We start from the raw sequence: 111,032 nt of genomic DNA on the forward strand, positions 1-111,032 counted from the left end.
GTGTGCCGCGGTTGCTTAGTGGAAAGAGCGCCACGACCTTGTAGCGTCGCGGCAACCGTTTCACGTCGGGGCGACAGGATTCGAACCTGCGATCTCCTGCTCCCAAAGCAGGCGCGTTAGCCAAGCTACGCCACGCCCCGTGAAACCGACCGTGTTGCACACTTGCGTGTTTAACACAGTCAGTGCCCTAGTTTACCTGTTTTCCCGCTAAATGCCCAACACAGCGGCTCGTGCGCGGTTTATTTCCACTGAGCGCGTACTCCCCTAATAAGGATGGGCAGACCGGCACAAAAAGAGGAGGCGAGCGCCCACAAGAACAGGCAAAGCCAGCACACAAAACCGTGCCAACACGCCAAAGAGTTTGACAGCACAGATGGAACCTCGCTACTATGGTCAAGTTCCATTCCGGGGATGTAGCTTAATGGTAAAGCCTCAGTCTTCCAAACTGATTACGCGGGTTCGATTCCCGTCATCCCCTCCATGAAAAAGGCTCCGACGCAAGCGTCGGGGCCTTTTTGCATTCCGGGGATTCCGGGAATCGCTTCCGGGCGAAAATACATTCCCTCGCGCGCTCGGGATTTTCGCCCTCCAGCCCGTCACCCCCTCGAGAACTATCCTGAACGAATCGTGAGAACCGCTTCCACATGCGGATTTGTTTCCTCGCGCGCTCGGAATCCGCACGCCCCCGTCATACCCAACAATACAGGCCCCCCACCACACTTACCTCACCCCAAAAAACTTCACTCCAGTAGAATAATCGGAGACAAATACGAATATTTGCATCAATGCGGATTATATACCGTAAAATATGGTACACTTATTCGAAGATATTCTATTTTAGATAGGAAAATCCAGTGACCTTGAAGATTAATGAAAAAGCTTTGGAAAAGCTTGTACAGCAACAGATTGCTGCAACGACTCAGAAATATCAGCATGAGTTTGACCGCATCGCCTCAACTATGAAGGGCAAACCGGTGGAGTTGATTCTGCCGGAACTGCAGAAGTTTGTGAAGCAACAGGGTGGAAATGTTGATAATGCACAGCTGAAGGAGTGGGCTCAGCGCCTCTCTAAGGGCGAGAAATTCATCTTCACTTCATAAGCCCTCACAAAATCAGAGCAGTAGAGCTAAGCGAGGAGCCCCAATTTACTATCGAGGACTCCTCGCTTTTCTCGTATCCACAGCCGTGAGTTAGAGCCGAATATCACTAGACCTGGCAGCCGGGGCACCAGTAGAGTTTGCGGCCGGCGATTTCCTCCATGCGGATGGTCGTTCCGCAGCGGCGGCAGGGCTCGCCGTGGTGCATGTACACGTAGTTCGCGTGGTCGGGCCACGCTTCGGTTTCGGGCACGCCGGGGCGGTCTTCGGGCTCGGTGGTGATGATGCGCCCCACGCGCACGCCGATGACCAGCAGGTGCTTATTGTCCTCCCAGAGTCGCTCCAGTTCCTCGTCGCTGAGGCTCTTGCCGGGGCGTAGCGGGTCAATTTCCTGGCGGTACAGCGATTCGGCGCGGAAGATATTGCCCACGCCGGAGATTGCCGCCTGGTCCATCAGAATCACGCCAATCGGGCGGGAGCTCTTACGTGCGGCGCGGTAGAACTGTTCGGGGTCGGCATCCGGGTTGAGCGGGTCGGGGCCGAGCTTGGAGCGGACGGTGCGCACCTCCTCCGGAGTGAGGGTGCGGCAGATAGTCGGGCCCACCAGGTCCGCCCAGCCGTGCTCCGAAACAATACGGCAACGCACCGTACTCTTCCGTTCGGGAGGACCGGCGTAGGGTTCCCCCTCCCCCGCCGCGTATTCTTTTTCGCCGATCTTGCGGGGCGCGCCAATGCTCGAAGCACCCGTGAACGTCTCATCCCCACCGAAGCTCCAGTTACCGTAAATACCCAGGTGCACGTTCAGGGTCAGGTCGTTCTCGAAGGTCACGAACAGGTGCTTACCGTGCGCGTACGCCCCGGTGATGGTGTGCCCATCCAGCAGGGCGGCACCCTCGGCGTAGCGGCCCTGCGGGGAGGAAACCTGCACGCGCTCGCCGGTGAAGACGTCACTGATTTGGCGGGCAATACGGTGGATGGAGTGGCCTTCGGGCACGGGTTCTCCTCGAAAACTTGTCGGCTAGAAATAGTGCGGATTATATGGGGTGCAAAGACGACTGAGGCGCATAGCCTGCACTATGCGCCTCAGATTTTAGAGCTTAGGCAGCGTCAATCTGCTTGCCGGCAATGTCGCCGGTCTGCTCGTACTCAGCCAGCTGACCGATACGGCGTGCGTGACGCTCCTCGTTGGTCCAGGGGGTAGCCAGGAAGACCTTGATGATTTCCAGTGCTTCTTCCTTGCTGTGCTGGCGGCCGCCCACAGCAACGACCTGTGCATTGTTGTGCTCGCGAGCCAGTGCCGCGGTGTCGTGGTTCCACGCCAGAGCCGCGCGGATACCATCAACCTTGTTCGCCGCCATCTGCTCGCCGTTGCCGCTACCGCCCAGCACAATACCCAGGGAGTCCAGGCCAGCCTCGCGGTCACGCTTCACGCCAAGGGCTGCGTTAATGCAGAACGAGGGGTAGTCGTCCAGCGGGTCGTAGTCGGCGGGGCCGTGGTCAATCATTTCGTAGCCCGCAGCGGTGAGGGACTCGATCAGGTAGTGGCTCAGTTCGAGGCCAGCGTGGTCGGTTGCGATGTGTACGCGCATGGTACTCTCCTGGTGATTTGGTGTGACGTGCGTTTGTGCGTTCGTGGGAGGCGCCGGTTCTCAGTTCTGAGCGCCGTTGCTAGAGTGCGCCGCGCATCCATCAGGTGGGATACGCTTCCCCGTTTGGGTTTTTTCTGTCTTAACTGTATCGAATTCGCGCGGGTTCGGGTAATGCGGAACCTTCTAAACCCCCACCTATACGGTAGACTGTGGGGTATGGCACTTTTTGGTGTCCCGATTCGCCGCGCCCAAGCTTGAACGCCTCCAGCGCTACGTATGCAGCGTCGCAGGAGCCGCGCACCTCGGGAACCAGCGCACCATGACAGGGCGTGTCAACACGGCACGCTATTCACATCTAAGGAGAGGGAGCTGTATGCCCGGCCTGAACCTAACCCGCAATGAGGCAACCGAACGCGCATCCATTATTAAGCGCGTGCACTCGTACCGTATTGAACTCGACCTGCCGAAGGACAAAGACGTCTTCTCCTCGAAGGTTGAAATTCGCTTCGACGCTCAGGAAGGTGCCTCCACCTTCATTGACGCCATCACCTCCTCGGTCAAGTCCATTAACCTCAACGGCGAAGAGCTGAGCACCGACCTGGCGGACGGCGAGCGCATCCAGCTGCCGAACCTTGCTACTGAGAACACCCTGGTCATTGACGCAGAGATGTTCTACACCAACACCGGTGAGGGTCTGCACCGTTTCGTGGACCCCGCCGACGGCGAAGTGTACCTGTACTCCCAGTTTGAGGTGCCGGACTCCCGCCGCGTGTTCCCCGTCTTTGAGCAGCCCGACCTGAAGGCTGAGTTCGAGTTTATTGTGCGCGTTCCCTCGCACTGGGTGGTTGTGTCTAACCAGCCCGAGGTGAAGGTTGAGGAGAAGGAGTGCGGTTGCGGCCGTGCGAAGACTTGGTTCTTCAAGCCGACCCCGCGCATGTCTTCGTACATTACCGCGATTGTGGCTGGCCCCTACGAGAAGGTCACCAGCGAGCTGACTAACTCTGAGGGTCGCGTGATTCCGCTGGGTGTGTACGCTCGTAAGTCCCTCATGCCGTTTGTGGATGCTGAGGACATGTTTGAGCTGACCCGTCAGGGCTTCGAGTTCTACGAGGAGCAGTTCAAGACCCCGTACCCGTTCGAAAAGTACGATCAGCTGTTCGTGCCCGAGTTCAACGCCGGTGCGATGGAGAACGCTGGCTGCGTGACCTATCTGGAGACTTACGTCTTCCGTTCCAAGGTTGCGGAGGCTCTGCGTGAGCGCCGCGCTATCACCGTTCTGCACGAGCTGGCTCACATGTGGTTCGGCGACCTGGTCACCATGAAGTGGTGGAACGACCTGTGGCTGAACGAGTCCTTCGCTGAGTTCATGTCGACCCTGGCTGCTGCGGAGAACACCCGCTACGCGAAGGAGGCGTGGGCTACCTTCGCCGCATCGGAGAAGACCTGGGCATACCGTCAGGATCAGCTGTCTTCGACCCACCCGATTGTGGCTGAGATCCGTGACCTTGCCGATGTTCAGGTGAACTTCGACGGCATTACGTACGCGAAGGGCGCTTCGGTGCTGCGTCAGATGGTGGCGTGGGTTGGCCAGGAGAACTTCATGGCTGCTCTGAAGGTGTACTTCGATAAGCACAGCTGGGGCAACACCGTTCTGGACGACCTGCTGGTTGAGCTGGAGCGCACCTCCGGCCGTGACGTGCGTGCGTGGAGCGCTAAGTGGCTTGAGACCGCTGGTGTGAACACTCTCGCCGTTGAGGTTGAGAATGATGAGGCGGGCAACATTTCGAACCTGGGCATCCGCCAGTCCTACGCTGAGGGCTTCGAGACCCTGCGCCCGCACCGTGCCGTGATTGGTTTCTACAACCTGGTGGACGGTAAGCTGACCCGCACCGACCGCATCGAGCTGGACATTGACGGCGAGCTGACCGTGGTTGAGGAGGCTCTCGGCAAGAAGCGCCCCGACCTGTTGCTGCTGAACGATGAGGATCTGGCGTACGCTAAGATTCGCCTGGACGAGCGTTCCATCGAGACCGCTATCAAGCACCTGGGTGACATTGATTCGTCCGTGGCTCGCGGCGTGGTCTGGGGTTCGCTCTGGGATACCGTGCGTGACGCTCAGATGCCGGCGCGTAAGTACGTTGACCTGGTGCTGAACAACATCGGTAAGGAGACCAACTCCACCGCTCTGCGCACCCAGATCAACAACCTGTCCGCTACTCTGCACTCCTTCGTGGCTCCTGAGGCTCGCGAGGAGACCCGCCACCGTGCCGCTGACCGTCTGTGGGAGCTGGCATGCGTTGCAGAGCCCGACTCGGATGCTCAGCTGCAGCTGCTGCAGGCGTTCATCAACCAGACCCGCACCGAGGAGCAGTACGACAACGTGCAGCGTCTCTTCGAGGGTGAGCTGACCCTTGAGGGCCTGGATATTGACGCTGACCTGCGTTGGAACCTGGTGTGCCGCCTGGCTACCGGTGGCCGTTTCTCCGCCGAGCAGATTGCTGCGGAGCTGGAGAACGACAATACCGCGAACGGTCAGCAGTACGCCGCTCAGGCATACGCGTCGATTCCGACCGCGGAGGCTAAGGCTGAGTACTGGAACAAGATCATGGTGACCGGCGAGCTGTCGAACATGATTCAGCGTTACGCTATTTCCGGTTTCAAGTCCGGCAAGCCCGAGCTGATTGCCCAGTACAATGAGCCGTACTTCGAGCAGATTGAGGGTATTTGGCGTTCGCGTTCGCACGAGATTTCCATGCAGATTATTGGTGGCATGTACCCGAGCGAGCCGACCGCTGAGCTGCTGGAGCGTACCGAGGCGTACCTGGCTTCTCTGCCTGAGGATGCTGCGGCTCTGTACCGTCAGATTGCGGAGGCACGCGACGGCGTGGCTCGTGCGCTGAAGGTTCAGGCGGCTGACATCTAACAATGCTTGTGAGCTGAGGCGGGTTCGCCACCTGCTCTCATAAGTTTTTATTCGTCCCCTTCTACCCCGATTCGGGGTGGGAGGGGACGTTTCTATATGGGGGGGTATGCCGGTTCTATTTTGAGTTGTGCCCCAAGTTGCACACCGGTTTGCATACAGGTTTGCACACCGAGTCTAATTCTTGTCACTGCGGTGCATATTTTTTGTTATTTTCATTTGAATATCCCTCAAAAGCTCTCTACTTGGGGTTGCGCCTATCGTATACTGTTGTGCATGCCTTCTATCAAGTCTCCTATCGCGAAAGTTTCTCTGACCGGCACAATCCTTGCTGTGGTTGCCGCCGGTTCCTTTGGCATGTACTCCGCAGGAGGCTTCACCGCGCCCGGTAGCACCGCCGCTACCGCTGCTACGGGCGCCGAGCCTACCCAGTCGGCGCAGGAAAGCCCCAGCGAGTCCCCCTCCCCCGAGCCGACTCCGGAACCGACCACCCCGGCGCAGAAGATGGAACGCACCGCGCAGAACGCCTTCGGCAAGGAGGGCGCGCAGGCAACCGGTGAGATTCAGGCGCCGTTCCCCACCTCCGCTGATGCCGCCGACATGCTGGTTCAGCAGTTCAAGGGTGGCGTGGTCATGTACACCCCCAAGTACGGTCCGGTTGCGGTGGAATCCGGCGTCTACGAGCACTGGTGGAAGCAGCGCGGGTACAGCGACTTTGCCGGTTGGGAGGGTCTGCCGGTGAGCTGGCGATCCAAGAAGGGCGTTCTGTACACCAAGTTTGAGAAGGCTGAACTCTACTGGGATAAGGCGAACGGTCTGCCGCGTAACACCAATGTTCTTGGCGCTAAGGATGCCCTGGTGATTGGTGACTCGCAGGTGACCGCAACCTCCTGGGTTGGTTTGGGTCTGAAGCAGGCAGGTTTCGTCCCGTATCTGTTCCGTTGCGGCGGCATCGGTTTTGTGACTGCCCGCGAGGGTGTGTGCCCTTCCTACTATCAGGGTGTGATGGGTGGCCGTTGGGCGCTGCCAAGCGGTAACCCCGGCGTGATTTACCTGGACGCCTCCGGCAATGACATTTACATTCACGAGGATGAGACGAAGGCGCGCGAGCACGTGAACGCTCACCAGACTCAGGTCATTGAGCAGCTGCGACGTATGTACCCGTCGTCGAAGATTGTGTTCGGTGGTGTGGTGTCTATGGATGAGGCGTCTGCACCGGATAAGCAGGTGGCGCATAAGCGTCACGTGGCAAACGAGGTGGCAAGGCAGGGTGCCCGCGAGACCGGCGTGCTGTTCATGGACACCTCGGGCTGGCAGAGCCTCTACCTGGCTGAGGGTGACATGGCTGATGGCGTGCATCTGAAGGAGAAGGCGCACCATAAGCTGGCGGCACCGTTTGCGGCTCGCCTGCGTGAACTGCTCGGCGCTGCGTAAACTGCTCAGCACTGTGTAAACTAACCGCCTAATCAGCCGAGTACATCAGCTTCGATCAACGCATATAGCATTAGAATGAGGCGCCGGGAGGATTGAATCCTTCCGGCGCCTCATTCGTTTGAGTGGGTTACCCACCGCAGCTCTCAAGTTAGTGTGCGGGTTTTATGCCGCGACGTTTGCCTGGCGTTCCTTCGCCTCGGCCTTCTGGTGTGCGAGCACGCCCTCCGCAAGGCGACGCTTCTGACGCTCACGAGCGGCTTCCTTCTCACGCTGCTCGGCAGCCCAGGCGACCGGGTCAATGTCGATCGACTCGTAGTGCCATTCGCCAATGTAGTCGCGAATCGGGGCGACCCAGGTGACGGGAATGCCGCGGCGCAGGTACACCTCGTGGTCGGTGTCTTCAAAAGCGTGGATAATGCGGTTGCCGTCAGCAATCAGGGACTCAATGACGGAGTCCTTCCATGCGGGGCTGTTGGAGCCGTCGTTGCCGGGCTTAGCGAACACGTGCTTGGGTTCCAGACCTGCGCGGGCGATGAACTGGTTCAATTCCTTCATGTAGGTGCCATCGCGGCCGGTAATTACTACGACCTCTGCGCCGGTGTCTGCCGCGATTTCGCGAACACGGTCGGCAATTTCAACATTGACCGTGGCGTTGCGGATGGCCTTGAAGAATCGGCGGTTACTTGCGAAGAAACCGGTCAGGTACTTGTCCATCTGATCTCGGTTGCTGGCAAGGGTACCGTCAATGTCGACTGCAATCAGATCCATATAGGTCTCACTTTCGATCCGTACGGGAAGAATGCGCCTGGTGAGGGCGCGGCGGAAGAGTTCCCGTGCGGTGTGGCTGGTAATCGGTGTGTCAAAGACGCCCCGGTGAAAGGGCGTAGTCTTTCTAGAATACCCTATTTTCGTAAAGTAATGCCCTATCGAATGTCATTATTACAACTACCCTATTGATGTCATACAGCATAGAAAACCGCTGGTGGCGCAGGCAAAGAGCCCACACCACCAGCGTAAAGAGTCTAGAAATGTCTCGAGGAAAGTTAGAGTAGCGAACCGGACCCGCGGCGCACCAGCACCATACCGGCGGGCGCCACAATGCGCAGCCACTCCTCCGAACCAACATGCGCAGCGAACAGCGGCAGATCGCCCGTGAAGCCTTCCGGGATGAAACCAAACACGCGCAGGGCGAATGCCGCGCCGGTCGGTACAAGCACGGTATCGAACTCAGGTAGGTACTCCAGCACCATATCGGAGGACCAAATACGCGAGCGCACCGTAGAAAGCACAGCAGCGCCGGGGTTCTCGGGCAGGGCGCGTTCTACCGCCTCCAGGCCTTCTGCGGTGGCGCGGTGGAACTCTTCAACCGGGACGGTACCAACCTCGTACCAGCCGCTGAGCGGGGCTGACTTGCCAGCCCAGCTGGCGTTGACGGTCACCGGCGGCATGAACAGCACCAGCTGCGGGTTCTCTTCGTTGCTCTGTTCTTCTGCCTGCTTCTGCAGACGCGCCAGACGGTCCAGCAGCGCCTGCGCCTGTACGGTCATGTCCAGGGTGGAGTCAGCCAGCAGGTGCAGGGCACGCAGACCCATAATGACCGGGGTGTCCGAGGAGGCGTCCTCCGGCTCCAGGGAACAGGCGAATACCGCCACCACGTGGCCGCGCGCGGTCAGGCGGATAGCGGCGTCCGGGTTCACCGCCAGGGCGCGAGAAATGTAGGTGGCAAGGTCCTTCACCACTGCGGCACCCTGCGCGCCGCCGGGCAGAATCAGGAAGGGTTCCTCCACGCCTTCGTGGGGGTTGTACTTGAGTTCAATGGGTGCCGCCGCGTTCGGTGCGCTGTTCTGGTCGGGAGCGTTGTCCTGTGCGGTGTCAGGGGTGGTGTCAGACGGCGTAGTCATTTCTGCTCCTTTTCGGCGTTGGCCTGCTCGGTGGCAAGTTGGTGGGTGATATCGTGCGATGGTGTGTTAGGGGAACGTTCCGGATTGTTCATCCAGATCGATAATCCGGGCCGTTGTTCCTAGTCAATGTTCCGAATCAACCTGTCGTGGTTGTCTCAGAGTATGCTCTCCCACTCTACGCCAGAAACCGGTTCATTGAAAACGTGCGAGAATAAAACCATGACCAAGCCCACTGTGACCCAAAACCTCATGCGGATGCTGGACCTCTCCCCCGTGGAGGCGGCGCCCGCTTCCTTCGGTAGTGATGAAGTGTCTACCGGCGTGACGCTCACCCGCGAGCAGCCGCGTACTTTCGGTGGTCAGGTTCTTGCCCAGTCGATTATTGCCGCCGACCGCACGGTGGAGGGCAAGTACATCCACTCGATTCACGCCTATTTTCTGCGTCCCGGCGATATTGAGCGTGAACTGTTCTTTGCCGCTCAGCGTCTGAATGATAGCCGTTCCTTCTCGACCCGCCGCGTGCAGGTGTTCCAGGATGAGGCGCCCATGTTCTCTGCAATTATGTCTTTCCAGGCGGATAGCCGCGGCCCGGAGCACACCGCGGTCACCATGCCGGAGGTTCCGGACCCCGAGTCCCTTCCGAAGGTCAGCGATTATCTGGGCCAGCTCCCCCACCCCATTGCACAGGCGGTAGCGTGGGAACGTCCGATTGATATGCGCCACGTGGATGCGCCCCTGTACACTCAGCCGGATGCCTCCTCGACACAGCCGCGTGCCTGCGTGTGGTTCAAGACCTTTGACCGCCTGGTGCATGCTGATGGTTCTGAGGCGTCGGAGGCGGAGCACCGCGCCGCTATCGCCTACGCTTCGGATTACCTGCCGCTGGAGCCTGCTCTGCGTCGTCACGGCAAGTTCTGGCTGGAACCGGGCCTCAAGAGCGCCTCGCTGGATCACGCGATGTGGTTCCACCGCCCGGCGCGCGCCGACGAGTGGCTGCTGTACGTGCTGGATTCCCCGAGCGCGCAGGGCGGCAGGATGCTCGCGCAGGGTTCGATTTTCAATCGTTCCGGTGAGCTGGTGGCGACCGTGGCGCAGGAAATGATGTTCCGCCTGCCGGAATATCGATAAAGCAGAGCACCGCTAGGACTACCGGAAGGCGTCAGGCGAACCTGGCAGAGCATACAGAAAGACCGTGTGAGGTGGTTGTCTCACACGGTCTTTCTTATGTTCTAGTGTACGGTCTAGAAGCCGTTTGGAAGCTCTTATTTAGCTTCGCCGTCAATCACACCGTCCGGGGAAATGTGCACGGTGCTCTTGGTGCGGCGGGAAACAAAGAAGTCACCCACGAATACCAGACCGGTCACCAGAAGACCCAGTGCTGCCATCCATACTGCCGCCACGCCGTAGATTATCGGGAACAGCACCACGAGCAAGCCCAGAATAAGGGTACCAATAGCAGAGAGCTGCAGGTGGCGTCCGGCGGCGTAGCTCAGGTATTTCACGCCCTGGGCAGTCATCAGACGAATCAGCGCCCACATAATCATCCACGTACCCACAATGGTCGGGATGAAGGTTGCCTGTGCACCCACCGAGGCAGTCAGCAGAATCAGGCCAGCCACCACGGTCAAGATGCCGTCAACCAGGTCCCAGCCGGTACGTGCCTGCTTTGGCGTGCCGAAGTAACGTACCAGTTCAAACACGCCACCAAGCCACACCGAAATGGAGAACACATAACCCAGAACTACCAGCGGAATAGCGGGATTGGCGAACATGTAGATTGCCGCTGCAATCAGCAACAGACCGGTAACCAAGGACATCCAGTTATATTTTGAAAGCATAATGCTCTTCTCTTCGTAATCACATGTGTCAGTTGTACTTACGCACATACCCATTATAAACCGTAAATATGAAGTCCGCCACGATATATCGGTCGCCACTGAGCGAACTATTTCTACCGGCGAACACGCGACCCTCCCCTCGCCAGCACATACAGCAGCCAACGCGCGCAGCATCCAGTACACACAGCGCGTACGGCATCCAGCGCATATGGCATCTAGCGGGCACAGCAAAGCCCCGCATCCCCACGCTTCAACAGCGCAGGAGGCGGGGCTCGCTACCGAACTAAACCCTATCGGGTCAGCTTGCGGTGCACCACGCGGTGCGGCTTGGCGGCCTCGGGGCCGAGGCGCTCAATCTTGTTCTTCTCGTAGGACTCGAAGTTACCCTCGAACCAGTACCACTGATCCGGGTTCTCGTCGGTGCCCTCCCACGCCAGGATATGGGTTGCCACGCGGTCCAGGAACCAACGGTCGTGAGAGACGACCACGGCGCAGCCGGGGAATTCCAGCAGCGCATTTTCCAGGGATGCGAGGGTCTCAACGTCCAGGTCGTTAGTGGGCTCATCGAGCAGCAGCAGGTTACCACCCTGCTTGAGGGTCAGCGCCAGGTTCAGGCGGTTGCGCTCACCACCGGAGAGCACACCCGCCTTCTTCTGCTGGTCCGGGCCCTTGAAGCCGAACGCGGAAACGTACGCACGCGAAGGCATTTCAACGTTGCCGACCTGGATGTAGTCCAGACCGTCAGAGACGACCTCCCAGAGGCTCTTCTCCGGGTCGATGTTCGCGCGGTTCTGGTCAACGTACGAGATCTTCACGGTCTCGCCGACCTTCAGCTCGCCGCCGTCGAGGGGCTCCAGGCCAACGATGGTCTTGAACAGGGTGGACTTACCCACACCGTTCGGACCAATCACACCCACAATGCCGTTACGGGGCAGGGAGAAGGACAGACCGTTAATCAGGGAACGGCCGTCGAAGCCCTTCTGCAGGTTCTCAGCCTCAATAACGACGTTACCCAGGCGGGGTCCCGGAGGAATCTGAATCTCTTCGAAGTCAAGCTTGCGGGTCTTCTCAGCCTCCGCAGCCATCTCCTCGTAGCGTGCCAGACGAGCCTTCGACTTAGCCTGGCGGCCCTTAGCGTTGGAGCGGACCCAGTCCAGTTCCTCGCTCAGGCGCTTAGCGAGCTTAGCGTCCTTCTTGCCCTGAACTTCGAGGCGGGCGCGCTTCTTCTCCAGGTAGGTGGAGTAGTTACCCTCGTAGGGGTACAGGTTACCGCGGTCAACCTCGGCGATCCATTCTGCCACGTGGTCGAGGAAGTAACGGTCGTGGGTAATCGCGATGACGGCACCCTCGTAGGACTGCAGGTGCTGCTCCAGCCAGAGCACGGACTCTGCGTCCAGGTGGTTGGTGGGCTCGTCGAGCAGCAGCAGGTCGGGCTTCTGCAGCAGCAGCTTGCACAGTGCCACGCGGCGGCGCTCACCACCGGAGAGGTGGGTGACGGGCATGTCAGCGGGCGGGCAGCGTAGCGCCTCCATCGCCTGCTCCAGCTGGGAGTCGAGGTCCCATGCGTTAGCGGCGTCGATAGCTTCCTGCAGCTGACCCATTTCTTCCATGAGGGCGTCGAAGTCAGCGTCGGGCTCAGCCATGAGGGCGGAGATTTCGTTGAAGCGGTCCAGCTTGGACTTGATTTCGCCCACGCCTTCTTCAACGTTGCCCAGAACGGTCTTCTCTTCATTCAGCGGCGGCTCCTGCATGAGGATGCCCACACTGTAGCCTGCGGTCAGGCGCGCCTCACCGTTGGAGGGCTGGTCGAGGCCAGCCATGATCTTCAGGATGGTCGACTTACCCGCACCGTTCGGGCCAACCATACCGATCTTGGCGCCGGGGAAGAACGACATCGTCACGTCGTTAAGGATGACCTTGTCGCCCACAGTCTTGCGGGCCTTGATCATCTGATAAATAAATTCAGCCATAGTTACCTATTTTAGCGTGGATTCGGCTGAGGGTACGAGAGTTTTAGGTTGCGTGCTAGGCGGGGTACCGTGCGGGGCACTAGACTCGAAGCTATGAGCACAAACCCCTCCCCCAAAGTTCTGCGGCCCGAGGACCTGGAGCAGACCCTGTACCGCATCGCGCTCGCCATGCCTCTGGCAACCTCCGACCAGCCGTTCGGGCCCGAGCACACGGTGTACCGCATCGGCGGCAAGATGTTCGCCATGTACACGGAGGGTATCGGCTACCCCATTGTGAACCTGAAGACCGACCCGGAAGAGTCGGAGGTGCTGCGGCGCATCTACCCGAGCATTATTCCGGCATGGCACATGAATAAGCGGCACTGGATCTCTGTGGGAGCCGGCGAGGGTGTCACCGAGCGGGTGCTGGAGGAGCTGGTCGAGGATGCGTACCTGCGCGTCATGTACTCGCTGCCCAAGGCGAAGCGGCCAATCGAGTTCCGCGAGCGCCCGGTACCCGAAAAGCACTAGGTACAGGAACGCTAGGTAACGTATAGTCCAAGTCTGGGACGTGTAAAAGTCGGTTTTAAACAGCGGAGCGGGTCAGCTTCGGTCCGGACCACCGAGTTGCTCACCCGCTAAGCAAAGCACTTTTCTATCCGCGGCTGGGAGGGTCATCAACCACGATGAACGCTCGAACCACCAAGCTCCCATCCCATATATTGCGGGGTCCAGTACCATGCACCACTTGTGTGAATACGTGATAGTTGAGTCGGCTCCCCTGCCAGACCTTCCTATGCAGAGGAGGTACTCACACGGGTGCGCTGAATATTCCCTTGAGTGACTCGGCTGTCTCATGCGATGTAACCGAGAGGGGATCGCTGTCCTCGCCCGAACTACCGGCACGGACGAAGTGTGCTCTCGGGAACAATAATAACCTTTTTGCATTAAAGTGTCACTTTCGGATTGAAGGATTTCAGGGGCATTTATTGACCACAATTCAGGTGTTTTATAGCGCCGAACCCACATATCCAACCACCACGAAATACCTGCAGATTTTATGCCCCGAAAAATCAAGGAGGGGCCGCACCGACCCTTCCCTATATCGCCTCCACATGGGCTAATACCCACTTAAAGCAATATGTAGAAAAGTTAGTGCGGCCCCTCACTATTTGAGATAAAAATGAGATAAACCCCTACTCAGAGCGATTACCGGTGGGGTTTACCTATTAATTCCCCAGAGTGACAGGTTACTCGCCGCGACCGGTTACTCGCTGAACTCCACCTTCTCGAAGCTCATGGTGCCATCAGCGTGAGAGACAACAGTATTCGGGTCACGCTCACGACGAGCCGCCGCATACGCATCGTGGCTTGCCTCATCAACCCAGCGGGTCACCACGAAATAGTCGCCGCCCTCATCCAGGGGGCGCCACAGCTCAAAACCCTCAAAGCCGGGGAAAGAGTCAGCGATGTGGCGGGCAGCGGCAAAGCGCTTCTCCAGCTCAGCACGGTTGTCGCCAACGACAGCCAAACGGTGAACCTTAACAACGGACATGTGTCCTCCTTCTGTTGAGTACATGCTTTCAACGATGAAAGCGGGTTACAACCTCGCACCAGCTATAGGTAAGCTATGTTCTTAGCGAGGGTAACCTCAGAATAACGGGTCGCGGGCACAAAAAATAGGGGTTAGCGCCAACTAACAGTTATATGACGCTAACCCCCATTCAGAGAATCACGAGGCACTCACAGGCACCCGTTCGAAGCTTAGGATTCCGGCTGGGTCTGCACGGTATTAGGCTGCACGGTATTAGACTGTGCAGTATCAGGCTGTGCCGCCTGAGCCGCGCTATCAGCCTGCGGTGCGGGGTTCTTCTTCGCCTTCTTCTGAGCCGCCTTCGCCGGGTTCGCAAAATGCACCCCGCGCTCAGCCAAGAAGCGGCGATCCTTCTTATCCCACTGCTCCACCGGGTACGCCTCCAGCAGGTCCGGGCGGCGCTCCAGGGTGCGCTCAATCTGACGGTCACGACGCCAACGCGCAATCGCACCGTGATTACCCGACAGCAGTACCTCCGGCACCTCACGGTCACGCCACACGGCGGGCTTCGTGTACACCGGATACTCCAGCAGACCGCCCGTATGCGACTCTTCCTCCAGGGAGGCGGGGTTACCCATCGCGCCCGGAATCAGGCGGGTGATAGCCTCAATCATCGCCATGACCGCAACCTCACCACCGTAGAGCACGTAATCGCCCAGGGATACGGGCATCACGCGGAAGCTCTCCTGCGCCCAGTCCAGCACACGCTCATCAATGCCCTCGTAGCGCGCCGGAGCGAAGACAATATGCTTCTCCTCCGCCAGCTTGTACGCCATCGCCTGATCGAAAACGGCACCCGCCGGGGACGGGACAATCAGCAGCGGGCGGGTATCAGCGGCGGGTTCGGCGGGCCCAGTGCCCTCAGACTCGGCACCCTCAGACGCATCTTCGGTAGCGGCGTTTAGCGGGGAGGCGGCAAGCACCTCATCCAGCGCCAAACCCCACGGCTCCGCCTTCATCACCATGCCCGCGCCACCGCCGTACGGAGTGTCATCCACCGTGCGGTGACGGTCAAACGTGTACTCACGCAAATCATGCAGGTGCAGATCCACCAGACCCTTCTCGCGTGCCTTACCCAGCAGGGACAGCTTCAGCGGCTCCAGATACTCGGGGAAAATCGTGACCACATCGTAGCGCACGGACTACTCCCCCGCCTGCTCGGTCGCCTGCGCAGAATCCTGCTCAGCGTCCTCGACCAGGTCAATCAAACCCGCCGGAGGGGTCAGCAGCACAAAGCCGGGCTCATCCTCGGTCGAGGGAACCACCTCGGGCACAATCTCCTCAACAAAAGGAATCATGATCTCTTCACCCGCGCCGGAGGCAAGACGCGGCGAACGAGCCAGCTTAATCAGCAACAAATCCTGAACCGGCATGGTCTGCAGACCGGTCACCTTACCCAGCGGCTTACCCACAGCCGGGTTATCCACGGGGCTCTCACCCTCGGGAACGTCCGCCAGCAGGTACACGGGCAGGTTCACCAGCTCCTGCTCGTAGAAGCCCTCTTCATCGCCCTCATCCTCGGGAACCTCGTAAACCAGGCGGCTACCGCGCAGCTCCTCAGCCTGATTGCGGGTAGTCACCTCATCAAAACGGACCACCAGAATCTTCTTGTTCCAGCGGGCACCGGCAACCGTCAGCTCACCGGTAGGCGCCACCGAAGCGGCAGCAGAGCCGGGCTTAAAATTCTCGATACCGAGCACCTCGCCGCGGGCAAAACGCTCCTGCGGGGCATCAGTAAAGAGCTGAACCGTCACCTCACCACGAATACCGTGAGGCTTACCGATACGAGCCACCACAACCTGCATAATTTTCCTCCGCTGGATACAAGCTAAAAACCTACGCCGTGCACGTGCACGGCTCCCACTATTCTACCGGGCACTTAGGACGGGCGCATTCTGCCGTCTCTCTGCTGCCTCTCCCCCGCCTCCACGGCGGCCGGAGCGAGCGCTCGCACGGATAACTCATGCTGATAACTCGCACTGATAACTCACGCAGATAACTCAGACCGAGAAATCGGGTACGCGAAAGCCCCCGCCTTCCGGAAAAATTCCGGGAGCGGGGGCTTCAAGCGTTTACGAGCTAGCGTCGCTTCTTGTCGGTGTCGATAATGTCGATACGCATCGGCTCGCCATCAGAAATAGCGTCCATCACCAGACGGATGCTCTTGGCGGTACGACCGGACCTGCCGATAACTCGGCCCAGGTCATCCGGATGCACGCGGACCTCAAGGGTCTCACGGTGACGCTGAGTGCGCAGGCGCACCTTCACGTCCTCCGGACGATCGACAATCCCTCGAACCAGGTGTTCGAGTGCGTCAGCCAACATGATTACTCAGCTGCTTCCTCAGCCTCAGCCTCGGGAGCTGCTTCCTCAGCAGCCTCTTCAGCCTTCTCAGCCTTGGGGGTGATAGCCTCGGGCAGGATCACGGAACCCTTTTCGGGAACAACGAACTCAGCCTTAGCCTCGACGGGCAGAACCTTGGACTCTGCCTTCTCGCCCTTGAATGCAGCCCAGTCGCCCGAGAGCTTCAGCAGAGCCAGAACCTGCTCGGTCGGCTGTGCGCCGACGGAGAGCCAGTACTGAGCACGCTCAGAGTTGATCTCGATACGCGAGGGGTGCTCGGTCGGGTGGTAAATACCGATCTCTTCGATGGTCTTACCGTCGCGCTTGACGCGCGAATCAGCGATCACGACGCGGTAACGAGGATCGCGGATCTTACCCATACGCTTGAGACGAATCTTAACAGCCACTTTAGTGGTTACTCCTGTTTCATAATTTGGTGCGAGGCACACGGTTCAGCACCCGTGGGGCGGGCCATTCACGGCGCCTCTATGGACACAACGGCGCGCGAAGAGAGGGGTCGCGCGTCGCCGGGTACTCAGCTAGGGTATCAGAGCCCAAGATTTTAAGCTAGCGACACGGAAAAATAATTGCCGCAGGCACCGAACATCACTTTTAAACAGCGTTCTGTGCCCGGTAGCCCCCCTGCGCAACCGCAGTGTAGCCGCTACTAGTCGAGGTTGCTCATCTCCAGAGTCTCCCCCGTCTCCAGGGCGCGGTAGCACTCACGCAGACGCTCCACCATCGACGGGCGCACGTAGCCCTCCAGGTTCTCCGGAGCAACCCACTCATAGGTCACCAGCTCAGCATCCTGCAGGGTAATCTTCGTATCCGCTGCAATCACGCCGCCGTCATACATGTAGTAGGTCGAATCGCCCCACACACCCAGCGACAAGCCGTGGAAAATCAGCAACACACGACCCAGCTTCACATCCAGGCCCAACTCCTCCACAATCTCACGCTCACAACCGGGCTTGGGCGCCTCGCCAGCCTCCACAGTGCCGCCGGGAAGAATCCAGCCGTCCTTATAGTTCGGCTTCACCAGCAGCATCTCACCGCGCTCATTACGAATCAGCGCGCCCGCCGCCAAACGGCGCGTGGGCAAGGTGGCGATAAAAGCCTTCAGCTCTTCATCGCTCAGATAGGAATCCTTCATGGCTTCTTTCCTTTAGCGGTCGGTTTTCTTTGCAGCGCGCTGCCTGATGCTACGCACTATACCCAGGGCACGCTCACGCAGTCCAGAGGGTGCCTGCTCCGTGGACGGGGCGGCATCCTCCACCGTGCGGTAGTGACCCTCACGCAAATCATCAATCAGAGTGCGCTTCTTGGTCGAGGGTTGTTCCGAGGTAGCATCGCCAGGATGCACCAGCTCAGCATCCGCCACCGGGCGGGCATGCTTCTTCATCTGCGTCTGCTCAAATGAACGCAGAACCGTCGGAATCAGAGCCGACTCAACCGTAGCATTCAGCGCAAAGAGTGCCGCGGCCACCGAGAACTTACGGCTCGCCTTACCCTGAGCACGGCGGCGGCGCGCCACATTCGCCAAGGTCAGAGCGATAGCGCTCTGAGCCGTCACATCCGCACCCAGGACAAGACCCACACGGCGGGTCTTCGCACGAATCTGCTCCGAGGTCAGGCGCTTGCGGCGCAAACGAGGCGCGGGACTCTGAGTGGAAGAGCCCTGAGTGGAGGTGGTCTGCGGTGCGGGGGCCTGGGGTGCAGGACTCTGATCTGCAGAGCTTGAGGAAGCATCGGGCACGGTCTCAACGCTCGGGGCTGCTTCGTTCTGAGGTGCGAGCGCGGCAGAAGGCTCGGGAGCCTGCTGGCTTACCTTTGCCTCGTGCGATGCCTGCTCCTCGGTAGGCGAAGAGTCAGCCTCGTGCAGGGCGCTGTCAAGAGACAGGTAACCCTCTTCGGTCTCCACGAAGGAATCCGGCGCAGAGCCCTCCGGCAAACCCATGTGCGTGTACTCGTAGGGGATGTGCGCGTTGTTGAGAGCGTCCATCCACTCGGAGAGGGTCACGCGGCGACCAGTCGCCACCAGGCGGTAGCTACGGTCCAGAGGCGAGGTGTAGCCGCCCGGGTAGGGTTCAATCTCCTCATCGTCAAAAGAAGCATCCTCGGCGGGAGTACTCTCGGAGAAGGTAGCCTCAGCATCAATAGATTCGGTCGCACCGGCGGGCTGTGCGAGCTCCTCATCCTCGTTGCCAAAGACGCGAGCCGTGCTAATCGACGCCACATCAAAACCGGTGGTCGGAACCAGTGCCAGCTCGGTAGGAACATCCAGCAGCTGCAGCACCGACTCGAGCGCCAGGGTGTTGCTCGTATCGCGCAGGTACGCGTTCAGGCGGCGGCCGGTAATGGAATCAGCCTCCACGCCAAACATCGCCATGACATTAGCGATGCCCTGCTCGATTTCGTCCTCATCGGAACCGAAAATCTTTGAGCCCGAAAGCTCCGGGGCGCTACCGGGAAGCTCTGAGAGCAGATCCTCCAGCACGCCGCCAAAGCGGGCGACTTCCTCGCGGCTGAGGGCACGGTTCAGGCGCTTAGGCACGCGCTGCCAGGTGAACTCCTCCACGATGTTCTCGTAGGGTTCACCGAACGCCTCCAGGTACCACTCCTCCTCCGAGTAGGGTTCGCGGGCGGGCTCCTCGTAGACCACCAGGTGCTGCTGGTTCGCGTTGCCCTCAGCAATCAGGGCGTTGCAGTTCAGCAGACCCAGCAGAGCCATGAGGTCCACCGGATCGGCAGAAATGAGGGTCCACTCCCCCGCCGGCGCAGCAACAACCTGCCGAGTACCGGCAGGAAGGTAGGCCAAAAGAAGCCCGGTAATCATGTCAATGGGCAGGTCAACGAGCATGGCGGCGTCACCGTCCACCAGGAACTCCAGCTCGCCCTGTCCACCGGGCAGCTCCTCCCACACGGTCGCCTCACCCTCCAGGGCGGCACCGGTGACCGGCAGATGCTCCACCAGCTGAGCCACATAATCCTCAACGGGGGTACCCACGTGCAGGTGGCCGTCAGCGACCTCCAGCACGTTCATGTAGCCCTCATCGTCCACCGCGCAGAGCACGTAGAGCTGCACCTGGTGCTCACCCATCTCGTAAGCAATCAGCTCCGGGGAGGCGGCGGTCGCCTCAATGAGGGCGGCAATCAGCTCCTCATCGGTGGTGGAACGAGCCATGATGCGGCGGCGCTGAATCTTCTCCTCCAGCTCCATGGTCTGCTCGATACGCTCATTGCGCTGCTTCTCGGCGGTGCGCTCCTCATCCTGGGCGCGCAGGTATTCGGGGCTATCCGACTCACCGGTTCCGGCAGGCGCGGGGGCACCGTCCCACATGTCGGTGAGCTTATCGACGGTCCACTCTTCGCTCTCCAGGGCGGCGGCGAGGCGGTCAACCTTCGTGCGGTCGTTCCAGGCGCGCTGCGTATCGGGGTCTTCCGCCTTCACCTCCTCGTGCATGCTGCGGGCTTCACGAATGAGGTTCAGGATAGTTGCGGCAACATCGTCGACTGCGGGGTCGTCGCTCTCGCTCGAGTAGACGAGGTCGCCAGCCAGTTCGGCGGAGTGCTCACCGTACTCGAGGGCAATACGCGCCCAGACGGGGGTATACCCGGGAAGGATGTTCGAATCATTGTCGAAGTCGCCCGCGAAGTCACCCTCAAGGTAGCCCGCGAAGTTATCTGCAAGTTCATCTGCAGACTCGACGGCAGACTCGCCGGCAGGTTCCTCTACAGCATCATCAGCGAAGGCGCGCTGAGACCACGGCGTGACCTGCTCATTCAGCTGATCATCCGCGTTCTCTCGATCCCAATTCTGCTCATTCTGAGCCATTGATACCTTCCCTTCACACCCATTCATGCACCCAAACCGGGCACCATACCGGTACGGGTGCGCCCCGTCACCACGTGCGCACCCGTACCACCCCTTACCGGGGCTCATATTTGCTCTTACTGCAGGAACTTCTCAAAGCCCTTCGGCAGGTTCATGCTGGACAGATCCATCTCCTGGTTCTGAGCCTGCTGACCGAATGCAGCACCGGCGCGAGCCTGCTGCGCCTTAGCTGCTGCCGCCTCCTGCGCCGCACGCTTCTGCGGGTTGCCGGAGCGAGCCTTCTTCTTCTTGTTGCTCTTCGCGTTCTTACGAGCGCCACCCGCCGCAGCCGCCATACCGGGCATCTGCATACCACCGGGCATGCCGGGCATCTTGCCCGAAGCGAGCTTCTTCATCATCTTCTGAGCCTGAGCGAAACGCTCCATCAGCTGGTTCACCTCAGACACGGTCACACCCGCACCCTTAGCGATACGGGCACGGCGAGAACCATTAATGATGCGCGGAGCCACACGCTCATGCGGGGTCATGGAGCGAACAATCGCCTCCACGCGGTCAATCTCGCGCTCGTCAAAAGCCTCAAGCTGCTGACGCATCTGAGCCGCACCGGGCATCATCATGAGCAGCTTCTTCATGGAACCAAGCTTACGAATCTGCTGCATCTGAGCCAGGAAGTCCTCAAAAGTGAAGTCTTCCTGATCGATGAACTTCTTCGCCATGCGGTCGGCTTCAGCCTTATCCCACTGAGCTTCAGCCTGCTCAATCAGAGTCAGGATGTCACCCATATCCAGGATGCGGCTTGCCATACGGTCCGGGTGGAACTGCTCAAAGTCAGTGACGTTCTCACCAGTGGACGCGAACATAATCGGCTTGCCGGTCACCGAAGCCACCGACAGCGCTGCACCACCGCGGGCGTCACCATCAAGCTTAGACAGGACCACACCGGTGAAGTCCACGCCCTCGTTGAATGCGTTAGCGGTGTTCACAGCGTCCTGACCGATCATCGCATCGATAACGAACAGAACTTCGTGCGGCTCAATAGCGTCACGAATGTTACGTGCCTGCTGCATGAGCTCAGCGTCAACACCCAGACGACCCGCGGTATCGACAATCACCACGTCGTGCAGCTTAGCGCGAGCCTCAGCCACACCGTCACGTGCCACCTGCACGGGATCGCCGGTGGGTACGTCAAACTCGCTGGTCACACCGGGGTGCGGCGCGTACACGGGCACGCCCGCACGCTCACCAACAACCTTCAGCTGGGTCACCGCGTTAGGGCGCTGCAGGTCGGATGCAATCAGCATCGGGGTGTGACCTTGGCCCTTCAACCAGTGAGCCAGCTTGCCCGCCAGGGTGGTCTTACCGGCACCCTGCAGACCCGCCAGCATGATGATGGTCGGGCCGCTCTTCGCCATGTTGATGCGGCGGGTCGAACCGCCGAGGATGCTCACCAGCTCCTCGTTCACGATCTTGACGATCTGCTGGGAGGGGTTCAGCGCCTCGGAAACTTCCGCACCAAGAGCGCGTTCCTTCACGTGGGCGGTAAATTCGCGGACCACGGGGACGGCGACGTCAGCGTCGAGCAGGGCGCGGCGGATTTCGCGGACGGTTGCATCAATGTCTGCCTCGGAGAGGCGGCCCTTGCCGCGCAGGTTCTTAAAAGTTGCCGTCAAGCGGTCGGAGAGAGAATTGAACACGAGCCGTGATCACTTTCTTAACGTTGAGGTGGCCCCCAGCCGCGAAGGCGAACGGGGATGGTTAGTCAGTCTTTAAGGATACAGGATGCGCGCTTTCTCCCCCGCCTCCACCTGTGGATAAGTGGCACCGGTTCACCCTGAGCTCAGGATTTACACTCAACGTCCCCTCCCGCACCCCTCAGCAAATGTGTGGCAGGTACCAGACTTACCCCCTCATAGAGGCGCGACAGAAACCCTCAGTAGATGTTCCGCGCCCCGCCTCAGCCTGCTCAACACGTCCGATAGATTAGATTTTCTAGACAGCCTGGGTTAGAATTCTAAAGGTGTTACGCACAAATGCGTGATACGCCCGAGTGGCGGAATTGGCAGACGCGCCTGACTCAAAATCAGGTTCTTCGGAGTGTGGGTTCGAGTCCCACCTCGGGCACCAACGCAAAAGCGGCGGGAAAGCCTCAAGCTTTCCCGCCGCTTTTCTGTATCCGCTTATACGCCGCCCGCTGACCGGATGAGGCCCTACACAGACACAAAACCGCCGCCCGGCCGTGAATTCACGACCGGGCGGCGGTTCTACATACCGAGCGTACAAGCGAAGGATTACCCTCAGCTACGCATCGGAAAGATTGGTAAACGGCTTAGCGCTTGACCTCGTTCTCCTCGTAAGGACGCAGAGCCTCGCGCTCGCCCTCAGCACCGTAGACGCGGTGTACCTGAACCATGTTGGTGGTACCTGCGCGACCTGCGGGAGCACCGGCAGCAACGACGACCAGGTCGCCAGCTTCTGCCAGATTATTCTTCAGCAGGTACTCGTCCACGAAGTGGAACAGACCTTCCTGATCGGTGATCATCTCAACCTGCTCAGCCTCAACGCCCCACAACATGGACAGGAAGGAGCGAACCTTCGAGCTGGTGGTGAACGCGACAATCGGGGTCTCGGGACGCAGACGTGCCAGACGACGTGCGGAGTCACCGGACTGGGTGAAGGTTACGATGAGCTTTGCGTCCAGCTGGTCAGCGATGTTCACTGCTGCGCGGGTGATTGCGCCACCGCGGGTGCGGGGCTTGCGGTCCAGCTCGGGCACGCGGTACAGGCCACCCTTTTCGGTATCCTGAACGATTGCAGCCATAGCCTGCAGGGTCAGGATCGGGTACTTACCGACCGAGGTCTCACCGGAGAGCATCACAGCGTCTGCACCGTCGAGGATTGCGTTAGCGCAGTCAGAAACCTCTGCACGGGTGGGGACGGGGTTGTCGGTCATGGACTCGAGCACCTGGGTTGCCACGATGACGGGCTTTGCCCAGCGGCGTGCCATGTCGATTGCCTTCTTCTGGACGAGGGGAACCTCGGAGAAGGGCAGCTCAACACCGAGGTCACCACGAGCGACCATGATGCCGTCGAACTTGTCGATGATGTCCTGCAGGTTCTCAACTGCCTGGGGCTTCTCGATCTTGGCGATGACGGGTACGCGGATACCCTCTTCGTCCATGATCTTGTGGACGGGGTCAACGTCTGCACCGGTACGAACGAAGGAGAGCGCAATAATGTCTGCACCCATCTTCAGTGCGAAGCGCAGATCGTTTGCGTCCTTCTCGGTCAGCGCGGGCAGGGAGACTGCTGCGCCGGGCAGGTTGATGCCCTTGTTGTTGGAGATCGGGCCACCGACGACCACGCGGGTGCGAACGCGGGTGGGAGTTACCTCAATAGCTTCGAGGCGAATCTTGCCGTCGTCGAGCAGGAGCTTGTCGCCGAGCTTTACGTCGCCGGGCAGACCCTTGTAGGTGGTGCCACAGATTTCTGCGGTACCTTCAACGTCTTCGGAGGTGATGGTGAAGTCTGCGCCGGGCTCAAGGTATTCCTTGCCGTTTGCGAAACGCTCGAGGCGAATCTTGGGGCCCTGCAGGTCGGCGAGGATAGCAACGTCCTTACCGAGCTTTGCAGACTGGTCACGGATGGTGTCGTAGCGTGCCTGGTGCTCGGCGTGGTCACCGTGGCTCATGTTCAGACGGGCGACGTTCAGGCCAGCCTTGATTGCCTCGGAGATCTTCTCGGGGGACTCGATTGCCGGACCGATGGTTGCAACGATTTTTGCGCGCCTCATGTACCTAACCTTTGTGTGTTGTTTCATGTGGCCCCTGAGGGCTCACACTGATTTTCCGGGGAAGACTAATGTCAAATTCCCAATTATTCCCACGTGTTCTAACAGGTAACCACATGCCGGATGCGTGGGACTCTTTCTCAATTATAGGGGTTTTGCGCCCTCTTGGGTATGCTTCTCCCAACTCTTTCCACCGAAGAAATTGTGTTTCACGTCGCATTTTGAACGCCACCCCTCTTCCATCGAACACGCCACAGAAAGTCGATTTTCACCCCCACCACCCCCGCCTCGCCCGGAAAGTAAATTAGGGTGCTTTTTACCCATATCTAGCCAGTACTGCGCAATATTTAGTCTCGTTCGAGAACATTCGAGCATATTTCAAAAACATAGAGACACTCAGAGTGGGCTATGAGAAGATAGATGGGGCATCCAAAAGCTGGGCGATTTCACATTTTCGCGCGCCTAGCCTATATTGGAACCCATAATTAGTATTTGAAATGCGAAATATATCTGGAAGGTTCACAGATGACTACTCGCGTGCTGATTATCTTCGGCTCCACCTACGGCTACACCGAACAGTACGCCACCTGGCTGGCAGAAGATCTGCGTGCACTCCCGCAGGCCCCCGAGGTTGAGACTGTCCCCGCCTCCAAGGTCACCCCCGAGCAGGCTGAGGCATTCGACGCTTTCGTCATTGCCGGCAGCGACTACGGTGGATTCCTCAACGGCGCACCGGCACTTCGCAAGAAGATTCTGCCGATTATTGCGCCCAAGAAGAACCGCACCGCATTCTTCACCGTCTCCTTCACCGGTGAATACTCCAAGAAGCTGCTGGACAAGGCCGTCGCCAAGAGCTACACCCCCGAACTGACCGAAGGTCGCCCCGTCTACCACCTGCGTGGCGGCATCGACTTCGACAAGATTTCGCTGGCTCACAAGACCGCCCTGAAGGGCCCGGTGCGCGCATGGCTCATGGCTAACCCGCACCCGAACGAGGGTATTCAGCAGATGCTCGAATGCTACAAGACCGGCAAGGCTGAGTACATCGATCGCGAGACCCTCAAGCCGCTGGTCGAGGACATCGCAAAGTTCCTCTAAGCCTTTCGGGAAACACAAGCTTTCGCCTCTTCCCACCCGTCTCTTTCAGCCGGACATCAGAACCTGAAGGAGCGGGCGGGAAGAGCCGAGATAAACGTGCCAACAGGCACCATATACGTGGTCGATGACTCTTCATCTCTCCTGCATCGACCATGCAACTCCGGGTGCCGGTGCGAGGCCGCGCCAGATACAGTACCCGGAACATGAGGGGTGGGTCTTTGTGTGTGCGGCCCACCCCTTTCCTTATGCCCGCAAGCCAAAGCCCCTGCAGCGTCCCCTCCGACAGAGCAGTCCACAGAATGAAATTCGCAATGCCCCGGCGTGTCACCCACCTAAAATTTTTCGCAAAAAACTGAGCCCATAAATGCACCGACAAGCCGCAAAACTAAACAGGTCCCCCAAAGACCCCAAATTACTGTGCACTCTGCGAAAGATATGCCGCCAGAATGACATGCCAAATCATTGCGCACAGCGGTGCAGGTACCGTACGCTGTTAGCTGTGTCAGCCGCTTGACATACCCGGCAGCCGACACACACATCACTTCAACTACCCCACATATTCACTCGTGTCAGAAGCCCCCACACAGGGCCACATCGACACATCCACCTCTCAAACACAGGCAAAATCTATGAAGAAACTCCAGACTGCCGCACGCTCCGCGGCAGCCCGCTCCATCATGGCGTCCGCAGGTGCACTCTCCCTCGTCGCCGCATCCCTCACCTCCGTTCCCGCAGCCTTCGCCGCCCCCAGCGCGAGCGCAGCCACAGAGGTCAACCTCGGCGCATCCTACGAGGAGCTCAGCTACGCCCCCGCCCCGGATGCATCCCTGGTCGAACGCTCCAACCCCGCCATGGGTGCGGGCGAGCGCGAACGACTGGGCACCGCGAACGCACGCACCGGAGCCACCTCCCCCGCTTCTACCGCAACTCTGAGCGGTATTTCCGCGACCCAGAGCTCCGCGCAGGGTCTGGGAGCTGGTCGAGCTCCGGCAGCCGGTCAGGCACTGGCACCCGGTCAAGCGCTGGCACAGGGCCGCTCCGCATGGACCCCGAGCGGCGGCACCCTCGGCATGGATGTCTCCTCGCACCAGCAGAACGTGGACTGGGCGAGCGCCTACGCCGCAGGTTCCCGCTTCGCCTACGTGAAGGCAACCGAGGGCGGCTACTACACCAACCCCTACTTCGGTCAGCAGTACAACGGTTCGGCACAGGTCGGCATGGTGCGCGGCGCCTACCACTTCGCAAACCCCCGCACCTCCTCGGGCGCCGATCAGGCACGCTACTTCGTGCAGAATGGTGGCGCGTGGACTGCCGACGGCAAGACCCTGCCCGGCCTGCTGGACATCGAGTTCAACCCCTACCCCGCCTACGGCAACACCTGCTACAACATGACCCCGGCGCAGCTGACCGCTTGGACCCGCGACTTCGTGGACACCTACCGTTCGCTGACCGGGCGCAACCCCATGGTGTACACTGCAACCTCCTGGTGGTCGCAGTGCGTGGGTTCGCAACAGTTCGGCACCCTGCCGCTGCATCTGGCGAGTTACTCCACCGTGGTCGGCGCAATTCCGGCAGGATGGAGTGGCTACGACATTTGGCAGTTCACTGACTCGGGCCCGTTCGTGGGTGACTCGAACTTCTTCCCCGGCACCGTGAACGATCTGAAGGTTCTGGCAAAGAACCCCAACGCGGTGCACCGCAACTGGTCGAACGGCCAGGATCGCGCGGTTGAGGACCGTGCGGCAGAAGACCGCGCCGCTCAGGATTCGAACGTGGTGACCACCGCGACCGGTTCGATTGATATTCGTACCGGTATCGGTAACTTCTGGAATAAGAACCGATCCTTCTACGGCGACCCGATCGGTACCGAGTACACCCTGACCAACGGCGTGTATGCGCAGAAGTTCACCAACGGCAAGACCATCTACTGGACGAACTCTCACGGTTCGCACTGGCTGGTCACCAACGGCGGCCTGGATCATAAGTTCCGCTCGGACGTGGCACGATTCCGCGGCCTGACCACCGACGAGGAAACCCGCTCCGACACCATCGCGGTCTCTTTCGCCAACGGTGAGGGTGCCTACTGGTCTGCCGCTACCGGCACCCACATCATCAATGAGCGCGGCTCCATCTACGCGACCTGGCGTGCAGCTGGCATGAGGGGCGTGCCCACCACCGACGAGCAGAACCTGGGCAACAGCCTCATCAAACAGGAATTCACCGGCAGCACCACCTACGTGTGGTCCGCACAGACCGGCACCCACCGCCTGCACACCGGCGGCGCGTTCTACCACCGCTTCCTGCAGCACCGCGGCACCTGGGGTGCACCGGTGACCGACGAAACCGCCACCTCCACGGGTGCTCAGGTGCGATTCGCCTCCGGCAAGGTGCTGCTCTGGTCGGATGCGTACGGTGCGTACGAGACCAACGGTAACGGCGCAATCTTCAAGCACTGGGAGAAGAATACCGCCCGTTACGGTGCGGCACGCGGTGACGAATCCTACGTGAACGGCGTGTACTACATGGACTTTGAGCGCGGCACAATCCGCTGGACCGCGCAGCGTGGCATCTACTCATAACGCGGCAACTGCTCAACCATAAAACGCGCATATAAAAACGAGGGGCACCTGACAGAGGTGCCCCTCGTTCTTTTGCCACAGGGCGCATCTTCTGAACAACACAAAAATCAAGATGCGTTCTGCAGCGGGTGGGTTACCGAGTGAGTAGAGAACCCGGCTATGTTACCCGTGCCGGCAGGTAAATTTAGCCGTGGCGGTAAGAGTCGCCACGAAGTCATGCAATGTCCTAAAAGCCCCGGATTAGTGTGGCGGACATAGTCCCCATTGACCATGTCCGTGGGGCCCACACTAATCGTTGGTGAGACCTCACCCCGAAGGTGTCTAGAGGGGCGCCTGACCGGAAGTAAGGACTCAACGGTGAATAACGGCACGGTACGAAGATGCTGAAATTCACCCGGGTATGGCGTTCCGTAAGAAGGAATCGATATCTAGGAGGGCCGAAACCTTCACGCGTCATATCCCGTTACATATAGAGTAGGTGCAGGCGCGCGCGAAACCTATCTCTTCGGCAAATATTACGCTTCAACCAGTGGTTGAATGTTTACAATACAAATATGCACTTTGAGGTCTTTAGATGTCAAACAAAGCATACTATTGCGTTAGTTTAGTGCGAATTTTGAGATAATCCACCGGATATTTCAAAATAAATTCCCACATATATTACGTTTAGGTGCATTGCACTCACAGAGGTTTCAGGGCGCTGACGATAACGGCTCTCAAAAACTCGGCAACTCTGCAACACCGCATTAAAAACACTAAGGCGCACCCCGCGTCGTATGCACAGCAGAAAGAGTACCCCTACTCCCCCGCCACACGGGATGCGCCTTAGGCGCTATAACCATCGAAGCTACCGGCAGGACCTCAGCCGAGTGAGACCTTAAAGCCCCGCCGGGCGCCTCGACCCATCCGCCAGCTTAGAGGCTAGCGAAGTCCAGAACCATACGGCCGGTAATCTTACCCGCCGCCATTTCCTCGAAGACAGCCGGTGCCTCGTCAACCTCACGCAGCTGAACCACCGGAACCACGATGCCGTCAGCACCGAACTGGAATGCCTCCGCCAGATCCTGACGGGTACCCACCAGGGAGCCCACCACGCGGATGCCGTCCAGAATAATCTTCACAATGGACAGCTCCATCATCTCCGAGGGCAGACCAACAGCCACCACGGAACCGCCCGCGCGTACCGACTCAACAGCCTGGTTGAACGCAACCTTCGACACTGCGGTCACCACGGCAGCGTGAGCGCCACCGCCGGTCAGCTCGCGAATACGAGCCGGAACATCCTCAACCTCACGACCGTTGATGACATGGTCAGCACCGGTCTCACGAGCCAGAGCCAGCTTGTCATCGTTGATGTCAACGGCGATAACCTTCGCGCCGAAAACCTTCTTAGCGTACTGAACAGCCAGGTTACCCAGACCGCCAGCACCGTAAGCAACCAGCCACTGACCCGGGCGAACCAGCGACTCCTTGATTGCCTTGTAAGTGGTCACACCAGCGCAGGTAATGGAGCTAGCCTGTGCCGGGTCCAGACCCTCGGGCACCTTCACCGCGTAGTCAGCGGTCACCAGGGTGTACTCGCTCATGCCGCCGTCAACCGAGTAGCCTGCGTTCTTCACCGAACGGCACAGGGTCTCACGACCCGAGGTGCAGTACTCACAGTGACCGCAGCCCTCGAAGAACCAAGCCACCGACACGCGGTCGCCTTCCTTCAGGGACTCAACGCCCTCGCCAACCTTGACGACACGACCGATGCCCTCGTGGCCCAGAATACGACCCGGAACCTCACCGAAGTCACCGGAAGCCACGTGCAGGTCAGTGTGGCACACACCCGAGTACTCAATCTTCACGAGCGCCTGACCGTGACCGACAGCAGGAACGGGAACCTCACGGACAACAACCGAACCGTCAACCTTCTCAGGAACAACAACAGCCTTCATGGTTTCCTTGCACATGACCTAAAACTCCTTAGTCATTGGTTGCCGCGCTCGGACCCTATACCTAGCGGGGCGGGCGCGCGTATTCTTTACATTTCCACCGTAAAATGATGAGCCGCCAATCTAAAGGACTATCCCCGAATATGACAGAGGGGTTATTTAGGGGTCAGCACGCGAGCAAGGATGAGCTTTCGATAAGGTCTATTCCGACCAATGCGCTAAACCGCCAAAGGTTGATATGACGCTATGACGAAGCAACACAGAAGATGAGAATGCCTCCCAAACCAGTAGCTTGGGAGGCATTCAGAAAAAATTTAAATATTAAGTTTGAGGCGCATACCACCCTAAAGAAAGGGTTCAATCTGCACCTATACGATTCCTAACGGATCTCAGTAGCTCTGCGCGGCAGCCTAGAAGCAGAAAGCAACCTCAATATAGCCGGCACCGCGCTCACCCGGACCATTCGGAGCGTTCAACGCCCAACCCAGATCCGTCACACGCACCGTAGTATCCATGAACGTACCGCCGCCAGCGCCACCGCCAGCCAGCTGCACCGAACCCACTGCATAGCGGGCACGAGCCGCATCATTATTCCACTTCTGCGACACCACACGAGCCGAAACGCTCAACGCAGCACCGGAACCGCCGCCGCCATAACCGGCGCCACCGCCTCCAGAAACCACCGACTGGTAGCCGTTAAACAGCTCGCCAGCGTTCGACGGGCGGTTATCGGTACCCTCCGGAGTCTGATCCCACTGGTACGAATAGCTCGCCACACCATCGGCGCCCTTCGCACGGAAACCGCTCGCACCCACCGCACCGGCAGTCGCAGTGCTCACCAGCTTCTGGGTGGAGGTGCTCGAAAAACCAATCACCGAACCATCGGTGGTCGGCGGGTCCAGCTTCTCGCCGCCAGCACCGCCCACACCACCGGCAGCACCCGAACCCGGGTTCACCGTCAGAATCGGCTCAGACTGCACCTCGTACGAGGTGAAACCAACAAAACCGGGCGAACCGTCGCCGTCACCCGAACCAGCGCCGCCACCGGTGCTGAACTGGTGCTCGCCGCCGGAGCTATCGAGCGAATAGTGCGCGGTCGGGCGCACAGCACCCGCATTCGCGGGGTTCGGCAGAACCGTCGCATACGACGCCAGCACACCGGCACCGCCGCCACCACCGGCAACAATCATCGGCACGCCGTCCACCTCAATAGCGGACGAGCCACCGCCGGACGCCGAATACAGCACAGCGCTCATGCCGCCGCGACCGGTCACGCCGCCAGAAATGCGGGTCAGGTTATTGATCGCAGAAACCACGTTCGCGGGAACCGGCGAAGAAGCCTTCGACGAGCCGCCCACGCCGTAGCCGTCGCCGCCCTCAGCGGGCTTCAGCTCACCATTACCGATACCGCCCGAGCCGGCAGTCAGAGTAATAGTCTGGCCGCCGCGCACAGCCATAGAGCCCTCAACCATGGCGCCGGAACCAGCATCAGCCACAGTGTAGTTCGTGCCGCCAGCACCGCCCACAGCCACAAAACGCATACGCTTAGCACCCGGAGGAACCGTCAGCACGGCAACCTTCTTCACACCGTCACCGGCGGTAATCGTCGTCGAATCCTCAAAGGGGCCGGTGCACTCGCCTTCCTCATCAGACGCCGCATACGCCGGAATCACCGACGACGCCACCACAACCGGGGCAGCCCACGCCGCGCCAGCCACCAGGCGGCGACGCGACAGACCAGGACGGGAAGAAGAAGGAGAAATGGGGCGCGAAGAATCGCCAGAAGAAGAGCTCACGATAAAAATCCTGTAGTTGAGTGGGTGTTTCTAAACGCAGACGCGGCAGGCACCATCGCTCGAAGAGTTTCATACTTCAAAGAGCCTCATACTCCACAGAGCTTCGTATTCCTCATGGGCACCCGCCACACGCAGTATCTCTATTATGCCTTCTCAGCGACCCAAATCCGTACAGGGCGCCAGCACACGCCAGCTGAGGAACATCACACGATACGAAGAGCACCCGAACACAGAAAGCCGGGGCAGAAAACTGGCACAAAAACCGCCGGACGGGGCGCTCCCCATCCGGCGGTTTTCTATGAAATTTAGATTGAGCTAGGAGCTCTTAGCCGAAGAGTCAGATTCGGAAGATTCAGCGTCCTCAGCGGACTCGGTCTTCTCAGCTACCTTCTCGGTTGCCTTATCCTCAGCGTCCTCTGCCTTCTCAGCTGCGGCAGGCTTCGGAGCGAACTCCGCAGGAGCCGGTTCAATACCCGCAGCAGCCTTCGCCGCCGCGCGACGACCAGCTACCACAAAACCAGCGGCACCCAGCAGAACCAGCAGCAGAGCCGTCCACACGTGAATACGAACGCCCCAGAGCATCTCCGAGGTATCAATACGCAAGAACATCTCAATGAAGAGGCGACCCACGCCGTAGTAGAACACGTACAGCCACAGGGTCTGCCCCAGCTTCAGCATGCCCTTCTTGCCCAGCCACAGCAGCAACGCCACACCCAGCAGGTTCCACAGCGACTCGTACAGGAACGTCGGATGGAACAGCGTACCCGCCGGATACTGGGTCGGGAAATTACCGCTCGACGCGCTAATCTCCAAGCCCCACGGCAGAGTCGTCGGCTTACCGAACAGCTCCTGGTTGAACCAGTTACCCCAGCGGCCAAACGCCTGAGCCAGCAGAATACCCGGCGCTACCGCATCCGCAAAAGCCGGGAAATTCATGCCATAGCGGCGGCAACCATACCAGGCGCCCAACGCACCGACCGACACGGCACCCATAATGCCAATGCCGCCCTCCCAAATCTTCAGGAAAGCCCACGGATCAGCAACATTCGGACCGAAATAGCTACCCGGGTCAGTAATCAGCACGTGGTAGGCGCGGGCACCAACAATACCCGCCGGAATAGCCCACATCGCCACGTCAAAAACGCGCTCAGGGGTACCACCCGCCGCCTTCCAACGGCGAGAACCCAACCACAAGCACACCGCCATACCCGCAAGAATACACAGGGCATAGAAATGCACACGGAACGGACCCAGCTGCAGGTACGAAACGCTCGGCGAAGGAATCGAACCCAGCGGAATCGAAGCCAGCACGTTAGCTACCGGCACACTCGCCAGCGACAGCACATCAGACATTAGCCTTCACGCCCCGCCAGCTCACGGGTCAGCTTAGCCACCGCCTCAACACCGCCAGAAGCCAAAGCCTTCACCAGCGCAGTACCGACAATCACGCCGTCCGCATACTCGCCGATATCCTCGACGTGGGCACGAGTCGAAACGCCCAGACCCACGCACGCACGAGGCGCACCGGCAGCCTTAATGTCCGCAACCAGGGTGCGAGCCGCCTCCGACACGGAGGTGCGAGCACCGGTCACGCCCATCACCGACACGGCATACACGAAGCCGCTCGACGCCTTCGCAATAGTCGCCAAACGCTCCGGCGAAGAAGACAGCGCCGCCAGGAAAATACGATCCAGACCGTACTCGTCAGAAGCCTCAAACCACGACGACGCCTCATCAGGCACCAGGTCCGGGGTAATCATGCCCGCACCGCCGGCAGCCGCCAAATCACGCGCAAAATTCTTCACACCGTACGCCAGAACCGGGTTCCAGTACGTCATCACGACAACCACCGCGTCGGTCGCCTCGGTAATGCGGCGGACCGCCTCAAACAGCTGAGGAAGCTTGAAACCGTTCTCCAGCGCCACGCCGGTAGCCTTCTGAATCACCGGGCCATCCATGACCGGATCAGAATAAGGCACGCCCAGCTCAATAATGTCCGCGCCGTTATTGCCCAGAGCAATCGCCGCGTCAATCGACTCGTCCAGGGTCGGGAAGCCCACCGGCAGGTAGCCAATCAGCGCCGCACGGCCCTGCTTCTCGCACTCAGCCAGACGAGCCGCCAGAGGCGACTGCGCATTCGGAGCGGGGAAAGAACCATCCAGCACCGTAAAAGGTGCCGCCTGAGAAATAGCGTCCTGGTAGCTCATTACTTAGCCTCACTTTCAGCCTGTGCGTTCTGTGCAGCGGATGCGGCAGCTTCCTTATTACCGGTCATCAGGGTCGAGGACGGAATCGCCTTACCCAGACCGAACCACTTCAGCGCGGTCTCCATGTCCTTATCGCCACGACCCGACAGGCAGACAATCATCGTCTTCTCACGTGCCGCCTCCGGATCCTCAGCAACCCAACGCTGGCACACGCGCAACGCGCCCGCCAGAGCGTGCGAGGACTCAATCGCCGGGATAATACCCTCGGTGCGGCAGAGCAGACGCAGAGCGTCCATCGCCTCGGTGTCAGTCACCGGCTCGTAGGTCACGCGACCAATATCGGACAGGTAGGAGTGCTCAGGACCCACGCCCGGGTAATCCAGACCAGCAGAAATCGAATGGGACTCAATGGTCTGGCCGTCCTCATCCTGCATCAGGTAGGTCATCGCGCCGTGCAGCATGCCCGGGCGGCCCAGAGTAATGGTCGCCGCGTGACGGCCGGTCTCCACGCCGTCGCCGCCAGCCTCGAAACCGTAAATCTCGACCGAAGAATCATCCAAGAACGCGTGGAACAGACCAATCGCATTCGAACCGCCACCCACGCAGGCAGCAATACCATCGGGCAGGCGGCCGGTCTCCGCCAGAATCTGCTCGCGCGCCTCCTCACCGATAGCGTCGTGGAAGAAACGCACCATCGCCGGGAACGGGTGCGCACCCGCAGCGGTACCCAGCAGGTAGTGGGTGTTCTCAACGTTCGCAACCCAGTCGCGCAGCGCCTCATTAATGGCGTCCTTGAGGGTGCGGGAACCGTTCTGAACCGCAATCACCTTCGCGCCCAGCAACTGCATACGAGCCACGTTCAGCGCCTGACGCTCAGTGTCTTCCTCGCCCATGTAGACCACGCACTCCATGCCGAAGAGCGCAGCCGCGGTCGCAGTCGCAACACCGTGCTGACCCGCACCGGTCTCAGCAATCAAACGGGTCTTACCCATACGCTTAGCCAGCAGAGCCTGACCAATCACGTTATTAATCTTGTGGCTACCCGTGTGGTTCAGGTCCTCACGCTTGAGGAACACACGCGCACCAGCATGCTCAGAGAACTTCGGAACCTCAGTCAGCAGCGACGGACGGTTCGAATACTCAGCAGAAAGACGCTGGAACTCAGCAATGAACTCGGGATCGTTCTTCGCCTCGTTAAAGGTTGCCTCCAGCTCATCCATGGCGGCAATCAGCGACTCGGGCATCCACCGCCCGCCGTACTCACCAAAATAGGGGCCGGGGGCATTCTTCAACGACTCGCCGTTGAGGAAAGCATCTGCCAGGTTCTCGCTCATCACTATTCCTTCCCTGGATGGTTGCCGCCGGATGCACGCCGCGGGTAGGGCGGGGCATCAGGCCTGATCACAACGAAACACCACGCTAACCGCAAATAGGTGGGCGGTGTTCGCACATATCCCCCTATAGTACCCGGGCGCAGGCGGTGACCTGTACCCCGGAGTGCACATGACCATTCCTAGGACATGTGACGTTCGCCGGGGTGGGTGCGCCCGCGGGTATGGACGGCTCGCATGGGAAGGTTTAAACGCTGGGAAGGCGCGGCGGACTACAGCAGCTCGCGCAGCTCCTCCATCTGCTGAGAAAGCACCGTCGACACGCCACCGCGCATCGACACCCCGTACAGGGTCTCCGCAATCTGCATCGTGCGCTTCTGATGCGTCACCACAATCAGCTGCGAACGCTCCCCCAGCTCACCAATCACCTGCAGCAGGCGCGAGAGGTTGCGGTCATCCAGCGCCGCCTCAACCTCATCGAGGGCGTAGAACGGCGACGGGCGAGACATATAAATCGCAATCAACAGCGCCAGCGAAGCGAGCGAACGCTCACCGCCGGACAGCAGCGACAGGCGCTTAACCTTCTTACCCGCCGGGCGCGCGTGAATCTCCACACCCGAATTCAGCGGATCGGACGGGTCGTCCAGCTCAAGGTGGCCCTCGCCTCCCGGGAACAGGGTCTCAAAGATGCGGCGGTAGTGGGTGTTAATGTCCTCCATCGCGGCGGTGAAAACCTCCGCAATGTGGCTGCTGACCTCGTCCATGACCGTGTTCAGGTCGCGGCGGGTCGCCTTCAAATCCTCAATCTGCTGGTTCAGGTAGGCGTGACGTTCGGACAGCGCCTCGTACTCCTCCAGCGCCAGCGGGTTAATGGCGCCCAGCGCCTCCAGTTCGGCGCGGGTTGCCTTGAGGCGAGCGCGGACGTTCTCGGTGGAAGCTTCGGTAGTCTCTGATGCCGTTTCGGTAGCAGTATTTTCGGAAGCGGTGTTTTCGGTGGCGTCGTTTTCGGAAGCCTCGTCTGCGGGCACGTCAACCGGCAGCTGCTCGGAGTACTCCTCCTCCAGCTGCTCCAGGGTCAAACCGGTCACCAGGCGGGCACGCTCAGCCAGCGCCTGCACACGCTCCTGCACGCGCGCCGCCTCCGTCTGAGTGCGCGCCAACAGGGTCAGCGCCGCCGCGTGCGCCGCCAGCAAATCCTGCACCTCGTCGTTCGTGCTGGTCAGACCCGCCTGGGCGTTCTTCAGGGCGCCGCTCAGCTCGTGCAGCTGCTGTTCACCCTCGCTCACCTGCTCGGCAAGCACCTCACCCAGACGCTGGGCACGGCGCTCAATTGTCGCCGCGGGAGCCTGCTCCCCCGTGCCCGCCATGTAGGAATCCTCGCGGGTGCGCGCCGACTCGTAGGCGGTGCGCGCTTCGGCTACGGATTCCTCCGCGGCGGTGAGGCGCTCGTTCAGGCGGGCGCGCTCATTCTGAATGTTCTGCGCGGAGGCTTCCAGGGACTCCGCCTGGGCGCGGGCGCGGGCATGCTCGGCGCTCGCCACGCCCGCCGCCTTCGCTGCCTCGCGTTCTGCTTCGACCGCCGCTTCTGCCGCGGTCTGAGCCTGCTGAACGGCCTGTTCGGCTTCATCTAGTTCGGCGCGGGTGCGGGTCACAACCTGGGAGGCGGCGCGGTATGCGGCAGCAAGTTCCAGGGGGCTGGCGCCCTCAGCCGGGTAGAGCAGGCTGTAGCGGGTGTGCTCGGTGCCTGCGGGGTCAAAAATACGCCACATAGTCCGCTGACCTGCGAGGGTATTCTCTGCGAGCAGGTGCAGGGCTTGCTCTGCGGAGGCGGCATCCGGCGCGAACAGCACACCCGCCAGGCGCTCACCCAGCGCCGCGGTGACGCGCGCCAGGGCGTGCTCGTCAATGCCGGCGAGAGCGGCGGCATCCTCACTGAGTGGTTCAATGATCTCGGTTGCGGGGCGGATACCCAGTTCGCGTAGCTCGGTGGCGCAGGATTCGGGCAGGATGGTTTCGGGCAGTGCAGATTCGGGCAGGTCCGCGGCAGATCCGTCACTTTCACCACGCAGCTGCGACACCTCGGCGCCCTCAATCGGCGCACTCAACGCCGCGGTCGCGAGCGAGGTCAGCGCCGCAGACGCCGCGCGGGCATACTCGGGGTCAATCTGCACGGCATCCAGCACGCGCAACAGGCTCGCGCCCTCGCTCGAAGGATCCATGAGCTCGCCGGTCTCGGGGTCGAACACCGCCTCGGCAGATTCAGTGCCGGGCTCGGCGGGCGCCTCACCCAGGCTCTGGCCCAGCGCCTCACGCAGGGTTGCGGCACGCTCGGCCGCCGCCGCGTAGGCGCGGGTCGCCTCCACTGCAGCGGCGCGGGCGGCATCCAGCCGGGCCTGCGCGCGGGCACGAGACTGCGCCGCCTCACCCGAGGCGCGCTCAGTCTGCGCCACCTCGGACGCCGCCTTCTCAACGTTCTTCAGCGCCGCATCGTAGCGCTCCTCAAAGCTGGCGTAGCTTTCCACCGCGCGCTCTGCCTCTTCGCGGCGTTCTTCCAGCAGTTCCAGGGCGCGTTCGTATCCGGCGCGGGCGGCGGCGGTCGCCTCGGTCAGTTCCACGCGGTAGGTGCGCACGCGCTCGGTGGCGATGGACTGCACGGTGCGCACGCGCGCAGCGGACTCGCGCAGGGTCGACACGGCCTTCTGGCAGGCGGTGACCTCGGCGTTCAGGCGGTTCTGCTCCTGCTGATGCTTCGCGGACGCTGCACGCGCCGCCTCCAGCTGTTCTTTCAGGGTTTCGGCGCGGCGGGTACCCTCCGCTTCGGAGGCGAGAGCCTGCGCCTGCTCAGCCTGCAGAACACCCAGCTGACGAGCCAAAAGCACCGCCTCCAGCTGGCGGATGCGCGCCTGCAACTGGCGCGCGGTCGCGGCGGATTCTGCTTGCTCGCTCAGCGGCTGCAGCTGCGAATCCAGCTCGGCAACCAGGTCACTCAGGCGGGTAATGTTCGATGCCACAGACTCCAACTTGCGGCTGGTCTTCTCCTGGCGACGGCGGTACTTGACCACGCCCGCCGCCTGCTCGATCATGTCGCGGCGCTGCTGCGCGGTGGCGTGCAGGACCGCATCCAGCTGTCCCTGGCCGACAAGCACGTGCATCTGCTGACCCAGACCCGCCTCCGAGAGCAGGTCCTGAATGTCGGCAAGGCGCGCCGGGGAGCCGTTAATCTCGTACTCGCTGCCACCGGAGCGGAACATGGTGCGCGAAATCTGCACCCGATCAGCGGGAATGCTGAGGGTGCCGTCAGAATTATCGAAAGTCAGGGTGACTTTGGCGCGGCCCAGGGGTGCACGCTGGGCGCCGTCGCCCGAACCCGCTTCGCCGGAGCCCGCGAAGATAACGTCCTTCATGCTGCCGCCGCGCAGGCTCTTAGCGCCCTGCTCGCCCATAACCCAGGCGAGCGCATCCAGCACATTGGACTTGCCGGAGCCGTTGGGGCCGACCACCGCATTAATGCCGGGGGTGAACTCAAAAGTGGTGGCGGAGGCGAAAGACTTGAACCCGCGCAGGGTCAGCGACATCAGGTGCACAAGGGGCCTTTCTGCAGAAGAACTGGTGTGTGCCGGGCACGTTCTGTGGTGCGTGGCGGCATCCCTCTAGTGTACGCGGTGCGGCAGGCGAGCGGCGTGAACGTGCACGGGGTGAAGGGGGTTCAAAGTTCCTCATTGTGCATCATCTTACGCGCGGGGTGAACGGGCGCGTTCATATTGGGTCTACGGATACGGGTTCGCCCGGTCGGTGCGGTAGATTGGAATGAGCATCACGAATTCTGCGGGGCCGCTGTTCGCATCCCCGCGTTTTTCTATGTATCCCACTGACTTCTATTTTCAAGGGCCACACCATTGATGAATGCATCCGCCGATAAGGTCGGCACGAACTCTGACATTCGCCACGCTAATGCAGCTCTGCTGTCTATTACCCATGAGCTGCCTCCGGAGGTCGTCACGAGCGACTACTTCGATGAGCAGCTGGCCCAAACCTATAAGCGTCTGCGCATGCCGAAGGGCCTGCTGGAGCGTCTTGCCGGTATTAGCACTCGCCGCGGCTGGGCTGAGGGCCAGACCTTTGAGGACGGCGTGGTTGCCGCAGCTGAGAAGGCTATCGAACAGGCGGGTATTGACCGTTCGCAGATTGGTCTGCTGATTAACGCTTCGGTGACTCGCGATAACTTTGAGCCCGCCGTTTCGGTGGGTGTGCATGACCGCCTGGAGTTGCCGCGTCACGCCCTGAACTTTGACATTACGAACGCCTGCCTGGGCTTCGTGAACGCGATGACCGTCGCCTCCACCATGATTGATGCGGGCGCTATCGACTACGCCCTCATCGTCGCCGGTGAGGACCCCTCCCCGTGGCACCGTACCGCGGTGCGCATCCTGAATAACCCCGATTCGACCCGCGAGGATGTGCTGGCTCAGTTTGCGACCCTGACCCTCGGTTCGGGTGCGGCGGCGGCTGTGATTGGTCGCGCTGACCGCCACCCGGAGGGCCACCGCATCGTCGGTTCGGTGTCCCGCGCGGGCACTGAGCACCGTAACCTGTGCATCGGTGGCGAGGCGGATCAGGGCATGAACACTGACGCCGAGGGCCTGCTCAAGCACGGCCTGGAGCTGGTGGCGCAGGCGTGGGAGCAGGCGCATCAGGACGGCTGGGAGTGGAACGACATGACCTCCTACGTGACCCATCAGATTTCTAACGCCCACACGAACGCCATTATTGAGGCGGTCGGTATTGAGCGTGAGCGCATCCCCTTGACCTTCCCGAAGTGGGGCAATGTGGCTGCGGCGGCTCTGCCGATGACTCTCGCCGAGTGCGCGCCGACCTACACGGAAGGCGACCGTATTCTGTGCATGGGTGTGGGTTCTGGCCTGAACACTGCCCTGCTTGAGATTCAGTGGTAACCCGGTAGCCAGCAGCCTTTAGCCGGTAACCCGTTAGCTTTTGCGGTAGACATTCACCGATTCGATCCGGAAGGATTCCCAGCATGCGCCATTTGAACTTCCCTAAGGCTCAGCCCCCGTATAACCCGGAGGAATGGGCGGGCGTGAACCCGCGCTACTCCCACCTTCTGGAGGTGCCCACCTCCGCCCCCATTGAGCAGCGGGCGCAGCAGGCTGGCGCGCGCCGCTGGCACTACCTGGATAACCTTCCGGTGCTGGTCGAGCAGGGTTTGGAACCGATTGGCACGATCCTGTGCGTGCACGGTAACCCGACCTGGTCGTACCTGTGGCGTACCGTGCTGGATGCGGGCGTGAATGAGCGCGCCCCATGGCGTGTGGTTGCGGTTGATCAGATTGATATGGGTTATTCGGAGCGCACCCACCTGGATTTGGAGGGTGAGCGCCGTAGCCTGGAGGACCGTATTGCCGACCTGGGGGACTTCACGAAGGCGCTCGGTCTGGATGAGACCGATAAGCCGGTCGTAACCCTCGCCCACGACTGGGGCGGGCTGGTGTCCTTCGGTTGGGCGCTGGAGCACCGCGAGATTCTTTCGGGCGTGATGCTGACGAACACCGCGGTCTACCATGACGGCATTGAGAATATCCCTGCCGCCCTGCGCCTGGCGTTGGGCGTGCACGAGTGGGGTACTCACGATTCGACCGCGTTTATTGATGTGACCTTGGGCCTGGCTCAGAATGAGGGCCGCCTGCCCGCGCCGGGTTCTGCCGGTGCCGGGGCGCTTGATGGTGCCCTGCCGCAGCCGGTGGGTCAGCAGCCTAAGCGCCTGTACCCGAGCCCTCTGAACGAGGCGATTTACCGTACGTACCGTGCGCCGTACGCTCATTCGGCGTGGCGTGAGGGTGTGCGTAATTTTGTGGGCGATATTCCGACCGGCACCGATATTCCTTCCTATACGCCGATGCAGCGTATTGCCGAGCAGATCCGTGACCTGGACGTGCCCGCGTTCTTCCAGTGGGGCACGAAGGACCCGGTGTTCCAGCGCCGCTACCTGTTCGACCTGATGGAGCGCATGCCGCAGGCGAAGGTGCACCGCTACGAGAAGGCCTCGCACCTGGTCATTGAGGATTACGATATTGCCTCCCCCATGATTTCGTGGCTTGCGCAGACCTTCGGCACGCTGGAGGACGGCGTGCTGGTTCCGGCGCGTAATGCGGAGGCGGAGCATCGTGCCGCCCGCGCGCGCCGCCACGGTCTGACTACCGGCGAGGGCGCTACCGCTGAGGGCGCTGTTCCCGCGGCGTTCCGCCCCATGCTCGCAGCCCTCACCGAACGCGCCGACGACGCCTCCACCGCCGTGGTGGACATGGACCCCAAGGGTGACGGCACCTCCGTGTCCGTGACCCTGACCTGGGCTGAGCTGAACCAGCAGGTCAACGCCGCCGCGACCCGCCTACACGCCCTGGGTGTGCGTCCGGGCGACCGCGTGAACCTGATGGTGCCTCCGGGTGCCCGCCTGACCACCCTGATTTACGCCTGCATGAAGCTGGGCGCTGTCATTGTGGTGGCTGATACCGGTCTGGGTATTCCGGGTCTGACTCGCGCGTTGAAGGGCGCTAACCCGAGCTTCCTGGTGGGTATTCCCGCCGCGCTCAGTGCTGCCCGTACCCTGCTGTGGCCGGGTGTGCGTATTTCTGTGGAGCCGCTGGGTTCGGTACAGGAGAAGCTCTTGGGTGTTGCCGGTTCGGTGTTTACCGCGCCCGCCGCTGACGGTACTCCGGGTGCGCCGGTGCCCACCCCGACCGTGGTGGAGTTCCCCTCCCCCGTGCCGGATGCTGATGCGGCGGTGCTGTACACCTCCGGTTCGACCGGCCCGGCTAAGGGTGTGGTGTACACGCAGCGTCAGCTGGCGGGTATGCGCGACGCTATTGCGAATACGTACGGTTTTGCGCCCGGTAGCGGCCTGGTGGCTGGCTTCGCGCCGTTTGCGCTGTTGGGCCCGGCGCTGGGTGCTACCAGCGTGACCCCGACGATGGATGTGACCCGTCCGAAGACCCTGACGGCTTCGGCATTGGCGTCGGCTGCGGCGGCTATTGATGCGTCGGTCGTGTTTGCTTCCCCCGCCGCCCTGGTGAATGTGGTGGCGACCGCCGATGAGCTGAACGCTGAGCAGCGTGCGGCGTTGGCTAAGGTTCAGACCGTGCTGAGCGCTGGCGCGCCGATTCCCGTGCCGCTGCTGGAGGCGCTCTCCGCCCTGGTGCCGAATGCCTCCCTGCACACCCCGTACGGCATGACCGAGGGTCTGCCGGTGACCGATGTGTCTTTCGAGATGATTCGCCAGGCGATTGCTGAGGGCACCCCGAATGCTGCCGGTGAGGTGCTTGACCCGTTCGCCCGTGACGGCGTGTGCGTTGGTTTTGCGGTGTACGGTGCGGCGGTGGCTATTGCGCCGCTGCTGCAGGACGGTTCGGTGGCGGATGAGCTGACCCATGAGCCGGGTGTGACCGGTGAGATTCTGGTGTCGGCACCGCATGTGAAGGACCGCTACGACACCCTGTGGGTGACTGAGGAGCAGTCCATTAGCACTCCGGGTTGGCATCACACCGGTGACGTCGGGCACTTGGACGCTTCGGGTCGCCTGTGGGTTGAGGGCCGCCTCGCCCACGTGCTGCTGACCTCCCAGGGTGTGCTGACTCCGGTTGCGGCTGAGCAGTCCGCCGAGTCCCTGCCCGAGGTGCGCCGCGCCGCCCTGGTCGCGGTGGGCCCTGCAGGTACTGCCGCCCCGGTGCTGGTCATTGAGGCGTCCGCGAATACTGCCGCTTTGGAGGCGCGCCAGTCGGCATCGGGTCTCAAGCGTGCCCTGCTCGATCGCGTGCCCGGCGCTCGCCGCTTCCCCATTGCGGAGGGTGTGGCGCCCTTCGAGCTGTCGCAGCTGGTGCGTCAGAAGGTTGCCGAGGATACCGGCGTGGAACTTGCCGCGGTGCTGGTGGTGCACGAGCATCCGACCGATATTCGCCATAATTCGAAGATTGACCGCCCCGCCCTGGGTGAGTGGGCGTCGAAGGTCCTTGCGGGGGCGTAAGCGCCTGCCGGATCTCTAAGTCTAAGGAGTATGATGTCCCCTCATTCTTCGCGTGAGTCCTCTTCCCACGAGCCCGCATCCCGCCTGTCTGCGCCCCGCCCGTCTGGTCACCGCCTGTCGACTTCGCATGCGGTGACTTCCCCGACGGCTCGGTTCCGCAAGCCGGCGCAGCCGTTGGCGGCACGCTACGCCGACCCCGCCCCGCGTTCGTTGCGCCCGGTTGAGGAGCCCGATTTCGCGCCGCGTATTGGCGAGCGCATCCTCTTTACCGGTGCGAGCGGCTTGCTGGGTCGTGAGAGCGTGCTGGCGTTGCTGCGTGCCGGCTACGATGTGCGCGTTTTTCAGCGTGGCGATTCGGGTATTGCGGCGCTTCTGCCCGATTCGATTCGCCCGCGTTTTGAGCAGGTGCGCGGCGATATTACGAACGCGCAGGCGGTGGCTCTGGCGATGACCGGCGTGAACGGCGTGGTGCATGCCGCGGCGAAGGTTTCGGTCAGCGGCGAGTGGGCTGATTATGAGCGCATCAATATTAAGGGCACCCGCACCCTGTTGCAGGCGGCGCTGAACCATTCGGTGGGTTCTTTCCTGTACATTTCCTCGCCGTCGGTGGCTCATGCCGGTGCGGCGATTGTGGGTGATGGTGCCGGCGTGGCGTCCCCGGAGCACGCGCGCGGTAACTATGCGCGTTCGAAGGCTGCCGCTGAGCTTCTGGCGCTGGAGGCGAACGGCACTGCCCTGCCCGGTGGCGGGGTTTTGCGCGTGGGTGCGTTGCGTCCTCACCTGATGTGGGGTCCGGGCGATACCCAGCTGGTCGAGCGTATTCTGGAGCGTTCCGCCGCGGGCCGCCTGCCGCTGCTCTCTGGCGGTACGGGCCTGATTGACACGCTCTACATTGATAACGCCGCGGATGCCGTGGTGCGCGGCTATCAGCGCCTCGACGCTTTTGCGGGCCGGGCGCTGGTGGTGACAAACGGTCAGCCGCGCACTATCGCTGAGCTACTCGGTGGTTTCTGTGAAGCGGTGGGTGTTCCCGCCCCGCGTTTCTCGGTTCCGGCGAAGGTTGCGGCTCTGGCGGGTAAGGTCATTGAACGCGTGTGGGAGCATCTGCCGAAGAACGTGACCGCCGGTGATGAGCCGCCGATGACGGAGTTCCTCGCGGAGCAGCTGTCGACCGCGCACTGGTTTGATCAGCGCCGCACCCGTGAGCTTCTGCAGTGGGAGCCCTCCGTGTCGATTGAGGAAGGCTACGAGCGTCTGGGCCTGTTCTACGGGGATAGGTACAGCCGCTAAGTCGCTTCTTTTTGGGTCGGTTCCCCCAGCCCCTTTCTCAACCCAGCTGTAAACGAATGACGGCGTAGCTACATCCCCCATGGGAGGAACGTAGCTACGCCGTCATATGCATAACTAGCGTGAGCTTGTACCTATCGTAAGCCTTCACCTAGCATGAGCCTTTATCTAGCGAGAACGCGGCGCCCGCTGGCAGTGCGGGCAACGGTAGGACGAACGGTTCTGGAACGGTTCGCGCACCATCAGGGTTGTGCGGCCCGCCTCCGCGCAACGGTGGCAAGGCTCCCCGGCCCGGCCGTAGGCGTTCAGCGAGCGCTCAAAGTAGCCCGACTCGCCCAGCACGTTCACGTACAGGGCGTCGAAGCTTGTGCCGCCCGCCGCCAGGGACTCGCGCAGCACCTGCGTGACCGCCTCCAGCAGTTCGCGGGTTTGGGCGGCGCTGAGGGTGCGTGCGGGCTTCGCGTAGTGCAGCCGCGCACGCCACAGCGCCTCGTCGGCGTAGATATTGCCCACGCCGGAGATGACCGACTGGTCCAGCAGCACCTTCTTAATGCCGCTGGAGGTGCGCAGGAACTTTCGGCGCACCGCCGCGGGGTCGAAGAATTCGTCCAGCGGGTCGCGGGCAATGTGCTTGACCGCCTCGGGGACCAGAAAACGTTCGGGTACTTCGCTCTGCCCCATTTCATCGGGCGCTGCTTTATTCGCTGCAACCGCTGCGGGTGCGTCCGATACCAGCGGGCTGAGGAACATGCCGCCGAAGATGCGCTGATCCACGAAGAGCAACCGCTGCCCGGTGTTTGCCCGGTTGACGCTCGCCACACCGCCGGTAGCTCCCGTGTCACCGGTAGCTCCCGCCGGTCCTAGCTCGAGCGCCACGCGCAGGTGCCGCGGCTGCTCGTCAAAGGCCGCGCGAGCCTCCGCATCATTACCCGAGTCACTGCCCGGCTCATCGCGCACGAGCAGCTGACCGCTCATGCCCAGATGCACCACGAGCGCCTCGTCGGCAAGCGTGCCATCCGACTCGCTCAGGGTCAGCCACAGGTATTTGCCGCGGCGGTATGCACCGCGCAACGTCCTGCCGGTGAGTGCCGCCTCAAAGTGGGCGGGACCGGGCAGGTGCCTGCGCAGCGAACGGGCATCGACCACGCGCACCGCCTGCACGGGCCGACCCAACGAATGGTCGGCGATGCCCGCGCGAACGGTTTCCACCTCGGGCAGTTCGGGCATGGTTCCCTCCAATCAGCGGGGCTGCAGAATCAAGAGCCCACAGAGCTAACAGACCTGCAGGATGCTTGAATGAGCCTAAACCAGAACGCGGTACGCCTGCTCAGCGGCAAGGCGCTCCGCCTCCTTCTTACTCGGACCCACACCGGTACCGGCCTGCTGGTTCGCCACAATAGCGACCGCAGTGTACACGCGCGCGTGGTCGGGGCCCTCGCCGGTGACCTCGTAGCGCACGTCTCCCCAGCCGCGGGCGGTGGCGAGGTTCAGCAGCTCAGTCTTCCAGTCGCGTCCAGAGTTCAGGACCTTCTCATCGTCGAGCAGCGGGGCAATCAGGCGCAGCACCAGGTCACGAGCCGCCTCGCGACCGCACTCCAGGTAGGTCAGGCCAAAAATCGCTTCCATGGTGTCGGCAAGGATCGAGTCCTTATCGGCGCCGCCGGTGTGAATCTCGCCCTTACCGAGCAGGATGTACCTGCCCAGATCCAGGTCGCGTGCCACCTTCGCCAACGCCACCGTAGACACCACCACGTGGTGCAGCTTCACGAGCTCACCCTCGGGCAGGTCGGGGTAGCGTCGGTACACTTCTTCAGCGATCGCCAGGGAAAGCACCGAATCGCCCAGGAACTCCAGGCGCTCGTTATGCTCCACTCCGGGATTCTCGAAGGCGTAGGAGCGGTGGGTTAGGGATAGCAAAAACGTCTCGGCGTCGATATCGACTCCGAGACGTTTACGCAACTCCCTAGTATCAACACTAGGAAATTCAGTCATAAGGATTCACCGCTTCTTAGGCGTCTGCAACCTTACGGCCCTTGTACTCCAGGAACAGGGCGTTGCCTGCAGCGTCGGTTACAACCTTTGCCTGGTGGGGCAGGCTGTAGGTCACGCGACCGTTTTCAACGGTCTTAACCAGCTGGGGCACGGATGCCTTCCACTGGGAACGGCGTGCGCGGGTGTTAGCGCGGGACATCTTGCGCTTGGGAACAGCCACAGCTATCTCACAATCTCTAGTAACAACAATTTAGTTTTCGGTATCTGCACCGAGCAGGCCCTGTAGGGCCGACCAGCGCGGATCCAACACCTCGTGATGATGCCCGGGGTCATCCTCCAGGCGCGCACCGCAATCGGCGCACAGACCCTGGCAGGTGTCCCTACAAACAGGCTGGAACGGCAGTTGAAGGATTACTGCGTCCCGCAGAGCCGGTTCAAGGTCGATGGAATCATCCTCAACGGCGTACTGCTCATCTACTTCGTCTTCGGGGCCGCCAGCCGGGGCCTTCTCAAAGACGAAAAGCTCTTGAATATTGGCCGACATCTCGTAATCAATCGGATCCAAGCAGAGGCTACACTCGCCGTGTACATCCACAACGACGGAGCCGGTAACTAGGATACCATCAACAACAGACTCCATACGAATATCGAGGTCAATATCCGAACCCTCTTCCACGCCGATGAGCGTGTTACCCAGGTCTGCCGGTGCGGGCAGGACCTCAGCGAGAGTTTCCATGGTGCCGGGGCGGTGAATCAGGTTAGTAACCGATACCACCAGCGGCGATGCGTCTGCACGTGAAATGGCGTTTCTCCTTACGAAATGTATAAACCAAAGTCCCATTTTAGGGGTCATTCGCACCGTTAATCAAGATTAAGCGCCTTTTAAATCTCTTTAAGTGGCGCTCACCTCTTAAATATCCCCTTAAGGAGGCGCCGCGCGGCTTTTAATCGGACGGTCGGGGGTACTGCAGAGATAGTTAAGCACCCGGTTGGCGGTGCGAGTTATTCTGCCGGGGCCCTGCCGGTGGGCATGTCGGGCGTGTCGGATGGGTGCGCACAAGGTGGTGTGCGCCTGGGTTGATGAGGCGTTTTCCTAGGCGCTTTTCTAGGGGTTTTTCAGCGCGCGGGCGACCGACTCCGGCACGAAGGGGGTCACGTCACCACCCAGCGACGCCACCTCACGAATAATCGTGGACGACACCGCACCGTAGCGGTCCTCACCCGCCAAGAACACCGTCTCAACCTGCGCCAGGTGGCGGTTCATGCTCGCCATCGGAGCCTCATAACTGTAGTCCGTCGCCGAACGCAGACCCTTCACCAGCACCTTCGCGCCACGCTCCGCCGAGTACTCGGCAAGCAGCACGCCCGGCGGAATCGGCTCCACGCTCACGCCCTCAATGCCGAGCTCCTGCAGAGACTCACGCACCAGCTGCACACGCTCCTCCAGGGAGAAACGGTACTTCTTGGAGCTATTGTGCGCCACGCCCACGATCACCTCGTCAAAGAGCTGAGCGGCGCGGGCAATGATTTCCAGGTGGCCGTGGTGCACGGGGTCAAAAGATCCGGGGCAGAGGGCAATCATGGCGGTCCCTTCACGAAATAAATATCAGACGTTGGAATGAGTAGATGCGGGCGAATTTAGGATGCGGATTAGTGGCATGCGGACGAGCGCAGGATGCGGGCGGAAAGGTCAGGCGGCAATTTTAGGCGGCGAGCTCTTCAGCATCCTCGCCAGACTCGTCGCCCGCCTGCTCCTCCACCTCGTCAGGTTCCACATAGTAGAGAACCGTCTCGCCGTGCTGACGGGTCGAAAAACAGTACAGGCCCTCGCCCCACACCGGCTCCGCATCGCGCGAAGAACGCTCCACCACGACCACGGCACCCTCGGCGAGCTTGGGGGTGAGCGCCTCCAGCAGCTCACTGACCTGCTCATTCGGCATGGCGTAGGGCGGGTCAACAAACACCAGGTCCCACGGACCGGAAGCGGACTTCACGTAGGTTAGCGCCTGAGACTGCTGTACGCGCGCCGCAGAACCGGTAGCGCCAGAAGAACCGGTGCGGCCCATCGCCTTCTCCACCGCGGCAACGTTCTTGCGGATCACCGCAACAGCCTTCGGGTATGTGTCCAGCAGAGTCACGGAGGCGGCACCGCGCGAGAGCGCCTCGCAACCCAGCGCACCCGAGCCGCCGAAAGCGTCCAGCACGCGGGCGCCACGAATAATGTCGTAGCTCTCTAGCTTCGAGAAGAGGGATTCCTTCACCCGGTCGGTGGTGGGGCGAGTATTATCCCCCGGAACCGAGGCAAGGCGAACGCCTCCGGCGGCACCGGAAATAATACGGCTCATAGGTCTCTCCTCTTAACTAGTGTGGTGTGTTGACGTCACGGTTTCAGCGAGTGGTGGGCAACGCAGGTTGGTGGGCGGGGCTGGTAGGGCGTTCTGCCCCGTTAGGCGCTTATCCCCTGCCGAGGAACGCCTCACGGTCAGCGTCCAGGGCACGGTCAATCGTACGCGCCAAAGACGGATGCTTAGCCAGCGTCGGGTCCTTCTCCACCACCGAGCGGGCATCCTCGCGGGCACGCTCAATAATGTCGGCATCGGCGAGCGCCCGCAAGAACCGCAGGGTGCTCTTCGAGCCCGATTGTGCAGCACCCAGAATATCACCCTCACGGCGCTGAGCCAGGTCGATGCGGGAAAGCTCAAAGCCGTCCGTGGTGGAGGCAACCGCATCCAGGCGCTCGCGGGACACGCCGCCCTCCTCCTGGCGGGTAACCAGCAGGCAGGTGCCCGCGTAGCCGCCGCGGCCCACACGACCGCGCAGCTGGTGCAGGCCCGAGATGCCGAAGCGGTCGGCATCCATGATGATCATGAGCGTGGCGTTCGGGACGTTCACGCCCACCTCAATGACGGTGGTGCTGATGAGCAGGTCAATTTCTCCGCGCTCGAAAGCGGTCATGACGGCGGTCTTCTCAGCCGGGTCCATGCGGCCGTGCAGGGTGCCGATACGCACGCCGACGAGGGCGTCCTCGGCACTCAGGTAGGAGTACATTGAGGCGACCGAGGTCAGCTGAACCTTGCCGTCGCTACTGGCGCTACCGCCCTGGCCGAAATAGCCCTGGGCTGAGTTGCCCGCGCCGGTTCCAGCACCGTTCAGGCTGGATGCGCCAAAGAACGCGGTGCCCTCCTCCAGGCTGTCGCCGTCCTCCCCGATTTTGGGTACGACAACATACACCTGGTGGCCCGCGTCGATTTCTTCGCGAGCGCGCCTCCACAGGCGGGACGCCCAGGCGGGCTTCTCGGCGAGGGGCACCACGTGGGTCGAGATTTTCTGTCGACCGGCGGGCAGGGTGTCGAGCACGGACACGTCCAGGTCACCGAACACGGTCATGGCGACAGTACGCGGAATGGGCGTTGCGGTCATGACCAGGCGGTGCGGCAGGGCGCCGTCGGTGCCGCGCAGGCCGTCGCGCTGCTCCACGCCGAAGCGGTGCTGCTCGTCCACGACAACCAGACCCAAATCGTGGAAGCTCACCTCATCGGAGAGCAGGGCGTGGGTGCCAATCACAATCTGGGCGGTGCCGTCGGCGAGCTCCTGCAGTACCTTGCGCTTGGCGCGGGTACCCATGGAGGCGGTCAACAGGCGCACACGCACACGGTGGGGTTCCTCCCCGCTCCCCGCAGGGATTCCCTCGGCAGAACCGGCGGAAGAATCGTCAAAGTCTTCGGGTGCCGCCATATCCCCCAGGATGTCCAGCACCGAACGCAAATGCTGCTCGGCGAGCACCTCGGTCGGGGCGAGCATCGCGGACTGACCACCCGCATCAGCAACCTGCAGCATGGCACGCAGAGCCACCACGGTCTTACCGGAACCCACATCACCTTGCAGCAGGCGGTTCATGGGCGATTCGCTCGACAAATCCGCGGCAATCTCAGCGCCCACCTTCTGCTGCCCCTCGGTCAGCTCGTAAGGCAGAACCTGAAGCAGTCGATCGGCGAGGCCGCCCTCCACGGCGGGGCGCGGCTGGGTCAGGTGCGCGGCACGCACCGAATGCAGGCGGGCGAGCGCGCTCTGCAGCACGAACGCCTCGCGGTAACGCATCTGCGCCTGCGCGGCACGCCAGGTGTCCTCCGAGTCGGGGGTGTGTAGGGCGCGGTACGTCCACTCCAGCGAGGGCACCTTGCGGGCGCGACGAATCGTGTAGGGTACCGGGTCTTCAAGTTCTTTGAGCGGCACCTTTTCGAGCAGCTGCGCCATGTAGCCGCTAATGCGGTCGGTGGGCAGCTTCACGGGGGCGCGGTAGACGGGCACGGGGGCGGTGGCGGCGTCGGTGACGTCCGCGCCGGAGGCGTCCTTCGAGAGCAGGGCGTAGTGTGGGTTGGTGAGGGTGTATTCGCCGCGGTAGATGCCGACCCTGCCAGAGAACATCATGGTTTCGCCCTCGCGGATTTCGCGGGCGGCGGTCCAGGCGTTGAAGAAGGAAAGCTTCATCTGCGAGCCAATAAGCGCACCGGGGTTCGTCATGCTGGGCGCGGGCACGCCAAAGAGGCCTCCCTGCGCGAAACTGTCCTGGCCGTAGCTGTCTGCGTAGCCGCTGTAGGAGGCGGGTTGCGCTCCCCTGCCCTGCACAGGGTTCTGAGCGGCGGGATTCTGGGCGCGGGGAATCTGGGTGGCTGGGTTCTGTGTGGAGTTCGCGAGCGCGTTGATGCGCGGGTTGTGCATCCCGGTTGCCTGCCAGTTCTGCGCGGGCACGCCGGATACTCTGGATACGCTGGATGCGCCGGGGCGGTTAGCGCGCCCGGGCACCACGGATACAGGACCGCCAGCCCCAAAACCGGCAGCCCCAAAACCTGCGGGTGCGTCCTGCCCGGTGGCGTCGGAGAGCCGGTCGGTGATGGTCACTTCCGTGATTTTGCCGCGGCGCGCCGCCATGGTTCGAGTGCTCACGTGCACCACGCGGGCGATGATGGTGACGTCCTGGCCTTCAACGAGTTCGGCGAAGGAGCTGAGCTCGCCGCGCGGCAGGTATTTGCGCGGGAAGTATTCGAGCATCTCCCCGACGGTGTGCAGGTCCAGGTGCGTGGCGATTGCCTTGGCGCTGGGTGCGGGAAGGTACTTTTTGAGCGGCGCGTTTTCGATGCGGTCTTCGGAGGCGTAGCGCGCCAGGGCACGGCTCTTAGCCTCCGCGGCGGCTGAGGCGGACTTCGCAGCCGCGACTTTCTCGGCCGCAACCTTCTCAGCGGTTGCCTTCTTTGCGGAAGCTTTCTGGGCGGGCGCTTTCTTTGCGGGAGCAGTCTTCTTCGCTACAGCCTTTTTAGTTTTAGGTGCAGTCTTTTTGGGTGCAGGCTTTTCAGATTCCGCCTCGGGCGCGCTCTTCTTCTGCGTGTTCTTCTTCGGCGCAGGCTTCTGCTCGCCCCCTTCGCTTGCCTTTGTTGCCTTTTGCGGGCGCGCCGAAGTAGCCCGCGCGGCAGTTTCGCTCTCCTGCGGGCTCGGTTCCTTCTGAACAGGTTCCTTCTGAGCCGGTTTCGTCCAGGCGAGTGCTTTCCGTGCAGGTTCCCCCGGCAGATGTGATTCCGGCTGATGTGCTTCCGGCTGATGTGCTTCCGGCTGAGTTGCCTGCCGCGCCGCCAACGCAATATCGACCAGCTCGTAGAGAGCGTCGTCGGTCATGGTGTGCGCGGCGGGACCCAGCGAATGCTTGAGCGTTTTGAGCGCCTTACGGTAGGGTGCGCTGGCGCGCTGTGCCGCGCGTTCGCTCAGCTCGGCGCGACTCACCTCGCCTCGAGCGTAGGCGGCAAGATCGCGCACGGTCAGCTCGGCGGTGGTGCGGAGCTGCTCATCGCTCAGTAGCGGCGCATCCTTTTTCCGCTGCCGAGCTCGGGTCACAGAATCAGCACGGGTCGCGGAACCAGCTCGGGTCGCAGAACCGGCGCGGGTAGGCTCCACAACCGTTGAATCTACTGGCTCCCCCTGGGGTGCCTCAGCTTTCGCGGGCTTATTTGTCGGCTTAGTTTTGGCGGGAGCAGGCTCAGGAAGCCCCAAGTCCAGGGCTTCCTGCTGCGGGTTCACGGAACGTCGGGCGGGACTCATGCGCCGCCCTCCGCACCGCACGCGTGGTCGGCGTAACGACCATCCGCTAGGGAGGAAATACGCTCATCCGACCACTGACCGTAGCCCATAATCAGCTCACGGGCGGGGTCGATGTCGGGCACGTGCACGTGCAGCGCCCAGAGTCCAGCCGCCATGTCCAGGGGCGTAATGAGCAGGCTGTCGCCCATGGCTTCAAGCTCCGAGCGTAGCTGCGCCAGGGCGAGGGGCTCGCAGGTCAGCGTACCCATGAGCTCCCAGCCGCTCTGCCCCGCGTGTTCTGCGTGCCCACCTTCTGCATGCTCGGCAGGTTCAGCGCCCGCCTGTTCAGAACCCACTCGTGCCGCAGAACCGGCTACAGAAGTCACACCGGCAGAGGGCGCACGGAGCATGGACTCCACCTGCGCCTCGCTCAAAGTTGCACCCTCCCAGCGCGGGTTGGAGTGCACCACAGCAAGGTAGAAGCCGAGCGCGCCGGCATCCACGAAACCGGCAAGCTCGGGTGAGGGCGGGAACTGCGCGGTACGTTCCAGGGCGGCACGCATCAGCGCACGTCGACGCTTTTTCAGCGCCTCGTCAGCGGCTTCTGCGTCCTGCGATGCATCATAGTGTGCGTCCAGGCGGGCGAGCTCCACCATGACCGACAGCATCGTGGAGGGCACCATCTGCTCCCCCACGCTGGCTCGAATACGCTCAGCCGCGAACGCCATCGCGCGCGCCTCCGCGTGGGCGTACTCCAGTTTCACTTCGCGATGCTTCGGCAGGGAACCGCCAGCCAGCACACGCTCGTAGTCTGCTTCCAGGGCGCGCACGAGCGGCAGCTCATCGCCCGCGTCGCCGAGCTCCCGAGCGAGGTTTCCGGGCAGGAACCAGTAGCTACGCACCGCCTCCAGCGCCCAAGCGCAAAGCAGGGTACCCGAGTTGCCGCGTGCTACGCGGGATGCGCGCATAATCGCGTGCTCGTAGATGCCGCCCAACTGAATCCACAGGTGGGCGAGGGTTTCTTCTTCGGAGGCGCCCGCCGCCTCGGGCACGCACGCGCCCTCCCCGCCGGGAATTTCGCCAGCGGGCAGAACCTCACTGGGCAGACTCTCGTTGGGCAGAACCTGTTCCATGCCCCGCTCAAACTCTTCGGTCAGGGTCAGCAGGGTGTGGGCGATATTGGATCCGGTGTCCTTATCGGGCACGGGGAACCCATTGAGCTCATTGAGCGCATCGCGGTAACGTTCGATGGTGGTGCGGGCGGCGATGGACCACGCTACACCGAAGCGGTAGGCGCGCACGCAGGCGCGGCGATAAATCTCGCGTTCTTCGGTGCGCTGGTTCTGCTCTGCGTTCACGCTACCCTCCTCGTCAGTTTCGTCGGTTCCGTCAGTTTCGCGCGGTTCTCGGCTGAGTTCTCGGCTAGTTCCCGACTGATTTCCCGGCTAGTTCCCGGCTGATTTCTCGGTGCCCGCGGCACGGGCAGAATCCAGCCTATTTCGTACTTCTATTCTAGGTAATTTCGGTTAAATGTACGGTATTGCCCGACATCTATCCTGCCAGCTGAAAATGCCAGCTAAAACACCTCGCAGCGCCCGGCAGAGCACCCGGTGGAGCTCCTACGCGGAAGCCCCGTAGTGTTCCCAGCCCATGCCGTCCAGGGAGCGGCCGTCCATCACGACCGCCGCGCCGGTCACCGCATTGTGGCGGCGCTCGGCACCGTAGAGTTCGGCGCTCAGACCGCGCTCCGGGGCATCCGCAACGCAGGTGCCCAGGGGCACGAACTCTTCGGGCACCTCACCGGGGAAGGTCGCCAGCAGACCGTGGTCTTCCCCGCCAACCAGCACGAAGGTGCGCGCCAGGGATGCGGGGCTCTCCCCCGCCTCGTTGCGCTCACCAATCGCCAGCAGCAGGCGCGCCAACGGTAGCAGCGGCTCGGCGAAAGCATCCACGGCGGCGCGGTCGAGGCGCATCTGCACCCCGGAGGCGGCGGCAACTCGCCCGGCGTCCTTGACGAGTCCGTCGGAAAGATCCAGCATGGAGCTTGCCTTATGCTGGCGTGCCACCTCACCGGCGGGGATGGGGCTGACCGGGTGGTGCTGTGATTCGACGGCGCGCTCGCAGACCGCAATCATGTGCGCGGCATCTTCGGGGGTGAGGGTGCGGGCGAGCTCGATGAGCCCCTCGGGAAGAGCAACAGCCGATCCCTCGCCCTGCTTTTCAATCTGCTTCTGAGCCCACGCCTGTCCCACCGCATCCAGCGCCGCTTCGACTTCCTGGCCTGCGGCGATGGCACGCAACAGTGCCGTGACGGGCAGGGAGAGCGGGTTGAGTAGCAGGCGCAGACCGGCATCGGACCAGGCGGTACGCCCCGCCAGGGCGATAGTGTCACCGGGGCGCGCGCCGGAGCGTAGCACGGCGCGGTCCGTGTAGCCGAGGGCGGTAACGGTCACCGACATTTCGGTGGAGTCGCCAATATCGCCGCCGCCAATCACGCATTCGGTGGCTCCGCAGGCGTTGATTCCGTCCACAATGCCGTGGGCGAAGCCGTCAATCCAGCCGTAAGGAGTGCTACCGGGCAGGCTCAAGGAGATGAAGAGGCTCGCCGGGCGCGCACCCATAGCGGCAACGTCGGCGAGGTTCTGGGTCGCGGCTTTGCGCCCCACATCGTAGCCGCTACTGCGGGCGGGTTCCAGATTGAACTCACCGTCTTCGCCCGCCCGTGCGATACCGCCGGGCCAGAGGTTCATAAAGTCTTGGTCCTCAACGAGAGTGTCGGTGGTGACCACGGTACGCTGACCGGGCGCGGGCTCGGCGAGAACGGCACAGTCGTCGCCGGGGCCCACCTCGAGGGGTTCGATGCGCCCCGCCTGGCGTGCTGCAGCGGCAACCTGCTCGTTGTGGGCGTTGATAATCGGCATGAAAGCGCGCAGAACGCGGGACTCCCCCAGCTTTGAGAGAGGTGTCTCTCGCATGGGGTTGTCCCGCGTTTCGCTAAAAGTCTGAGGATTCACATCCTCTATTATCGCGTATTCTTACGCGTTATGTTTGCCTTATGCTCCGCGGCTGAAGTAGCGGATTGCCAGAGCAATCAGCACCAGACCGATGAGTGAGAAGAGGATCAGCGGTGCAATGCCGGAAAGTCCGGAATCGTCCGCGTCCGCATTCTTCACGGCCTGCTCCTGGGCGGCGTTCGCGCCGTCAGCCTTTGCCACGCTCTTTGCGGAGCGGCTGGCGCTAGCCGAGGTGGAGGAGCTAGGCGACTTCGAAGCCGATACCGAGCTTGAGGAGCTCGAGGGGCTTACCTCGTGGGAGTGGTCCTCGTCGGTCTTATTGCGCGAGAGGTATCCAGCAACCCAGTCTGCCGCACCCGGGATGGAGTCATTCGAGCCGTTATTGGCTGCAATTCGTCCAAGGGTGGTACCGCCGGAACGCAACGGATCGTCATCGTCGCCATCAAGCCTGTCGCTCGGTGCCTTGCTCGGTGAAGAGCTCGAAGATCCCGAAGAGGAACTTGAGGATTCAGAGGAGTTGCCCGGTCGCGGAAGCTCAATGGAGATGATGACATCTTCCCCAGAGACTTCCTGACGATTGCCGGGGACGGTCACCGGGTTGTTCGCCGGAGGAATCGGAGCAACAGGTTCGGTCTCGATCGGGGTAACCGATTTGGAGTCCGAGCTGTCCTTGTTATCCTCTACCGGAGCTACGGGAGCTACCGGAATCACGGGGATGACCGCGTCCTTGGTCGGCTCGTTAGTCGGCTCCTGCTTAGCTTCCTTGGAGGGCTCCTGAGTCGGATCCTGAACCGGGGCCGGGACGACCGGAACCTGAGAGGGCTCCTGGGTCGGCTCGGGAGTTACGTCCTTAGTCGGCTCGGGAACCGGGACGGGATCCTGGGTCGGCTCCGGGTTCGGTTCCGGAGTGGGGTCCTCAGTCGGCTCCGGGGTCGGTTCGGGAGTTACGTCCTTGGTCGGTTCAGGAGCGGGCTCCGGATTCGGTTCCGGTGTGGGGTCCTGAGTAGGCTCCGGGGTCGGCTCGGGAGTTACATCCTTCGTCGGCTCGGGAGTAGGTTCAGGGGTGGGCTCTACCGTAGGCTCAGGGGTCGGATCCTGAGTAGGCTCAGGAGTTGCATCCTTGGTGGGTTCCGCGGTGGGCTCCACAGTAGGCGCAACGGTCGGCTCCGGAGTGGGAGCGACAGTAGGTTCTGCCGTCGGCTGGACCGTAGGCTCCGCAGTCGGAGCTACAGTCGGCTCAGCCGTCGGAGTTGCGGTAGGAGCAACACTCGGTTCGGCACTTGCGCTAGGAGCTACGGTCGGCGTAGCGGTAGGTTCAGCGGTCGCATCCTTAGAGGGCTCTACGCTAGGACTCGCTGTAGCACTCGGGTTTGCAGTCGCACTAGCTGAAGCGGTGGGCTCGGCAGTAGGCTGCGCGGTAGCGTTCGGGGTAGGAGTCGCATCCGGGCTGGGCGTAGCACTTGCGGAAGGCTCAGCACTAGCGGTGGGCTGAGCACTCGAAGAAGCGCTAGGCTGAGCGGTGGGCTCTGCCTGCGCTTTGTCAGTCTTATTGTCCCCCTGAGCGGTGGGCCATGCGCTCACGGTTGCGAGCGTGGGTACTGCCGTCTGGGAGGAGGATGCCGCGGTCGCGGCGGAATCTTGGGTTTGTTCTGCGGTGCCGACAGGGTTCGGCGGAAGCTGTGACGCTGCCTCCTGCACATCTTGAGCAAATGAGGCTACGTATGGACTTCCGGAAGCAACCAGTGCTGTCGCCAGACTCGCAGAGACCACCTTACGGTTTCGTTTTCCCAAAGGTTGTCCTTGACTTTCTAATACGTTGTGAGTGAATAGATACCCAATCGCTAGGGCAGATTGGATATGCCTTCATCTATTCTACCGAATCGGCTTTTTCTTCATTACTCATTTTAGCGCTTTCATACCAATCTTTGAGCTTCAAGATGTGCAACGACCATCAACGACATCTTTTCGTTACCTAGAAGCATCATTTCATGCACTTATGAGCAGAATTACGTTTTGCCTTATCAATACCGCTTTAAAACTTGCACTCCACCATCCAAGCAGCCCCGAGGTGGGTGTAAGTGATTTTTCTCATGAGTGAAAAACGAGCGATTCTCATAAGCTTTTGGGGCTCAATACGTACCAATTACCCCTCCCGCACAGACTGAACTTGCCCACCGCGCAAAAAGCGCCCCGGCGCGAATCCCTCAAGAATCCGCACCGAGGCGCCTTACAGCAGGGGCTACTCCCCCACCGTTACGTATTCAATAACTGAGCGCAGTCAAAACGACAGCGTGCCCAAGAACTAACGCAGCTTCAAGAACAACTAACGCAGTCTCAGAACTAACGCAGCCTCAAGAACTAGCGCAGACCCAGGGGTCGTTCCATCGCCAGGGTCAGCAGCTCGCTAATCAGGTCAGTGTAAGAGATGCCGGTGTTCTCCCACATGGTCTTGTACATCGAAATCGGGGTGAAGCCGGGCATGGTGTTCACCTCGTTGATGACCAGGCGGCCATCCTCGGTGTAGAAGAAGTCCGCACGAGACAGACCTTCACCATCCAGCGCCAGGAACGCCTTCACAGCCAGCTCACGCAGACGATCCTGCACATCCTGCGGCAGGTTCGCCGGGCACACGGTCACAGCGGAAGACTCAGAAACATACTTCGCCTCAAAGTCGTAGAAGCCGTGATCCTCGTCCACAACCTCAATCTCACCGGGGTAGGATGCGCGCGGCATCTCGCCGTGGTGGCCATCGAGCACAGCGCACTCGATTTCGCGGCCCACAATACCCGCCTCAATAATGATCTTCGGGTCGTGGCGGCGTGCCTCTTCAATCGCGGGCACGAGCTCTTCCACCGAATCCACCTTGGTAATACCGAAGGAAGAACCTGCGCGGGTCGGCTTCACGAACAGGGGGAAGCCCAGCTTCAGCACGCGCTCCAGAATCTGCTCGCGGTCCTCGTGCTCCCACTGGCGGTTGGTGACAACCTCGTAGGGGCCGACCTCCAGGCCAGCAGACTCAAAAGCAACCTTCATGAAGTGCTTATCCATACCCACAGCGGATGCGGTCACGCCGCAACCCACATAGTGCAGGTCAGCCATTTCCAGCAGACCCTGCACGGTGCCGTCCTCACCGAAGGGGCCGTGCAGCAGCGGGAACACAACGTCCACCGGTGCGGTGCGGGTAACGTTGCCCTCAGCATCCACCAGGGTCAGGCGGGAATCGCCGGCGCCCATCGGCAGGAACACCTGCTGGGTACCCTCGGGGAACTCTGCGGTACCGCGAGTGCCAGCAGTCAGCTCGGCAAGCTGTTGCTCGTCGGTCAGGTACCAGCGGCCGTCACGGGTAATACCGATAGTGATGACGTCGTAGGCGGTGCGGTCAATAGCGCCCAGAACGCCGGCAGCGGTAATGAGCGAAATCGGGTGCTCGGAGGAGCGGCCACCGCACAGCAGGGCGACGGTCTTCTTCTCGGTCATATATTTCTCCTAGTCAATGTTCCCCTACCCTCATGTCCGGAAGGTGGAACGGCAATGCGTCAATAATCCTAACGCACGAATACCGTCGCGGTCACTGATGCGTTTCTCACGCACCGGTCTTCCGCAACGGTATCCGTCCTCGGATGTCTACATTCAATCTTCTTCTAGTATGTCCTGGCACACAACCCGAATCAAGGGGTGCCAGCACACCAGAAAGCTTCAAAACCTAGTGGCTCTCATGCTTGAGGCGGCGACCCAGCAGCTGAGGCGCCAACTCCTCAATGCCAATACGGCCCGAAAGCACAGCCACCACAGCCTCAACAATGGGCATCTCCACGCCGTGACGGCGAGCCAGCTCAGCCACCACGGGCGCCGACTTAATCGACTCGGCAGTCTGGCTCATGTGCTCGTGCAGACGGTCAGGGGTAATGCCCTGGGCCAGCAGGCGGCCCGCCGTGTGGTTACGAGACAGCGGCGAAGAGCAGGTCGCAATCAAGTCGCCCATGCCAGCAAGACCGCTCATGGTCGCAGCCTCGCCGCCCAACGCCACCGCCAGGCGGGTAATCTCCGCCAGACCGCGAGTCATAATGGATGCCTTCGAATTATCGCCGTAATTACGGCCCTCGCAAATACCCACGCAAAGCGCAATCACGTTCTTCACCAGGCCGCCAATTTCGGTACCCACCACATCCGTGTTGGTGTACGGGCGGAAGTACGCGCACGCAATCGCGTGAGCAACAGACTCAGCCACCGGCAGGGTACGAGCCGCAACCACGGAGGCGGTAGGCTCCTCCCCCATGATTTCCTTCGCCAGGTTCGGGCCCGAGAGCACGCACACGCGGTGCGGAATATGACCGATCGCGCGCACATCAGCACCGCGCAGAGCCATAGCCTCTTCCAGCTCCTCGGTAATGACCTGCGACATGCGCAGACCCGTACCGGTCTCCAGGCCCTTCGCCAAAGAAACCAGCATGGCGTTCGGCTCAATATAGCGGGCGAAGCTCTGCAACTGCGAACGCAGAACCTGCGCGGGCAAGGCAAGCACCACAATATCCGCGCCGGCCAGCGCCGCGGGAGCATCCGCCGTGAAGTGCATGTTATCCGGCAACTTCATTCCCGGAAAATAGCGGGCGTTCTCGCGGGTGCGCTCGCACTCAGCCATCACCTGCTCATCACGGCCGATGAGGGTCACGCGAGTGTCATCGCCGCGCTCGCGGGCAGCATCCGCCGCGATCTTAGCGAAAGCGGTGCCCCAGCTACCGGCGCCGAGCACCGCAATAGACTGTACGGTTGCCGGAGGGGTAAATTCAGGGCTTGCTGCGGGGGTGCGTCCAAAGAAAGTCACGAAAACACCAGCCTCTCTTCCTTGTGAGGTCCTTGGGTGAGCCACCGAAGGCGCCCGGTCGGGCACCTATCGGTGGCTCTCATATGATTCCCAGCGGGAATACTACTTTTCGTCCGGTTCGCCGAGTGCGCCACCGACCGGACCGGAGGGGGTGCCGGGGGCTTCACGACGCTTAGTGCGCGGATTCCAACGCCCCTCAGGAGCCTTCTCGCCGCGGATTTGCTCCAGCTCGGCGGTAATAGCATCCAGCATGGCGTCGGTGACCACGCCCAGTTCGGTGCGGGTGTGCTTAGCATCGGGGCTGGCATCCTCAACGAAGGAGGCAATATCCAGTGCCTTGCCAACCTTCACGCGGACGGTCTTGCGCGGGAACAGCGAAATCTTACGCTTCTCCTTGATGCGGCCGTCCTCGCCGGGCTCATCCACGTAGCCGAGAATCTGCTCGTCACCCCAGTGCGCCACCGGGTAGACGGGCGCGCCGGTCGCAAGAGCCAGACGAGCCGCACCGGTACGCGCCTGCATGGGCCACAGCTGCGGATCGTGAGTGGTGGTGCCCTCCGGGAAAATCACGACGGCACCGCCAGCCTCAACAATCTTGCGGGCGGTAATCAGGGACTTACGCGCATCCACCGAACCGCGAACCACGGGAATATGCGCGAGCTTGCGCATAATGTAGCCGAGCACGGGAGCACGGAACAGCGAATCCTTCGCCAAGAAGCGCGGCAGGGCGCCCTCAACGAAAGCAGGGAAAGCCACGGTCACCGGGTCAAGCTCGGTGGTGTGGTTAGCCACGATAATGTACCCACCACTCTTGGGCAGGTTCTCACGGCCGGTAATCTCAACGCGTGCGATGAGCTTGTACAGCCCGCGCGCAGCGTTACCGAGCACCTTGTACAGAGCATCACCGGAGGCGGTGGGCTCAATCTCAGGCAGAGCCTGCTTTCCCTGCTGTCCGCTCACTAGTCCTGAACCTCAACTTCCTCGGGCTCAACAACGACGATTGCTGCATCGGGCTTGGGAGCCTTCGACGCCTTGCGTGCCAGCACCTCAAAGTTGGCACCCAGGCCCTTGAGCTTCTCCTCGAAGTTCTCGTAGCCGCGAGCAATCAGCTCAACACCGCTCACGTGAGAGGTGCCCTTAGCAGTCAGAGCAGCAATAATGTGGGAGAAGCCGCCGCGCAGGTCCGGAACCTCAATGTCGGCACCGGTCAGCGGGGTGGGGCCAGAAATAATAGCGGAGTGACCGTAGCCCTTACCCTCGAAACGGCAGGGCGTGCCGCCCACGCAGTCACGCATGACGACAATATCTGCGCCCATCTGCTTCAGCGCGTTGGTGAAGCCGAAACGCTCCTCGTACACGGTCTCGTGCACGATGGACGCGCCCTTAGCCTGAGTCAGCGCCACGACGAGGGGCTGCTGCCAGTCGGTCATGAAGCCGGGGTGCACGTTGGTCTCAAAGACGATGGGCTTCAGCTGAGCTCCGGGGGTGCGCTGAGCCGGGTGGGTAAAGCGGATGCCCTCGGCGGTCACCTCGTACAGGCCGCCCATCTTGCGGAACTGGTTCAGGAACGCGGTCATGTCCTTCTGGGCTGCACCGCGCACGAAAATGTCGCCGCCGGTAGCCAGCGCCGCAGAAGCCCAAGAAGCAGACTCGTTACGGTCGGGCAGGGACGCGTGATCGTAGCCGGTCAGCTCGTCCACGCCCTCAATGACGATGGTGCGGTCCTCGTTAATGAAGATAATCGCGCCCATCTTCTGCAGAACAGCAATCAGGTCAATAATTTCGGGCTCAATCGCTGCGTTGCGCAGGATGGTCTTACCCTTAGCGCGCACACCGGTGAGCAGGACCTGCTCGGTAGCGCCCACGGAGGGGTAGTTCAGCACAATCTCTGCACCCTTCAGACCCTCTTCGGGAACAATCAAGGTGGTGCCGGTTTCGTCGTCCTTCTCAACGACTGCGCCGAACTTGCGCAGCGCAGACATGTGGTAGTCGATGGGGCGGTCACCGATCTTGCAGCCGCCCAGGTTGGGGATGCGTGCGGTACCGAGGGTGTGTAGCAGCGGGCCCACCATCAGAATCGGGATGCGGGAGTTACCACCGAAGAGCTGAATCTCCTCTGCGTTCTTTGCGGCGGTGGTTGCATCCTGTGCGGGGTTGAGGGTCAGAACACCAGCTTCGCGGTCGTAGTCGACCTTTGCACCGTGCAGCTCCACGAGGGTGGTAACGATTTCGACATCGCTCAGGTCAGGGACGTTACGCAGGGTCGAGGGGGTCGAACCGTGCAGTGCTGCGACCATCGCCTTGGGCACCAGGTTCTTGGCGCCTCGAACGTGAACCTCACCAACGAGCGGAGTGCCACCTTCAATGCGAAGCTTGCTGATGTTCTCAGTCATTAAAAATCCTTTGTGGAGTCGGCTGGTTTAGGCCGAACTTTAACAGTGTGCCGATGCGCCGCGTTCTGTCGTGCCGCGCCCCTGCCGGTAGCAGGGCGAAACGGGCGCATATATTCATCATTATTCTAAGCCCTGCGTAAAGGTGCTCCAAACACTGAAGAGCCTTTGGAACTTGTGACTGAGATTTTGCTCTGTTGTGTATGTGAAAAACCGCTCTGACCCCCTCAGATTCAGAGCCAGAAAAAACAAAAAGATACACAAATATTCACACTAATGCAAACATTTTCTGTTTCTTCGCCGAAATTTGACGTTAGTTTCGTCTTTTTAACGTCCGAATTTGAACTTGAGAGCAACCTCACCCCTACAATAACGTGCACACTCGTGCCCACTGAACGGCGCCTCCGCTCTCACGGAGGAGCCAATCAGCTCTACACTGCGGCATAGGCGCCGGCACCGACCTTGCACCCGCGCAGTACAGAGCCTCACAGGAGGGTGCGTGGCGTGCATTCACTGCATAAACCTTTGCGATGGTACCCAGCCAAAACGGTTCGGCTTCCTGATTCACTTCAACTTCAAAAATTCACTTCAACATCACCGTAAATATTCGAAAGTCAACTAAAAACCAGGGCCCATCGCAACCAACCACAGGTCGCTTCGCGGCTGCATCCGCGAACTACCGGAGGACCCCAAATATGACACATCACAACACTGCATCACGCATTTCGCGCCGTCGCCTCGTACAGGGTGCGGCATGGAGTGCCCCCGTTATCCTCGCCAGCGCAACCGTCCCTGCATGGGCGGCAAGCGGCGAGCCCACCTGCTCCCCCGCTCTGACCCTCAAGCCGACCGCAACCGGCTTCGACGACAAGGCTGGCGCATACACCGAATGGCTCGTCCCTGAAGGCGTTGGACGAGTACGATTCGACCTCGTGGGAGGTGCTGGCGGTGCCGCATCTTCCTTTACTCCCCGATACCTGACCGACGTCACGAACGCGGCCCTGGCTGGCGGCGGTGCCGGTGCACAGCTCAGCGGTGTTCTTGCGGTCAAGTCCGGCGACATCCTGCGCGTCTGGGCGGGTAACGGCGGCGTCGGCTCCGCAGCCGGCGCGGAGCCCGCACTCGGTGGCGAAGGCTACGCAGCCGGCGGCGACTCCACCGGCTCCAGCACCGCAACCGGCGCAGCGCAGGTAGTGGACACCGATAGCGGCTACGTGTACGGCGCGTCCGGCGGCGGCTCCTCCGCGGTCGAGCTCGTCCGCGACGGCGCAGTCACCGTCGTAGCCGTTGCCGGCGCTGGCGGCGGTGGCGCACAGCTGGGCACCCTCACTACCCACCAGCGCATCTTTGACGCGCAGCCCAAGGACCAGCTGAACCCGGCACTGCGCGTGGCACTGGACGGCCGTGACGCATCCACCACCGCAGGCGGTAGCGCAGGCGGCGACCTGGGCACCGACAACACCGGTCAGGGCGGCATGCTCATGGCAAGCCCCTACCAGGAGTTCAAGCCCCTTGAGGAGGACGACAAGACCCTGGACATGCGCTTCATGGTCACCGGCGGTACCGCTGGCCGCTCCGGAGTGGCGGGTACCCTCGGTGAGGCGCTGGTCGGCATTCTCGACGAGAATAACGAGCTGAAGCTCCAGCCCATGTCTACCTCCTGGTTCGAATCGTACAGCTTCCCGCGCTACTACCTTTACCAGGGCGACTCCGTGCATGAGGGAGAGAAGGGCACCGGCGGTGCGAACGCAACCGGCTCTTACCGCGGTAAGGGCGGCTCCGGCGCGCTGCTTTCCCGAACCCACGGCAAGCTCTCCCTCACCTCCGTAGCATCCGGTGGTGGCGCCGGCTACGGCGGCGGAGGCGCAGGCCTGAACATCTGGACCGTTGGCTCATACTACGAGGGCGTTTTCGGCCGTCAGGTGCAGTTCGAGGGCGAAGGCAACATCTACTCGCTCAGCGCCCTGAGCAGCGGCGGCGGCGCAGGCGGCAGCTACATTAACCACGAGGTGGTTTCTGACTTCGCTCTTGCCACCGCACAGAACGCAAACCCGACCGCGGGCGTGCGCTCCCCCGGTTCTGCAACGCTGTACGGCTGCACCGAGAACGCAACCCTGAACACCCCCATCACTGAGGGTGCCTAAGCTCTAGGTCGTCAATAAATGCGCCTCCCCGGAAGCTGATGCTCCGGGGAGGCACATTCATATGTGTGCTAGGTTTTTGGGTACAGAAAAGCTCGAAGGCGGCAACTGAATCAGTCGCCGCCTTCGAGCTTTATATCTCTAGGTTTTAGAGCTCTCGGCTTAGAGTTCCTGAGTACGGGGCATCCAGGAGGGGCGCTTCGCCTCGTACGCTTCAATAGCTTCGAGGTTCTGCAGGGTCAGACCAATATCGTCCAGGCCCTCCATGAGGCGCCAACGCACGTAGTCGTCAATCTCGAAGGGAACAACCAGCGCACCCACGGTTACGGTCTTGGACTCCAGGTCAACGGTGATTTCGGTGCCGGGCTCGTGCTCCAGCGCCTTCCAGATCAGCTCGATATCGTCCTGTGCAACCTGCGCGGTAACCAGGCCCTGCTTGCCCGAGTTGCCGCGGAAAATATCGGCAAAACGAGCAGAAATAACGACCTTGAAACCGTAGTCGCGCAGCGCCCACACGGCGTGCTCACGCGAGGAACCGGTACCGAAGTCCGGGCCCGCAACCAGCACGCTACCGTGCTTGTAGGGCTCCTGGTTCAGGATGAACTCGGGGTCCTTACGCCAGTTAGCGAAGAGGGCGTCGTCGAAGCCGGTCTTGGTCACTCGCTTGAGGTAGACGGCGGGAATAATCTGGTCGGTGTCAACATTCGAAGAACGCAGCGGCACGCCAATGCCGGTGTGCTTAATAATGGGTTCCATAATGGCTCCTTAGCTATAGCGGCGTGCTAGGCCACGACGTCGGACGGGGCGGACAGGGTACCGCGCACAGCGGTTGCGGCGGCAACCACCGGGGAGACCAGGTGGGTGCGGCCACCCTTGCCCTGGCGGCCCTCAAAGTTACGGTTCGAGGTGGAGGCGCAACGCTCACCGGGCGCCAGCTGGTCGGGGTTCATGCCCAGGCACATGGAGCAGCCGGCGAAGCGCCAGTCGGCACCGAACTCCTTGAAGACCTTGTCCAGGCCTTCTGCTTCTGCCTGCGCGCGGACCTTCTGGGAGCCAGGCACGACCATCATGCGCACGTTCTCGGCGATGGTGCGGCCACGAACGATGTCCGCTGCGGCGCGCAGGTCCTCAATGCGGGAGTTGGTGCAGGAACCCAGGAAGACAACATCCACGGGGATTTCCTTCATGGGGGTGCCCGCCTCCAGGCCCATGTATTCGAGGGCGCGTTCTGCTGCGACCTTGTCGTTCTCGTCCTCGAAGTCGTCCGGGGAGGGAACGGCGTGGCTCAGCGGAATGCCCTGACCGGGGTTGGTACCCCAGGTGACGAAGGGTTCGAGCTCGTCAGCGTTGATGAAGATTTCCTTGTCGAAGACGGCGCCTTCGTCGGTGGGCAGGCTCTTCCAGTACTCGACTGCCTTGTCCCACTCTTCACCCTTGGGCGCGTGCTGGCGACCCTTGATGTACTCGAAGGTGATCTCGTCGGGGGCGACCATGCCGGCGCGTGCGCCCGCCTCGATGGACATGTTGCACATGGTCATGCGGCCCTCCATAGAGAGGGAGCGGATTGCGGAGCCGCGGTATTCGAGCACGTAGCCCTGACCGCCGCCGGTACCAATCTGCGCGATGACAGCGAGGATGATGTCCTTTGCGGTCACGCCGGGCTTGAGTGTGCCTTCAACGTTGATTGCCATGGTCTTGAAGCGTGCCAGGGGCAGGGTCTGGGTCGCCATGACGTGTTCCACCTCGGAGGTGCCGATGCCGAACGCGAGAGCGCCGAACGCACCGTGGGTGGAGGTGTGGGAGTCGCCGCAGACGATGGTCATGCCGGGCATGGTCAGACCCAGCTGCGGGCCGACCACGTGCACGATGCCCTGTTCTTCGTCACCGAGGGAGTGGATGCGCACGCCGAATTCCTTGGCGTTGCGGCGCAGGGTCTCGATCTGGGTGCGGCTGGTCAGGTCGGCGATGGTGCCGAAGATGTTGTCGGTGGGGGTGTTGTGATCCTCGGTGGCGATGGTCAGGTCGAGGCGGCGCAGGGGGCGGTTCTCGATGCGCAGGCCTTCGAATGCCTGGGGGGAGGTCACTTCGTGCAGTAGCTGCAGGTCGATGTAGAGCAGGTCGGGCTTGCCGTTTTCACCGGGGACGACGACGTGTGCGTCCCAGACTTTTTCTGCCAGGGTGCGCGGACGGGTGCCCGCGGTGGTTGCGTTCTGTTCGCTAGTCATGCTTTCTCCTGCTTGATGCGTTCCTACGGTGGATGCGTTCGGTGTGGTGCGTGCCGCAAGTTTGCGGAGTTGAGGGGCGGATTATGTACCCGATGGGACCCTCAAATCGGTATTTCCCTGCGGCGTGTCGCATATTTTTTCACGGATTCTTAGCCTGTGAGACGGCCTAGAAACACCCCGAACTAGCGAGTGTTTTTATGTGGGTTTACTCTATGACTCCAGGGTAATTTTGCGGGATTATTCGCATTTTTCTGCGTCTTTTCGCATATTTTCACCCATAAACCCACACAAACACTTATTATGAAAAGTTCATAATTTATCCCGTAGGGGGTGATTCCATCTTCAGCTCTGCACCCCAAAGAGTCCATGAAGTCCGGGGTATCTTTCATATTCTGAGATAGAATATAAGAATGACTCCTTCCGCCTCACGTTTTAACGCACACGGAATGCGTCACCCCAACGCATCCACACACCACAACGCACCGATTGTTGACCCCGTCAAGCCGCCCGAACACATGGCAGCCGACGAGCAGATGGTAGAGGTACACTCCCACGGCTCCTCCGGCGTTGGCGTGCTCGACAAGGCAACCCTCATTCTTGACTGCCTCGAGGCAGGCCCCGTATCCCTGGGCGACCTCGTCAAGGCAACCGGTTTGGCACGCCCCACCGCACACCGCCTCGCCGTGGCGTTGGCTCACCACCGCCTCGTAGCCCGCGACGTGCAGGGACGCTTCATGCTCGGACCCCGCCTGACCGAACTCGCGTCCGCCACCATTTCCGATGAGCTCATCACCGTGGCAGACCCGATTCTGCAGAAGCTCAGCCTCGAAGCTGACGAATCCACCCAGCTGTACCGCCGCCAGGGCGACTGGCGTGTATGCGCGGCAACCGCGGCACGCCCCACCGGCATGCACGAATCCATCCCGGTCGGTACTCAGCTGTCCATGCAGGCTGGTTCCGCCGCCCAGGTTCTGCTGGCTTGGGAAGACCAGAACCGCATTGTTGAAGGCCTGCGCGACGCCCACTTCAGCGCCGCCATGCTCGCGGCTGTGCGCCGCATCGGTTGGGCGCAGTCCGTGGGTGAGCGCGAGCGCGGAACCGCCTCGGTCTCTGCTCCGGTGCGTGCGCCCGGCGGCAAGGTGATTGCGGCAGTGTCCATCTCGGGTCCGATTGACCGCATGACCCGCCAGCCGAACCGCAACTACCCTGAGCTGGTCGTTAAGGCTGCTCAGGCGATTACGGACGGTCTGCGTGAGCTTGCGGCGTCTCAGCAGGCTCCCTGCGGTGAGAGTACTGAAGAGGACTAAGCTTCAGTAGCGTGTAGATTTAACGAAAAGAATCCCTCCCCGCCTCGGTTGAGGTGGGGAGGGATTCTTTTGTGCCCTCTCAGCCTGATGCGGCTTCTCAGATACTAGTTCGCTAAATGTCCAGCGCCTTGCGGTAGGCGTTGAGGCGCTTTGCTTCTTGCTGTACCGGGGCGACCACGCAGGACTGCACCGCCTTCTCCACGCCGGTCTGCAGGCGACCCCGCAGCTTACGTGCGTAGTAACGTGAGCCCATGGCGGTAAGTAGCCTACCCACACCCGCCGAGGCGATACCGAGCAACACACCCAGCAGCAGAAGCAGGGTCGGCAGGGGCACCGGGGAGCCTTCGGGGGTCGGGGCGGGCGGCAGCTGAATCTGCAGGTATGCCATGCCGGAAATCAGGGTCAGCCAGCCGACACCTACCAGGGCGCTCAGTAGCGCGATCCATTGCAGGGCATTGAAGATGACCCAGGGGGCGCGGGTGCGACCCAGACCGTAGTCGATGCGCACCATGTCGCGTTCGAGCAGTTCGGGTAGCTCCGCCTCGCGGGAGAGGGCGGCTTCCTTCATGCTGCGTTTCCACGGTTCGTCGATGCGAGCCGCCATCTGCTTGCTGTATTGGCGCACAGCGTTTGCCATGCCAGCCTTCTGCGCGGCGCTCAGCGGGGGTAGCGAGGATGCCACCAGCTCGGGTGCGTTCTCGCTATCGGAACCGAGCATGCCCGCGGACTTCTCAGCCTTAGACGTGCTCTTCGTTTCGTCTTGCTGCCCCAGGTGCAGACGGCGCAGGGGGTCAGCCTTTAGGCGGCTCATCCAGCGGGTGAGAATCCAGCCGGTGTGCTGACCCGCAGTACGGCGGTAGGAGGCGGTTGCCGCCTGCAAAACCTGCTCTGCCTGGCTGGAGGTGTAGCATGCCTTCACGAGCTTCTGCTCCGCGTCGAGGGCGTAGGCTCCGGCGAGTACGGTGCCTTCTCCCCCTGCGTAGGTGCGCAGCTGGGAGGCGGTGGCGTGCAGCTGCGCGTCGGTTCGCTGCAGGGATAGGCTCTTGGCGGCGGCTACCTGGGCGAGCAGGTCGCGGAGCACGTCGATGCCCTCACCGGTTCGCGCGGAGACGGCGATAGGTGCGGAGAGCAGGTGCGCTTCGGTGCCCTCAGCCTGGAGCAGGCGAGTGAGGGATGCGAGCACGGCGGGCACCTCGGCGGGTGCGAGTTTGTCCGCCTGGTTGAGCACGCAGAGCGCCTGCGCGCCGGATGCGGCAAGCGGCACCATGAAGTCGCGGTGGATGACGGCGTCGGCGTATTTTTGGGGGTCGACAACCCAGACGAGTACGTCCACGTAGCGCATCATGCGGGCGGCGAGGTCGCGGTTGGTGGTGGTGACCGAGTCGAAGTCGGGCATGTCCAACAGGATGAGGCCGCCGGTGCGGGTGCGCATTTCGCCGCGTCCACCGACGGCTCGGCGGATGCGGTTGAAGAGTCCGGGTGCCGGTTCGGTGACGGCGTTGGGTGCCGCCGCTCCCCCGGTTGCCTTATTACCCTCGGTTGCCTCTCCTTCGGCGGCGAGCGCCTGAGTTTGCGGGTAGACGCGCTTGTCGATACCGAGCCAGTCAAGTAGCTCTTCGCTGCCTTCTGCTTCCCAGATTGCCGCCTGCACGGTGGAGGTGGTCGGGCGTGTGGGCGCGGAGAGGGCAATGTTCTGCCCGGCGATGGCGTTGAAGAGCGTGGATTTGCCGCTGCCGGTCGCGCCGAAGAAGCCGATGACGGTGTGTTCGGTGGAGAGTTCGCGGCGTTGGCTGAGGCGTTCGAGGGTTGCGGCGGCGTCGAGCAGCACGGTTTCGGGGACTCGTCCTTCGCCGTAGCTGATGGCGTCCTTGAGGGATGCGACGGAGCGCGCGAAGGGCGAGGTTGCCACGGCGGGGGTGGCGCCTCGCTCGGTGTTGCGCTCAGTAGTATTGCGCTCGGCGTTCTCGAGTTTCTTCTCGGGGGTAGTCATAGTGCGTTATTTCTTCGTCTGTGGTGCGGGGTGCCTGTCCGGAGTGGTTTAGCGAGCAACCGTGCCGTTAGTGTGGGCTGCGGCTTGGCGCTGTGTGGTTTGACTCTGGGTGCTCATTTCTGCGGCGATTGCCTGCACCTGCTCAGCGGCGCGGTGAATGTCCTCGGCATCAGCCTGCGGGTCGGTTTCTTCCAGTACGGCGGTGAAGGGCTGAGCGTGCTCAGTGAGCAGCCCCGACATGCGTTCGAGCAGGTCGGTGCGGGCGCGGGTTGCCATGCGGCGCACCGCGTCTTCACCGAAGATGGACTCGAGCAGTTTGGTGCCGACCACTCCGCTACCGCCGGCGATACCCGCCTCAATACCGGTGATGCCGCCGGTGAGGCTGAACGCGGCAACCATGAGCATCACGGCGGTGGCGTTCACGCCCAGGGAGAGGAAGCGGGCGCGTTTGCGCTTGTCGGCTCCTTCTTCGCGGATCATTTCGAGGACGGATCCCTGCCAGAGGCGAATCTGTTCGGCAACGGCTGCGGAGAAGATGTCCTCGGCGGACTGCACTTCCCCCTTCGCTTCGTTGCCCTTTGCCTCGCCGTTTGCGCCTACGTTCTGTTCGGGCGCGGCGGAGGCCATCTGCGGCGCATCCAGACGCGCCAGCAGGGAGCGTCCGGCGCGGCTGGCACGCCAGCGGGTGCGGGTGTTTTCGGAGGCGCGGGCGGCGGCATCCAGCACGACGGCGTGGATGCCGCTTTCGAGGGCGTCTTCTACCTTCTGTGCGGCGGCGGGCTGGCCTCGCAGGGCGGAGCTGACGCGGTCGCGCAGGCGACCGATGGTGCTGTCGAGGGAGCGGAAGAAGTCGCCGGTTCCCACGAAGTCGTGCCAGCGCGAGAGCACTTCGCCGCGCAGCAGGGAGCCGTCGGAGAGTGCGCCGTCGATGGTGGTCAGCGCGTCCTCGTATTCTTCGGCGGTGATGGTGGCAAGCGACTGGTGCGCCGCCTGCTGGCGTGCCTGTTCGGCGGCGAGCACCTGCAGGTTACCGGCGAGGGTTTCGACGGCACCGGCGAGGGTCTGCCGGGCGATGGCGGCGCGGGCGGGTGCGTCGGCGCCGAGTTCGCGGATCCACAGGGTCAGCGGGGCGAGGCTGACGGGGGCGAGCATGCCGCTTTCGTCGCGGGGCTGTTCGGTGACGGTGTGAATCAGGACGGCGTGGATTCCGGCTTCGTCGAGCATGCGTCGCAGGTCGTTTTCGATGGCTTCTTCGTCGCCTTCGGGCACGCGGTTGAGCACCACGGCGATGGCGATGGAGCGTGCGGCTGCTTCGTGGAGCAGTTCCCAGGGCACGGCGTCGGCGTAGCGGTTGGCGGTGGTGACGAAGAGCCACAGGTCTGCGGCGGAGAGCAGTTCCTTGGCGAGGGTGCGGTTTTCCTCGGAGACGGAGTCGATATCGGGTGCGTCGATGAGCGCGATGCCCTGCGGTAGCGCTGAGGTAGTAATAGGAATGAGGGCGCGCGCAATCTTCGGGTCGAGGCCGGGTAGTGCCTGCGATCCGGCGTTCATGCCGGAGGTGCGGGTGCGCGGCAGGGTGGGCAGGAAGCGTTCGGGCGACAGTGCCGCTTCGTCTTCTGCACGGTGCAGGAGTACGGGATGGCGGGTGGTGGGTCGAATCGCGCCGGACTGGGTGAGCGGTTCGCCGAGCAGGGTGTTGACGAGGGTGGATTTGCCGGCGCCGGTGGAGCCTCCGACCACAATGGTGAGGGGATTGTCGACGCTGGCACTGCGCGGCAGGATGTAGTCGTCGAGTTGGCGTGCCATGGCGGCGAGTAGGGTGCGCGCGGTGGCAGTGCCGTGCTCGGCAGTGCCGTCGTGGGTGACGGTGTAGGGGGTGCCGGGGGTTTCGCCGGCTTCTACGTCGAGCGGGAGGGGGATTCGAGTGAGCAGTTCGCGAGCTGCTTTGAGCTGCGCATAGTCGGTGGTAGTCACAGCGCTATTGTCCCATAGGGTGCACCTGCTTCATGCCATGTTTGGGTGTTGGCGCGGTCGCGTTGTGGCTAGGTTGTGCGGTTGGGGGTGCCAAGGCTGTGTGAGGGGCTGTTTTTGATAGGTGTTTGGACAACCTGAAGAGGTTGAAATACTACTTGCACACCGCGTGCAACAACTCCAATTTATGATTTATTCATAAGAAGAGCAGGTGGGAAAATCCTTGAGTTTCCGCGGGAAAAAAGCACATTTTAATGCGGTTACCCGGAACACATTGGTACGTTTTATAACCCGCATAAAACGGGCAAATATTAAGATTTGATAACTTTTTACCTTTAAGCGCAGATATGGTCATTGTGAACCTGAAAGTACGCTTAGAATCATTGAGCACGACAACCAGGCAGGTCATAACCCACACCGATTCCTTCAGATGGCTTTTGACCTGCCCTTTCTATCGCATCCGTACTCACCGCGGTATGCCACACCCATCGGGAACGCTCACCGACCCCTCACGCAACTGCAATCAACTGCCGTTGAGGTTCACTGCATCCGAGCTACCCGTTACTGCCTGCCCGTCTTTACTCTTGCGAAAGGTTGCGTATGTTCGGTTCGCTGTCACGTCGCCATCTTCTTGCTCTTTCTTCCGGAGCAGCATTGAGTGCACTCGCAAGCGCTTGCAGCCCCAGCGCAGTTTCTCGCCCTCAACCACTCGCTAACCCTTCCCCTACTAAGGCTGCTCCTCAGAGCTCCCAGACCAAATCTGCGACCACCACGCGCAGCATCACCTACGCCGAGCCCCTGCCCGCATCCGCCCTGGACGGTCGCGGACCGGCTCTTCTGCCGGATCAGTTCTTTGAGCGTTCCGGGAATTTCTCAAACGGCACTCTGAGCCATCGAGCTGTCAATGTCCCCCGCCCCACCATGCCCCCGGAGGCTAAAGAGCGCACCGTCGAGGGCCTGCACGCCTTTCTGCAGTACTGGGGTGCGGCGCAGAACTACATGCTCCTCACCGGCGATACCGACCCTTTCATGGGTCTGCCCGGTCAGGAGCACTTTAGCAACATGGCGCAGATGTACCGCGATATCTACCGCTACAACATTGGCTGGCTGGTCTCTAAGAACAACCACCCCATGTGCATTAACCTGAGCTCCCCGCAGCCGGTGCCCGCTACCGAGCAGGACGTCTACTGCTGGAAGGCGACCCTGAAGGTGGACGAGAACGCGTTCTTGTTCAACCATGAGACCCGTCAGCGTGAGCAGCTCACCGGTATCTACGGCAGCAATCAGAAGGCGGATGCTTACGTCTACTTTGGTGAAGAGGGCTGGCAGATGCTGGAGGATCCGAAGTCTTCCCCGAGTGCTACCGCCACCCCTGCGGCTACCGCTGAACCGTCCGCGAATATTCCGAGTGCGCACCCGACCCCGAATGAGGGCACCCCTTCTAAGGCGGCTCGTTATATTCGAGGCTCAGCCTAAAGCTTCTTTACATCCGTGCCTCAAAGAACCCGTCATATTGGGTGATATGAGGCACGGATGAGGGCTTTTATTTGTGTGCCACGCGTGAAATCTATAGGCTAGGGCTAGATGAGGTCCGCCCATTTTTGCCTCAATACGCGTCTACTCGCCCTGCGGGTGACTGCTTCGCGCCCTCCTGTAGGGGCGTGATGTTAGGCTGAGAATTAGAGCGTGAGCTCTTCACTTATCACCGATACTTCCGCATCACAGCACATTCAAGGGGATCACTATGATTCACAGCCGCCGCCACTTTATTGCGCTTACGGGCACCGCCGCCCTGGGTGCGATGCTTGCCGCTTGCGGTTCCAAAAAGACTGAGGAGGCGACTGCCTCCCCCACTGCTTCCGCTTCGATTGCGGGTGCCTACGACAATCTGTCGGGCGAGCTGAAGTGGACTAAGTACATTGCGGGCAACGGTGCGGCCCCGATGAGCAGCACCGACCCGGAAACCGGTCAGGTGTACACGATTGAGCCGACTGCCGGCCCGGCAAGCGTTGATTCTAAGGCGAGTGCCGTGCCCATCCCGATTGAGGATGAGAGCATGTACGACAAGAACGCCCGCGGTCTGCGCGCCACTTTCGCGTATTTTGCGGCGGCGGTGAACTATGCCCGCATGACCGGTGACCCGGGTCCTGCTCTGCAGGTGGTTCAGGCGCAGAACTCTACCGACCGTGCGGCGCTGGAGAAGCTGCGCGTGTTCTACGCGACCGGTACGAACTGGCTGGTGGGCGGCGAGTGGACGTTCCGTCTGACCGATAAGCAGCCGACGACCCGCGGCACGAAGTATTCGTGGGCGTGCACCGTGACTCAGGCACACGGCATGCGGGTTGAGAAGGCGACTAATACGACCAAGCCTCTGGAGGACACTGAGGCCCCGGAGATTAAGGCTCTGTACGCTGAGTACGATGAGGAGGCGAAGCGCTGGGTCGTGATTTCGCCTCAGCAGTACGATCCCGCGTTGACCCCGAAGCCGACTCAGACTCCGCGTGCGCATCCTTCCTCGACCTATACCCCGACGGTGACTGATGACAGCACCGTGGCGGCTAATGCTGGCGCACACACCGGCGCGAATACTTCGGGTAACGGCGCGGCTCAGGGCACTGCTCAGAATGGTGCCGCGCAGAACGGTGGTGCGCAGGCTCCTTCCGCCCAGAACGGTTCCCGTCAGTACACTGGCTCCCAGAACGGTGGTGCGCAGAATGGTAGCGCGCAGACCGGCACCGGTCAGGGTGGCGCGGCTCAGGCTCCTCAGCCTGCCGCTACCCAGGCGCCTGCGGCTACCGCGCAGCCTGTGGCAACTCAGCCTGCCGCTGCGACGGTTCAGCCGAGCGCAGCGCCCGGTGCTCCTGATCCCGGTGCCGCTCAGCCCGGTGCCGCTGGTGGAGATGCTGCTCCCGGCGCTGAGGCGCCCGGCGGTATTCCTGGTGAAGGCGCACAGTAGCCCCTCCTCTAACAGACGATGAACGCGTCCCCTCCTTCGCTACCCTCATCTGGTGCGATGCTCCCGCTGGTTCCACTGAGTTCACTGGCTACGGTAAGTTCGCTGATGGGCGGCATATCACGCTCGTTTGAGCGCTGGTACGCACGGGTGTGAAGGCGGGGGCGCGTTATACTTAGGACTGTCTCTAGAGGGATGTCCGCGTGTGATATCCGCTCGTCGAGGCGTTCTCTCACTCGTCTCTCACCTGAGATTCTCACTCGAAAGGTATTCCGTGGCGCTTTTCCCCATGACCTCCGGGCTTCCCAGTTCCACTACCGGCATCAGCCGCCGTTCTGCCCTGCGTTACGCGGGTGCGGGCGTTGCGGGCGTGTCTTTGAGCGCCCTGCTGGTTGCGTGCGGCGGTGGTTCTTCTAGCAATGAGACTGTTGATGCGGATACCCCTCAGATTTCCCCCTCTGCTTCTGCGCGCGCTGACTTTAGCGGCGAGGTAACCTTCGATAACTACGAGAAGAAGGGTGATTTCATTCCGGCGACCGAGTCTGCTCCCGCGCAGAACGTGCCGTTCCCCAAGCGTCCGGCGAGCGCTTCGGAGAACTCGGTGCAGGGTCTATACGATTCGATTGCGTTCGTGTATGCGGCGATTAACTACCTGGTGCTGACCGGTGATGCGGCTCCGCTGCGTGAGTCGAAGGCTGATGAGAAGTTCGTTGCTTCGTTCTCGTCGTTTATGGATGAGTCGAATGAGAGCTCGCAGAATCGTGATTGGTTTGTGTCGCCGAAGGTGACCATGTCTGCATTCACTGCGGTTCCTGCGCTGGTGAAGAAGAGCGTGCAGTGGACCTTTGATCTGGTGATTGATTTGGGTCCGACCGTGGTGATTGACGGTGCTCCCGCGGAGATGTCCGAGAAGGTGCGCCGTACTGAGCGCGGCTTGGTGATTACCGGTGTGCGCCACGATAATGACTGGACTTTGACTATTCAGGATGAGTACGAGGCTCAGGCGTCGGCTCAGCCTAAGAATGGTGGCGCTAATGGTGGTGCCGCTAACGGCGGTAATGCTGGCAATTCCGGTAACTCCGGTAATGGCGGCAATTCTAATGGTGACAACCTTTAAGCCCTCAGATGGATGAGGCATCATGCCCTAACTCGCACTCGGGTTAGGGCATGATCTGTTTTACTCTGGTAGTAACGAGCTTTCCTGGATTCAAGGTTTTTTCTCTTATGTCTTCTTTTTCTCAGTCTTTCTCTCGCCGTTCTCTGCTGCGTTTGGGCTTGGGCGCATCCGCTGTTGCGGGTTCTGCGGCACTGTTGAGCGCGTGCGGTTCGGGCGGCTCTAGCCAGCAGTCGGGTTCTCAGGGTGGTAGCCTGAACGGTTCGAAGTCGAGCGCTAACCCGAACGGGTACAGCGATGATGGTAAGAACTATTCGGGTCTGGTGGAGTACACCCACTATGAGGGTGCGGTGAATTATGAGCAGGGTACGGTGGATCATCCGCCGCGTAATGCTCCGAAGCCGAAGGTGACTGATGCTCTGTCGGCAAATACGGTGACGGGTTTCCATGAGGCGATTGCTTATTTTGCGGCAGCTATGGATTATCTGGTGAAGACCGGTAGCACGGATGCGTTCTCGACCGGCATTCAGCTGTCGTCGAAGACTCGCTCTGAGGTGGATGCTCTGTCGGCTTCTATTCTTGCGGGTGTGGAGAAGGGTTCCTGGTATGTGAATCCGTCGGCTTCCTATGCGCTTTCGAGTGCGCAGCCGTCCATTATGAGTGATGGCAACCTGCTGTTTAAGGGCCGGTACACTCTGGACTTCGGTACGGAGGCGGTGGCTGAGGGTAAGATCCAGCCGGTGGTCGCCTCGGCGAGCGCTTCTGCTGAGCCTACTGAGCCGTCCGAGGATGCGCTGGTGTCTGATGCGGCGTCCCCCACTGCTTCGGCTTCTGCTTCTGCTACTGCGGCGGGTCCTGCTTCTCAGGTGACGGTTCAGGAGTGCGATTTCCGCGGCCGCTACCACGCTGATTCTAAGATGTGGGAGCTGAGCGTGGCGTACGGTGCCACTGTTCAGGGAGGTACCGCCCAGGGAGGCGCATCCACCGCGAGTGCTGCGGCGTCTGGCGCGGCATCCGGTTCGGCTTCTGCTTCTGCCGCCGCTTCTGCTGAAGCTTCCACTGAGGCGTCCGCCACTTCCGCGGCGTCATAGTTCGTCATAACGCTTTTATCTGCGAGGCGCTTCTCACGCTTCGTCCACTCAACTCTGTATCCTGTTGGGTTTGCGGCTAAACTGGTTGCAATCACCGACTGACTGAAAGGTATCACTATGTCCGAGAACCTGACCCGCCGCGCGGCGCTGGGCGTACTGGGCGTCAGCTCCATGGCTTTGCTGGCGGCTTGTGGCTCTAAGGCTACTTCTGAGGCGTCTGCTTCCGCTTCTGGCTCTGAGAGCGCTTCTGCTGCTGCTTCTGAGTCTGCTACCGCTTCGCCCTCTGCTTCTGCATCGGCGTCTGCTTCCCCTTCCGCTTCTGCTTCGGCTTCGGCTACTGCAACGAACTCTCCGCTGCCTAACGACAATAAGGATTACAGTGGCGTAGCGAAGCTGGAGAAGATGGAGGATCACGGCGAGTACCAGCCGGGTAATGCTGAGCACCCGCCGCAGAACGTGCCGTCCCCGATTGTTCCGGAGGCTATGCACCAGAATTCGGTGGCTGGCTTCGCGGCGGCTCTGGCGTACTTCGGTGCGGCGTTTGAGTACCTGCTGCGTACCGGCGATATGCACTACATGAACGAGGTCAGCACCGACCAGGAGACCCTGGCGGCGATGAAGAAGTACGCGGACTCCACCAAGGCCGGTATTGATGAGAAGAAGACCTGGTACGTGAACCCGACCGCTACCCTGACTATTGGTACTAAGCAGCCGGTTCTGGCTCAGGGCGCGTACAACTGGACCGTGACGTTGAACGTGGACCTGGGTGAGAAGCTGTTCAAGGACGGCAAGGAGCAGACCGTGGCGGCTGATAAGCGTCACGTGAAGATGTTCGGTGAGGCTGTTGGCCGCTACCTGAACAACAAGTGGGATCTTCACATGGACATCAACTAGTCCTCTGAGGCTGGTTTTCTCCCCCGCTTTTAGCGTTGTGCCGTCTCAGGATGCGGTTTTCTACTGTTTTTTCCATTGATGGCAATAAAATTTGTGGCTCCAGCTTGCGGTGAACGGAGTTCACCACTACTCTTATATACAGAGGTTGTCTTTTGGGCTACATAATGTTTCTAGAGAGCGCCGCACATTCATCATCCTTTGTCGAGAAAGGGTTTGTGCGGCGCTTTTCTGTACCCTCTTTCTGAACCTCGTTCCTTGAGGTTTTTCTCTGGCATTATTACGAACTGTGACCGCAGGTTTAAACCTGCCGCCGGTGAGTAGTAGAGTTGCCACGTAACCGATTATTCATTGCGGAGACCCCATCGCGGCTGGCCTCCCCCCAAGCTCATGAAGGAGCACCCCATGGCAAAGATTCTCAACAGCATTGTTGAAGCAACCGGCCAGACCCCCCTGGTTAAGCTGAACCGACTGGACGAGGGTCTTCCCGGTAACGTAGCGGTCAAGCTTGAGTTCTACAACCCCGCTGGTTCGGTTAAGGACCGTATCGGTCGCGCCATCATTGACGCTGCTGAGAAGTCGGGTGCGCTGAAGCCCGGCGGCACCATTGTTGAGGGCACTTCCGGTAACACCGGTATTGCGCTGGCTATGGTGGGTGCTGCTCGCGGTTACCGCGTCATCCTGACCATGCCGGAGACCATGTCTGCTGAGCGTCGCGTGCTGCTGCGCGCTTACGGTGCTCAGATTGTGTTGACCCCGGGTACCGAGGGTATGCGCGGCGCTGTGGAGAAGGCTAAGGAAATCGTTGCGACCACCGAGAACGCTATCCTGGCGTCCCAGTTCTCCAACGAGGCGAACCCCACCATTCACTACAACACCACCGGCCCCGAGATTTGGGAAGCAACCGACGGTAAGGTCGACATTTTCGTGGCGGGTATTGGCACCGGCGGCACCATCTCCGGTACCGGTAAGTACCTGAAGGAGCAGAACCCGAACGTTAAGGTTGTTGCGGTTGAGCCGAAGGACTCCCCGCTGCTCTCCGAGGGTCGCGTTGGTCCCCACAAGATTCAGGGCCTGGGCGCTAACTTCGTTCCCGACACCCTGGACCGCGGCATCTACGATTCGGTGACTCCGGTCAGCGCTGAGGACGCTATGCGCACCTCCCGCCTGCTGGCTACCCAGGAAGGTATTCTGGGCGGTATTTCTTCCGGTGCGGCTGTGTGGGCTGCTCTGGAGGAGGCTAAGAAGTCTGAGAACAAGGACAAGCTGATTGTGGCTATCGTTCCCGACTTCGGTGAGCGTTACATCTCTACCGCTCTGTACGAGGATATCCGCGGCTAATTGAGCTTCTGAGCTCCCATTAGTGGGAGGCGTCAGGTTTATAGTGCTACGCCCCGTCTGCCGGTTGCATACACGGCAGGCGGGGCGTTTTGCGTGCCCCAATCTAGCGTCTGCGGGTGGAGGCTCTTGGCGGGGCCGTACGGGGCGTAAATATTACGTTCTGCACGGAATTGTGACTGAGATTTCGGAGGGGGGCGTCCACTATGACAGCTGAGGGTGCGGGAATAGGTGAATGAGCACCGTTGTTGGTACCTTTGGAAAGGTCGCATACACAGAGCACGACCGATGAGGGAAAGGGAACCCATGAGTTTTATTGCGCGTCTGCGTGAAGATATTGAGAACGTCCGCCAGCACGACCCTGCTGCGCGCGGCGCTGTCGAGATTGCGCTGAACTATTCGGGTATGCACGCCATTTGGGTTCACCGTCTGACCCATAAGCTTTGGCAGAAGGATGAGACGAAGGCTCTGGCTCGTACTCTTTCGCAGTTTGCTCGTTTTCTGACCGGTGTGGAGATTCACCCCGGCGCGACTATCGGCCGCCGTTTCTTCATTGATCACGGCATGGGCATTGTCATTGGTGAGACCGCTGAGGTTGGTGACGACGTGATGCTGTACCACGGCGTGACCCTGGGCGGTCGCTCCCTGGAGAAGGTGAAGCGTCACCCCACCATTGGTGACCGTGTGACCATTGGTGCAGGTGCTAAGGTGCTGGGCCCGGTGGAGATTGGTGCCGATAGCGCTATTGGTGCGAACGCCGTGGTCGTCAACGATCACCCCGCCGATTCGATTATTACCGGCATTCCGGCGAAGCATCGCCCGCGTACCCCGGAGAAGAAGAAGCCGCTGGTGGACGCTGTGGAGTACATTGACCCCGCCATGTGGATTTAGCGCTTGGCAAGCGTTTTGAGGCGGTAGAGGCGCACCTGGCGGCTCCTCACTAGGCTCCGCAGGTCTTCTTCTCCCCTGCTATGCCTCCTCAAGATACCCCTGAGGCATCTCGGGGGTGCCCCATCAAGACATAACGAAAGCCCACCTTCGGTTGGATTCTCATCCAGCCGAAGGCGGGCTTTTACGTATTCAGCTACGGGAGCTTAGTGAACGTGAATGTCCGCTGCGTTCACCTCGGAACGGTCACCGCTCCACATGGTGTGGAAGGCGCCTTCTTCGTCAATACGACCGTAGGTGTGTGCACCGAAGAAGTCACGCTGACCCTGAATCAGGGATGCGGGCAGGCGGTCGCGGCGCAGGCCGTCGTAGTAGGACAGTGCGGAAGCGAATACCGGCACGGGGATGCCCAGTGCGGTTGCCTTAGCTACCACGCGACGCCAGGAAGGAACGAGCTCCTCCATGAGGTTCTTGAATGCGGGTGCCAGCAGCATGTTCGCGGGTGCTTCGCCAGCGTAGGCAGCCATGATGTCGCCCAGCAGCTCGGCGCGGATGATGCAGCCTGCACGCCACAGCGATGCGATGGTGTCCAGCTTCAGGTCCCAACCGTATTCCTTACCTGCGCGGGTGAGCAGGTCCATGCCCTGTGCGTAGGCAACGAGCTTGGATGCGAAGAGTGCACGGCGCACATCCTCAACGAACTCGGGGTCGCCTGCACCGATGCCGGTGGTTGCGATCAGACCTGCGGGCAGTTCGCGCTGTGCCTGCTCGCGCTGCTCACGCTCGGAGGAGGAGAGGGCGCGTGCGAACACGGACTCTGCGATAGCAGAGACGGGGGAACCGAGGTCCAGGCCAGCCTTAGCGGTCCACAGGCCGGTACCCTTCTGGCCCGCTGCGTCAACGATAACGTCGACCAGGGGCTTGCCGGTCTTTGCGTCTACCTGTGCGAGCACCTCAGCGGTGATTTCGATCAGGTAGGAGCTCAGGTCGCCTTCGTTCCAGGTCTTGAAGATTTCTGCCTGCTGTGCCGGCTCAATGCCTGCGATGGAGCGCAGAATGTCGTAAGCTTCGCCGATGACCTGCATGTCAGCGTATTCGATGCCGTTGTGGACCATCTTCACGAAGTGACCCGCACCGTCGGTGGAGATCCATGCGCAACAGGGTGCGCCGTCCTGCGGTGCCTTCGCGGCGATCTTTTCGAGCAGCGGGCCCAGGTGCTTGTAGGACTCTGCGGAGCCGCCGGGCATCATGGAGGGGCCCCAGAGAGCGCCCTCTTCGCCGCCGGAGACGCCAACGCCTACGAAGTGCAGGCCCTTTTCAGCCAGGGCGTGCTCGCGACGGATGGTGTCGGGGAAGTGGGAGTTACCGCCGTCGATGATGATGTCGCCCTCATCGAGCATGGGGGTGAGCTGCTCGATCACTGCGTCGACGGGTGCGCCCGCCTTGACCATAATCAGGATGCGGCGGGGAGACTCGAGGGAGTCGACGAGTTCCTGCAGGGACTCGGTACGGATGAAGTCGCCGTCTGCGCCGTGCTCAGCCAGCAGTGCGTCGGTCTTCTCTACGGAACGGTTGTGCAGTGCCACGGTGTAGCCGTTACGTGCCAGGTTGCGGGCAAGGTTTGCGCCCATGACAGCAAGGCCGGTGACACCAATCTGTGCCTTCTTGTTTTCAGTCATGTATATAAGGATACGCGCTGAGGGCGGGCTATATATATAGGTGGAGTGCACTTTTATGCTCGAAGGAATCGCAGTTCCGGCCGGATTATCTTCGTGAGCCTCCCGCCGGGTACCCTCGCGGCAGGTCAATGGGTAAATACAACCGGGCAAACAAAAACCCCGGTACCTTGCGGTACCGGGGTAATCGGTGGGTCCTACCGGGATCGAACCGATGACATCCACGGTGTAAACGTGGCGCTCTACCAGCTGAGCTAAAGACCCGTAGTTCTCACTGTTCCGTTTCCGTTCCAGTGGCGAACACAAGAGAAAACTATACAGGCTTCTACCGGAACGCACAACTCGATAGCACGTGTTCTATGTCTCAATATTTTTTTCATTTTCCCACTGCACCCCACACTAAGCCACAGCAAGCCATGTAAGGCTGCTACCTTTCAGGTAAGGCACACCCCCTCATTCCGCGCCATTCCGCCAACCCCGCCATTCCGCGCTATTTAGGTGCAAAAAGACCATAACTAGCACTTTTAATGCGCATTTTTTCCACTCAGAGAGCCACAATGCGAAACCCACATCACAAAAACCCCCATTTGAGACCAAGAGAGGCACCTTTAGGTCTAAGATAGTAGAGATAAGAAGCGAAGTAGGTCTCACAGACCTATAGCGCTTAAACACAAAGATTGTTCGACAACGCAACATCGCGCGGCGGGCGATCTCACAACCGCACAGAAGAGAGGTTGGATTAGTTTGGCTAACGTACCGAACGAGCACTCCCTGAGCACCCTTCTTGATGGCCTCAAGGACATCGACGTAGAAGAGACCCAGGAATGGGCTGAGTCCCTCGAGGACCTTATCAAGACTCACGGCACCGAGCGTGCAGAGTACATCCTTCGCGCACTGCTCAAGGAGGCTGGCGAGAAGGGCGTTAAGGTCCCGACTCTGGTCAAGACCGACTACATCAACACCATCCCCGTCGACCAGCAGCCCGAGTACCCCGGTGATGAGGAACTCGAGCGCCAGTACCGCGCATGGATTCGTTGGAACGCAGCAATTATGGTTCAGCGTGCCCAGAAGAAGGGCATCGGCGTTGGCGGTCACATCTCCACCTTCGCAGGTGTGGCTGACCTCTACGAAATGGGCCAGAACCACTTCTTCCGCGGCCGTAACCACCCCGGTGGCGGTGACCAGGTCTTCTTCCAGGGTCACTCCTCCCCCGGTGTCTACTCCCGCGCATTCGTTGAGGGCGTCCTGAGCGAAGACCAGATGGACGGCTTCCGTCAGGAGAAGACCAAGGGCGCAGACGGTATTCCTTCGTACCCGCACCCCCGTTGCATGCCCGAGTTCTGGCAGTTCCCGACCGTTTCCATGGGTCTGGGTCCCCTGAACGCAATCCACCAGGCATCCTTCAACAAGTACCTGCACAACCACAAGATCAAGGACACCTCCGAGCAGCACGTCTGGGCATTCCTGGGCGACGGCGAAATGGACGAGCCCGAGTCGCGTGGTGCACTGCAGCTGGCTGCAAACGAGCACCTGGACAACCTGACCTTCGTCGTCAACTGCAACCTGCAGCGTCTGGACGGCCCCGTTCGCGGTAACGGCAAGATCGTTCAGGAGCTCGAGGCATTCTTCCGCGGTGCAGGCTGGCACGTCATCAAGGTCCTGTGGGGCTCCGACTACGACGAGCTGCTCAAGAAGGACAAGAGCGGCAAGCTCATCCAGCTGATGAACGAAACCCTCGACGGTGACTACCAGACCTTCCGCGGTGAAGACGGTGGCTACATCCGCGAGCACTTCTTCGGCAAGTACCCCGAAACCAAGGAACTCGTTGCAGACCTGACCGACGAGCAGATTTTCAACCTGCGCCTGGGTGGCCACGACGACAAGAAGCTCTACGCAGCCTACAAGGAAGCTATGGAGACCAAGGGCAAGCCCACCGTCATCCTGGCACAGTCCATTAAGGGTGCGGAGCTCGGCCCGTTCTTCGAGGCACGTAACTCCACCCACCAGATCAAGAAGTTCACCATGGAAGCACTGAAGGGCTTCCGTGACCACCTGAACATCCCCATCTCCGACGAGGAGCTGGAGAAGGATCTGTACAACCCGCCGTACTACCTGCCCGAGGCAAACCACCCGGCACTGCAGTACATGCAGGCACGCCGTAAGGAACTCGGCGGTTACATCCCCGGCCGTGCAAACACCCAGCCTGAGATTATCCTGCCCGAGTCCAAGGTCTACGCACAGACCAAGAAGGGCTCCGGCAAGCAGACCGCCGCTACCACCATGGCGTTCGTCCGCCTGATGAAGGACCTCATGCGTGTGAAGGGCTTCGGTCACCGTATCGCTCCCATCACCCCCGATGAGGCACGTACCTTCGGTATGGACTCCTTCTTCCCCTCGGCTAAGCTGTACAACCCCAACGGCCAGAACTACGTGCCCGTTGACCACCAGCTCATGCTCACCTACACCGAGTCCCCCGAGGGCCAGATTGTTCACGTGGGTATTAACGAGGCAGGCGCAACCGCTGCATTCATCGCTCTGGGTTCGTCCTACGACACCCACGGCGAGCCGATGATCCCGATCTACATCTTCTACTCGATGTTCGGCTTCCAGCGCACCGGCGACTCCTTCTGGGCTGCTGCCGACCAGCTGTGCCGCGGCTTCGTCATCGGTGCAACCGCAGGTCGTACCACCCTGTCCGGTGAGGGTCTGCAGCACAACGATGGCCACTCCCCGATTCTGGCGTCCACCAACCCGGCGTTCAAGATCTACGACCCGGCTTACGGCTACGAGATCGCTCACATCGTGGAGCGCGGTATCGAGCAGATGTACGGTACCAAGGACGAAGACCACAACGTCATGTACTACCTGACCGTGTACAACGAGCCGATTCACCAGCCTGCTGAGCCGGCAAACGTTGACGTTGAGGGCATCATCAAGGGTATCCACAAGATCAGCGAGTCCCCGCTGACCTCCGGCCCCAAGGCACAGCTGCTGGCATCCGGCGTTGCTGTTCCGTGGGCTGAGAAGGCTCAGCAGCTGCTGGCTGAGGACTGGGGCGTCTCCGCAGACGTCTGGTCTGTCACCTCGTGGACCGAGCTGCGCCGCGACGGCATTGCCGCTGAGGAAGAGGCTCTGCTGAACCCGAACCAGCCCGCTCGCGTTCCTTACGTGACCCAGAAGCTGGCTGGCGCTGCTGGCCCGATCGTCGCGACCACCGACTTCGCTTCGGAGGTTCCCGACCAGATCCGCCAGTTCGTTCCGAACGACTTCGCAACCCTGGGTGCTGACGGCTTCGGCTTCGCAGACACCCGCCCGGGCGCACGTCGCTTCTTCCACATCGATGCAGAGTCGGTTGTTGTCCGTACCCTGCAGATGCTGGCAAAGCGCGGCGAGGTTGCAGCAGATGTTCCCGCGAAGGCATTCGCTAAGTACGACCTGCTGAACGTGAACGCTAACTCCGAGCTGGAGCAGCACTAAGCATTTAGCTGTAGAACCCCGGTTCTGCGGTAAAAGCTAAACGATGCCCCCGGTTGATGATTTATCAACCGGGGGCATTCGTGTTTTAACTCAACTGCATGTTTTAACCGATGTAGCCCGCAGGTAACGACTATTACCTCCGGGCTACATCAGTTATAGGGGGTAGCTGGCGGAGGTGACCGGCCACTTCGCCAATTAGCCCACTCTATCTGTAGAGTAATTAATAAATATAAATGTCCCCGGTTGATGATTTATCAACCGGGGACATTATATTTATTGGTTTTTGAGAACCCACTCTTTATACCGAAGATTAACTTCTGATTGCCGCTGTCGCTGTTCTTCTAGTTTTGTTTCATTATCCCGGATGAGCGGTTTTTGGTATGAGGCTACGAGGTTGGCAAGACCTTGAGCCATTCCTGTATCTTTACTGCATTGTGCTTCAATGACGCTGAGCCGAATTTCTTCTTCTGATGCCGGGGCATTTCCATCACCGCTAGCGCGGGTTGCATTTGATAGCTCTTTTGTACCCCATTCTTGGTCGCCTTTTCGTGGCGTTAGACCTTTATCTGATAGGCATTTCCACCATGCTTCACGGTATTTTTTCCATTCGGGATGATTCATGGCAGCTGCATAAGATTCGCCGTGGATTCGACGATAGGCTTCTGAGAGGCCACTTTGCTCTTCGATGCTGATGCCCGCAATCTCTTTCATAGTGGATGAGATTTCAGGCATGCACTGTTCCATGATTTTTGTGTCATAGCCCGCGGACGATGGTGCATTCCCAGATCGCTTGAAGTTTCCATATTTGGCGGCGTATTCGGGGTTCCAGAGACCAAACTCGCGACCGGACGAAACGATTTTAATATCTTCTATATCCGGGATATATATTTCGTAGGATTGGCCGTGTTTTGCAAAACAGCGCTGCCTGAGAATTTCCAAGGCTTGAGTGTAATACTGGGAATTTTCATCTAAAAGGTCATTGTATTCTTCGAGTGGAGTAATGATTCGGTTGTTTTTATAGTCTAGAGTTGCTTGGGCTGTTTCATCACGTTCTAGTTTCGGGCCTGTAGAACAGGATGTGCAGGCTAGCGTGAATGCAAATGTTAAAGCCATTGCGGGCTGAAAGATTTTCTTGAGGTTCATGATTTTTTCCTTTCAAGAACAACAAGGGGATATATTTTATGGTTGGGTGGCATAGTACTTATGCAATACCACGCCACCCAACCATCTATACGGGGAAATTACTTTTTGCGGTGAAGGGAAGTGATCTTATCGTTCCAGTCTCCGTTCCACCAATTTCGACCTTCATAGAAACCTTCGAGGCTGTTGAAGTCGCGATAATTGATATCGAATGAGAATCCCTGGTAGTTTTCATCCTGATAAGCGACGTAACGTTCGCCATAGCTTCGGATGGAAGATACGCGATCATTCATATCGCCCAGGTGATGCACGTCCCAGTCGCCGTGGGTGTCGTGAATACCGCCTGCCTCGTTATAGTTACGCCAGTCGTAAAAGACTGCGGCGTTACCGGCGGGCATCGCTGCCATGGTAGCTGCCGTTGCAACCATCGCGGTTGCAAGAGCCTTGTAGAGCTTCATCGTAAACTCCTAGTGTTTTGAGAAGGATATCCTTCTGCGTGAGTGAGATACGTTTCACGGCCTGGTGTTTACCAAGTCGTTCTCTTAGCTACAACCCCTATCTATGTAATCGGAATCATATTTAAGAGGTGGCTACAATTTAGCACTCATTAAGGAGCCTTTTCAAGCAATGGATGAGGCATGTATCACAAAATTTAAGAGTGTATGTATAATAAGGTCTGTAAAATTTGGCATTTTGCGCCATTTGCGTACTGATAATTTTTTGCACGAATATTTTATGTGACTAAAATCACTCAAAAGATACTCTTTATGAGAGTAACGCGAATGCATGTTTTAACCGATGTAGCCCGGAGGTAACGACTATTTACCTCCGGGCTACATCAGTTACTTGTGGGCGTTGGCGAGTTTAGCCGGCGAAGTGGCCGGTCACCTCCGCCAAACGCGCCGGATTCACCAAATCAGGGTGCGTACCCTCCAGCAGCACCGCACGGAACGACGACGCATGCGCCGCCCAACCCGCCGCATCCAAATACGGCTGATCCTCATGCGGCACACCCACCAGCAACACATCACCATCAAAGAACGCCTGCTCAGCACCACGCATCAACGCCGCCGAAGCACGCATACTACCCAGGCACACGCCCAGCTTCTCCTCCGGCAGGTAACCCATCGCCGACCCCGCCTTCTGCAGACGCTCCAACGTACCCGGCAGGTCAAGCCGCTCACCAGCGGCAGGCTCCGGCAAACCGCCCATACGCAGCAGCGCACGGAAGCTCTCCTGCTCATCCGGCGCAGGCACACCCTGCCACTGCTCCGAAGGATACGCATCCAACAAGATGACGCGCTCAACCTGCGCACCCGCAGCCTGCGCCAACGCCGCAACCTGCACCGCGGCAGTACCGCCCACAGACCAGCCCATCAACGCAAAACGACGCGGCAACGAACGCTCCGCCAGGGTCTTCTCAATCAGCTTCAGGTAGCCCTCAGCCAGCTCCTGCAGGCTCGACGCAAACCCAGCCTGCGGGTCAGAGAACGCCTCAGCCTGCACAGCATACACACCCTGCTGAGCCGGAAGATGCGAAAGGTACCCCGCATAGCACCAGCCCAAACCACCCGCGGGCGGCAGAATAAACAGCGGCGCGGGGGCATCGGTAGCGTCATGCGCGGTAGGTTGTTCTCGCAGCGGCAGAACCGGCGCGAACTCCGCACCCTCGCCACGCTCGCCCGCAATGGACGCCGCCAAAGCCTGCACGGTCGGATGTGCAAAAAGCGCACCGATGCTCACGCTCAGACCCAGCTGTTCCTCAACCGCGGCAATCACCTCAAGAGCCGCCAGCGAATGACCGCCCGAGGCGAAGAAATCCTCATCCACGCCGAAACGCTCACGACCCAGCACACCGGCAATAATCGAGCACAGCTGCTGCTCCAGCAGGCCGTGCGGACCCTCAGCATCAGAAGTCTGAGGGGTCAGGTCCAGGGACGCCAACAGCTTGCGATCCGCCTTACCGGAGGGGCTCACCGGCAGAGCAGGCAGGGTATGCCACAGGGTCGGAACCATGTAGTCCGGCAGAACCTGCGCACAATGCTCACGCGCCGCCTCCACCAGCTGCTCGGCACGCTCAGCGGGCACGTCGCCGACCTCCAGCACCGCCGCCAGGGCAGGCTCACGCAGGCCGCGGTACAGCAGAGCCACCGAAGCGCTCACGCCCTCAACCGCGGCAAGAGCCATCTCAATATCGCCCAGCTCCAGGCGCTGACCGCGCACCTTAATCTGGTAGTCCGTGCGGCCGCGGTAGCCAATGACGGCGCGACCATCGGGAAGAATCTCCCAGCACGCCAAATCGCCCGTACGGTACAGGCGCTGACTCTCACCGTTCAGCAGCGCGAGCGCACCGGCGGGAGCCTGCTCCACGAAAGCCGCCGCGGTCGCCTGCGGGTTGTTCTTGTAGCCGCGCGCCAGCTGCACGCCCGACAGGTGCAGTTCACCCGTCACACCCACCGGCACGGGGTGGCCGGTCGGGTCAAGAATCAGGGTGCCGGTGTTCCAGACAGGCTCGCCAATGGGCACGCTCTCGCGCTGCGGGTCGGTGGAGGTCTCCCAGAAGGTCACGTCCACCGCCGCCTCGGTCGGGCCGTACAGGTTCAGCGGGTACACGCCCAGAACCTCGCCTGCAGCCTGCACCTGGTCCTTCTGCAGCGCCTCACCCGAGCAAACCACATAGCGCAGGGGCTGCTCTCGATCCTGACCGAAGCCAGCATCCGCCAAGATGCGGCGCGCCGCCGGCGAAGAGGTCAGCGCCGACAGCATGGTCGGCACAAAGTGCACCGCCGTGACGGACTGCTCGGCAATCACGCGCGCCAGGTAGGCGGGGTCGCGGTGCCCCTCCGGGGCGGCAATGACCACGGCGGCACCCTCGGCGAGAGGCCAGTACAGCTCCCACACGTGCACGTCAAAGGAGATGGGGGTCTTGTGCAGAACGCGGTCGCCCTCCCCCACCGGAATCTGGTGCTGCTGCCAGCGCAGGCGGTTATCAATCGCGCGGTGGCTGATGGCAACGCCCTTAGGCCTGCCCGTAGAGCCGGAGGTGAAGAGCACGTAAGCATCCTCGTCCAGGCCGGTTTTCGCGCCCGGAAGCTCCTCAGCGGCGGGTGCTGAGGAGGGAGCCCGGGTGGGCTCCTCTGCGCTCAGCAGCGGCAGGGTCTGCTCAGACAGTACGTACTGGGGCAGATTTGCGTGACGCTGCGGTTCCTGCGGGTTCAGCTCTTCCGCGCTCAGCGGCTGCAGACCGGGGCCGTGCAACAGCAGGGAACATTCGGCGTCCTCCATCATCACGCCCACACGCTCGGCGGGCAGGTCAGGAAGCACCGGCACGTAGGTGGCGCCAGCGTACAGCAGGGCGTACAGCGCCACGTACTGCTCGGCACCGCGGTGCACACGCAGACCCACCGCGTCGGAAGGGCGAACGCCCCAGTCCAGCAGCTGCGCGGCAAGCGCACGGGCGCGCTCGTCCAGCTCGGCGTAGGTGAGGGCGCGGTCAAAAGCGTAGGCGCGCTCCGACTCGGGGGTGAGCACCTCACCGGGCGCGGGGGCAGAATCCAGCACGGCGAGCGCCTGCGGATGCGCCGCCACCGCATCACGGAAGCGACCCAGCAGGGTCTTGTACTCCAGCGGGTGGTCGGTAAGCGCCGGGGCGGTCAGCTCGCGCAGGGTCGCAAGCTCCGCCTCGGTCGCCAAGCCGAGATTGTTCAGGGAGGCGTCCTCGCGCTGCGCCTCCGCCGCGTAGGCGGGCAGCCACTCGCACAGGCGGGCGGCGTGACGTTCCAGCTCCTCAGTGGTGTAGAGCGCCGGGTTCATGTCAATCTCGCAGGAGATGCTGTTGCCGCGGCCGGGCATGCCGCGCAGGGTGAAGGTCGCATCGGCAACCGGACCGGCAGAGATATTGTGAATGCGCGCGGTCGGTACCGCGGATCCGGACTTGTCCTTGGAGGGCGCCGCCAGCGGCAACACCGCATCAAAGGGAACCACGTTAATCTGCGCACCAAACAGCCTGGACTGGGCGTTACGCGCGGTACGCTCGAGGTCTTCCTGACGAGCCAGCGGATGCTCCGCGTTGCGGGCGTACTGTTCCTTCACCGAGTGCAGGGACTCCGCGATGGGGCCGGTCGCCGCAACCTGCACCGGCAGCACGTTCACCGCGGTACAGCCGGTCTGCGCGCTCGCCGTGCCCAGGGCGCGGGTCGCCTCCGGCAGGGTGCGGGCGAACATGCGGTTCATCTGCGGCACGCCGAACGAAGCCTGCGGGTAGCCGCCCACACGCGCCAGGTACGAGCCGACAGCGGCGGTCGCCAGCACGGGCCAGGAGACGGCGTGCTGCTTTGCCGCATCCAGCAGAGCCTGCTGGGTGGGCACATCAATGCTGAACGCCAGGCGCACAGACTGCGCCGACGGGGATGCGGTACGACCCGCCAGGGAGGTGTCTTCCTGCTCCAGGGCGCCGCTCGCCTCCCAGAAGGCGACGTCTTCGTCACGGGCGCTGGAGGCGGCATCGTCCGCGTCGAGCAGCTGCTGCAGACTCATGCGGCGGGTTGCCGGAACCGGCTGACCGGCGGACAGGGCGCGGTATATCGCCGCCACGCGGGAAAGGCCGTTGAACGCGGCGAATCCGTCGGCAACCACGTGGGAGAAGGAATGGTACACCCAGAGGAACCCGCCGTAACGCGCCACGGCGCTGCGCACGGTCACGCCCTCATCGATGGTAAGGGGCTGGGCGAGCAGGCGCTGTGCCCAGGCGCGCACCGGCGCGGGCAAATCAGAGTCAGGCAGGGCTGAGTCAGGCAGGTCAGAGGCGTTCTCCTCCCCCGCCTCTGCGGTGCCGTTCAGCTCGCCCTCCTCCAGTTCGCCCCCGTCCAGTTCGCCTCCGTCCACGAGCAGGTCAATACCCTCGAGGAACGCCTCAAGCGGCAGAATCTGCTGGGAGGCGGCACCATCGGCAATGCGGGTGCGCACGCGGAAACCCTCGTTCTCGCGGTAGAGCTGTTCAAAAGCCTCACGCAGCAGAGCGAGGTCGGTATCTGCGGGGCATTGCAGAACCTCCGCAGTGTTGTAGCAGGGGTTCGTCGGGTCAATCGCGGCGGCAAAGTAGATGCCGCGCGCGTTAGTGGTCAGCGGCAGCCAGGGGCTGTCAGCGCTGTGCTGTGCGGAGGGGTTCGCGGCGGTGCGAAGGTCGGAAGCAGTCCCGAAGCTAGCGGGTGCGGTAGTATCAGCTACGCCCATGGTGGCCTCTCAAAGGTCTGGATTAGGGGTCTGGATTAGGGATGATATGCGGTGTGTGAAAGGTAAGTGTGAAAGGTAGGCTACTGCTCCGCCGCTTCACGCTGGCAGAAGTGCGTTGGCAGAAGTGCGCTGACAAGGGTAAACGCAGCCACACAACACGGCACAAAACCTGCGCAAAGAAAAACGAGGCGAGTAGCAAACACCCCGGGTACCCGCCTGCATTCGCGGCAGGCGGGCACTCGGGGTGCGGTAACGCTTAGCCCAGGCGGGAGGCGATGAACTCCACGGTCGGGTTCTCTACCAGCTCGGTAAACTCAATCACGGCGCCCTCAGCGGCAAGGTCGTCGAGCAGGGCGAATGCGCCCATAGAGTCCATGCCTAGGGAGAACAGGTCGGTGGTCGGCTCGTCAAAAGCGGTCTGCAGGGAGTCGGGCTCGACGATGTACTTCTCCATGATGGGGCGCAGGGTCTCAAATGCGGACATTTTTCTCCTCAATAGGGGTAGGAATAAGGGCGTACGGTTTAGCCGAAAATGGTCAGCTCAAAGGGTTTAGCCGAAAATTTCGGCAAGCTTGGCGCGCAGTTCGCGGCGAGAAATCTTACCCACGTTCGTGGTGGGCAGCTCCTGCAGAACCTGCACGCGCTCCGGGATCTTGAAGTCGGCGAGCTTCTTCGAAGTGAAGAACTCGTGCATCGTGCGGCGCGGGTTTTCGCCCAGGTCGGCGCCTTCCAGCGGCACAATGACCAGGCCCACACGCTCGCCCACAGTCTCATCCGGGATGCCCAGAACCACGGCGTCAAAAACGTCGGGGTGGGTCAGCGCCAGCTCTTCGATTTCGTCCACGGCAATCTTCTCGCCGTTGCGGTTAATCTGGTCCTTCGCGCGGCCGGTCACCTCAAGATACTTGCCGGCAACCAGACGCACAATGTCGCCGGTGCGGTAGAAACCGTCCTCGGTGAAGCCGTAACGGTTCGCGTTCTCCTCCAGGTAGTAGCCGCGAATCGTGTACGGGCCGCGGGTGAGCAGGTGGCCGCTCTCGCCGCGCTTAACCGGCTGATCCTGATCATCAACAATCAGGATTTCGTCGTCGGGGCTAATCGGGTAACCCTGAGTCCTCAGACGCATCTCAATCGGGTCGGTCGAGCGGGTGTAGTTCACCAGGCCCTCAGCCATGCCGAACACCTGCTGAACGGTGCAGCCGAGCACCGACTCAATCTTGCCTGCAACCGCCGGAGCCAGCTTCGAACCGCCCACCTGCAGGGTCTGCAGGGACGGCAGGGACACGCCGCGCTTCTCCGCGGAGGCGACCCACGCCTGAGCCAGCGGCGGCACCAGCGCGGAGGTGGTCACGCCCTCCATCTCAATGAGGTGGAACGCAGTCTGCGGGGACGGATCCGCCGCAAACACCAGCTTGCCGGAGGCGCACATGACGCCCAGAATACCGGGCGAGCTCATCGTGAAGTTGTGGGCGGCGGGCAGCACCACGAGCATGGTCGTGTTGTTGTTCAGCTTGCAGATATCGACCGAGCCGCGCACCGAGTACAGGTAGGCGGCGTGGGTGCGAGGAATCAGCTTCGAAATGCCGGTCGTACCGCCGGAGAGCTGCAGGAACGCCACCTGCTCGCTCGCACGCAGGTTCTCGGTGTTCTGAATGACACCGGGCACGAACTCTTCAGCGAGCTCCTCTTCGGTCAGCGGGGTCAGCGGCTCCGCAACGTCAATAGCAACCGGCGGCTCCAGTGAGTTCTTGCGCAGCTCGGCGGCAACGTCCTCGTGCAGGGCTGTGAAATCTGCGCCCGGGGTCAGCGAAGAGAACACGTGCGCCGCAGCGTCGGTGCGGGTCGCAAAGTGCACGAGCTCGGTGGTGCGGTGCTGCGGCAAGCAGAACACCGGCAACGCCGCCGCCCAGAAAATACCCAGCAGGTACACCAGGTACTCGGCGGTGTTACCCAGCTGCAGCAGCACACGGTCACCGGGCTGCACGCCAGCCTGAACGAGGCGCGCCGCAGCGGCACGACCTGCCGCCTCCAGCTCACCGTAGGAGAGGCGAATCTGCTGGGGCTTGCCGTCCTCATCGAGCTGCGCGTGCGAGAGCGCCACCAGCGCCGGGAAGTGCGGCTTCGCGCGGCATGCATCTAGCAGGAACTCGGGGATGGTCTGGTCAATCCAGTAGCCGGCTTCGCGGTACTTCGCGGCAAAAGACTCGGGGATGAGCGGCGTGGGGGCCAGGGGGCTACGTTCTACGGTCATCTTCTCTCGATTTCTGTGTCGTTTGCGGTTTCTATAGCGCTCACGTGCTGCGTGCGTTCGCAGCGTGATGCCATCTCGTCAATGAGGGCGGGTGCGCAACCTGCGCCGGGTACCCTTCGGCACCCCTCGCGGCGCGGTAGTGTTGCACTTCTCTTAGGCTGTACTTCTCTAGGATACGGGCGCGGCGGTGTTTACCCTAACGGGAACCCCGCACGCCCACCATGCGGGGTGTGCTCTACCCGTGCAGGATCCCTAGGCGACCTCTCGCTATTCCTCAGCTAAGCTCCGCTCAGCGCGCTCAGCCTCCCGGCAGGCAGCAATAATACGTTCCAACGCCGGCACAATCGCACCGCGCCAGCACGCATAATCGTGACCGCCGTTGAAGGTCGTGCAGTGCGCATTCTTCAGGCCCAGCTTTTCCAGGCGCTCCTTCAGCTCGCGGTGAGGCGGTACCAGAACCCACTCCTGCTCCCCCACCTCAATCTCAAGGTACAGGTGGCGCAGGCGGTCAATCTCACCCGCCGCCTCAAGCTCGTCCAGGCGGTCCATGACCTGCGGCTGCCACAGCGACGAAGACTGCGCGATCGCGCCGCCAAACGCCTCCGGGCGGCTCAGCACCGCCAGCAGGGAGGACAGACCGCCCAGCGACTGACCGTTAATCACAATGTTCTGCGGCGCGGTCTTAATGCCGTGCACTGCCTCCAGGTGCGGGAATGCAATGTCCACCAGGTAGTCGGCAACCGGGTTGTCGCCGTTCAGCTCCTTCCAGCGGTTCTCACGACCGCCAGAGTGCAGGAAGAACACGTGCATCGCCGGAATACGACCTGCCTCGTGGGCACGATTGAGGGTGTGCTCCATACCCTGGCTGAACCACATCTCACCGTCGAACTGGATGAACAGCGGCGCATCCGGGGCGGGGTCACCCACGCGGCCGAGCACATACTGGTGACCATCAGAGGTCTGCATCCACTCGGGGGCGGGCAGCGCGTCAATCTCTTCCTGAGTCAGGAGGAACTCCTGCACCGGCGCGTGCTCAAGCTGCACCACACCCATGCAACGACCGATACGGTTGCACGCGGTCTCGGGGTTCAGCGGGTCGCCCTCACCGGAGTCCAGAGCGGCGCGCAGGCGCACCTGGTCGTCATCACCCAGCCAGGCGGGGCGCTCGCCGGGCAGCGCCGGCAAGAAGTTGTAGGAGGCACGCCAGGTGGTTTCCATCTGTATGCTCAGCTGCCACCAGCCAGTGCCCTCGATGCGGGCCATGAGGGAACGGTCAAGGTTCTTCTCATCGGTCAGGCGGTTAATGAACATGAGCACCTGCTCCGCCTGCTCGTTGTGGTACAGGAAGGTGACGATGCGCTCGTTCTCACTGATGCTACCGTCTTCGCGGTGCACCGGCTCAATAATGGGGGTGCCTTCGGAGACGATCTCAACGATGCGGGCGTTCAGCTCTTCGGGGCTGACCGCCTCGGCGATGAGGGCGCTGATGAGGGGGCTGTCCACGCGCGGTGCCGGTACAGGGCGCGGGATCTTGGGAGGGGCCGGGCGCACGGCCGGCGCAACGGTACGCGGCTGCGCTGCAACAGTCTGCCCAGAAGTAGCCTGTTCAGAAGTGCCCTGTACAGAAATGCGCTGCACAGAAATACTCTGCGCGGGAACGGTCGCGGTGGGTTCGTGCTCGCCCAACGGTTCCTCCTTGGTCTGTGGAAACACTCAATCGGTGAAAATCGGTGAGGAGGCGCATTATTATTAGTTAGCCTCTACTACCTCACTCTATGGTATCCCTTACCCAAACTCCAGCCAAAGGGAAAAGCGAAAGAACCACAACATGACATTCATGACAGTGAGCACACGCTAATAAAGCCCAAGCACAAAGCCGCCACAACCCCGCCCAGCCCCATCTAAGACCAGCCCGGCCCCAGCCCAGAAGTTAAAAGAGATGAGGCACCGAGACCGTGCATCAAACCTTCAAACAGTGAAGGTCTCATGCGGCAGTCTCGGTGCCTCATCTACGGGTTCCCAAAATGGAACCTACCCAGTGCTCGGATCCGTTCATGCGTCAAAGACGGGCGAGCACCGGGTAGGCGCCCTACGCGCAGGGGATCCTGGGTCCCTCAGATCCTAGCGTTCGCTGCTTGGCGCAATGCCGAGCTTTTCCACCCGTACTGAGACGGTTGGTGCTAACTCCCACGCGGCTTAGGGGCGAAAACTATTCGCTTTCGCGGGCCGCCGAAATAGCGTCAGCGGCAATATGAATTGTTTGGTTCTCCTTCGGAATAACCAAAGGGGTACCAGTGCATGGATCAGGAATAATGACCGATTGCAGGTCAAAAACTTCCTGAATGAGTTCCGGTGTAATTATCGCACGCGGATCGCCCTGAGCGATAATCCGGCCCTGCTTCATTAACACAACATGAGTAGCATACCTGAAAGCGAGGTTCAGGTCATGCAAAACCACGGCTACCGTTCGCCCTTCGGAATGCAATTTCTTCGTCAGGTTCAGCACCTCAATCTGGTGCGTGATATCCAGGTAAGTGGTCGGCTCATCCAGCAGAATCAGCGGGGTCTGCTGCGCCAGGGTCATGGCAATCCACACACGCTGACGCTGACCGCCCGAGAGCGCCTCAATGGGACGCTCAGCAAGCTCCAGCACGTTCGCCGCCTGCATCGCCTCCACGCAGGCGCGCTCGTCCTCATCAGACCAGGAACGCAGCAGCGACTGGTGCGGGTAGCGGCCGCGCGCCACCACATCCGCCACGGTCACGCCGCTAGGCGCCTCCGGGGTCTGCGGCAGCATCGCCAGGATCTTGGCGATAGCGCGGGACTTCATCTGCGGCAGCGGGGTGCCGTCCAGGCGAACCTCACCCTCCTTGAGCGGGTTCACGCGGGCAAGAGCCTTCAAGGTGGTCGACTTACCGCAGGCGTTCGGGCCCAGGATAACGGTCAGCTCCCCCTCCGGCACCTGAAAATCTACCCCGTTGAGCACCGTATGCTCACCGTAGGCAACCACCATGTTCTCGCCTTCAAGGCGGGTCGTCACACTAGCGTTCACTAGCTCTTCTTCCTTTCGAGGTAAATCAGGTAAATCAGGTACAGGCCGCCAATCGCGCCGGTCACCACACCCACCTGAATGATGCGTCCGGGAACAGCGAATCGGCCAATCAGGTCAGAGCCGAGCACCATGAGCGCACCCATAAGTGCCGCGGAGGTGAAACCCACCCCGCCACTGCGAGACAGGGTCTTCGCGATGTGCGGTGCCGCCAAGGCGACAAAAGCAATCGGGCCGGTCGTCGCGGTCGCCAGCGAAACCAGAAGCACACCAATAAACAGAGCCGCCACACGGTACGCATTCACGCTCACACCCAAACCGGATGCCACCTGGTCACCAAAACGAATCGCGCCCAGCGGGCGGACCAGCATCAGCAGCAGCGGAGTCACCACGAGCAGCAGACCCAGCAGTGCGTAGGTGCGCTCCCACGTGATGTCGTTCAGCGAACCGGCAAGCCAAGACGCCGCGGTCTGCGCCTGAGTCAGCGAAGCACGCACCACCAGCAGCGCATTGAACGCCGCCAGGGTCGAACCCACACCAATACCGACCAGCACCAGGCGGAAGCCATGCAAACCCGTACGGCGCGTCAACAACCACACCAGCACCGAAGTCGCCAAGCCACCAACCACAGCGCCCAGAGCAACCTCAACGGGACCGGAATTGAAGACAATAATCTGCAACAGCGCACCGGTCGCGGCACCATTCGTGAAACCGATAATATCCGGCGAACCCAGGGCATTACCCGAAATCACCTGGAAAATCGCACCCGACAGACCAAGCGCCGCACCCACCAGAAGCGCCGCCACAATACGCGCCGCACGCTGCTGAGCGAAAGTCACAGCAATCTGCTTACCCTCACCCATCAACGCCGGAATGACCTTCTCCGGGGCGATCTTGTAGTCACCCTGCAACATGCCCCAAAACGCCAGCGCCGCAATCAGCACCACCAACGCCACATTCAGGATCAGCACACGCCACGGCACCTGAGCACTCAGCGGACCGCGCACAGTCAACACCGGGCGGCCGCCCAAATCGCGGCCGCGACGACGTGCAGAACGATTAGCGGGGCTGGTGGCAGTTGCCGTCGAAAGAGCGGAAGAATTCGACATTAGAGAGCCTCCACCTTACGACGAGTCATCAAGAACAAGAACACCGGGGCACCGGCAAGAGTCGCCACAATACCCACCTGAGTCTCCTGCGGAGCCACCAGCACACGCGCCAACACGTCAGCACACAGCAGCCACACCGGACCCAACAGTGCCGAACCATAATTCACCCAGCGCACATCATTACCGAGCAAAGCACGCACCACAAACGGCACCGCCAAACCCACAAAACCAATCGGACCCACCGCAGCAGTCGCCGCACCGGCAAGCACCGTCACCGCCAGCAACGTCAAGTTCTGGGTCGTACGCACGCTCACGCCGAGGCTGGTCGCCGCCTCCTCGCCCATACTCAGAGCATTAATCGCAGGAGCCACAAAGAACGCCACCAGCATACCCAGTACAATCACCGGACCCACCGTCGAAGCGATATCCATACCGCGGCCCTCCAGCGAACCGGCAACCCACACACGGAACTCGTTATACGCATCCTGATCAGCCAAAATCAGGCCCTGCGCAATCGCCGACAGCGCCGCAGAAATCGCCACACCCGCCAGAGCGAGCTTCACAATCGACCCGTCACGGCCACGACCCAGCGTGTACACCAGCACCGCAGCCAACGCGCCACCAATCGTCGCAGCAACCATGTACTGCCAAATACCCATCACGCCAAAAACCACCACGGAGCCAATCACAGCCACCGCAGCACCAGCGTTCACACCCATCAGGCCAGGCTCAGCCAGCGGGTTACGAGTCAACGACTGCATCAGAGAACCAGCAACCGCCAACGCGGCACCCGCCGCAAGACCCACCAGGGTACGCGGAATGCGCTGCTCCATCACAATCGTCTGCGCCTGCTCAGAAGCAGTGCCATTGAAAACAGCCAGAACCTGATCCGGCGGAAGATTATTCGACCCGAACAGCAAAGAAGCAGCCACAGCCCCCACCAAAAGCACCGCAAACAAGAACAGAAAAGCCAGGCGCTTACCCAACTTCTGCCCCTGAATCACAGAACCCTGACGGGACGTACTCTCCTGCTGAACATCTCGGGACAATGAGCTCGTGCGGGCCACTATGCTCCTTATGTTCGATACAAGAAAACAGGGAGGCGCACCCGGCGCACCCACACCACGCGAGGGGCACCCGGCACACCGGTAGATAATGAGAGAAACGCCGGAGCGGGCGGGTTACTCCCCCACCCGCATCCGACGTTAAGTCTTAGCGCTTACGGGTCAGCAGCAGCGCAGCGGCACCCACAATGCTTACGCCCAGAACCACCACGCCAATCCACGGGAACGCAGCACCGTAAGTCACGGTCTGAACGGTGGATGCGGTGTTAGCCGCGCCCGAAGCCGAAGCGCTCGGGTTCGACGCAGTACCACGCGCAGCAGCCGAAGAAGATGCGCTCGCCGAAGCGGTCGCCTTCTTCTGGGCATTTGCAGAAGCCGAAGCAGCAGGCGCAGCGGAAGAGCCAGAGGTACCGGAGGTACCGGAAGAGTCAGCTTCCGCGTTCAGGCGGTCGTACTCCTCCTTAGTGATGGTGTTGCCCTCAGCGTCGGTGTACACGGTCTCAGCCTCAGCCGCGCCACCTGCAGAACCATTCGAGGAGCCGTTCGAACCACCATTGGACGAGGACTCGTTGGAATCGTTAGAGCCCTGAGCCTCGTCTGCAGAGTCTGAGTTGTTAGAGTTCGAGCCGCCATTCGAGGAACCACCGTTGCTCTTCGAGCTGGAAGAGCCGCGGTTCGAGGAAGAACCCGAAGAGTTCGAGGAGGAATTATCCGAACCGCCCTCACCCACCACGGTGAACTCGGGGCTGCGGTTGCTGTACGCCTCGGTGCCCAGGTACTTGCCGTCCTTGTCACGCTTCTCACCGGTTGCAAGGAAACGCAGGGTGTGGGTGCCAGCGCCAACATCCGGCAGAACGAAGGAACCGGAGACATTACCGTTACCATCGGTCTTCTGCTGGTGCACCACGCAAGCGCCCTGTGCCGCGTCGGAGGGGCACAGGTTACCGTCGTCCACCTTCACGGACACCACAGTGTTCGCGGGGAAACCGCTCACGCTAAAGGAAATCACGCCGTGTTCGCTCACAGAAGAGGAAACGGTCGAAGAGGTGCCGGGGGTCGATGCCTTTGCACCGCCCGGAGGCAGAGCGGATGCGGTGCCAACACCCAAGCCCAGCGCCAGGGTTGCGGCAGCGCAGGCGGTCAGCGCCTTAGAGGTCAGGGATGCCTTCGGGGCTCCCGAAAAAGGTGCACGCATGGTGGTCCTTTCAAAATTACCGGGGTCAAAGCTGAACGCTACCGGGTTCGTGGAGGTGCAGTTCAGCGGGTCGTGACCCGAGTGGTTGGAGGCACCCGATCCACGCCCCTGTTCAAGGGTGCAGGGTCAAAAGTGTGGAGCGTGGACCGGTGCCGATGTGAATATGTGGTCAGAGAGCTTACTTCTTGGAGGTGCGCAGCAGCAGAGCCGCGGCCAAAACCACCAGGCCAGCCGCCGAGAGCAGCAGGTTATTGGCGTTGTTGACCAGCCACTTGGTCAGACCGGTCAGCTCAGTACCCTCAATGGTCGGGCCCTGTGCCTTGGTGCCAGCGGCGGAGTTCTGAGAGTTCTGCGAGCCCTGTGCGTTCTGCGAGTTCTTCGAACCGGCGGCGGCCTTCACAGCCTTCTTTGCGTTAGCTTCGGTCTTCTGCAGGTTAGATGCCAGGGTCTTCTGCGCGCTCTGAACCTTCGCCTTAGCCTGCACGCGGTTCACGACCGGAGCGGTGCTCTGCGAGAGCGCGGCGAGGGATGCATCCACGTCGGTGGCGCGGGTGCTGATGCGGCCGCCCGCGTTACGCATGGGCACAGGTGCCGTGGAGGTTGCGGTTGCGGGGTTTTCGTTCAACTCTTCGACCAGCTGGTCGGTGGCGTCCTGCTCATCGCGGGAAACGTCCTGACGAGGGGTAACAGCACGTTCCACGGTCATGTCAGCAAAACCGAGCACCGCATTTTCAGCGCCCTGGTTGCCGTTGTGCACAACCACGCGGTAGGTTGCGGCGGGCATGCTCACGCTGGTTTCGTAGCTGAAGCTGCGGTTGCCATCCAGACGCTTCCAGCCGGAGCCGTAGAGGGTCTGCGGGGAGTTACCGAGGTAGGTTGCGGCGTACACCCAGGTGCCCGGTTCAGCGTTCGGCACGGTCACGGTCACGGTGGAGCCGTCACGGCTCACCTGCACGCCATTACCAGCGGTCAGTTCGGAGGCGTTGACCGGCTCGGGTGCGTCACCGGGGGCGTACTCACCGATGGTGAAGGTGGTGTTGATGCCGCCCTGGCTGTTGGCGCCGCCGTAGGTTCCGGATCGGTCGCCCTCACGCAGGCTACCGGTCAGCAGGCGCAGGGTGTGCTCACCGGAGGCGTACTTTGCCGCGTCTTCGTCATTCTTGAAAGCTGCGTTATCGCGGGTGGGCAGGTCAATCCAGGCGTCGATGTGGCCGTTTTCGTCGGGGGTGACGATAGCCCAGATGGTGCGGTTGTCGTTGACCGCGGTGGCGTCGTTACGGGATACCTTGCCGTCGTCAATCTTCAGACCGATAACGGATGCCTTCTTGTCTTCGGGGTTGCACCAGCCGTCACCGGTCAGGTGCAGCTTGCCACCCTGAACCGCCTTGGGGTTCTCGATGGTCAGGCGCGGGGTGAAGGAGTCATCGGCGGGGGCGCAGGTTTTCGAGTCTTCGCTGGGCGCGGGGGTCGGCTCTGCGGTAGGTGCCGGGGTGGGGTCTGCAGTAGGTGCCGGGGTGGGTTCTGCGGTAGCAGAGGGATCCGCGGTAGGCTCGGCAGTCGCAGAAGGCTCAGCGGTAGCAGAGGGCTCCGCAGTAGGCTCGGCAGTCGCAGAAGGCTCTACAGTTGCGCTGGGCTCAGCGGTAGCAGAGGGATCCGCGGTCGGTGCCGGGCTCGGAGCCGGGTCGCTCAACGTAATATTCTGCGACACAGATGCACGACGGTCGTAGGTGTTGCCGTCCGCATCCGTACCGCCCAGGGAACCGGAAAGCACCTGAATACGGTGGCTGGTACCCTCCACGGTCCAGCCCTTGTTCTTCAGCTGTTCAGCGGTCAGACCGGTGTTTTCGGGGGTCGGCAGGGACACCTCAACCTCGAAGGTGCCGTCCTCCTTGGCGGTTCCCATGAAGTTTGCGGGCGAGTTGCCACCCTTCTTGGTGATCGGGTTAATCGCCTGGTGCGCTTCATCCGGCAGGGCGTCGAGGAACTTCACTGCGAACACTGCGCCGCGACCGGGTGCGGTGCTGGTAAAGCCGGTGCCGCGTAGCACGAGCTTACCTTCGCGCCACTTCTCGGTGGAAATCGTCACGGTAGCCTTATCAGCCTGCTGGGTGGCGGCGGGGGTGTCCGCGTAAGCAATGGTGGTGCCGGTCAGCGCTGCTCCGGGGGTGATGAGCGCGCCGGCGAGAGCCACGACGGCACCGTAGCGGGCTGCGGTGCGCACGGGTCGAGTTTCGGTCATTGTGGTCCTTGAGGATGGTGTGGTGGGTCGTGCATCCCCTTCCCGCCGCGGTTTTTAGGTCGCGGCGGGAAGGGTGGCGGAAGCTTCAGCGGGTGATTGCTTCACAGGGTATTTAGAACGGGGTGTTCAGAACAGGGCGTTTAGAGCGGAAGCGCCTTCTTGACGTCTTCGATAATGCCTTCGAGCAGTAGCGGGCCGCCGGTGGAGGTCCACTTGGAGCCGTCCACGAGAATCACGTGGTCGTCCTTGAATGCCTTCAGGTTGGTGAAGCCGGAGGTTTCCTTCGCCTTGTTCAGTGCTTCTTCGGCGCCCTGCAGACCTGCGGAGCCCTGCGCGTTCGGGTTCTGCTGGCTTGCGCCGCCGAGGGTGCCCAGGAACATGTAGTCCGCGTCGATGGTTGCCAGGTTCTCGAGGGAGACGGGCTCGGAGTGGCCCTGACCGTTTCGGTCCTGCGACTCGGGGCGCTTAAGGCCCAGGTCGTTGAGTACCTGGCCGGCGGGCAGTTCCTTGAGGATCAGGGCGGGGCCGTTGCCTGCCCAACGGACGATGGAGAAGGTCTTGTCGCCGTACTTGGGGGCGAGCTGGTCCTTCAGCGTAGCGGCGTTTGACTCGTATGCCTTGATGACTTCTTCGCCCTTGTCGACCATGTTCATAGCGTTGGCGACGTTGCGGAAGTTGATGCGCCAGTCTCCGCCCGCGTAGCCGCAGTAGACGACGGGGGCGATCTTCTTGAGAGTTTCGAAGGCCTCGGAGCGCTTGTCCACGCCGGTGGAGTCGACCAGAATCAGGTCGGGGTCAAGGTTGCCGATCTGCTCGTAGTTGACCTGGGCGACGGTGCCGATAATCTGCACGCCCTTGGCGCGGTCGGCAAGGTAGTTGGGCACGCCGGACTGGCCGCGACCGGAGACGGAACCGACGGGGGTCACGCCGAGGGCGAGCAGGCCGTCGAGGGTGGGTTCGGAGAGGACGATAACCTTCTTCGGGTTGGCGGGAACTTCTACATTCTCGTCGTCAATGTCCTTGATGGTGCGGGTGCCGCTGTTGCCACCGGAGGTGGAACCGCCGGAAGTGGTGGTCGTGGTGGTCTCGCTGCTGCATGCCGCGAGGGCGAGAGCAGCCGAGGAGGCGAGCGCCAGGCCGAAGAATGCGCGGCGGTTAACGCCCGATGCGCCGTGGTTTTCGGCGTCGGTCAGCTCGGTTCGGTTGAAAGACATAGTTCCCCCTAGATTTGACTAAACTATACCTAACCTTACAGATATCTGAGTGTTACATCAAGATGTGTTCAGTTTGCTTTTTCTGACCGCCGGGATGCCCGGTTTTACCGCGGAATTGCGCGGGGTAACATATCTCACGCTTTGTCATAGTCTTGCTGACACTATGTCGCTTAACTGGGTGTCTCTCCCCTGCTATTACCTCGCTATAAATCTGCGGTGGTTGAGAAAGCCGGGCACGCAAAACGCCCCGCCGCGAAGAGCCGCGACGGGGCGCAATCTTCGCAACGGGGCGTTGAAGTTTTATAGATGCGGGGGTGTCATCGATACGGGGCGCCGTTACCGGCGAGCACCGCTAGCAGCCGCAACCGCATCCGGCGCTGGAACGCTTGACCGATGCGGCCGCCTCACGCAGGGAGGCGATTGCCGCCTCCGGACCGCCGAGCGCCTCATCCACACCGTAGACCGAGCTACCGGCAACGAAGCAGGTTGCGCCAGCCTCCGCGGCACGCAGGATGGTCTCTTCGGTGATACCGCCGTCCACCTGCACGGTCACCGGCAGGTTCGCGCCCTCAATCGCCTTGGCGGCGCGGGCAATCTTCGGCAGGGTCACGTCCAGGAACGCCTGGCCGCCGAAGCCAGGTTCCACGGTCATGATCAGCAGCATGTCCAGTTCGCTGAGCATGTCCAGGTAGGGTTCCACGGCGGTTGCCGGACGCAGCGCCATACCCGCCTTCGCGCCCTCAGCACGCAGGGTGCGCGCCAGCTTGATGGGGGCGATAGCCGCCTCCGCGTGGAAGGTCACCGATTCGCAGCCCATGCTGGCGTATTCGGGTGCCCAACGGTCGGCGTCCTCAATCATCAGGTGCACGTCGAACGGCACCGGGGAGATTTCGCGCAGACGCTTGACCACCGGCGGGCCCCAGGTGAGGTTGGGGACGAAGTGGTTGTCCATCACGTCAATATGCGCGGCGTCTGCGGTGGAAATGCGCTCCAGCTCGCGCTGCAGGTTCGCGAAATCCGCCGAGAGAATCGACGGGTTAATGGCAATACCCATGGGGTTCCTTTCAAATCCGTGCCGTATGGCCAGTGATGCTAGGCGGTGAAGCGGCTAGTTCTTACGCAGCAGGGCGAGGAACATGGCGTCGGTTCCATGCACGTGCGGCCACAGCTGCGCGGTGGTCGGGTTCTCCGAAGCCTTCACGACCGATGCGCCCTTCTTGACCTTAATCTCGGGGGTGTGGCCGGGGTCCTTCTCCCCCGCCAGCACGCTCACGGGTTCGCCGTTCGCGCCTTCGGTGTGCAGGGCGACTTCGCGCAGCGCGGCGGCGGAGTCGAGCAGGCTGACCGCGCCGCTTTCGAGCACCTCGGCAACAATGTTCTGGGTTTCTGCCGCGTGCGGGGAGCAGGTCACGTAGGCGATGAGGCCGCCGGGGCGGGTCGCCTCAATGGCTGCGTCCAGGAGCTGACGCTGCAGGGGCAGCAGCTCGGCAATATCGCGCGGGGACTTGCGCCAACGCGCCTCGGGGCGGCGACGCAGGGCGCCCAGACCGGAGCAGGGCACATCCACCATCACGCGGTCGAAAAGCTGACCGGGCTCAATGGATCCGGGCAGTGCGGAGGCGTTCTTGTGCAGGGTTTCGCGGATCTGGCGGCCGTCGCCGGTGAGTACCGTGTAGCTGTCCTCGGGCAGGGGGCGCATGGAGGATTCCACGAGCTGCGCGCGGTGCGGTGCCGCCTCGTTGGCGACCAGGGATGCGCCGCGCTGAATACCGAGCGCGCCGAGCAGCGCCGCTTTACCGCCAGGGCCTGCGCACAGGTCGAGCCATGCGGTGTCGGTGCCGTCCAGGGGTGCTGCGGCGAGCGCGCGTGCTACCAGCTGGGAGCCGGCATCCTGAGCGCGGACGGTGCCTTCACGTACGGATTCCAGGCGTGCCAAGTCGCCGGAGGCGTACAGCGCCGAACCTTCAACCAGCTCGCCGTCGACGGCGCCCTGTTCGCGTGCCTCGTCGAGGCTACCCAGGCCGGGTAGCGCCACCAGGTTCACCACGGGGGCGAGGTTGTCCGCTTCGAGCAGCTGCTCAATTTCGGAGGCGGGGCGGCCGTGCGCAACGAGTGCCTGGCGCATGGAACGCACAATCCAGGCGGGGTGCGAGGCGAGCAGCGCCATGCGTTCGGTGTCGTCCTTCGCGTCCTCGATGATGAGTTCGTACCACTCTTCGGGGGTGCGCTCGGAGACACGGCGCAGCACCGCGTTAATGAAGCTTGCCGGGCCCGCACCGATCTTTTCGCGTGCCAGGGACACGCTCTGGTTCAGCGCCGCGTGGGCGGGAACGCGCATGTTCAGCAGCTGGTGCACGCCCATGCGCAGCACAATCAGGGTGGTGGTGCCGACCTTCTCGATAGGGCGGTCTACGCAGCGGCTGAGGATTGCGTCGTAGGTGCCCTGGTGGCGCAGCGTGCCGTAGGTCAGCTCGGTTGCAAAGCCTGCGTCGCGGTGGTCGAGGCGGTGGCTACGAATCGCCTTGGGCAGCACGAGGTTCGCGTAGGCGTCAGATTCCGCCACGGAGCGCAGTACGTCGAAGACGGTTGCGCGTGCGGTGTCTGCGGTACGCGAGCGTGCGGAGGGTGCCGCCGCGGAGAATTCGCGGGCGGACATGGAGCGGCGGTTGCGTTCGTGGCCGCTCTTATTGCGCTGGGAGGTGCCGCCGCCACCGCGTTTGGTGTCGTCGTGCTCGGTCTTGGCGCGGCGTGCGGCGCGTTCGACGCTGGTCAGGCCGTCAAAGCGGCGGCCGGTACGCGATTCGCTGCGGGAGTTGTCGTCCCACTTCTGCGGGCGGCCCTGCGAGCTTTGATTCTGCGAGCGCTGGTTCTGAGCGCGCTGGGAATTCTGGGACTGCTGGCGGTTCTGCTCGCTCACACCAGAACTCGAGCCGTTGCCAGCGCCGGAGCGGCGACGACGCTTACGCTTCGCACCGCCCTCACCCTGACCGCCGCCCTGATTGAACTTACCCTGACCGCTACCCTGGCTGAACTTGCCGTTGCCGGGCTTGCCATTGCCAGCGTGACCGGGCTTGCCGTGTCCTCCCTTGTAGGGGCGCTTTTCGTTGCTCATGCGAGTACCACCAGGCCTTCCGCCATGTCCTTGCCAGCGCCGCGAGCCCACGCGGGCGCATCCATCATTTTCTTACCGGCAGGCTGAACCTGCAGCAGCATCAGGGGTTTGGTACCGGTGCCGACCAGTACCTTCTTCGCGTGCAGACGCACCGCACCGGGTGCGAGGGGGCCGCCGTTCGCCTCGGTCAGGGACTGCACCAGGCGCTCATCGGCAACCGCCAGACCACCAATCTTGAAGCGGTTTTCGCCCAGTTCGCACCATGCGCCGGGTTCGGGGGTCACGCCGCGGAAACGTGCCAGGATCTGCTCGGCGGGTTCGGTCCAGGTGAGGCGGCCGTCGGCAATGCTCATCTTGGAGGCGTAGCTAACAGAGTCGTCCTCGACCTGCACGGTGCCGTTCTCGCCCGCTTCGAGGCGTTCGAAGGTGCGTTCAAGCAGTGCGCCGCCGCTGGTTGCGAGGCGCATCAGCACGGTGCCTGCGGTGTCGTCGGCGGCTACGGGGGTGGATTCCTGTTCGAAGGTGGGGCCGGTGTCCAGGCCTTCTTCGAGCAGGAAGGTGGTGGAGAAAATTTCTTGCTCACCGGCGATGAGGGCGCGCTGCACGGGGGCGGCGCCGCGCCATGCGGGCAGCTTGGAGAAGTGCAGGTTGACCCAGCCGTAGCGCAGGGATTCGAGCGCGGGCAGCGGCAGCAGGGCACCGTAGGCGACCACGGCGGCTGCGTCAGCGTTCAGCTCAGCGATGGCTGCGGCGGCTTCGTCGTTCCAGCGGTTTGCCTTCACGATGGGCAGGCCGAGCTCTTCGGCGCGCTGCGCGACCGGGGAGGGAGTGAGCACGCGCTTGCGGCCCACGGGGGCGTCTTTGCGGGTAAGCACGCCAACCACGCGAACCTTATCGGAGTTCGCCAGGTAGTCGAGCGGGGGCACGGCAATGTCGGGGGTGCCTGCGTAAATGATGTTGAGCATGTGAGCCTACTTTCCGAAGCTACCGAAGGAGGAACCGGCACCGAATGCGCCACCGCCGCCGAAGGCACCGCCCACGCGGGTTGCACGCTCGGTCACGGTCTTCGCGGCGACGGCGTTGTAGTCTGCGGCGCGCAGGGCACGCATCACGCGCTGGCGGTCTTCACCCACGAGACGGTCGATGAACAGCTTGCCGTGCAGGTGGTCGGTTTCGTGCTGCAGCATGCGCGCGAACAGGCCCTCACCTTCCAGCACGAGGGGTTCGCCGTGGCGGTCCACGCCGGTCACGCGCGCCCAGTTCTTGCGCGGGGTCGCGGACTTTTGACCGGGCACGGACAGGCAGCCTTCGCCGCCTTCCTGGTCTTCTTCACCAACTTCGAGCACGGGGTTGATGATGTAGCCTTCGCGGTCGTCAATGCCGCCGAAAGTGAAGATCTGCTTGGAGATGCCAACCTGCGGGCCGGCAAGGCCCACGCCGCCCACGTCGTACATGGTTTCTAGCATGTCGTCGATGAGTCGTGCCAGGTCGTCGTCGAAGACGGTGATGGGGTCGCAGACGCTGCGCAGCACCGGGTCGCCCACGGTGCGGATGCTCAGGATGGTCATGGTTCTCCTCTGCCGGCGGGTGCCGGGAATGTGCTTACGGATTTCAAAATGGTGGCAGAACTGCGCTGACGGCTTTTCCCAGCGGGTTCTTTACAGTGGGTTCTTCCCAGTGGGTTCTTCACAGCGGGCCGCGCGGACACCGTTCTGCCTATTGTTCTATTGTCGCCGATTCAGTAGCGCGAATCTAGAACGAATCGAGGCGGCAGGGTGAGGGCTGAGCCTCACCTCCGCGGAGGGTTTGAACCCTCTCCCCTACGCCGCAGGCGGGGGTACTACGGGCATGAGCGCGGGGTCTTCAAATTCTTGGACCTGGCGGTCGAATTCCCAAACGCGGCGCAGGGCGCAGAACTTGTACCAGTTACGTTCGAGCACGGCGGGGTTCGCCTGCTGCGGTAGCACCTGCGTTTCGCCGAGGGCTACGCCCATGAGGACGGGCGCGTCACCGTATTTCCAGGGTTCCCAGGCGCCTTCGTCGGGGTCGACGAGGGATTCTTCGGCTTTGAGTCCGGCTACGAGCTGCATGACGACTTTTTCGTCGAGTGCTTTGACACGGCCGCGTTTGTCGGTGCCTTTGGTTTTGTAGTCGATGATGCAGGTTCGGCCTGCGATTTCTGCGACCAGGTCGAGGGTGCCCGCGTAGCCGACGGTGTCGTTCCAGATGGTGACTTCGGCGGCGAGGGGGCGGGGCTTGAAGGCTTCCCACCATTCGTCGAAGCGGTCGGCGTAGGCTTGTTCGCCGTTGATGATGAGCTGTTCGCGGCTTTCGTCGAGGTTGTGTTCGCGGCCCATGGCGCGTAGGGCGACGGCTTCGGCGTAGTTGTGGACGCGGTCGCCTCGGGCGGCGGCTGCGTCGCGGTATCGTTCGGAGGCGCTGGCTGCGTCGCGGATGATGGCGAATTTGAGGCCGTGGGATCCGGTGGCGCGGTAGGCGCGCTGGTCTTCGAGGGCGGCTTTGGCGGCCATGTACCCGTGCCAGCCGCTGAGGTCGTTGGCGTGCTGCCCGATGACGGTGGTGATGGAGGGGACGAGGGGTTCTCCTCCGCGGACGCGCGCGTACATGCGTCCGTAGTCGGTGGCTGCGGCGAGTTCGGGTGTTGTCACGGGGTACCTCATTCTCGGGTGGTTGTGTCCGCGGCTGGGTTTGTACTGCTTGTGGGCACAAATACCGGTGGGCATAATAAAACCCCCGTTCCTTGAAACGGGGGTTATTGGTGCGTGATACTGGGTTCGAACCAGTGACCTCTTCGGTGTGAACGAAGCGCGCTACCACTGCGCCAATCACGCTTACGGATAAGACTATACCGAGGCTCGGCGTGAAGGTCAAATTTTGCGCTCCCCCTTTTTTGTTCCTATTTTTATTGCCGCCGAGAAGCCACTTGTGTTTCGAAAAGCCACCATAATGGTGGCTTCTCGAAACACTTGTGGCTTTTCGAGGGGTTCACGGCGGCACCGTAGAATCTATAAAATCATCCGACAGATACAGATATAAACAAAAAAGCCTGGCTTCCGAAGAAACAGGCTTTTTTCCTAGTGTGACCCCAACCGGTTTGTAACGGTGACGGAGGGGCATGATGCCGAGCGCGCGAGGGATTTCATCATGCCCCGGAGTGCCGCGACGTAAGGAGCGGCGCCGTGAGAGGCTCACGGCGGCACCGTAGAACCTAAAAGATCTTCCGACAGATACAGATATAAACAAAAAAGCCTGGCTTCCGAAGAAACAGGCTTTTTTCCTAGTGTGACCCCAACCGGTTTGTAACGGTGACGGAGGGGCATGATGCCGAGCGCGCGAGGGATTTCATCATGCCCCGGAGTGCCGCGACGTAAGGAGCGGCGCCGTGAGAGGCTCACGGCGGCACCATAGAATCTAAAACCATTTTTCACCGGATAAACAAAGAAGCTCCCCAGTCTTTCGACTGGAGAGCTTCTTTCCTAGTGTGACCCCAACCGGATTTGAACCGG

At 61.4% G+C, this 111,032-nt stretch carries 77 protein-coding genes and 5 tRNA genes; 22 read left to right on the forward strand and 60 right to left on the reverse strand.

What is annotated here, in order from left to right; genetic code table 11:
• Positions 1–65: 65 nt before the first annotated feature.
• Positions 66–140: transfer RNA gene (locus HMPREF2942_RS03795), tRNA-Pro, on the reverse strand.
• A gap of 267 nt (positions 141–407) precedes the next feature.
• Here HMPREF2942_RS03795 and HMPREF2942_RS03800 point away from each other — a divergent pair.
• Both HMPREF2942_RS03800 and HMPREF2942_RS03805 read left to right on the forward strand, forming a co-directional pair.
• Positions 408–481: transfer RNA gene (locus HMPREF2942_RS03800), tRNA-Gly, on the forward strand.
• Between the two features lie 373 nt (positions 482–854).
• On the forward strand, positions 855–1,100 hold the full coding sequence (locus HMPREF2942_RS03805; RefSeq protein WP_049327799.1) for a hypothetical protein: 246 nt from the start codon (positions 855–857) through the stop codon (positions 1,098–1,100).
• Between the two features lie 106 nt (positions 1,101–1,206).
• On the opposite strand, the gene HMPREF2942_RS03810 is transcribed toward HMPREF2942_RS03805, so the two are convergent.
• Complete coding sequence (locus HMPREF2942_RS03810; RefSeq protein WP_070599857.1) at positions 1,207–2,091, reverse strand: Fpg/Nei family DNA glycosylase; 885 nt, start codon at positions 2,089–2,091, stop codon at positions 1,207–1,209.
• A 103-nt stretch (positions 2,092–2,194) separates the two neighbouring features.
• Entirely contained in the window at positions 2,195–2,686 is a 492-nt protein-coding gene (locus HMPREF2942_RS03815) for a ribose-5-phosphate isomerase (RefSeq protein ID WP_005505713.1), read from the reverse strand.
• 373 nt (positions 2,687–3,059) lie between these two features.
• Between HMPREF2942_RS03815 and pepN the strand changes: the two genes are divergently transcribed.
• The gene (gene pepN / locus HMPREF2942_RS03820; protein ID WP_070688435.1) at positions 3,060–5,609 is read left to right on the forward strand and encodes an aminopeptidase N; all 2,550 of its coding nucleotides are present in this window, start codon (positions 3,060–3,062) and stop codon (positions 5,607–5,609) included.
• Between the two features lie 273 nt (positions 5,610–5,882).
• On the forward strand, positions 5,883–7,040 hold the full coding sequence (locus HMPREF2942_RS03825) for an SGNH/GDSL hydrolase family protein (protein WP_239669207.1): 1,158 nt from the start codon (positions 5,883–5,885) through the stop codon (positions 7,038–7,040).
• 162 nt (positions 7,041–7,202) lie between these two features.
• Here the strand turns inward: HMPREF2942_RS03825 and HMPREF2942_RS03830 are convergent, their stop codons facing one another.
• Positions 7,203–7,808: a phosphatase domain-containing protein gene (locus HMPREF2942_RS03830; protein ID WP_005508133.1), complete on the reverse strand. Its 606-nt coding sequence runs from the start codon at positions 7,806–7,808 to the stop codon at positions 7,203–7,205.
• Positions 7,809–8,083: 275 nt separating this feature from the next.
• Positions 8,084–8,941 carry a DUF8185 domain-containing protein gene (locus HMPREF2942_RS03835; RefSeq protein WP_070688437.1) on the reverse strand — a complete coding sequence of 286 codons (858 nt, stop codon included), beginning with the start codon at positions 8,939–8,941 and terminating at the stop codon, positions 8,084–8,086.
• A gap of 219 nt (positions 8,942–9,160) precedes the next feature.
• Here HMPREF2942_RS03835 and HMPREF2942_RS03840 point away from each other — a divergent pair, with 219 nt between their 5' ends.
• A complete protein-coding gene (locus HMPREF2942_RS03840) occupies positions 9,161–10,069 on the forward strand; it encodes an acyl-CoA thioesterase (protein ID WP_049352423.1) in 909 nt (302 codons plus the stop codon).
• A gap of 134 nt (positions 10,070–10,203) precedes the next feature.
• On the opposite strand, the gene HMPREF2942_RS03845 is transcribed toward HMPREF2942_RS03840, so the two are convergent.
• Both HMPREF2942_RS03845 and ettA read right to left on the reverse strand, forming a co-directional pair.
• Positions 10,204–10,779 carry an HdeD family acid-resistance protein gene (locus HMPREF2942_RS03845; RefSeq protein WP_135007788.1) on the reverse strand — a complete coding sequence of 192 codons (576 nt, stop codon included), beginning with the start codon at positions 10,777–10,779 and terminating at the stop codon, positions 10,204–10,206.
• A gap of 290 nt (positions 10,780–11,069) precedes the next feature.
• The gene (gene ettA, locus HMPREF2942_RS03850) at positions 11,070–12,749 is read right to left on the reverse strand and encodes an energy-dependent translational throttle protein EttA (RefSeq protein WP_005505699.1); all 1,680 of its coding nucleotides are present in this window, start codon (positions 12,747–12,749) and stop codon (positions 11,070–11,072) included.
• Positions 12,750–12,842: 93 nt separating this feature from the next.
• On the opposite strand from ettA, the gene HMPREF2942_RS03855 reads away from it, so the two are divergent.
• Positions 12,843–13,259, forward strand: coding sequence for an MmcQ/YjbR family DNA-binding protein (locus tag HMPREF2942_RS03855; protein ID WP_070634722.1), 417 nt, complete (start codon positions 12,843–12,845; stop codon positions 13,257–13,259).
• A gap of 736 nt (positions 13,260–13,995) precedes the next feature.
• On the opposite strand, the gene HMPREF2942_RS03860 is transcribed toward HMPREF2942_RS03855, so the two are convergent.
• The 8 genes from HMPREF2942_RS03860 to ffh form a co-directional block, all read right to left on the reverse strand.
• Positions 13,996–14,283: an antibiotic biosynthesis monooxygenase family protein gene (locus HMPREF2942_RS03860; protein WP_005505695.1), complete on the reverse strand. Its 288-nt coding sequence runs from the start codon at positions 14,281–14,283 to the stop codon at positions 13,996–13,998.
• A 209-nt stretch (positions 14,284–14,492) separates the two neighbouring features.
• The gene (gene trmD / locus HMPREF2942_RS03865) at positions 14,493–15,461 is read right to left on the reverse strand and encodes a tRNA (guanosine(37)-N1)-methyltransferase TrmD (protein WP_070688438.1); all 969 of its coding nucleotides are present in this window, start codon (positions 15,459–15,461) and stop codon (positions 14,493–14,495) included.
• 3 nt (positions 15,462–15,464) lie between these two features.
• Positions 15,465–16,127, reverse strand: a complete 663-nt coding sequence (gene rimM, locus HMPREF2942_RS03870; protein ID WP_005505693.1) for a ribosome maturation factor RimM — start codon at positions 16,125–16,127, stop codon at positions 15,465–15,467.
• Between the two features lie 274 nt (positions 16,128–16,401).
• A complete protein-coding gene (locus tag HMPREF2942_RS03875) occupies positions 16,402–16,647 on the reverse strand; it encodes an RNA-binding protein (protein ID WP_005505691.1) in 246 nt (81 codons plus the stop codon).
• Between the two features lie 2 nt (positions 16,648–16,649).
• Positions 16,650–17,072 carry a 30S ribosomal protein S16 gene (rpsP, locus tag HMPREF2942_RS03880; RefSeq protein WP_005505689.1) on the reverse strand — a complete coding sequence of 141 codons (423 nt, stop codon included), beginning with the start codon at positions 17,070–17,072 and terminating at the stop codon, positions 16,650–16,652.
• Between the two features lie 260 nt (positions 17,073–17,332).
• Positions 17,333–17,818: an NUDIX domain-containing protein gene (locus HMPREF2942_RS03885; protein ID WP_012903358.1), complete on the reverse strand. Its 486-nt coding sequence runs from the start codon at positions 17,816–17,818 to the stop codon at positions 17,333–17,335.
• A gap of 12 nt (positions 17,819–17,830) precedes the next feature.
• A complete protein-coding gene (locus HMPREF2942_RS03890; protein ID WP_070688439.1) occupies positions 17,831–20,500 on the reverse strand; it encodes a hypothetical protein in 2,670 nt (889 codons plus the stop codon).
• Positions 20,501–20,616: 116 nt separating this feature from the next.
• Entirely contained in the window at positions 20,617–22,194 is a 1,578-nt protein-coding gene (gene ffh, locus HMPREF2942_RS03895; protein ID WP_070634727.1) for a signal recognition particle protein, read from the reverse strand.
• Positions 22,195–22,541: 347 nt separating this feature from the next.
• Between ffh and HMPREF2942_RS03900 the strand changes: the two genes are divergently transcribed.
• Positions 22,542–22,624, forward strand: a tRNA-Leu gene (locus HMPREF2942_RS03900).
• A 202-nt stretch (positions 22,625–22,826) separates the two neighbouring features.
• Here the strand turns inward: HMPREF2942_RS03900 and pyk are convergent.
• Positions 22,827–24,290, reverse strand: coding sequence for a pyruvate kinase (gene pyk / locus HMPREF2942_RS03905; RefSeq protein ID WP_070634728.1), 1,464 nt, complete (start codon positions 24,288–24,290; stop codon positions 22,827–22,829).
• 522 nt (positions 24,291–24,812) lie between these two features.
• On the opposite strand from pyk, the gene HMPREF2942_RS03910 reads away from it, so the two are divergent.
• Together HMPREF2942_RS03910 and HMPREF2942_RS03915 are read left to right on the forward strand one after the other, a co-directional pair.
• Positions 24,813–25,385 carry a flavodoxin domain-containing protein gene (locus HMPREF2942_RS03910; RefSeq protein WP_049327782.1) on the forward strand — a complete coding sequence of 191 codons (573 nt, stop codon included), beginning with the start codon at positions 24,813–24,815 and terminating at the stop codon, positions 25,383–25,385.
• Between the two features lie 629 nt (positions 25,386–26,014).
• Positions 26,015–27,964, forward strand: coding sequence for a GH25 family lysozyme (locus tag HMPREF2942_RS03915; protein ID WP_070688440.1), 1,950 nt, complete (start codon positions 26,015–26,017; stop codon positions 27,962–27,964).
• Positions 27,965–28,878: 914 nt separating this feature from the next.
• Here HMPREF2942_RS03915 and adhP read toward each other — a convergent pair.
• The 6 genes from adhP to HMPREF2942_RS03945 form a co-directional block, all read right to left on the reverse strand.
• Positions 28,879–29,919, reverse strand: a complete 1,041-nt coding sequence (adhP, locus tag HMPREF2942_RS03920) for an alcohol dehydrogenase AdhP (protein ID WP_012903352.1) — start codon at positions 29,917–29,919, stop codon at positions 28,879–28,881.
• A gap of 392 nt (positions 29,920–30,311) precedes the next feature.
• Complete coding sequence (locus tag HMPREF2942_RS03925) at positions 30,312–31,697, reverse strand: phosphoenolpyruvate synthase (protein WP_070688441.1); 1,386 nt, start codon at positions 31,695–31,697, stop codon at positions 30,312–30,314.
• A gap of 315 nt (positions 31,698–32,012) precedes the next feature.
• A complete protein-coding gene (lgt, locus tag HMPREF2942_RS03930; RefSeq protein WP_070688442.1) occupies positions 32,013–33,050 on the reverse strand; it encodes a prolipoprotein diacylglyceryl transferase in 1,038 nt (345 codons plus the stop codon).
• The gene (trpA, locus tag HMPREF2942_RS03935; RefSeq protein ID WP_070688443.1) at positions 33,050–33,904 is read right to left on the reverse strand and encodes a tryptophan synthase subunit alpha; all 855 of its coding nucleotides are present in this window, start codon (positions 33,902–33,904) and stop codon (positions 33,050–33,052) included. Before trpA ends, lgt begins: the two co-directional genes overlap by 1 nt.
• Positions 33,904–35,238, reverse strand: coding sequence for a tryptophan synthase subunit beta (gene trpB / locus HMPREF2942_RS03940; RefSeq protein WP_070688444.1), 1,335 nt, complete (start codon positions 35,236–35,238; stop codon positions 33,904–33,906). The genes trpA and trpB overlap by 1 nt, the downstream gene beginning before the upstream one ends.
• 269 nt (positions 35,239–35,507) lie before the next feature.
• A complete protein-coding gene (locus HMPREF2942_RS03945) occupies positions 35,508–38,810 on the reverse strand; it encodes a chromosome segregation SMC family protein (protein WP_083313465.1) in 3,303 nt (1,100 codons plus the stop codon).
• A gap of 324 nt (positions 38,811–39,134) precedes the next feature.
• Between HMPREF2942_RS03945 and HMPREF2942_RS03950 the strand changes: the two genes are divergently transcribed.
• From HMPREF2942_RS03950 to HMPREF2942_RS03960, 3 genes are all read left to right on the forward strand, one after another.
• Positions 39,135–40,187 carry a 3-oxoacyl-ACP synthase III gene (locus HMPREF2942_RS03950; protein ID WP_005505662.1) on the forward strand — a complete coding sequence of 351 codons (1,053 nt, stop codon included), beginning with the start codon at positions 39,135–39,137 and terminating at the stop codon, positions 40,185–40,187.
• 83 nt (positions 40,188–40,270) lie between these two features.
• Entirely contained in the window at positions 40,271–43,267 is a 2,997-nt protein-coding gene (locus HMPREF2942_RS03955) for an alpha/beta fold hydrolase (RefSeq protein WP_070688446.1), read from the forward strand.
• A 33-nt stretch (positions 43,268–43,300) separates the two neighbouring features.
• Positions 43,301–44,557: an NAD-dependent epimerase/dehydratase family protein gene (locus tag HMPREF2942_RS03960; RefSeq protein WP_070688447.1), complete on the forward strand. Its 1,257-nt coding sequence runs from the start codon at positions 43,301–43,303 to the stop codon at positions 44,555–44,557.
• A 165-nt stretch (positions 44,558–44,722) separates the two neighbouring features.
• On the opposite strand, the gene mutM is transcribed toward HMPREF2942_RS03960, so the two are convergent.
• The 14 genes from mutM to murA form a co-directional block, all read right to left on the reverse strand.
• On the reverse strand, positions 44,723–45,781 hold the full coding sequence (gene mutM / locus HMPREF2942_RS03965) for a bifunctional DNA-formamidopyrimidine glycosylase/DNA-(apurinic or apyrimidinic site) lyase (RefSeq protein ID WP_070688448.1): 1,059 nt from the start codon (positions 45,779–45,781) through the stop codon (positions 44,723–44,725).
• A gap of 75 nt (positions 45,782–45,856) precedes the next feature.
• A complete protein-coding gene (gene rnc, locus HMPREF2942_RS03970) occupies positions 45,857–46,546 on the reverse strand; it encodes a ribonuclease III (RefSeq protein ID WP_012903342.1) in 690 nt (229 codons plus the stop codon).
• A gap of 16 nt (positions 46,547–46,562) precedes the next feature.
• Entirely contained in the window at positions 46,563–46,766 is a 204-nt protein-coding gene (rpmF, locus tag HMPREF2942_RS03975) for a 50S ribosomal protein L32 (RefSeq protein ID WP_005505656.1), read from the reverse strand.
• Positions 46,767–46,796: 30 nt separating this feature from the next.
• Positions 46,797–47,405, reverse strand: a complete 609-nt coding sequence (locus tag HMPREF2942_RS03980) for a YceD family protein (protein ID WP_049337938.1) — start codon at positions 47,403–47,405, stop codon at positions 46,797–46,799.
• A gap of 246 nt (positions 47,406–47,651) precedes the next feature.
• Entirely contained in the window at positions 47,652–48,128 is a 477-nt protein-coding gene (coaD, locus tag HMPREF2942_RS03985) for a pantetheine-phosphate adenylyltransferase (RefSeq protein ID WP_070688449.1), read from the reverse strand.
• A gap of 121 nt (positions 48,129–48,249) precedes the next feature.
• On the reverse strand, positions 48,250–48,891 hold the full coding sequence (rsmD, locus tag HMPREF2942_RS03990) for a 16S rRNA (guanine(966)-N(2))-methyltransferase RsmD (protein WP_070688450.1): 642 nt from the start codon (positions 48,889–48,891) through the stop codon (positions 48,250–48,252).
• A 109-nt stretch (positions 48,892–49,000) separates the two neighbouring features.
• On the reverse strand, positions 49,001–52,633 hold the full coding sequence (locus HMPREF2942_RS09250; RefSeq protein ID WP_083313460.1) for an ATP-dependent DNA helicase RecG: 3,633 nt from the start codon (positions 52,631–52,633) through the stop codon (positions 49,001–49,003).
• Positions 52,630–53,970 carry a DAK2 domain-containing protein gene (locus HMPREF2942_RS04000; protein WP_070688451.1) on the reverse strand — a complete coding sequence of 447 codons (1,341 nt, stop codon included), beginning with the start codon at positions 53,968–53,970 and terminating at the stop codon, positions 52,630–52,632. The genes HMPREF2942_RS09250 and HMPREF2942_RS04000 overlap by 4 nt, the downstream gene beginning before the upstream one ends.
• A gap of 261 nt (positions 53,971–54,231) precedes the next feature.
• Complete coding sequence (locus tag HMPREF2942_RS04005) at positions 54,232–55,587, reverse strand: thiamine-phosphate kinase (protein WP_070688452.1); 1,356 nt, start codon at positions 55,585–55,587, stop codon at positions 54,232–54,234.
• Positions 55,588–55,665: 78 nt separating this feature from the next.
• Positions 55,666–57,324, reverse strand: coding sequence for a PT domain-containing protein (locus tag HMPREF2942_RS04010; protein WP_246823161.1), 1,659 nt, complete (start codon positions 57,322–57,324; stop codon positions 55,666–55,668).
• A 660-nt stretch (positions 57,325–57,984) separates the two neighbouring features.
• Positions 57,985–59,103: a D-alanine--D-alanine ligase family protein gene (locus HMPREF2942_RS04015; RefSeq protein WP_070593418.1), complete on the reverse strand. Its 1,119-nt coding sequence runs from the start codon at positions 59,101–59,103 to the stop codon at positions 57,985–57,987.
• Positions 59,104–59,329: 226 nt separating this feature from the next.
• Complete coding sequence (locus tag HMPREF2942_RS04020) at positions 59,330–60,448, reverse strand: NAD(P)H-dependent glycerol-3-phosphate dehydrogenase (protein ID WP_070688453.1); 1,119 nt, start codon at positions 60,446–60,448, stop codon at positions 59,330–59,332.
• 102 nt (positions 60,449–60,550) lie between these two features.
• Entirely contained in the window at positions 60,551–61,408 is an 858-nt protein-coding gene (locus tag HMPREF2942_RS04025) for a lysophospholipid acyltransferase family protein (protein ID WP_070688454.1), read from the reverse strand.
• Positions 61,408–62,841 carry a UDP-N-acetylglucosamine 1-carboxyvinyltransferase gene (murA, locus tag HMPREF2942_RS04030; RefSeq protein ID WP_049347430.1) on the reverse strand — a complete coding sequence of 478 codons (1,434 nt, stop codon included), beginning with the start codon at positions 62,839–62,841 and terminating at the stop codon, positions 61,408–61,410. The genes HMPREF2942_RS04025 and murA overlap by 1 nt, the downstream gene beginning before the upstream one ends.
• Positions 62,842–63,533: 692 nt before the next feature.
• Between murA and HMPREF2942_RS04035 the strand changes: the two genes are divergently transcribed.
• Positions 63,534–64,982 carry a transcriptional initiation protein Tat gene (locus HMPREF2942_RS04035; RefSeq protein ID WP_070688455.1) on the forward strand — a complete coding sequence of 483 codons (1,449 nt, stop codon included), beginning with the start codon at positions 63,534–63,536 and terminating at the stop codon, positions 64,980–64,982.
• Positions 64,983–65,141: 159 nt separating this feature from the next.
• Here the strand turns inward: HMPREF2942_RS04035 and leuD are convergent, their stop codons facing one another.
• Together leuD and leuC are read right to left on the reverse strand one after the other, a co-directional pair.
• Positions 65,142–65,735 (reverse strand): 3-isopropylmalate dehydratase small subunit, encoded by a 594-nt coding sequence (gene leuD, locus HMPREF2942_RS04040; RefSeq protein WP_005505627.1) that lies wholly within the window; start codon positions 65,733–65,735, stop codon positions 65,142–65,144.
• A gap of 26 nt (positions 65,736–65,761) precedes the next feature.
• Positions 65,762–67,204: a 3-isopropylmalate dehydratase large subunit gene (gene leuC, locus HMPREF2942_RS04045; RefSeq protein WP_049327759.1), complete on the reverse strand. Its 1,443-nt coding sequence runs from the start codon at positions 67,202–67,204 to the stop codon at positions 65,762–65,764.
• A gap of 410 nt (positions 67,205–67,614) precedes the next feature.
• Between leuC and HMPREF2942_RS04050 the strand changes: the two genes are divergently transcribed.
• Complete coding sequence (locus HMPREF2942_RS04050) at positions 67,615–68,511, forward strand: IclR family transcriptional regulator (protein ID WP_371440621.1); 897 nt, start codon at positions 67,615–67,617, stop codon at positions 68,509–68,511.
• Between the two features lie 112 nt (positions 68,512–68,623).
• Here the strand turns inward: HMPREF2942_RS04050 and HMPREF2942_RS04055 are convergent, their stop codons facing one another.
• Together HMPREF2942_RS04055 and HMPREF2942_RS04060 are read right to left on the reverse strand one after the other, a co-directional pair.
• A complete protein-coding gene (locus HMPREF2942_RS04055) occupies positions 68,624–70,501 on the reverse strand; it encodes a GTPase (RefSeq protein WP_049347425.1) in 1,878 nt (625 codons plus the stop codon).
• 48 nt (positions 70,502–70,549) lie between these two features.
• Entirely contained in the window at positions 70,550–72,475 is a 1,926-nt protein-coding gene (locus HMPREF2942_RS04060; RefSeq protein WP_070688457.1) for a dynamin family protein, read from the reverse strand.
• Positions 72,476–73,126: 651 nt separating this feature from the next.
• Here HMPREF2942_RS04060 and HMPREF2942_RS04065 point away from each other — a divergent pair.
• From HMPREF2942_RS04065 to epsC, 7 genes are all read left to right on the forward strand, one after another.
• Positions 73,127–73,948, forward strand: a complete 822-nt coding sequence (locus HMPREF2942_RS04065) for a DUF6318 family protein (RefSeq protein ID WP_239663294.1) — start codon at positions 73,127–73,129, stop codon at positions 73,946–73,948.
• 268 nt (positions 73,949–74,216) lie between these two features.
• A complete protein-coding gene (locus HMPREF2942_RS04070) occupies positions 74,217–75,428 on the forward strand; it encodes a DUF6318 family protein (RefSeq protein ID WP_070688458.1) in 1,212 nt (403 codons plus the stop codon).
• 271 nt (positions 75,429–75,699) lie between these two features.
• The gene (locus HMPREF2942_RS04075) at positions 75,700–76,542 is read left to right on the forward strand and encodes a DUF6318 family protein (RefSeq protein ID WP_070688459.1); all 843 of its coding nucleotides are present in this window, start codon (positions 75,700–75,702) and stop codon (positions 76,540–76,542) included.
• Between the two features lie 107 nt (positions 76,543–76,649).
• Positions 76,650–77,630 carry a DUF6318 family protein gene (locus HMPREF2942_RS04080; protein WP_070688460.1) on the forward strand — a complete coding sequence of 327 codons (981 nt, stop codon included), beginning with the start codon at positions 76,650–76,652 and terminating at the stop codon, positions 77,628–77,630.
• Positions 77,631–77,747: 117 nt separating this feature from the next.
• Complete coding sequence (locus tag HMPREF2942_RS04085) at positions 77,748–78,524, forward strand: DUF6318 family protein (RefSeq protein ID WP_012903318.1); 777 nt, start codon at positions 77,748–77,750, stop codon at positions 78,522–78,524.
• 402 nt (positions 78,525–78,926) lie between these two features.
• On the forward strand, positions 78,927–79,862 hold the full coding sequence (cysK, locus tag HMPREF2942_RS04090; protein WP_005505601.1) for a cysteine synthase A: 936 nt from the start codon (positions 78,927–78,929) through the stop codon (positions 79,860–79,862).
• Between the two features lie 303 nt (positions 79,863–80,165).
• A complete protein-coding gene (gene epsC, locus HMPREF2942_RS04095; protein ID WP_005505599.1) occupies positions 80,166–80,750 on the forward strand; it encodes a serine O-acetyltransferase EpsC in 585 nt (194 codons plus the stop codon).
• 203 nt (positions 80,751–80,953) lie between these two features.
• On the opposite strand, the gene gndA is transcribed toward epsC, so the two are convergent.
• Entirely contained in the window at positions 80,954–82,426 is a 1,473-nt protein-coding gene (gene gndA / locus HMPREF2942_RS04100) for an NADP-dependent phosphogluconate dehydrogenase (protein ID WP_005505596.1), read from the reverse strand.
• 188 nt (positions 82,427–82,614) lie between these two features.
• A tRNA-Val gene (locus HMPREF2942_RS04105) sits at positions 82,615–82,687 on the reverse strand.
• Positions 82,688–83,167: 480 nt separating this feature from the next.
• Here HMPREF2942_RS04105 and aceE point away from each other — a divergent pair.
• Positions 83,168–85,900 carry a pyruvate dehydrogenase (acetyl-transferring), homodimeric type gene (aceE, locus tag HMPREF2942_RS04110; RefSeq protein WP_070688461.1) on the forward strand — a complete coding sequence of 911 codons (2,733 nt, stop codon included), beginning with the start codon at positions 83,168–83,170 and terminating at the stop codon, positions 85,898–85,900.
• 273 nt (positions 85,901–86,173) lie between these two features.
• Here aceE and HMPREF2942_RS04115 read toward each other — a convergent pair whose 3' ends face one another.
• The 18 genes from HMPREF2942_RS04115 to HMPREF2942_RS04200 all read right to left on the reverse strand — a co-directional run bounded on the left by HMPREF2942_RS04115 (position 86,174) and on the right by HMPREF2942_RS04200 (position 110,357).
• Positions 86,174–87,043 carry a hypothetical protein gene (locus HMPREF2942_RS04115; RefSeq protein ID WP_044141541.1) on the reverse strand — a complete coding sequence of 290 codons (870 nt, stop codon included), beginning with the start codon at positions 87,041–87,043 and terminating at the stop codon, positions 86,174–86,176.
• A gap of 98 nt (positions 87,044–87,141) precedes the next feature.
• Positions 87,142–87,498: a beta/gamma crystallin-related protein gene (locus HMPREF2942_RS04120; protein ID WP_005507425.1), complete on the reverse strand. Its 357-nt coding sequence runs from the start codon at positions 87,496–87,498 to the stop codon at positions 87,142–87,144.
• Positions 87,499–87,904: 406 nt separating this feature from the next.
• A complete protein-coding gene (locus tag HMPREF2942_RS04125; protein ID WP_210399421.1) occupies positions 87,905–92,272 on the reverse strand; it encodes a non-ribosomal peptide synthetase in 4,368 nt (1,455 codons plus the stop codon).
• 256 nt (positions 92,273–92,528) lie between these two features.
• A complete protein-coding gene (locus HMPREF2942_RS04130; protein WP_005507422.1) occupies positions 92,529–92,756 on the reverse strand; it encodes a phosphopantetheine-binding protein in 228 nt (75 codons plus the stop codon).
• 66 nt (positions 92,757–92,822) lie between these two features.
• A complete protein-coding gene (locus HMPREF2942_RS04135) occupies positions 92,823–94,523 on the reverse strand; it encodes a (2,3-dihydroxybenzoyl)adenylate synthase (RefSeq protein WP_070688462.1) in 1,701 nt (566 codons plus the stop codon).
• 267 nt (positions 94,524–94,790) lie between these two features.
• The gene (locus HMPREF2942_RS04140; protein WP_141755592.1) at positions 94,791–96,209 is read right to left on the reverse strand and encodes an enterochelin esterase domain-containing protein; all 1,419 of its coding nucleotides are present in this window, start codon (positions 96,207–96,209) and stop codon (positions 94,791–94,793) included.
• A 523-nt stretch (positions 96,210–96,732) separates the two neighbouring features.
• Positions 96,733–97,575, reverse strand: coding sequence for an ABC transporter ATP-binding protein (locus tag HMPREF2942_RS04145; protein ID WP_049349016.1), 843 nt, complete (start codon positions 97,573–97,575; stop codon positions 96,733–96,735).
• Positions 97,575–98,681 (reverse strand): FecCD family ABC transporter permease, encoded by a 1,107-nt coding sequence (locus tag HMPREF2942_RS04150; RefSeq protein WP_049337913.1) that lies wholly within the window; start codon positions 98,679–98,681, stop codon positions 97,575–97,577. The genes HMPREF2942_RS04145 and HMPREF2942_RS04150 overlap by 1 nt, the downstream gene beginning before the upstream one ends.
• On the reverse strand, positions 98,681–99,730 hold the full coding sequence (locus HMPREF2942_RS04155) for a FecCD family ABC transporter permease (RefSeq protein WP_246824348.1): 1,050 nt from the start codon (positions 99,728–99,730) through the stop codon (positions 98,681–98,683). Before HMPREF2942_RS04155 ends, HMPREF2942_RS04150 begins: the two co-directional genes overlap by 1 nt.
• A gap of 163 nt (positions 99,731–99,893) precedes the next feature.
• Positions 99,894–100,940, reverse strand: coding sequence for a plasmid partitioning protein (locus HMPREF2942_RS04160; protein WP_070688463.1), 1,047 nt, complete (start codon positions 100,938–100,940; stop codon positions 99,894–99,896).
• Between the two features lie 178 nt (positions 100,941–101,118).
• Positions 101,119–103,179 carry a peptidase gene (locus HMPREF2942_RS04165; protein ID WP_070688464.1) on the reverse strand — a complete coding sequence of 687 codons (2,061 nt, stop codon included), beginning with the start codon at positions 103,177–103,179 and terminating at the stop codon, positions 101,119–101,121.
• Between the two features lie 140 nt (positions 103,180–103,319).
• Positions 103,320–104,393 (reverse strand): ABC transporter substrate-binding protein, encoded by a 1,074-nt coding sequence (locus HMPREF2942_RS04170; protein ID WP_070677920.1) that lies wholly within the window; start codon positions 104,391–104,393, stop codon positions 103,320–103,322.
• 352 nt (positions 104,394–104,745) lie between these two features.
• The gene (gene rpe / locus HMPREF2942_RS04175; protein ID WP_070605467.1) at positions 104,746–105,447 is read right to left on the reverse strand and encodes a ribulose-phosphate 3-epimerase; all 702 of its coding nucleotides are present in this window, start codon (positions 105,445–105,447) and stop codon (positions 104,746–104,748) included.
• A gap of 54 nt (positions 105,448–105,501) precedes the next feature.
• Complete coding sequence (locus tag HMPREF2942_RS04180; protein ID WP_070688465.1) at positions 105,502–107,505, reverse strand: RsmB/NOP family class I SAM-dependent RNA methyltransferase; 2,004 nt, start codon at positions 107,503–107,505, stop codon at positions 105,502–105,504.
• Positions 107,502–108,470 carry a methionyl-tRNA formyltransferase gene (gene fmt / locus HMPREF2942_RS04185; protein WP_070688466.1) on the reverse strand — a complete coding sequence of 323 codons (969 nt, stop codon included), beginning with the start codon at positions 108,468–108,470 and terminating at the stop codon, positions 107,502–107,504. Before fmt ends, HMPREF2942_RS04180 begins: the two co-directional genes overlap by 4 nt.
• Positions 108,471–108,476: 6 nt before the next feature.
• Complete coding sequence (gene def, locus HMPREF2942_RS04190) at positions 108,477–109,073, reverse strand: peptide deformylase (RefSeq protein WP_070688467.1); 597 nt, start codon at positions 109,071–109,073, stop codon at positions 108,477–108,479.
• A gap of 252 nt (positions 109,074–109,325) precedes the next feature.
• On the reverse strand, positions 109,326–110,174 hold the full coding sequence (locus tag HMPREF2942_RS04195; protein ID WP_070676876.1) for a PD-(D/E)XK nuclease family protein: 849 nt from the start codon (positions 110,172–110,174) through the stop codon (positions 109,326–109,328).
• 108 nt (positions 110,175–110,282) lie between these two features.
• Positions 110,283–110,357: transfer RNA gene (locus HMPREF2942_RS04200), tRNA-Val, on the reverse strand.
• Between the last annotated feature and the right edge of the window lie 675 nt (positions 110,358–111,032).

The sequence above is a fragment of the Rothia sp. HMSC071C12 genome (genome assembly GCF_001813895.1).
GTDB classification, from domain to species: Bacteria; Actinomycetota; Actinomycetes; order Actinomycetales; family Micrococcaceae; genus Rothia; species Rothia mucilaginosa.

Excerpts from the sequence above, each read along its gene's own strand:
- def (WP_070688467.1), bottom strand. The coding sequence starts at position 109,073 with ATGACCATCCTGAGCATCCGCACCGTGGGCGACCCGGTGCTGCGCAGC.
- ettA (WP_005505699.1), bottom strand. The coding sequence starts at position 12,749 with ATGGCTGAATTTATTTATCAGATGATCAAGGCCCGCAAGACTGTGGGC.
- trpB (WP_070688444.1), bottom strand. The coding sequence starts at position 35,238 with ATGAGCGAGAACCTGGCAGATGCTTTCCTCAACGGCGAGTCGTTGAAG.
- gndA (WP_005505596.1), bottom strand. The coding sequence starts at position 82,426 with ATGACTGAAAACAAGAAGGCACAGATTGGTGTCACCGGCCTTGCTGTC.
- HMPREF2942_RS09250 (WP_083313460.1), bottom strand. The coding sequence starts at position 52,633 with ATGAGTCCCGCCCGACGTTCCGTGAACCCGCAGCAGGAAGCCCTGGAC.
- HMPREF2942_RS04015 (WP_070593418.1), bottom strand. The coding sequence starts at position 59,103 with ATGACCGAGAAGAAGACCGTCGCCCTGCTGTGCGGTGGCCGCTCCTCC.
- HMPREF2942_RS04180 (WP_070688465.1), bottom strand. The coding sequence starts at position 107,505 with ATGAGCAACGAAAAGCGCCCCTACAAGGGAGGACACGGCAAGCCCGGT.
- HMPREF2942_RS04005 (WP_070688452.1), bottom strand. The coding sequence starts at position 55,587 with ATGCGAGAGACACCTCTCTCAAAGCTGGGGGAGTCCCGCGTTCTGCGC.
- HMPREF2942_RS03885 (WP_012903358.1), bottom strand. The coding sequence starts at position 17,818 with ATGAAGGATTCCTATCTGAGCGATGAAGAGCTGAAGGCTTTTATCGCC.
- rnc (WP_012903342.1), bottom strand. The coding sequence starts at position 46,546 with ATGACTGAATTTCCTAGTGTTGATACTAGGGAGTTGCGTAAACGTCTC.
- HMPREF2942_RS03840 (WP_049352423.1), top strand. The coding sequence starts at position 9,161 with ATGACCAAGCCCACTGTGACCCAAAACCTCATGCGGATGCTGGACCTC.
- HMPREF2942_RS03945 (WP_083313465.1), bottom strand. The coding sequence starts at position 38,810 with ATGTCGCTGACCCTGCGCGGGTTCAAGTCTTTCGCCTCCGCCACCACT.
- epsC (WP_005505599.1), top strand. The coding sequence starts at position 80,166 with ATGAGTTTTATTGCGCGTCTGCGTGAAGATATTGAGAACGTCCGCCAG.
- HMPREF2942_RS04115 (WP_044141541.1), bottom strand. The coding sequence starts at position 87,043 with ATGAACCTCAAGAAAATCTTTCAGCCCGCAATGGCTTTAACATTTGCA.
- HMPREF2942_RS03835 (WP_070688437.1), bottom strand. The coding sequence starts at position 8,941 with ATGACTACGCCGTCTGACACCACCCCTGACACCGCACAGGACAACGCT.
- HMPREF2942_RS03960 (WP_070688447.1), top strand. The coding sequence starts at position 43,301 with ATGTCCCCTCATTCTTCGCGTGAGTCCTCTTCCCACGAGCCCGCATCC.
- HMPREF2942_RS03890 (WP_070688439.1), bottom strand. The coding sequence starts at position 20,500 with ATGGCTCAGAATGAGCAGAATTGGGATCGAGAGAACGCGGATGATCAG.
- HMPREF2942_RS03830 (WP_005508133.1), bottom strand. The coding sequence starts at position 7,808 with ATGGATCTGATTGCAGTCGACATTGACGGTACCCTTGCCAGCAACCGA.
- mutM (WP_070688448.1), bottom strand. The coding sequence starts at position 45,781 with ATGCCCGAACTGCCCGAGGTGGAAACCGTTCGCGCGGGCATCGCCGAC.
- HMPREF2942_RS04130 (WP_005507422.1), bottom strand. The coding sequence starts at position 92,756 with ATGTCCGCATTTGAGACCCTGCGCCCCATCATGGAGAAGTACATCGTC.
- trpA (WP_070688443.1), bottom strand. The coding sequence starts at position 33,904 with ATGAGCTACCAGGACGCTATTTCTCAGGCGGCACCTTTTACGGTGCTG.
- HMPREF2942_RS03845 (WP_135007788.1), bottom strand. The coding sequence starts at position 10,779 with ATGCTTTCAAAATATAACTGGATGTCCTTGGTTACCGGTCTGTTGCTG.
- HMPREF2942_RS04050 (WP_371440621.1), top strand. The coding sequence starts at position 67,615 with ATGACTCCTTCCGCCTCACGTTTTAACGCACACGGAATGCGTCACCCC.
- pyk (WP_070634728.1), bottom strand. The coding sequence starts at position 24,290 with ATGAGGCGCGCAAAAATCGTTGCAACCATCGGTCCGGCAATCGAGTCC.
- rimM (WP_005505693.1), bottom strand. The coding sequence starts at position 16,127 with ATGCAGGTTGTGGTGGCTCGTATCGGTAAGCCTCACGGTATTCGTGGT.
- HMPREF2942_RS03875 (WP_005505691.1), bottom strand. The coding sequence starts at position 16,647 with ATGTTGGCTGACGCACTCGAACACCTGGTTCGAGGGATTGTCGATCGT.
- HMPREF2942_RS03955 (WP_070688446.1), top strand. The coding sequence starts at position 40,271 with ATGCGCCATTTGAACTTCCCTAAGGCTCAGCCCCCGTATAACCCGGAG.
- HMPREF2942_RS04160 (WP_070688463.1), bottom strand. The coding sequence starts at position 100,940 with ATGCGTGCACCTTTTTCGGGAGCCCCGAAGGCATCCCTGACCTCTAAG.
- rsmD (WP_070688450.1), bottom strand. The coding sequence starts at position 48,891 with ATGAGCCGTATTATTTCCGGTGCCGCCGGAGGCGTTCGCCTTGCCTCG.
- HMPREF2942_RS04165 (WP_070688464.1), bottom strand. The coding sequence starts at position 103,179 with ATGACCGAAACTCGACCCGTGCGCACCGCAGCCCGCTACGGTGCCGTC.
- pepN (WP_070688435.1), top strand. The coding sequence starts at position 3,060 with ATGCCCGGCCTGAACCTAACCCGCAATGAGGCAACCGAACGCGCATCC.
- HMPREF2942_RS04080 (WP_070688460.1), top strand. The coding sequence starts at position 76,650 with ATGTCTTCTTTTTCTCAGTCTTTCTCTCGCCGTTCTCTGCTGCGTTTG.
- HMPREF2942_RS04085 (WP_012903318.1), top strand. The coding sequence starts at position 77,748 with ATGTCCGAGAACCTGACCCGCCGCGCGGCGCTGGGCGTACTGGGCGTC.
- HMPREF2942_RS04120 (WP_005507425.1), bottom strand. The coding sequence starts at position 87,498 with ATGAAGCTCTACAAGGCTCTTGCAACCGCGATGGTTGCAACGGCAGCT.
- HMPREF2942_RS03950 (WP_005505662.1), top strand. The coding sequence starts at position 39,135 with ATGAATGCATCCGCCGATAAGGTCGGCACGAACTCTGACATTCGCCAC.
- cysK (WP_005505601.1), top strand. The coding sequence starts at position 78,927 with ATGGCAAAGATTCTCAACAGCATTGTTGAAGCAACCGGCCAGACCCCC.
- HMPREF2942_RS03915 (WP_070688440.1), top strand. The coding sequence starts at position 26,015 with ATGAAGAAACTCCAGACTGCCGCACGCTCCGCGGCAGCCCGCTCCATC.
- HMPREF2942_RS04070 (WP_070688458.1), top strand. The coding sequence starts at position 74,217 with ATGATTCACAGCCGCCGCCACTTTATTGCGCTTACGGGCACCGCCGCC.
- HMPREF2942_RS03855 (WP_070634722.1), top strand. The coding sequence starts at position 12,843 with ATGAGCACAAACCCCTCCCCCAAAGTTCTGCGGCCCGAGGACCTGGAG.
- HMPREF2942_RS04035 (WP_070688455.1), top strand. The coding sequence starts at position 63,534 with ATGACACATCACAACACTGCATCACGCATTTCGCGCCGTCGCCTCGTA.
- murA (WP_049347430.1), bottom strand. The coding sequence starts at position 62,841 with ATGACTGAGAACATCAGCAAGCTTCGCATTGAAGGTGGCACTCCGCTC.
- coaD (WP_070688449.1), bottom strand. The coding sequence starts at position 48,128 with ATGATTGCCCTCTGCCCCGGATCTTTTGACCCCGTGCACCACGGCCAC.
- fmt (WP_070688466.1), bottom strand. The coding sequence starts at position 108,470 with ATGCTCAACATCATTTACGCAGGCACCCCCGACATTGCCGTGCCCCCG.
- HMPREF2942_RS04150 (WP_049337913.1), bottom strand. The coding sequence starts at position 98,681 with ATGTCGAATTCTTCCGCTCTTTCGACGGCAACTGCCACCAGCCCCGCT.
- HMPREF2942_RS03815 (WP_005505713.1), bottom strand. The coding sequence starts at position 2,686 with ATGCGCGTACACATCGCAACCGACCACGCTGGCCTCGAACTGAGCCAC.
- HMPREF2942_RS04055 (WP_049347425.1), bottom strand. The coding sequence starts at position 70,501 with ATGACTACCCCCGAGAAGAAACTCGAGAACGCCGAGCGCAATACTACT.
- HMPREF2942_RS03910 (WP_049327782.1), top strand. The coding sequence starts at position 24,813 with ATGACTACTCGCGTGCTGATTATCTTCGGCTCCACCTACGGCTACACC.
- rpe (WP_070605467.1), bottom strand. The coding sequence starts at position 105,447 with ATGGGTATTGCCATTAACCCGTCGATTCTCTCGGCGGATTTCGCGAAC.
- leuD (WP_005505627.1), bottom strand. The coding sequence starts at position 65,735 with ATGGAACCCATTATTAAGCACACCGGCATTGGCGTGCCGCTGCGTTCT.
- HMPREF2942_RS04170 (WP_070677920.1), bottom strand. The coding sequence starts at position 104,393 with ATGTCTTTCAACCGAACCGAGCTGACCGACGCCGAAAACCACGGCGCA.
- HMPREF2942_RS04135 (WP_070688462.1), bottom strand. The coding sequence starts at position 94,523 with ATGACCGTAGAACGTAGCCCCCTGGCCCCCACGCCGCTCATCCCCGAG.
- HMPREF2942_RS03825 (WP_239669207.1), top strand. The coding sequence starts at position 5,883 with ATGCCTTCTATCAAGTCTCCTATCGCGAAAGTTTCTCTGACCGGCACA.
- HMPREF2942_RS04125 (WP_210399421.1), bottom strand. The coding sequence starts at position 92,272 with ATGGGCGTAGCTGATACTACCGCACCCGCTAGCTTCGGGACTGCTTCC.
- adhP (WP_012903352.1), bottom strand. The coding sequence starts at position 29,919 with ATGTGCAAGGAAACCATGAAGGCTGTTGTTGTTCCTGAGAAGGTTGAC.
- lgt (WP_070688442.1), bottom strand. The coding sequence starts at position 33,050 with ATGTCTGATGTGCTGTCGCTGGCGAGTGTGCCGGTAGCTAACGTGCTG.
- HMPREF2942_RS03860 (WP_005505695.1), bottom strand. The coding sequence starts at position 14,283 with ATGTCCGTTGTTAAGGTTCACCGTTTGGCTGTCGTTGGCGACAACCGT.
- leuC (WP_049327759.1), bottom strand. The coding sequence starts at position 67,204 with ATGACTAGCGAACAGAACGCAACCACCGCGGGCACCCGTCCGCGCACC.